Origin of the sequence: Burkholderia sp. Bp8986 (assembly GCF_003854225.1) — a bacterium.
Taxonomy (GTDB): Bacteria; Pseudomonadota; Gammaproteobacteria; order Burkholderiales; family Burkholderiaceae; genus Burkholderia.
Genome location: NZ_QTQM01000032.1, coordinates 1 through 87,695 on the forward strand (window position 1 = coordinate 1; position 87,695 = coordinate 87,695).

Consider the following 87,695-nt stretch of genomic DNA (forward strand, 5'->3'; position numbering starts at 1 on the left):
ATAGATGTCGTCGAGGAACGCGTTGAGCGCCATCACGCGCTGCTCGATGCCGAGCGACAGCCGGCTCCATTCCGCGCCCGAGATGATCCGCGGCACGATGTCGAACGGAATCAGGCGCTCGGCGGCCTGCGCGTCGCCGTACACGGCGAACGTGATGCCGGTCCTGCGGAACACGCCTTCCGCGTCGTGGGCTTTCTGGGCGAGGCTTGCAGGGTTCTGCGTGTCGAGCCACTGCTTGAGGCGCGCGTAGGGCGCCCTCACCATATCGCCGGATTGCAGCATTTCATCGAATGGCTTCATCGATCTTTTTCTCCATCGATCGTTTTCCCCGGCATTGCGCATGCCGGACCGGCGTACTAACTGCCTTGCAAGGAACGTGCCTTGCGATAACCCCTCAGGTCCCCCTTTTTGTCGCGCGGCCGGCACGCCCCCGCAGCATGCCGCACCATGATGGTGCGACGCACGGCGCGGGACGCGCCAGCTGCGTGCCGTGCCCGTGCACGGCCGCTGCTGTGCCGCGTCTGTGAAACATAGTTCCCCTGCGTGTCACGACTGTGCAAGCTGCACTGCACCAATACTTCCCCTGCCCGCACGCCTGCCCGTTGCCGCGCTGCCCGCCGGCAGCAGCTCCGAGCCCGTACCGGCACGGCTTCCCGCCGCCGTGCACTCGGCCGCGTCCCGCCACCACCTCGGCCGGTCTTGCCGCATCGCAGCGAACCGCGCCGCGGCGGCGGCGGCCCGTCGCGGCGGCCCGTCCTGCACCGCGGACGGGAATGGCGCCGCATCCTTCGGTTACCGGGCGGAATGGCGGAAAGGCGGGCCGGCACGAGGCCGGCCCTGGGGGAAGTACCGTCTGCGGCAGGTCGGGCAGTTCGACGCGGTGAACTAACCGGTTAGCCGGGTCCGGCACCTCGAACTTATGCAGCCGTAATCCCGCCGACAACGCCCATGCATATTTCGACTGACACCGATCGAAAAAAAACATCGGCCCCCATGCGCGAGGCGCGGTACGCTACCAAACCGGTTCAGTGAAATGGTGCCGCTCCTCCCGGCGCCGACTATAAACAGCGAAGATCAACATGGAAGCAAAGTGGCTGGAAGATTTCCTGAGCCTTGCGGATACCAAGAGCTTTTCCCGGGCCGCGCGTCATCGGCACCTCACGCAGTCGGCGTTCAGCCGGCGCATCGCCGCGCTCGAAACGTGGATGGACGCGAAGCTGGTCGACCGCAGCATCAACCCGATCGCGCTGACGCCGGCCGGGCAGATGTTCCGCGGGCTGGCCGCGGACATCCTGCGCAGCATGTATGCGGCACGCAACCTCGTGAACGGCTATGACCAGTTCGCGGCAAGCGACCAGGTGGTGCGCTTCGCGGTCGCGCATACGCTCGTGTTCACGCTGTTCCCCGAATGGCTCAAGCAGCTGAACGGCGAAGTCGGCCACGTGACCGCGCGCGTCAACGCGGTGAACGTGCCCGAAGGCGTGCAGCAGCTCGTCGAAGGTGAATGCGACCTGCTGCTCGGCTATCACCATCCGCAACTGCCGATCGTGCTCGATCCGAACCACTTCCCGTTCGTCACGCTCGGCGTCGAACGGATCCTGCCGGTATCGACGCCCGACGCGCGCGGCAAACCGGTATTCGAACTGCCGGGCACGCCGGACGCGCCGCTGCCGCTGCTCGCGTATTCGTCGGGCGCGTTCCTCGGGAACGTGGTCGAGATGCTGCTGCTGAACGCGGCCGAACCGTACGCGCTGCACCGGTGCTTCGAGACGCACATGTCCGAGGCGCTGAAGGGGATGGTCGTGGCCGGGCACGGGATCGGCTGGCTGCCCGAAAGCTGCGTGGCGAAGGAACTCGCGGAGGGCTCGCTCGTCCGCGCGGGCTCGGCGGACTGGATCACCGAACTCGAGATCCGCCTGTACCGGTCCGCGCGCAAGCGCGGGCTCGCGGCCGAGCAGCTGTGGACCTACATCATGAACCGGCCGCGCACCGCGGCCGACGGCGCGCGCGCGGCCGAGGAGTCGATCGCGCCGGCCATGCGCATCGCGCGCCGCAGCGCCGGCGGCAGCCGGTAGCGCCCTCACCGTCCCTCGTCACCCGACTCGCCAGCGCGCCGCGCGGATGCAATCCGCCCGGCGCGCGGTTATTCGACGTGCGCAATCGCGGAGCATTTTCCGCTCCTGCTCCGTCTTCGATATGCGTTCCGTACCTCGATTAAACCCGTAAAAACAGGCAAACGTTTGCGAGCCGAATCGCATTTAATTTACATCGAAAACATCGACCCCGAATAAATTCCCGATTCATACGACAGAAATAACCTGTTACAGAACAAATTAAAAGTTTCTCTTTTCATGCAATGGCATTTTTCATCGATAAGGCCATATCCCCTCTTTCGATTCCCTGACCTGCACTCCGAAATTCACCGTAATGCTTCGACGAAAGAGGAAAGTCTTCCTTTTATCAGTCGTTATTTTTCGGTACAAACGTCGGTACCACTTACGTCGGAAATTTGCAAAATGGTCATCGCTACCGACGAGCAAATTTCATATTCGGCAATATCGCCTTTGTTCAGAGCTGATCCATTTCGTCGAATTATTGCCAATCCTATTTAAATAAGACATTTAAAGCTTGTCCCATTCGGGCCACACATGATTGTTTGTTCGAAACCCATCGTGTATCAATAGCGTTGTCGCAAAACGAAATAGCGTCGCTAATTTTCAAATCGGAATAAGTGCATTGCCAGCGATTCCGGATGGAGGTTGCAATGTCTTCCTCGTTTGAACAGCATGGTCGCCGGCTCCTCGGCATTGTCGTATCCGCGCTCTGCATTCATGCCGCGGCCCAAACTCCGAACCAGGCCCCGACACCTTCGTCCGATACCGGCTCCGGGCGATACGTGATTTCGTACGTCTGCGGCGACGCGCGAATCGACGGTACGGCGCCGCTTCCCCCCGATGGCCGGCCGTACAACCTCGGTGTGTCGTTCGTATCGGGCGCCACCGGGCAACCGCTGTCGAACGTGCAGGTGCGGCTGCGACGGCATGGACGCGTCCTCGTCGAATTCAACGCGACGGGTTCGCGCTGTCTGTTCAGCGTGCCCGATGCAAGTTACCGGGTCGAAGGGACCTATCAGGGAGCGACCCAGTTCGCGGTGGTCGAAACCGGCGCACTCACCACGCAGTTGCGGTGGTGAACGTCAGTCGAATCCGCGCGCCAAGGGCGCGCACCCGCGTCATGCACTGCAATCCATCGACAGGAGAATCGAATGACTCGTGCAGAGCGACCGGACGGCGCGCCCGTCCGTCAGCCGAAGCCCTCCTGGGGACCGGGAAAGAATGCGGCGCTCAGCATCGTTGCATTTGCCGCGATCTTCGGCGCCTTCGCCTACGTCGAGCGAGACGTGGGGGGCAGCCATGCAACCGTGACGCACGACATCGCCGGCTTGATCGGCACCACCGTCGGGAAGTATCGCCAGGCCATCGTGGCCGCGACGGCCGACGCCTCCCGCGCGGCGTCGACGGCCGCGCAGGCCGAGCCGGTGACGCCTTCCGCACCGGGTACGCCGTTTGCGTCGGCAATGCCTGCCGGATCGGCCGCGACCGCCCCGGCCGTGCCGCCACAACAGACCGCCCGCCCCGCCGCGAAACACCCGCGCCCCGCGCATGTGCCGACCACGACGCTCGCGGCCGGCGCACACGCCGCATCGGCGAGCGCTCGCGCGGCACGCCCCGCTGACACGCACCGGACGTCGCGTTCGCAGGCGCTGGCACGCGCGAGACAACACCCCGAGCCCACGCCGAAACGGCAACCGCAATCGGATATCGCCGACACGACGCACATGCAGACCACCAGCGTCACGCGCGACGAGATGGAAGGCGCACGCGCCCTCGCCAGGGCGCGCTGGTGCGCACGGATCGACGAATGGACCTGCGTCGAGCACAACGCGAGCCGGGCCCTCGCCATCGACCCGAAGAACAGCGAATCGCGCGCGCTGCTTGGACAAGCGATCCGCAACCGCCTGTGAAGCGGCCGGACGCTGCCGGGCCTCACTGCCCGGCAGCACGACGACCGGCGACGCGCGTCGTCGGGCGTGCAACCGATGTGATCGTTTCAGAGTGAGGAGACATCGTGGCTAACAATCGTCAACAACAATGCACCACCGTCGCTCCGCCCAACCGGCGGATCCTCCTGCACGCGCCCTTGCTGTTGCTGCTCATCGCGTCCGGCTCCTGTCTTGCCGCCGAAGGCGACGCGGAACCGGGCAGCGCGAGGGAAGTCGCAGGGACCCACGGCGCGCCGGATGCGCTGCCGCCCGGCATGCAGCCGACGGAGGCGTCGATGCGGCTCGCCCAGGGCCCGGACGCCCTGCCCCCGCATGCGCCGACGCCGATCGCGCAGGCATCGGACGCATCGATGCAGATCGCGCAGGCGTCGAACCCGCAGCCGCAGGCGATGCCGACCACGGTCGTGGTGGAGCCGGACGCGGCGCAGCCGAGTGAACCGGCGCCGGACGCGCGATCATCGGATGCGCAGACGCAGCAGCTTGCCCAGGCGCCCGACATCGCGTCGCCGAATATGTCAGCGCCAGCCGCGCAATCGTCGGACGCTTCAATCCAGCTTGCCCAGGCACCCGACACCGTGCCGCCGAACACATCGGCTCCGGCCGCGCAATCGTCGGATACTTCAATCCAGCTTGCCCAGGCAACCGACACCGTGCCGCCGAACACATCGGCTCCGGCCGCGCAATCGTCGGATGCTTCAATGCCGCTTACCCAGGCGCCCGACACCGCGCCACCGAATACATCGGCTCCGGTCGCGCATGCATCGGACGCGCCGACCCAGCCCGCACCGGCCGCTGCCGCCGCATCGCCGAATGCTGCGACGACAGCGACGACACCGACGCAAACCGCGCAGGCATCCGGCACCCCCATGCCGACCTCGCCTGCGCCGGTGACCCAGACGCCCGGCGCTCAGCCGCCGTCCTCGCAGGCACCGAATTCGCAGACGCCCGGCGCCCAGCTACCCGGCGAGTCGATCCAGCGATCGCAAGGCCCCGACGTCCAGACACCGAATGCCCAGATACCGAATCTCCGTACCGCCGATGTCGCGACCGTGCGCAACGACGTGTTCGGCCTCGCGGCGAGCGGCGGCGCGATCCAGGCGCTCGAGGAAGCGAAGGCACGGCCCGATGCGTTCTCGGCCGTCGACGTCGCGCAGCTGGAAGAGCTGTCGATACGCCAGCAGGTGCGCGGCGGACGCGACAAGTCGCGCTCGATGACGAGTCCGGACCGCTTCGACGGGATCGACAACGCGCTGCGCGCGGCCGACGACCTCGACAAGCGGATGCCGGCCACGCCCGACTATGCGCCGGTCAGGACGGCGCTCGCGGGCGACCGCACGGTCGCCCTCGCGGCACGCGGCGACATGAAGCCGGCCGTCGCGACGTTCGAGACGATCCCGTCCAATGCGGAGATCTCGATCGACGCGCTGGCGGCGGTTGGCGACGCCTACCTGTACCTGAGCGAACCGGCCAAGGCGAACGGCGTGTACCAGCGTGCGCTGAACCAGGCGACCGCGTCGCCTACGGACCGTGCGACCCGCGGCTTCCAGTACGGCGCACGCACGCGTCCGATCGAACTTCGCGAAGGGCTGTTCTGGTCGTATGTCGACCAGGCACGCGCGGCGGACGCGAAGCAGGTGCTCGACGACATGGGCAAGTCCCTGCCGCCGGTCAACGAAGTGCGCAACGTCGGTCCGGAAGAAAGCGACTATCTGCGCTACTACCGGCTGCGCGCGCAATACCTGATCTTCACGGGTCACACCGACGAGGGGATCGCCGCGCTGGAACAGCTCGAGAAGGAGGTGCCGTTCAACGCGGAGGTCCGTGCCGCGCACGCCGACGCGGTATCCGGCCAGTCGCATCCCCGCCAGGCGATAGCGATGTATCGCGCCTCGCTGACCGACCACCCGGACAGCGTCGAGATGCTCGCCGGCCTCGGCCGCGCGGCGCTGACGGCAGACGACTACGCAACCGCGAAGAACGTCGACCAGACCCTCGACAACACGTTCCCGGACAGCGGCGCCGTGCGCAGCTTCAAGCGCGACTACAAGGCATACCGCAGCCCCGTGTTCACGACCGACCTGAGCTTCGAGCACGGCAACAGCGCGCTGGCCGACAACAGCTTCACGTCGGACAGCTATGTGTATTCGCAACCGTTCGGCGACAACTGGCGCGTCTTCTCGCATACGTTCTTCGGCCACGCGCAAACCGATTCCGGCAGCGTCAGCCGCACGCGCACGGGCGTCGGCGGCGACTACCGGCACGGGCCGCTCACCGTGCAGGGCGAAGTCACGCGCTCGTTCGGCTCGGACGGCCGAACCGGCGGCCGCGGATCGATCGCGTACGCGCTGAACGACTACTGGACGGTCAGCGCCGGCCTCGACAGCAACGACAACTCGCTGCCGTGGAAGGCATATGCCGCGCATATCTGGGGCCGCTCCGCGAACGCGTCGGTCGTGTATCGCCAGAACGACCGCCGCGAGGTGAAGCTGAGCTACGGCGTGAGCCGCTACAGCGATTCGAACCTGCACCAGGAAATCACGGCAACCGCCACGCAGCGTGTGTACACGTCCGCCAGGCAGCTCGTCAACGTCTCGCTGGATCTCGGCACCGACAGCAACACGCGCGACGACGCGCCCTACTTCAGTCCGCGCCGCGACTATGCGGCCGCGGCGACCGTCATGCACCAGCTGACGCTGTGGAAGAAGGGCGACATGTCGCTGCAGCAGCGCGTCTCGGCGTCGGGCGGCGTGTACAACGAGCGCGGCTTCGGCAGCAGCCCGCTGTGGAGCGCGCGTCTCGAGCACGCGTGGACGTTCAAGCACGACATCACGCTGAGCTATGGCGTCGAGGTCAGCAGCCACGCGTACGACGGCCAGCGCGAGCGCTCCGAAACCGGCTTCCTGTCGCTCAATCTGCCGTTCTAGCAAGGAGATCGCGCAATGCAAACCAGACGGACCTTCATGTGCGGATGCCTCGGCACGTTCACCGCCTGTTCGCTGTTCCCGGGCGTGACGAACGCCAAGATGATCGACCTGCTGCCGCCATCCGATCCGGCCGACGGCAAGACGTTTCGCGTCATCTGCCTGCATGACGTGCGCGACAACCTGATGGAGTCGTTCAAGCCCCCGTCGGCGCTGGTCGATCCGTTCGCGGTCGATACCGGCACGCTGACCGCGATCTTCTCGTGGCTGCAGACCAACAACTACCACACCATCACGGTCAAGCAGATCGAGGCGTCCCGGCACGGCGGCAAGCCGCTGCCGCCGCGTTCCGTGCTGCTCACGTTCGACGACGGCTTTCGCAGCCACTACACGAAAGTGCTGCCGCTGCTCGAGCGCTTCAAGTATCCGGCCGTGATGGGCATCGTCACCGCGTGGATCGATGCACCGCCGAATGTGCCGATCCGCATCAGCGACAAGGTCCAGGTGCCGCGCGACTACTTCCTGTCGTGGGACGAGGTGAAGAAGCTCGGCCAGTCGGACCTCGTCGAGCTCGGCTGCCATACCCACAACCTCCATCACGGCGCGATCGCGAATCCGCAAGGCAACGAGCTGCCGGCGACCACGTCGCACCTCTACCTGCAAGACCAGAAACGCTATGAAACCGACGCCGAATTCCACGCACGCGTGCACGACGACCTGCAGACGTGCGTGCGCCAGATCCGCGAACACACGGGCATCGTTGCTCGCTCGATGGTGTGGCCATACGGCGCGGAAAACCAGCCCGTGCGCCAGATATCGACGTCGCTCGGCATGGACATCCAGTTCAGCCTCGATGCCGGCCCGAATACGCCGGACGTGCCGCTGGACCGGCTGAGACGGATCCTGATGATGTACGACGTCGACATCGGCGGGTTCGAACGCTCGATGCGCGAGCCGGCCTCCAACCGCGGCGACGTCGACGTGCCCGAGCGCACCGTGCAGGTCGATCTCGACCAGGTCTACGATCCGGATCCCGCGCGGCAGGAAGCGAATCTCGGCAAGCTGATCGAACGCATCTACCGGATGCAGCCGAAATCGGTGTACCTGCAGGCGTATGCCGACCCGAAAGGCACGGGCGTGGCCGAAGCGGTGTATTTCCCGAACCGGCACCTGCCGATGCGCGCCGACCTGTTCTCGCGCGCCGCGTGGCAGCTCAACACGCGCTCCAACGTGCAGGTGTACGCGTGGATGCCGGTGCTCGCGTTCCGGCCGCCGCCGGACAAGCAACGCGGGCTCGAGGCCGTCAGCGCATTCGGCGGCGCACCGGCCCGCGAAAACGGCACGCGCGTGTTCCGGCTGAGCCCGTTCGATCCGGAGGCGCGGCTGATGATCCAGCAGATCTACGAGGATCTCAGCAAGCACGCGTCGTTCAGCGGCATCCTGTTCAGCGACGACGCCGTGCTCGACGACTACGAGGATGCGGGCCGGCATGCGCTGCGCACCTATTCGCAGTGGGGGCTGCCGGCCGACGTCGGCAAGATCCGCGAAAATCCCGACCTGTTGAAACGCTGGACGCGCCAGAAGTCGCGCTACCTGATCGACCTGACCCGCCAGCTCGAACAGATCGTGCTGGCCCATCAGAACGTGGGCGACGTGCTGACCGCGCGCAACATCTACGCGCTGCCGGTGCTCAAGCCCGAATCGGAAGCGTGGTACGCGCAGAACTACGACGATTTCCTCGCCACCTACGACTACGTCGCGCTGATGGCGATGCCGTACATGGAGCAGGCGAAGGATCCCGAGGGCTGGCTGGATCAGCTCGTGCGGGCCGTCCGCGCCAAGCAGCGCGGGCTGCAGCGTACCGTGTTCGAACTGCAGTCGTACGACTGGCGCGCGCAGAAGCAGGTGCCGGCCGGCACGCTGCTTGCGCAGATGCGACGACTGCGCAGCGAGGGCGCCGTGAATTTCGGCTACTACCCGGACAACTTCCTGAACGGCCAGCCGGAACTCGACGCGATGCGCGACGTGATGTCGCTGAAGTCGCGCCTCGATCCGACCTCCATCAACGCGCTGATGCAGATGCAGCATGCACAGGGGACCAAGACGCCATGACCACCCACGGCATCATCCAGCGCCTGCAGGACTTCGTCTTCTACTATCCGTTCTTCATGTCGTATCTGTGGATGATCGGCGGCGTCGTCCATTATTTCCTGCTCGAGGAAGGCCGCGAGCTGTCGACGCGCACGATCGCCGCGAGCGGCATCCCGAAGATCTCGATCGTCGTGCCGTGCTTCAACGAGGCCGCCAACGCACGCAGCGTGATCCGCCACCTCAACGCGATGGACTACCCGAACTACGACATCATCGCGGTCAACGACGGCAGCCGGGACCGCACGGGCGACATCCTCAACGAGCTGGCCGTCGAGATCCCGCGGCTGCTCGTCATCCATCACGCGCGCAACGAAGGCAAGGCGGTCGGGCTCACCACCGCGGCGGCGGTATCGAACGCGGAATACCTGCTCTGCATCGACGGCGATGCGCTGCTCGCGCATGACGCGATCGGCTGGATGCTCGAGCACTTCCTGACCGACCCGGGCGTCGGCGCGGTCACCGGCAACCCGCGCATCCGCACTCGCACGTCGCTGCTGGGACGCATGCAGGTCGGCGAATTCTCGTCGATCGTCGGCCTGATCAAGCGCACGCAGCAAGTGTACGGCCGCATCTTCACGGTGTCGGGCGTGATCACGATGTTCCGCAAGACCGCGCTCGCCGACGTCGGCTACTGGAGCTCGGACATGCTGACCGAGGACATCGACATCAGCTGGAAGCTGCAGTGCCGCGACTGGCGCGTCGTGTACGAGCCGCACGCGCTCAGCTGGATCCTGATGCCCGAGACGCTGAAGGGTCTCTACCGGCAGCGATTGCGCTGGGCGAAAGGCGGCATCCAGGTGCTGATCAAGTACGCGGGCACGCTCGCGCGGCCGACCCAGATGATGATGTGGCCGCTGTTCGTCGAGTACCTGATCGGCATCACGTGGGCCTATTCGATGTCGTTCATCCTGCTGCTCGCGCTCGTCGACGTCGTCTACCCGCTTCCGCCCGACTGGCATGTGTCCGTGGTGCCGCACTGGCACGGGATGCTGCTGGTCGCGACCTGCATCCTGCAGCTGATCATCGGCAGCATGATCGATCGTCGTTACGACGAAAAACTCCTGATGTATTTCCTTGACACCGTCTGGTACCCCGTCGCGTTCTGGCTGATCAGCATGATCACCACCGTCGTCGCCCTGCCCGCCGTCGTACTGCGGGGCCGCGGCAAGCGCGCCGTCTGGGTCAGTCCCGACCGAGGCATTCAACATGAAGAACGCGCCGATTATTGACCTTTCCCTGCGCGCGCCGCGCGAAATGATCGCCGAGCGCGGCGTCGTCGTCGGGCCCGTGCTCGTCGCATGGTTCCGCCTCGTGCGGCCCGCGCTGGTCGGAGGAGTATGGGCATCGATCTGCATCTACACGTACCGCTACCTGCTGCCGTTCAACGAGGCCGAGATGCCGATCGAGCAGATCGTGTTCTACGTGACGAGCATCGCGCTGATCGCCGGCACGATCGTCACGTGGCTGATCGCGGGACGCGTCGTGCATCCGCTCGCGTACCGGTTGCGCGTGTCGAAGATGCTGCGGCGCTCGGCCAGCGTGAAGATGCGCTCGATGCCGCCGACCGCGCTCGCGGGCGCCCGCCGGCGCGGCGCGCGGCGCACGACGCGCATTCTCGTCGCGTCGCACGACGCGAACGGCTCGATCTCGGGCATCGAATGGATCGCGCATGCGGGACCGCAGCCCCGCGAGTAGGTCACCCGCGCCGTGCCGCAACGCACTGCGCACTGCGCACCACGCACGCCGCATGACGCGACGGCGCTCCTGAAATCGTCCTGGCGCGCGTCGCGCGCCGGCCGGAAAACTTCCTGTAGACGAGGTGAATCATGTGCGGAATCGTCGGAGCAAGCGGCCTGAAAAATCAGGTCCCGCAACTGGTCAATGCACTGAGCCGGCTCGAATATCGCGGCTACGATTCGTGCGGCATCGCCGTGCTGCGTGACGGCTGCCTGCGCAGCGAACGCACGTTGCGGCGCGTGGCAGACTTGCAGGACCGCGTGCTGACGCTCGGTCTCGAAGCGCAGACGTGCATCGCGCACACGCGCTGGGCGACGCACGGCGCACCGTCGGAAATGAACGCGCACCCGATCATGTCGGGCGACACGATCGCGGTCGTGCACAACGGCATCATCGAAAACCACGATGCGCTGCGCGCCGAACTGCGGGAGCGCGGCTATACGTTTCGCGGCGAGACCGACACCGAGGTGATCGCGCACCTGATCCACAGCATGTATCGCGACGACCTGTTCGACGCGGTGATTCGCGCGGTCAAGCGGCTGCACGGCGCGTACGCGATCGCCGTGCTGAGCGCGCGCGAGCCGCAGCGGCTCGTCGCCGCGCGCGCGGGCTCGCCGCTCGTGATCGGCATCGGCGCGGACCAGAACTATCTCGCGTCCGATTGCGCGGCACTCGGCGACCTGACCGACCGTTTCGTCTACCTGGAAGACGGTGACGTCGCGCTGATCACGCCGGAGCGGATCGCCGTGGTCGACTCGGTCGGGAGCGAAGCACAGCGTCCGCTGTGCCTCGTCAAGGCGCGCGACGACGACGCCGCCCTCGGCCCGTACCAGCACTTCATGCAGAAGGAGATCTTCGAACAGCCGAAGGCGATCGCCGCCACGATCGACGGCATCGACACGGTCTCGCCCGCGCTGTTCGGCGGCAGCGACAGCACGCGTGTGCTGCTGTCGAAGACCCGAAGCGTGCTGCTGCTCGGCTGCGGCACCAGCTACTACGCGGGCCTGACCGCGAAATACTGGCTCGAGGGCATCGCGGGCATCCCGGCGCAGGTCGAGATCGCGAGCGAATACCGCTATCGCGATACCGTACCCGATCCGCGCACGCTCGTCGTCGGCATTTCGCAGTCCGGCGAGACCGCCGACACGATCGGCGCGATCGAGCGCGCGCGCGCGATGGGCCAGGACATGTCGATGGCGATCTGCAACGTGGCAACGAGTTCGATCGCGCGCAGCGCGCCGCTCAGCTTCCTGACACGCGCCGGCATCGAGCTCGGCGTCGCGTCGACCAAGGCGTTCACGACCCAGCTCGTCGCGCTGTTCCTGCTGACGCTCGCGCTCGCGCAGCAGCGCGGCCGGCTCGACGCCGCACAGGTCGCGATGCACCTGAAGCAGCTCCACGAACTGCCGGAGCGCATCGGTCACGCACTCGCGCTGGAAACGCAGATCATGGGCTGGGCCGCGAAGTTCGCGCGCACCGAGAACGCGCTGTTCCTCGGGCGCGGCATTCACTATCCGATCGCGCTCGAAGGCGCGCTGAAGCTCAAGGAAGTGTCGTACATCCATGCGGAAGGCTATCCGGCCGGCGAACTGAAGCATGGCCCGCTCGCGCTCGTCACGAGCGCGATGCCGGTCGTCACGATCGCGCCGGACGACCGCCTGTTCCAGAAGCTGAAGTCCAACATGGCCGAGGTGCGCGCGCGCGGCGGACGGCTGTACGTGCTCGCCGGCCATCATCTCGAGATCGACGCCGACCGCGACACGCACCTGATCCGCGTGCGCGAATCGGGCGACGCGCTGTCGCCGATCGTCAACGTGATCCCGTTGCAGCTGCTCGCGTATCACGTCGGCTGCGCGCGCGGCGCCGACGTCGACAAGCCGCGCAATCTCGCGAAATCGGTCACCGTCGAATGATGCGGCGGCCGGTCGCGGCCCAAGTCGCCACCGCGCGCCCGCATGCGTTCGGGCGCGCCGCCGCGTGGCGCGTCGCGACCGTGCTCTGCGGCGCGTGCTGCGCGTTCGCCGCGCCGTCGCACGCGTTTGCCGGCGCGCCGGTCGTGCACACCGTCACCGTGGAGGCGCCGGCGTCACCTCAGTCGCCGCAGGAGCGCGGCGACCCGCGGCGCTTCATGCACGGGATCGGCGTGGCCGACGCCGGCGACGGCCGGCGCTGGGTGTTCTTCAGCAGCTCGGGCATCGTGCCGCGCGGCGCGCTGCGCAACGGCGACTGGCCGCATGACGTGTACGTCGGCGAATGGCTGCCGGGCAAGCCGCGCCTGCTGCGCGTCCATACGTTCATCAGCCGCCCGGAAGCGCAGGAGCCCGTGTCGATCGCGCAGAACCCGCGCGGCGACATCTTCGTCACGTTCGAGGACGGCTGGAACACGCCGCAGGTGGTCAGCCAGCGATACGGCGTCTATCGGCGCGACCTGAAGCCGGTCAAGCCCTACCCGAACGACGTCGAAGCAGGCGGCCACTCGGGCCACGTCGCCGCGGTGGGCGAACGCTTCGTCGTGTTCTATTCCGCCGACTGGATCGACGGCGGCGGCGTCGACAACCTCGGCACCGGCAACGGCGTCTACGTGAAAACCTACGATGCCGAAGGACGCGTGGTGAACCATGTGCCGGTCGCGCCGCACCGCCGCGAATGGTGGCCCGTGGTCGCGGGTTCGCCGCGGCGCGCGCTGCTGGTCTGGCAAAAATACATCGAGGGCAGCACGGACGCGACGCTCGAATACGCGATGTTCGATCCGGTCACGGCGAAACTCGACATGCTCGGGCCGCTGAACGGCACGATCCAGTACTACGTCTATTCGTCCGCGTATGTGCCGGCGGTCGACCGCTTCGTCGTCGTCACGACGACGGCGGACAATCGCGGCGTCGCGATGCTGATCGACCCGGACGGCCGTCGTCTGGCCACGCTCGACTGCCTGCCGGCGTCGGTGCGCGAGGCCGGGATCGGTGTCGACGGCACGCATGCCTATGTGCCGACCCGCGACGGGCGGCTGCTGACCCTGGCGCTTTCGCCGACGGGCATGTCGGTGAGCGGCGTGCAGCGTTCGCCGATTCCGTGGGGCTCGACCGGCGTCGCCGGGTTCCCGGCACGCGGCGGGACGATGCATTTCGTGTCGCTGACGCCGTCCGGAACACGCGAGGCGGATTTCGACACGACACGGGAAACGCCGTTGCCGAAGGCCGACGCGCAGTGTTCGACGCATTGACGCCAACCCGGCACGTCGATCCGGCCCGACGCGCTCGATCCGGGCGCTCGCGCCTTTACCCGAATCGCGCAGTTCTATCCCCCCCGCGCGCATCGGCCGCGCCCGGTCGTCGCCCGGTAGTCGGACTTGCAGCGGCAGCCGGGCCCGCTTCCTCGTGCCGCCCCGCTCCCGCGCCGAAGTCGCCAGCGCCGCCCGTACCGGATAGACTGTCGCCCGATTCCATCCCTCGGCCGCAGCGCTCGCCTTTCTGCCGCCGCCGGAACGCCCCCACGGAGAACGAATGCTGAAGCGCCGGTGGTTTTCGCTGTTGCTGGTGACGGTGTGCCTGATCGCGACGCGCGCGTCCGCCCAGGGCTCGCTCGAACTCGAAACCGACGGCACGCCGCGCGTCCTGACGCGCCAGGCGCTGCTCGCGCGCGCCGACGCGACGGACATCCACGTGCCGCGCGACATCGCGTACGGCCGGCCGATGACGTTCCGCGCGGTACCGTTCGCCGCCCTGCTCGGCGACACGCCGCTGCCGGCGGACGGCGTGCTCGAAACGCGCGCGGCCGACGGTTTCGCCGCGCAACTGCCGCTGGATCTCGCGCGCCGCCGTGCGCCGGCCGGCGCCGTCGCGTGGCTCGCGATCGAGGACCCCGCGCACCCGTGGCCGAAGCTGCCGGGCAAACAGGTCAGCGCGGGGCCGTTCTATCTCGTGTGGCTCGGGCCGGACGCGTCGTCGGTGCGCGGCGAGCAGTGGCCATATCAGATCGTGCGCATCACGATCCAATCGTCGCCGCTCGCGCGCTGGCCGTCGCTCGCCGTCGATCCGGCGTTGCCGGCGAACGATGCGGCCCGGGCGGGCCAGCGGCTGTTCGTCACGCAATGCCTCGCGTGCCACCGCCTCGACGGCGCGGGCAGCAGCCAGGCCGGCCCCGACCTGAACGCACCGATGAATCCGGTCGACTACTTCCAGCCCGCCGCGCTGCGCCGCTACATCCGCAACCCGGCGGCGGTGCGCGACTGGCCGGGCCGCGCGATGCCGGCGTTCCCGCCCGATCAGTTGAGCGACCGGGAACTCGACCAGATCGTCGCGTACCTCGCGTACATGGCGCGGCACAAGGCCGGCAAGTAAGCCGCGCCCGTCAGGTGCGCGTCACGCGCCCGGTTCCTGCGCGCTTTGCAGCACCGCACGCAGCAGCACGTCGGCGCCCGCCGCCGACCATTCCGGCGTGATCGCCTCGGCTTCGTTGTGGCTCAGCCCGTCGACGCACGGCACGAAGATCATGCCGGTCGGCGCGACGCGTGCGACGTAGCACGCGTCGTGGCCCGCGCCGGACACGATGTCCATGTGCGACAGCCCGAGCGCCTGCGCCGCATCGCGCACCGCGTCGATGCAGCGCGGCGCGAACGGCACCGGCGGGTACGTGAAGATCTGCTCGATCTGCGCGCCGAGCCCGGAGTCGGCCGCGACGCGCGCCAGTTCCGCACGCAGCGCCGCGTCGAGTTCGTCGAGCACCGCATCGTCCGGATGGCGAAACTCGACCGTGAAGAAACAGCCGCCCGGCACCGTGTTGCGCGAATTCGGCCGCGCCTCGATCATCCCGACCGTCGCGCGCGCGTGCGGCGCATGGCGGCGGCCGAGCGCATCGACGAATTCGATCATTCGCGCGGCACCCACCAGCGTGTCGCGCCGGAATTCCATCGGCGTCGTGCCCGCGTGCGCGTCGACGCCCGTGAGCGTCACCTCGTACCAGCGCTGCCCCTGCCCGGCCGTCACGACGCCGATCGTCCTGCCCGCGCGTTCGAGAATCGCACCCTGCTCGATATGCAGTTCGTACGCGGCATGCACCGGATAGCCGCCGACGGGTTCGGCGCCCGCGTAGCCGATCCGCGCGAGTTCCTCGCCGATCGTCCTGCCCGCGCCGTCGGTGCGCGACAGCCCGTATTCGAGCGAATAGACGCCCGAGAACACGCCGGCCGAGATCATCGCCGGCGCGAAGCGCGAACCTTCCTCGTTGGTCCAGATCACGACGTCGATCGGGCGCTCGGTCTCGATGTCCGCGTCGTTCAGCGCGCGCACGACCTCGAGGCCGCCGAGCACGCCGTAGATGCCGTCGTAACGGCCGCCCGTCGGCTGCGAATCGGCGTGCGAGCCGGTCATCACCGGCGCGGCGTCGGGATTGCGGCCCGCGCGGCGCGCGAACACGTTGCCCATCCGGTCCACCCGCACCGTGCAGCCGGCATCGCGCGCCCACTGCACGAACAGGTCGCGCGACTCGCGGTCGAGGTCGGTCAGCGCGAGACGGCAGACGCCGCCCTTCGGCGTCGCCCCGATCTGCGCCATGCGTTCGAGCGATGCCCACAGGCGCGCGCCGTCGACGCGCGGTGCGGTCGCGAGGTCGTCACGCATTGCCGGCCTCCGGGGTGTCGTCGCGCGGCGCCGCCTGCAGCGCATAGCGGAAATCGCAGCGCTTGCCGCCCTGCATGATCGTGCTCGTGCGCGTCAGCGCGATGCGCGGGTCGTAACCCTCGATGAAGTAGCTGTCGCGCGCGCAGCTCAGCAGGTGGCCGATCTCGCCGAGCCCCATCGCGTGATACATCTCCGCGTAGCTGCAGCGATGCACGTCGTAGTCGTAGTGCGTGTCGTCCGCGCGGCGCACCTCGACGTCGAGCGCATCGTCCTTCTCCCACAGCACCTGCAGCGCGATGAACGACTGCACGCTCGTGCCGTCGGGCTCCTGCGCGGCGAACGTGCGGCCCGCGTCGACGGCCGCGCCGCGCACGGCCTCCGCGATCACGGCCTGCGCGCGCTCGGTGCCGAATTCGCGCTTCATGATCTCGTAGATCGGCTTGATGATTTCCGCTTCGATGCGGCGCCGCGCGAGGATGCCGAGGCGCGTGTCCTCGGGTGCCGCCGCGGATGCGTGGGTGGTGTCGGTCATGGGGTTCGTCTCCGTCGTCATTTCGTTGCCGGGTGCGCGCCGCCGAGCACGTCGACGACGGTCCACTTGCCGCCGCGCACCTGGTAGATCGTGAATGCCGGGTCCTTCAGGTTGCCTTCGCCGTCGAACGCGACCCGGCCGGTCACGCCGGGCCGGTCGATCGCGCGCACGGCCGCGACCAGCTTCGCCGGCTGCGTCGTGCCGGCCTTTTGCGCGGCCGCGATCAGCGTGGCCGCCGCGTCGTACGCGAACGGCGCATGCAGTTCGATCGGCGCGTTGAAGCGGGCGCGGTACTGGGCGTCGAACGCCTTGCCGCCCGGCATCCGGTCGAGCGGCAGGCCCGGTTCGAGCGCCGTCACGCCGTCGCCGTCCTTGCCCGCGAGCGACAGGAAGGTCTGGCTCACGAAGCCGCCGGCGCCGAGCAGCGGCGCGTTCACACCGAGCTGGCGCATCCGGCGCGCGATCGGCGCGGCCTGCGCGTCGAGCCCGCCGAAAAACACGAGATCCGCGCGCTTGCCCTTGACCGCGGTCAGCACGCCGCTGAAGTCGGTCGTCTTGTCGTTCACGTACTGGCGATCGACGATCGTGCCGCCGTTCGCCTGCACGCCCTTGATGAACTGGTCGGCGAGGCCTGCGCCGAACGACGTGCGATCGTCGATCACCGCGATGCGCTTTGCCTTCAGCGTCTTCACCGCGTAGGCGCCGGTGAAATTGCCGCCCGCATCGTCGTGACCCATGATGCGGAACGCCGTCGCGTAGCCCTGCTGCGTGTATTGGTGGCCGGTGGACGCCGGCGCGATCTGCGCAATGCCCGCATCGCGGTAGACGCGCGACGCCGGCACGCTGCAACCCGTGTTCCAGTGGCCGACGACGCCGATCACGTGCTGGTCGACGAGCTGCTGCGCGACCGCGACGGCCGTGCGCGGGTCGGATTGATCGTCGGCCGCGACGAGCTTGTAGACGACCGGCTTGCCGCCGATGCTCGGATGTTTCGCGTTCGCGTCGTCGATCGCGAGTTGCGCGCCGTTTTGCAGATCCTTGCCGATCCGAGCGGACGGGCCGGTGAGCGGCGCGGCGAGACCGATCAGGATCGTCTGCGGCGCGGACTGCGCGAAGGCGGGAACGGCGGCGATCAGCGCGGCCGCGGAGAATGCGAAGCTGGCGGGAAGAAAGGCGATTTTCATGTGCGGGGCTCGGGGATTCGAATCAAAACATGAAAAATATTAAATATTCAGCACTCTCACCCCAAATATTCAATTGTTGGATGCTTATGCCATTCCCGACACGATAGCTCAATAGCTTGTAAATAAAGGATATTTTTACGTTGTCGCTTACCCTGATTTTTCGATAAAATTCGACACATGAAGAATATCGAACAATTGCCGCACGATCCGCCGTTACGCGCCGTCCGCGCGTTCGAGGCATTCGCGCGTCTCGGGTCGGTCACCGCGGCCGCGCACGAGCTCGACATCACGCCGTCCGCGGTCAGCCACCAGTTGCAGCTGCTCGAGGCGTTCATCCAGACGCCGCTGACCGTGCGCGAAGGCCGGCTGCTCGCGCTCACCGACGAGGGGCGCGACTACTACCGCTCGATCAGCGCCGCGTTTTCGGTGCTGCGCAGCGCGACGCGCTTCGTGCGCGACCGGTCGTCGCTGCGGCAGATCACGATCAGCCTGATTCCGCTGCTCGGCATCGGCTGGTTCATCCCGCGGCTGCATGCGTTCCTCGCCGAGAACACCGACGTCGACGTGACCGTGCTGTACGCGCATCACCGCAACTATCGAAGCGACGCGTCCGACCTGTCGATCCGCTTCGGCACCGGCGACTGGCCCGGCTACCGCTGCGAGCGGCTGCTGCCGGGCGCGATGGTGCCGATGTGCAGCCCGTCGTTCCTGAAGCGCCACGGGCCGTTCCGCACGCCGGCCGATCTCGCGCAGGCGCCGCTCGTGCACGACGAGGATCGCAGCACCTGGGTCAACTGGCTGCAAGGCGCCGGCGTGCGGCACGTGTCGCATGCGGTGGGGCCGATGTTCGAGGACGGGCAACTGACGCTGAGCGCGGCGCGCGCGGATCTCGGCGCGGCGCTGCTGCGCGCGCCGCTGGTCGAGCGCGAACTGGCCAGCGGCGAACTCGTGAAGCTGTTCGACCACGCGCTCGACGACGGGCGCGACTACTACCTGTGCACGCGCGAGGATGCGGACATGCCGGACGGGGCGAGACGGCTCGCCGACTGGCTGAGGAAGATCGCCGCCTGAGCCGCCGTTGCGCCGCCTGCCGGCGCAACGGCGCGCTTGCCGAGCAAGCCGGTGACTTGCGGACGTCCGCATGCGTATATATGATATGCATATCATATATCGGAGGTTGCGATGAGCCGTATCCTGATCGATCTGTCGAATGGCCAGCTCGACGAACTGGCCGCCATCGTCGAGACTGAGCAACGCCCTCGCGCCGCGATCATTCGCGACGCGATCGACGCGTATATCGCGCAACACAAGCGCGCGCATGCCGATCACGTATTCGGCCTGTGGAAGGATCGCGCGGTCGACGGGCTCACCTATCAGGAGGCATTGCGTTCGGAATGGTAAAAGCACACATCGACACTCAAAGCGCGGCCGGGTATGCGGGCCGCGCGCTTCCGGCCGACGCCTGCCTCGTGCAGGTGCAGCAACGGCCGCCCCATGCCCACGCCGTGTTCGGTCTCTGGAAAGCGCGTGCGCTCGACGGGCTCGCCTGGCAGGAGGCATTGCGCGCGGAATGGTAAGAGCCCTCTTCGATACCAACATCCTGATCGACTATCTCGGCGGCGCGGAGTCCGCGCGCGCGGAGCTGGCCCGCTACGACTACCGGGCGATCAGCATCGTGACCTGGATGGAAGTCATGGTCGGCGCGACGGCCAGCGACGATGCGGCGATTCGCGCATGGCTTTCGTCGTTCGACATCATCCCGCTCGACAGCATGGTGGCGAACCGCGCCGTAACGATTCGCAAGGAACGTCGCATTCGTCTGCCCGATGCGATCGTCTGGGCATCGGCGCAAGTGAACGGCCTGTTGCTCGTATCGCGCAACACGAAGGATTTTCCGGTCACCGAACCGGGCGTCCGCGCGCCGTATCAGATCTAGCGCGAGCGGCGTCCGTCATGCGTGGCGGACAGCCGCGCGTCCCGCCGTCGCCGCGCGTCACACCGCCCGCCCCCATCCGCGCTCGGCCGCATAGGCGACCGTCGCGCGCGCCAGCTCGTTCGTGCTGTCGACCAATGCAAACGGCGCATCGCGCACCGCCCGCGCGGCGATCGGGATTTCCGTGCAGCCCATCACCGCGACGCCCACGTCCCGTCGCGCCAGCGTCGCGAGCGCGCGCGACAGGCACCGCACCGACGCATCGATCTTGCCCGCCTTGACCGCCGCGATGCACGCGGCGATGTCGCGCTGCGCGGCCGCGTCCGGCATCACGGGCTCGAAGCCGCGCGCACGCAGCGCCGCCTGGTAGAAGCCCGACACCAGCGTGCCGCCCGTGGCGAGCACGGCGACGCGCCGCACGCCTGCCGGCAACGCGGCCACCGACGCATCGACGATATGCAGGATCGGCGCCGCGCTGCGTTCGCGCAGCGGCGCATACCAGTGATGCGCCGAATTGCACGGGATCGCAATCACGTCGACACCGCAGCGGTTCAGCAGCGCGACGCCATCGAGCAGCGCCGGCAGCGGATCGGGCCCGCCGTCGATGATCGCGCGCGAACGATCGGGCGTCTGCGTCAGGTTCGCGACGATCATCGGCAAGTGCTCCTGGTCGCAGCGCGCACGCGTCAGGCGCATCACGCGATGCATGAAGTCGACCGTGGCCAGCGGCCCCATTCCGCCCAGTACGCCGACGAGTGCCATGACGTCTCCTTCACGCGCGCGGCGGCCGCGCGCAGATCGCGGATACGACGGCCGAGTTGCCGATCACCAGCAACAGCGTCCGCAACATCTCGCAGAACGGATCGACCGCCACGAACAGCACGAACGCGGCCTCGAACGGCAGGTGCAGCGCCGCGCACACCATGCCGGCGAGCGACACCGTCACGACGCCCGACGTGCCCGTCGACGCGAACCCGGCCAGCACCGACGCGACCAGCACGACGCACAGCTCGCCGGGGCCTAGCGACCGTTCGTAGAGTTGCGCGACGAACAGCGTCGCACTCGCGTAATAGACCATCGGCCCGACACGCAGCAGCGACACGGCGAGCGGCACGACCAGCTCGACGCGCGCGCGGGCAAAGCCGAAGCCGTCGGCCAGACACTCGATCATGCTCGGCATGCAGGCCACGCTGCTGCGCGTGGCGAGTGCCATCGCGAACGGCGTGCGCAAGCCGGCGAGCGTCCCGCCCAGCGTCGCGCCCGAGCGCTTCCAGATCACGACGATCGCCGCCGCGATCAGCACGAGCGCGACGACGGCGAACGCGGCGACGAAGCGGACCATCGCCTCGAGCGGCCCGAACCCCGACGTGCCGATCTGCGCGGCGCCGCCGCAGAACAGCACGATCGGCGTCGGATACGCGAGCCAGTGCATGATCTTCTGGCACGTGCAATAGACGGTCTCCAGCGTCTGGCTCAGCGCCGCCGAGATGCTGGCCGGCACGCGCCCCGACGCGAACCCGAAGAACAGCGAGAACACCAGCGCCTTCAGCGTGTCGCCGCTCGCGAGCGCCGCGAAGAAGTTGCCGGGCACCAGCGCGATCAGCATGTCGGCGAGGCCCGACGACTTCTCCGCGGGATCGCTGCCGTACAGCGTCATCACGGTATCGCTCGCCGCGCCGTCGCTGCCGACCAGCGCACCGAACGCCTTCAGCGTCGCGGTCGACAGGTGCTCGCCCGGCCGCATCGCGACCAGCACGACCGCGCCGACGGCGACGACGAACACAGACACGCAGCTGAAGATCGTGATCACGCGCAGCACGAGATCCGACGCGTTGCCGTCGCGCAGCAGCCGCTGCAGGCTGAAGATCACCGCGGCCGTCATGAACGGCAGCGCCGTCATCTTGAGCAGGCCGACGTACACCTGGCCCACGTAGTCGAATTGCGGCGCGGCCGCCGGCCACAACACGCCCGCCACGATTCCGAGCGCGAGGCTGCTGAAGACCGTCAACGGATGGATCGCGAGCGCATGCAGCCGCTCGATGCGCGGTGTGATCCTGATGTTCTCGTTCATGTTCATGTCAGTGACCCATCGCATCGAGCAGGGATTTCACGTCGAGCCGCTTGTTGCGCTCGGCCAGGAACTGATTGACGAACGCAAGCAGCGTCGGCATGGACACCGGCACGCCGACGGCAAGCGCGTCGGTGAGGTCGTCGAAGGTCGCGACGCGCAGCCGGATCGGCGCGGTCGGGTCGTCCTGCATCACGAGCTTGATCGCGAGCTCGTCGCGATACACGGCCGTGACCGCGCCGGCGTTCAGCGCGTCGAGCGTCGCCGGCCAGCTCGGATAGGTGCGCACCCGCGCGGCCGGGAAATCGTTGCGCGCGTATTCGGCGTAGGCCGACCCCGCGACGACGCCGATCGTGCCGCGATAGTCGCGCACGACTTCGGGCAGCGGCCGCCCTTTCGCGAGTTCGGCGAAGCCGACGCGGTTGATCAGCAGCGCGCGCCGCAGGCTGATGTACGGCGTGCTGAAGCGCACCACCTGCGCCCGCGGCAACGTACGCGACAGCTTGCTGATCGCGACGTCGGCCTGCCCGGTCGCGAGCAGATGCACGACGTCGTCGAACGTGCGCGCATCGCGGTCGAACTGCACCGGCACGCCGAGCTTTTTGGCGAGCTCGTCGGCGAGGTCGATGTCGACGCCCGCCAATGCGCCGTTGCGCGACATGAAGAACGGCGGCTGATCGACGCCGAGTACCGCGACGACGAGCGTCCCGCGCGTGACGATGCGGGCGAACTCCGGCGCGAGCAGCCGGCCGTCGGGCATCTGCACGAGCCCGGTCGCCGTGGTGGCGGGTGCCGTCACCGCTGCGGGCGCCGCCGGCGCGGACTCATCGAGGGCCAGCGCCGGCGTGGCGCACGACACGGTCACGAGTACGCAGGCCGCACGGCGCAAGAGCCGATGCAGGCATCGCCGCTCGGGGACGAACTCGCGGAACCAGGCAAGCAGCGCGCACGCGGCGCGTCCGGAAAAGAGGTTCATGGCGGCAGTGGGACGGGGAGTATCGAACGACCGCGCGGCCGTTCGTGCAGAACGGGCGCCGGACCCTGGCGCGGGGCGCGGCACCCTTTCCCGGCGCCGCGCCCTCCCGCACGCCCAATGTGTCAGAAGCGCCGGCCGGCCGAAATCCGCCGGAAGGCCCGGCCCGAATGGCACGGGACGCCCGGACGGGCCGCCGCGACGGGGCCGGATGCAGATAGAAATTCCCGATGCCGCGGATTGAAACAAGCAATTTCACAAACCAAGGGTGAACCCGGATACTGGCAACACTTCATCAACACCCAAGCAAAGGAACCCGCAAGATGCCGATCATCAACACCCAAATCAAACCGTTCAAGGCAACCGCATACCACAACGGCGATTTCGTGCCCGTGACCGAAGAGAACTTCAAGGGCAAGTGGTCCGTCGTCGTGTTCTACCCGGCCGACTTCACGTTCGTCTGCCCGACCGAGCTGGGCGACCTCGCCGACCGCTACGCGGAATTCCAGAAGCTGGGTGTCGAAATCTACGGCGTGTCGACCGATACGCACTTCACGCACAAGGCATGGCACGACACGTCGGACACGATCGGCAAGATCAAGTACCCGATGATCGGCGACCCGACGCTCACGCTGTCGCGCAATTTCGACGTGCTGATCGAGGAAGAAGGGATGGCGCTGCGCGGCACGTTCGTGATCAACCCGGAAGGCGAGATCAAGCTGTGCGAAATTCATGACAACGGCATCGGCCGCGACGCCGGCGAACTGCTGCGCAAGGTGCAGGCTGCGCAATACATCGCGGCACACCCGGGTGAAGTGTGCCCGGCCAAGTGGACGCCTGGTGCGGAAACGCTGACCCCGTCGCTCGACCTGATCGGCAAGATCTAAGGGTCGCCCGGCGCGCCTCGCTCGAGGCGCCCAACGAGCACCCAGCCAGGCCGCCGCCTCGCGCGGCCCGCACCCTCCTCCGGCACGACGTGCCCGAGCAGCCAAATCAATACGGAATCCGAAACGCCATGCTCGACGCCAATCTCAAGAACCAACTGAAAGCGTACCTCGAAAAGATCACGCGCCCGATCGAACTCGTCGCATCGCTCGACGACAGCGCGAAATCGCAGGAACTGCTTGCGCTGCTGAACGAGATTGCGTCGCTGACGTCGCGCGTGACCGTGACCGAACGCCGCGACGATGCCGAGCGCAAGCCGTCGTTCTCGATCGGCGAACCCGGCAAACCGGCCGGCATCCGCTTCGCCGGCATCCCGATGGGCCATGAATTCACGTCGCTCGTGCTCGCGCTGCTGCAGACGGGCGGCCATCCGGTCAAGCTCGACGACGACGTGATCGAACAGATCCGCGCGCTCGACGGCGACTACGCGTTCGAGACGTATTTCTCGCTGTCGTGCCAGAACTGCCCGGAGGTCGTGCAGGCGCTGAACGTGATGTCGCTGATCAACCCGCGCATCCGCCACGTCGCGATCGACGGCGCGCTGTTCCAGAACGAAGTCGACGCACGCCAGATCATGGCCGTGCCCACGATGTTCCTGAACGGCGAATCGTTCGGCCAGGGCCGCAGCAGCGTGAAGGAAATCCTCGCGAAGCTCGACACGGGCGCGGGCGAGCGCGCCGCGAAGTCGCTCGAGAACAAGCCGGTATTCGACACGCTGATCGTCGGCGGCGGCCCGGCCGGTGCGGCCGCGGCAATCTACTCGGCGCGCAAGGGCATCGCGACGGGCGTCGTCGCCGAGCGTTTCGGCGGCCAGGTGCTCGACACGATGGCGATCGAGAACTTCGTGTCGGTGCAGGAAACCGAAGGGCCGAAGTTCGCCGCGGCGCTCGAGCAGCACGTGAAGCAGTACGACGTCGACATCATGGACGTGCAGCGCGCCGACGCGCTGATTCCGGGCGACGTGCATCAGATCCGCCTGGCGAACGGCGCGGTGCTGAAGGCGAAGACGATCGTCCTCGCGACCGGCGCGCGCTGGCGCGAAATCAACGTGCCGGGCGAGCGCGAATACCGCAACCGCGGAGTCGCGTACTGCCCGCACTGCGACGGCCCGCTGTTCAAGGGCAAGCGCGTCGCGGTGGTCGGCGGCGGCAACTCGGGCGTCGAGGCCGCGATCGACCTGGCCGGCATCGTGAAAGCCGTCACGCTGATCGAATTCGGTGCGCAACTGCGCGCGGACGAAGTGCTGCAGCGCAAGCTGCGCAGCCTGCCGAACGTGACGATCGTCACGCAGGCGCAGACGACCGAGCTGACCGGCGACGGCAGCAAGCTGAACGGGCTCGTCTACAAGGATCTGCGTTCGGGCGAAACGAAGCGGGTCGATCTCGAAGGCGTGTTCGTGCAGATCGGCCTCGTGCCGAACACCGAATGGCTGAAGGGCACGGTCGAACTGTCGAAGCACGGCGAGATCGTCGTCGATGCGCGCGGTGCGACGTCGGTGCCGGGCGTGTTTGCCGCCGGCGACGTGACGACGGTGCCGTTCAAGCAGATCGTGATCGCGGTGGGCGAAGGCGCGAAGGCATCGCTCGGCGCGTTCGATCACCTGATCCGGCAGGACGCGACGCCGGCTACGGCCGACGCGCCGCAGGTCGAAGAAGCGATCGCCGCGTAACGCGCGACGCACCGCACAGGTTCGTCTCTCTTGGCCCCGCATGCCCTGGTCGGCGTGCGGGGCTCTTTTTCATCCGGTGCGGAGCAGCACGGCGCGCGCGCTGCGGCGCCCTGCTCACTGGGTCGCGCCGGGCCCGGCGTTCGCCGGTGCAGGCGCCTTGATATTGCTCGACTGCCTGACCAGCTGGTCGGTCATCGCGGCAGCGACCGAATTCGCCCCCGCCGACGTGTGCTGCCGATCGCCGCTCGGCGTCGCCACGTATTGCGGCGCCGGCAACGACGGATCAAGCTTCGCCGATTCACGCACGAGCGCAGCGGTTTCCGGGGTTTCGGATTTCCTGGCGGACGGTGCTGCAGCGTGTCGCTCGAGCCCGTCGCGCTTGCGCGCGGCGTGCTGCGGAGGCTGATACGCCGCCTGCTGGCTCGGCCGGGCTGCCTGCGCGGCCTGGGCCGGCGGCGCCGATTGCGTCGATTGCGCCGGCTGGGCCGATTGCGCTGCTTGTACCGGCGCTTGTACCGGTTGCGCGGGCTTGGCCTTCGACGGGGTCGCATCCTCCGGCTCGACCGTCACGACGTGAACGGTCGGTGGCGGCGCACTCGGTTTCGCCGGTTTTGCCGGTTTCGCCGGTGCGGCGATGACCGGCGCGACGGCGGCGGAAGCCGGTGCCGCATTCGTACGCGCAGCGGCCGCGGCAGGCGGCGCTACCGCCGCTGGTTGCGGCACCGCCTGGTCCACATGCGCGGACGGGACGGCGACGGGCGCGGGCGGCGCGATCGTGCCTTGTGCGGTGTGACCGTCGTTCGCCGCGGTCACGGCGGTGGCAGGTGCTGCGGCATCGCCAATGCCGGCTTCCGCGATCGCGCGGTGGTCCGCACGCAGGAGCATCACGTAGCCGCTGCCTGCCGCGGCAACCAGCAGACCGCCGGCGATCATCAATGTCTTACGGGTACGAGTCATGCTTGCTCACCGATCCAAATCGACGTGAACAAGCCATGATACGCGTGCGTTCGCGCATGATCCCGCACGAATACAATTGGTTGCATTGACGTCGACCCCAAGAGCGCGGAGGCCGTATGATGCTGCGCGCCCTATCGTCTGACGGTTCGGCACCGTCTGCCTTTCGCCATCAGATGCAGAAGATCGCGACCGCGATCCCGCCGAACAGCGCCCACTTGACGACGTAGTACACGGTGCGATTCCACGCCTTCAGCCGCTTGCCGGCGCGGCGAATCGCATACAGGTACTTGAATGCATGATTGAGCCCGCCCGTGCGGTCGCCCGTTTCGTTCGGCGACGCGGCCGCGCGCATCAGCAGTTGCCCGAACGCATCGTTGATGCGCTGCGCCCAACGATATTTCATCGGGCGGTCGATGTCGCAGAACAGGATCACGCGATCGTGCGCGGTGCGATTCTCGGCCCAGTGCAGATAGGTCTCGTCGAACATCACGGCCTCTCCGTCGCGCCACGCATACGACTCGCCGTCGACGACGATCCGGCACGCGTCGTCGTTCGGCGTGTCCAGCCCGAGGTGGTAGCGCAGCGAGCCCGCATATGGATCGCGATGCAGGCCGAGCTTGCCGCCCGGCGGCAACTGCGCGAACATCGCGGCCTTGATCGACGGAATCCGCGACAGGATCTCGACCGTGCGCGGACACAGCGCCTGCGCGGACGGATGCGGCGCGTCGTACCACTTCAGATAGAAGCGCTTCCAGCCGTTGCGAAAGAACGAATTGAAGCCGATGTCGTTGTACTCGCCCGACGCCTTGATCCGGCTGGCATCGCGCAACGCGAGCGCCTCCTCGCGGAAGGTCCGCCATTCGCGCTGCAGCACGGCGAGTTCCGGAAAGTGCCGCGTGTCGAGAAACGGCGTGGTCGGCACCGACGAGAACGCGTAGGAAAAGCAGTTCAGCGGCGCGGTGAAGGTCGAGTGATCGGATAGTTGCCTGAACAACCTGTGCCGAACCTTGCCGCGCCGGTGCGTATGGACGACACACGCAATGAACACGATCAACAGGACCCAGCGCATCGATATTTCCCCCGTAAGTTGTTTTACGGAATTCTAGGTACGGGGAAAATTTCCTGCGCTGAAGCGCAGGCGGCGCGAGGTGCGTCGGCAAGACGCGCAGAGGATGCCGATCGAATCATCCCGGCACGCCGAAAAGCCCGTGCCGACAGGCTTTTCGACGCAACCGGAATGCGCGCGCGGCATGCTGCCGACCCGCGCGCATGCGGCGATTATTCCGGAAACGGTAACTCAGTTTGTCCGTCAGCGCGCATACCGAACGTGTTGAGCGTCATCGCCACGAGCGCGTAATAGCCGAGCAGCGCGACGAGGTTCACCACGGTCTCGTGGCCGAATCGCGCCTGCGCGCGCGCGAACGTCGCGTCGCTCACGCGCCGCGTGTCGTACAGCTCGGTCGCGAACGCATGGATCAGCGCATCGTCGTCCGATTCGAATGCCGGCTCGACGCCACGGCGGATCGCTTCGGCCGTCGCGGCCGGCACGCCGGCATCGAGCGCGATCGGATGGTGGATGTGCCACTCGGCCTGCGAGCGCCAGCGCGCGGCCGTCACGAGAATCGCGAGTTCCGACAGCCGCAGCGGCAAACCCGTGCGATAGCGGCAGAACGCGCCGAGCCGCTGCGCGTGCTGCGCAAGCTCAGGGCTCGCGATCCAGCCGAGGAACGGCCCGTTCAGGTTGCCGCGCGGGCCGCTGAGAATGTCCGCGAGCACGGCCTTCTGCTCGTCGGTGGCCGATGCGGGATCGAAGGAAGGCAGTCTGTCAGTCATGGCGAGGGTTCGGTGAGGTCGTGATTCACGCGCCGGCCGACGCGAGCGCCGCGTCGATCGCGCCGGACAGCCGCTCGACGATCGTGTCGATCTGCTGCGCGGTGCAGACGAACGGCGGTGCGACCAGGATGTGATCGCCGTGCACGCCGTCGATCGTGCCGCCCATCGGATACACCATCAAGCCGCGCTGCATCGCCTCGCGCTTGACCGCCGCATGCAGCTTCAGCGCGGGATCGAACGTCGCCTTGCTGTCGCGATCGCGCACGAGCTCGACGCCGACGAACAGCCCGCGGCCGCGCACGTCGCCGACATGCGGATGCGCACCGTACTGCTCGCGCAGCGACGCCCGCAGTTGCTCGCCGCGCGCCTGCACGTTGTCGAGCAACTTCTCTTCGGCGATCACGCGCTGCACTTCGAGCGCGGCCGCACAGGCGGTTGCGTGGCCGAGATACGTGTGGCCGTGCTGGAAAAAGCCCGAGCCGTCGACGATCGTCCGGTAGATGCGATCGCTCACCAGTGTCGCGCCGATCGGCTGGTAACCCGCGCCGAGCCCTTTCGCGATCGTCAGCAGGTCGGGCGCGACTCCGTCTTCGTCGCATGCGAACAGGTAACCGGTACGCCCCATCCCCGACATGATTTCATCGAGAATCAGCAGCACGCCGTACTTGTCGCACACCGCGCGGATCTTCTTCAGGTAGGTACGCACCGGCGGCACCGCGCCGGCCGTCGCGCCGACCACCGTCTCCGCGACGAACGCCGCGACGTTTTCCGCGCCGAGTTCGACGATCTTCTGCTCCAGTTCGTCGGCCAGGCGCTGCGCATACGCTTCGTCGGTTTCTCCCGCCTGCTGGTCGCGATACGCATAGCACGGGCTCACGTGGTGCGCTTCGATCAGCAGCGGCAGGAACGGCTCGCGCCGCCATGCGTTGCCGCCGATCGCGAGTGCGCCGAGCGTGTTGCCGTGATAGCTCTGGCGGCGTGCGATGAAATGGCGGCGTTGCGGCTCGCCCTTTTCGACGAAATACTGGCGCGCAAGCTTCAATGCGGCTTCGACCGCCTCCGATCCGCCCGACACGAAATACACGTGTTCGAGGCCGGCCGGCGCGGCCTCGACGAGCCGGTCGGCCAGCTCCTCGGCCACCTCGGTCGTGAAGAACGACGTATGCGCATACGGCAGTTGCTGCGCCTGCCGCTTGATCGCATCGATCACGCGCTGGTTGCTGTGCCCGAGGCACGACACGGCCGCGCCGCCGCATGCGTCGATATAGCGTTTGCCGGTCGAATCGATGATCTCGATGCCGTCGCCTGCGACGGCGACGGGCAAGGTGGCGCGCGGAGCGCGATGGAAAACGGTCGTCATGCGTTGCCTCATGGTCAGGACGCGCGGGGCGCGTGCGCGGACGGCACGATGCGCGTCGCGAAGCGCTGCGTGCCGTGTTGATGAACGGTGAAGTCGATCGCGGTGTCGCGAATCGCGAACACGGCGGTCGCCAGCGTGTTTTCGTCGTCGGGATCGGCCGGATCGTCGCGATAGATCGGCAGCCCTTCCGGTGCGCGATCGCCGAGCACGCGCAGCAGCGCGGCTTCGTCGATCGCATCGATGGCCGGCGTCAGCGCATCGACGCGCCGCTGGCGATCGCCGGACGATTGCGTGACGATCTGCGCTTCTGCCTCGCAGCCCGGATGCACGAGATGATTCGCGTGGCCGCTGAGTTTCGAAACGTCGACGACCGAACAGCGCGCGACGCTCGCCTCGATGCTCAGGAGCCGCGTATCGCCGGTCGCGCCGAGCGTGTGGTGAAAGCCGCTCGCGCGCGCATGGGTGCGCAGCGCGTCGGCGGCTGCGTCGAGCGACGTCGCATCGAGCACCGCACGCGCGAGGATCATCCGCGGCACGCCGGCCGCGGGCGTGCGGATCCGCAGGTTGTTGATCGCCTGCGCGATGCCCGCGCGGTTCGCGGCGAACGTATGGCCGGGCAGCGAGCCCGGGTAATAGAAGCTGATGAAGCCCGGCTTGCCCTGCGGCTGCACGTCGACCAGCAGGCAGCGCTCGCGCAGGTACGGATCGCCGTCCTCGTTGTGCGCGATCCAGCGCGTGCCGTGCGCGTCGCGCCCGGCGAGCGTCGTGCAGCCGTCCGGCGCGTTATGGATCAGTTCGCCGCGGCAGTTCCACAGGAAGATGTCCTCCGCCGGCCAGCCGACGCCCGCCGCGATCCCGTCCAGTTCCGCGACGAGGTCGGGGTACGCGGCCAGCGCGGCCTGCCGCAGCGCGGCGACGAACGGATGGCCGCGCCAGCGGCGCACGGCCTGCCATGCGCTGCTCTGCTGCATATACGCATCGAACACGGGGCGGGCAAGCTCGCCGAGACGCACGCCGATGTCGAATGGCGTGCCGGCGATGACGGGAGAAAGGGAAAGCGGCATGTCGGGCAATTCGGTTTCGTTCAGGACACGTGTTTCAGGAATTCCTTCAGGCGCGGTGTCGGCGGCCGGTCGATCAGGTCGACCGGATGGCCGTCCTCGGCGATGCCGCCCTGATCCATGAACAGGAGCCGCGTGCCGACCCGCTTCGCGAAGCCGATCTCGTGCGTGACGACGATCATCGTCATCCCTTCGGTTGCGAGATCCTGCATCACTTTCAGCACTTCGTGGCGCAATTCCGGATCGAGCGCGGAGGTGGGCTCGTCGAACAGCATCAGCCGCGGCCGGATCGCGAGCGCACGCGCGATCGCGACACGCTGCTGCTGGCCGCCCGACAGCTCCGACGGGTAATGATTGGCGCGCGATTCTAGGCCCACCTTGTCGAGCAGCGCCATCGCCTGGTCGCGCGCGTCGGCGCGCGACGCGCCGCGCACCTGGATCGGCCCGAACATCACGTTCTCGAGCGCGGTCATCTGCGGAAACAGGTTGAACTGCTGGAACACCATGCCGGCCTCGAGCCGGATGTTGCGAATCGTCGACGCGTTGCCGCGCACGCTCTGGCCGTCGACCAGCAGCTCGCCGCCGGTGATTTTCTCGAGCGCGTTGATACAGCGCAACATCGTCGACTTGCCCGAGCCCGACGGACCGATCACGACCACGACTTCGCCCGCGTCGATCTTCAGGTCGATATGCTTGAGCACCGGCACATGGCCGAAGCTCTTCGACACGTTCTGGAATTCGATCATGCTCATAGGATCCTCATGCGCTTTTCGACGAGCCGCAGCGTCAGCGTCATCGCGCCGGTCAGCATCAGGTAGATGATGGCCACCGCGGTCCAGATTTCGACGGCCTGGAAATTGCCGGCAATGATTTCCTGTCCCTTGCGCGTCAGTTCGCCGACGCCGATCACGATGAACAGCGACGTGTCCTTCAGGCTCACGATGCACTGGTTGCCGAGCGGCGGAATCAGCCGGCGGAACGCGAGCGGCCCGACCACCTTCAGCAGCACGCGCGGCATCGACAGGCCCATCGCGAGCCCCGCTTCCGTCAGCCCCTTCGGGATCGACAGCAGCGCGCCGCGCACCACTTCCGCGAGATACGCGCCGGAATTCACCGTGATCGCGATGATCGCGGCCGTCAGGCCGTCGATGCGGATATGCGCGAGCAGCGGCAGCGCGAAGTACAGGAACATCACCTGCACGACGATCGGCGTACCGCGGATCAGTTCAATATAAACCTGTGCGAGCACGTTCATCGCCTTCGGTCCGTATGCGCGGAACATGCCCGCGATCATCCCGACGACGAACCCGCCCACCAGCCCGAAAAATGCGATGAACACCGTCAACCGGACCCCGTCCATCAGGTCCGGCAACGCCGCCCAGATCGCCGACCAATCGAAATTCACGTGTCGCTCCCCGTTCGATTCAAGACCGGCGCGGCCGCCCGGCCGCGCCCTGTTGCGCCGTCACGCTCACAGCTTCGGCGGCTCGGCGCCGAACCACTTCTTGTAGATCTGCGCGTAGCGGCCGTCGGACTTGATCTTCACGAGCGACGCGTTGACCTTCGGCACGAGCGGGCTGCCCTTCGGGAAGCCGATCCCGTACTTGTCGCCGCTCACCGGCTGGCCCGCGACCTTCACCTTGCCCTTGCCTTCGTTGTTCACGAAGAACAGCACGTTCGGCGTGTCGTGCATCGCCGCGTCGACGCGGCCGGCCTCGAGCGCGAGGTACGCCTGGTCGATGTTCGGGAACTGGCGGATCTCCTTCGGCTTCAGGTGCGCCTTGATCCAGTCGATCGTCGCGGTGCCCGTCTTCGCTGCGATCACCTTGCCGTTCAGGTCGTCGATCGACTTGATCGACGTGTTGTCGGCCTGCACCATCGCCGCGAGCCCGCTGTCGTAGTACGGCGCGGAGAAGTCGATCGCCTTCTTGCGCTCTTCCTTGATGGTCATCCCCGACAGCGCGACGTCGATGTTCTGCGTCTGCAGCGCCGGGATCAGGCCCGCGAAATCCATCGGCTGGATCGTGTATTTCCAGCCCTGGTCCTTCGCGATCTCCGCCCACAGGTCGAGATCGAAGCCGACGTACTTGTCACCCTGCTTGAACTCGAACGGCATGAACGACGTATCGGTCCCGACGACGAGCGTCTTGGTATCCGCGTGCGCGATGCTGGCGCCGAGCGCGGCGACCACCGCGACGGCTTTCAGGAAGGAACGGCGACTCATGGCTTTTCTCCGCATGGTTGAGCGATGTAACCGGCCGGCTGGCCGGGGAACGACGACATCAAGCCGCACCGCAACATGCGATGTTGAATTAGACCTTAGTGCAACAAGTGTTGTCAACACGGATACTACGACAACAAAAAAACGCGCAACAAGTAATTGCATCGAGACAAACCCGCGCGGGACGGGCGGGATTGGTCAGAGGAAAAGGCGGGGGAATGACGGCGGGAGCGCGCGGCGGGCCCTGGACTCGGGGATGAGGCGGGCGAGCGGTATTTGCCGGCAACCGCCGCCGCTCAACGAACGGAATGAACCGCGAGCGGCAACGCCGCCCGGCATGACTTCAACGCGACGTTACGCCGCCACCCCGCTCGCCTGATGCGAAACCAGCCGCGCATACGCACCCTGCCGCGCGATCAGCGCCGCATGCGTTCCCGCCTCGATGATCCTGCCGTGCTCGAGCACGAGGATCGTGTCCGCGTTGCGCACGGTCGACAGCCGGTGCGCGATGATGATCGACGTCCGCTGTGCCATCAGATCCTCCAGCGCCACGCGGATCTGCTGCTCGCTGATCGTGTCGAGGTGCGACGTCGCTTCGTCGAGGATCAGCACCGGCGCATCCTTCAGGAACGCACGGGCGATCGCGACGCGCTGGCGCTGTCCGCCGGACAGCTGCACGCCGCGCTCGCCGACCCGCGTCTCGAGCCCGTCGGGCAGCCGCGCGACGAATGCGCCCAGTGCCGCGTGGTCGATCGCGCGCCGGACGTCCTCGTCCGATGCATCGTGCGCCGCGAGGCGGATGTTCGCCTCGAGCGTGTCGTTGAACAGATAGGTATCCTGCGCGACCAGCGCGATGTGCCGGCGCAGATCGTCGAGCCGCAGATCGCGCAGGTCGACGCCGCCGAGCGTCACGCGCCCGTGCTGCGGATCCCAGAAGCGCAGCAGCAGGCTCGCGACGGTCGACTTGCCGGCGCCCGATGCGCCCACCAGCGCGACCGTGCTGCCGGGCGGCACCTCGAAACTCACGCGATCGATCGCCGGCACGCCGCGGCCCGGGTACGTGAAGCCCGCGTCCTCGAACCGCACGGTCGCGTCGCCGGACAGCGCATGCGCGCCGTCGACGACCGTCACCGGCTCCTTCTCGAGCGCGCGCAAGCGCCGCGTCGATGCAATCGTGTCGGCCAGCTGCCGCGCGACCTGGCCGATCTCGGCCACCGGCATGAAGGCGGCCACCGCGACCAGCACCAGCAGCGGCAACGCTTCGTGCGCGAACCAACCGCGCGCGCACAGCAGCGCACCGAGCGCCGCGACGGCCAGCCCGCCGAGCCCGCTCGCGACTTCGAGCGCGGCGCTCTGCGCCGACAGATCGTCGAGCAGCTTCGCGCGCTGCTGCCGGTACGCGTCGGCTTGCGCGACGAACGCGGCACGCCGGCGCGCGAGTGCCTGGAACGCGGTCAGTTCCGCGAGCCCCTGGATCGTTTCGGTCAGGTGCGCGCCGAGCAGGCCGAGCGCCTCGCGTGCGCCGGTGCCGAGCCGGTCGACGTCGCGCCGCGCCAGCACGGGCGCCAGCCCGGCCCACAGCAGGAACGGCAGCAACACCAGCGCGAGCGGCCATGCGACCGACGCGAGCAGCACCAGCACGCCGGCCGGCACCAGCACCGCGACGAACGCCGGCGCGAGCGTATGCGCATAGAAGTATTCGACGGTCTCGACGTCCTGCGTCGCGAGCGCGACCAGATCGCCGGAGCGGCGCCGCAGCAAACCGGCCGGCGCGAGCCGTTCGAGCGTCGCGAACAGCGCGATGCGCATCTCGGCGAGCAGCCGGTACGCGATGTCGTGCGCGAGCCACGATTCGAGCCAGTGCAGCACCGCCGCGACCGGCGCGACGACCAGCAGCGCCGCGACGAGCGCGCCGTTCGCGTGTCCGTCCGACACGCCGCCGACCACCCGCGCACCGATCACGCCGACGCCGATGAACGCGAGCACGCGGCCGATCCCGAACAGCACGGTCAACAGGACCTTGCCCTTCCACGGACCGACGAAGCGCAGCAGCGCGCGCAACGTTTCGGGCCAGCCGATCGTCGCCGCGTCGTCGTTCAGCGGCCTGACCTGCGGGCCCGATGCAGCACGCGCGCCCGCGCCGCCGGCCATCGCGGCCGTGCCGACGGCTTCGGCGGCTGCCTCCAGCTGCGGCCCCATCAGCTGGCGATACGGGCCGTCGCGCGCGATCAGTTCCGCGTGCGTGCCCGCGTCGACCACTCGCCCCTGGTCGAGCACCAGGATGCGATCGGCGCCGATCACGCTGGACAGCCGGTGCGCGAGCACGAGCGTCGTACGCCCGCGCGTGAGCCGGTCGAGCGCCTGCTGGATCAGCGCTTCGTTCTCCGCATCGACCGACGACAGCGCCTCGTCGAGCAGCAGGATCGGCGCATCGCGCAACAGTGCGCGCGCGATCGCGATCCGCTGGCGCTGGCCGCCCGACAGCATCAGCCCGCGTTCGCCGATGCGCGTCGCATAGCCGTCGGGCAGCGCCGAGATGAAATCGTGCGCGTTGGCGGCTCGCGCGGCCGCGATCATGTCCGCGTCGCTCGCGTCGGTCCGGCCGAGCCGCAGGTTGTCGGCGACGCTGCCGTCGAACAGCGTCGCGTCCTGCGCGACCACCGCGATCATCTCGCGCACCTGATCGGCGTCGAGCGTGCGCACGTCGTGCCCGCCGATGCGGATCGTGCCGCCCTGCGCATCGTGCTGGCGCAGCAGCAGGCGCACGATGGTCGACTTGCCCGCGCCGCTCGGGCCGACGATCGCGACCGTCTCGCCTTCGCGCACCGTGAAGCCCAGCGCCGCATGCGCATCCGCGCGACGCCCCGGATACGCGAAGCTGACGCCGTCGAACACGATCTCCGGCCGCAGGTGCGGCACGCGCGGCGCCGCGGCGGCCGGCGTGTCGCTGCCCGCATCGAGCAGCGCGTGAATCGCGTTCGCCGCCGACTGGCCGATCATCCCCTGGTGCAGCACGCCGCGCAGGTCGCGCAGCGGCCGGAAGATTTCGCTGCCGGCCATCAGCACGATCAGCAGCGCCTCGAGGCTCATGTCGCCGTGGCGCACGCGCCATGCGCCGACCGCGATCGCCGCCGCCGCGCCGAGGCCGGTGCCGAGATCGGTGAAGAGCCGCGTCAGCAGCCCGAGCGCGAGCACCCAGAACGTGCTGTCGGACAATGCGCGCGCCTTCGCCGCCAGCTTCGCGCCGAACGCGCCGCTCTGCCCGAACGCCTTCAGCGTCGGCAGGCCCTGCACCGCGTCGAGAAACTCCTCTCCGAACGCCTTGAACGCGGCCGAGCGGGCGAGCGCCGCGCGCCGGTCGGCGCGATGCACGAGTTGCGGCAGCGCGAGCGTGACGAGCGCCGCAACCAGCAGGATCGCGGCCGTCGGCACGTCCCACCATGCGAGCACCGCGAAGATCATCACCGGCGCGCACGCGGCGATCACGAGCTGCGGCAGGTAGACGCCGAAGAAGGTCTGCAGCTGCTCGACGCCGTCGACGACGGCCAGCATCACGCCGCCCGTGCGCTCGCCGCTGAACCATGCGGGGCCGAGCGCCGCGATCCGGTCGAACAGCCGCGCGCGCAGCGTGGACTGTACGCGCCCGGCCGTATGCTGCGCGAGCACCGTGCGACGATGGTCGAGCCATGCGCGCAGCAGCACGCAGGCCGCGGTTGCAACGACGGTTTCGGCGATATCGCGCGCCGGCGCGCCGGCAAAGACGAGCGCGAGCACACGGCCGAGAAACACGAACCGCAGGATGCCGACACCCATCGCGAGCAGCCCGAGCGCGACCGCGGCGGCGACCCGCCAGCGCAATCCCGCCATCATCGCCCATAGTCGTCGGTCGAAATACATGAAGCCCTCCGGTCGGTTTTTCGTTGCGATTCGATTGACCGGACCAAGGCTACCCGCGCCCCCGACGCGCGGCAAAAGATGATTTTTCAACGGGTGTTGAGTCAACTACAATACCCCGCATGTCGCACCTCCCTCCCCTCAGCGCGCTGCGTGCTTTCGAGGCGGCCGTCCGCCTCGGCGGGTTCGCGCGCGCGGCGGCCGAGCTGAACGTGTCGACGAGCGCGATCAGTCACCAGATCCGCGCGCTCGAGGAATCGCTGGGTGCCCGCCTGCTCGAACGCAGCACGGGGCTCGGCGGCATCGGCCTCACGCAAGCGGGCGCCCGCCTGCTGCCGGCCGTCAGCGATGCGCTGTCGAAGCTGACCGACGCGTGCGCCGAGATTCGCGGCATCACCGCGCAACGGCTGACGGTGTCCGCCAACGCGCCGTTTTCGTCGATGTGGCTCGCGCGCCGTCTCGCGGAATTTTCGTCGCTTCATCCCGACACGCCGCTGCATGCCATCGTGGTCGACGACGAACCGGATTTCGCGCGCAGCGGCGTCGATCTCGCGATCGTGCACGTGCCCGCGCACCGGCTGCGCGCCGACGACGACATCCTGATGCGGGAAACCGTGTTCCCGGTGTGCAGCCCCGAGCTGTTCCCGTACGCATCCGGGTACGTGTGCCGCTCGCGGCTGCTGCAGGAGATGCACGAGGACAGCCCCGAGATCGACTGGCGCAACTGGGCCGTGCACTTCGGCCTGCCGGACGACTTCGAGACGAAGATCGTCCGTTACAGCAGTTTCAGCCAGGTGATCGGCGCGGCGGTGGGCGGCGCGGGCATTGCGCTCGGCCGTGTGCCGCTGATCGAGCCCGAACTGCGCAGCGGCCGCCTGGTGCCGCTGGTGCCGGGCCTCGAGCGCGATGCGTCGTGGCGCTTCGTGCTGCGCCGCAATCCGTCGGCACGGCACCGGCTGCTCGATCCGTTGATCGCGTTCCTGCGCCGCGAAGCCGATGCCCCGCCGCTCCAGCGCGCGAAGATCGTTGCACCCGCATCCAACGACAGTCACGCGCGCGACGCGGGCGGTGCGTAGCGCGCCCGCATCCGGATGCTGGCGCGCGTGTCGGCAGTCCGTTGCGGCGTCACGGCTTCGCGAAGAACAGCACATCGATCAATGACAGGGGCACGCAGCGCTTGGCACTGCGCCGCGCCGTTCGCGCACTGGTTTTCTGGAGGGGAGACTCGGCAAGGCAGGCTGGCGAAGGCCGTGTCGACATGGGTCCGGCACAAAAAATTCCACCAAATCGCCGACAAATACGTTAATTAAAACTGGTCGAACACCAATAAGATAGCGCTCAACACTGGCTGGGTGCGCAACGCACCGGCCGCTGACCCGCGCCCCCGCGCGCGTACCGAACGACTTTCGACCCGAGCCCGTCCATGCCCCGTCCCATCGTCGCCCATATCCGTCCCGACGCCGTCCGCCACAACCTCGACTTCATCCGCCGCACCGCCGCGCAATCGCGCGTATGGGCCGTGATCAAGGCCAACGCCTACGGTCACGGGATCGAGCGGATCTACCCGGGCCTCGCGGCCGCCGACGGCATCGCGCTGCTCGACCTCGACGAAGCCGTGCGTGTGCGGGAACTCGGCTGGGACAAGCCGGTGCTGCTGCTCGAAGGCATCTTCGAGCCGGCCGACGTCGAACTGGCCGATCGTTACCGGCTGACGGTGGCCGTGCACTGCGACGCGCAGCTCCACCTGCTGATCGCCGCGAAGCCTCGGCAACCGATCGACATCCAGCTGAAGATGAACTCCGGGATGAACCGGCTCGGCTACCGGCCCCACGCATTCCGTGCCGCGTGGGAGCGCGCCGCGGCCGCGCCGTCGATCGGCAAGATCACGCTGATGATGCATTTCGCAAACGCCGACGAAGGCGAAGTCGACTGGCAGCTCGAGCAGTTCGATGCGGCCACCGCCGGGATTCCGGGCGAGCGCTCGACATCGAATTCGGCGGCCGTGCTGTGGCATCCGCGCGCGCATCGCGACTGGGTTCGGCCTGGCACGATCCTGTATGGCGCGTCGCCGACCGGCGCGTCGCGGCACATCGCCGACACGCCGCTGATGGCCGCGATGACGCTGACCAGCAAGATCATCGGCGTGCAGACGCTCGCGCCGGAAGAAACGGTCGGCTACGGCCGCCGCTTCACCGCCGACCAGCCGATGCGGATCGGCGTCGTCGCGTGCGGCTATGCGGACGGCTATCCGCGCCACGCGCCGACCGGCACGCCGATCGCGGTGGACGGCGTGATGACGCGCGTCGTCGGCCGCGTGTCGATGGACATGCTGACCGTCGATCTGACGCCGTGCCCGGACGCGGGCATCGGCTCGAGCGTCGAGCTGTGGGGCGATCAGGTGAAGGTCGACGACGTCGCGGAAGCCAGCGGCACGATCGGCTACGAGCTGATGTGCGCGCTCGCGCGCCGCGTGCCGGTCGTGGTCGTGCCGTCCGACGCGTCGACGGTGCAGCCGGCGCCGCGCACGGGCAGCTACGGGCGATAACCGGGGCGCGGATGCGGCGGCACGCTCGCGGGTCGCTGCGCATCCGGACGCTCGGAATCCGCTTGCGGGCCGCGTCGGGCGGTCCGCTTGTTTTGTGCGGTCTGCTTTTGCGGCCTGCTTTTGCCGCATGTACCGACGGCGAAGCACAGGCGGGACGCAGCGCGCAACCGGTCCACGGGCGCCACACACTACGAACTACGAACTACTCACGCCACGTCGGCTTGCGCTTCTCGAGGAACGCATCGATCCCCTCGCCGGCGTCCTCTTCCATCATGTTGCGTGCCATCACGTCGCCCGCAAAAGCGTATGCGTCGTCGAGCGGCAGTTCTCGCTGCCGGTAGAACATCTGCTTGCCGTAGCGCACCGCCGCCGGGCTCTTCGCGACTATCTCCGCGACCTTGCGCGCGACGGCCGCGTCGAGCGCATCCTCGGGCACGGCCTCGTTGACGAGCCCCCACGCGGCGGCCGTCGCCGCATCGATGAAACGCCCGGTGACGAGCATGTCGAACGCGCGCTTCGCCGACACGTTGCGGCTCAACGCAACGGCGGGCGTCGAACAGAACAGCCCGACATTGATGCCCGACACCGCGAAGCGCGCGGTGTCGGCCGCCACGGCGAGGTCGCACGCGGCGACGAGCTGGCAGCCGGCCGCCGTCGCGATGCCCTGCACGCGCGCGATCACCGGCACCGGCAGCGCGCGCATCGCGAGCATCACGCGGCTGCATTGCGCGAACAGCGTGCGGTAATAATCGAGTTCGGGCTTGCCGCGCATCTGCCGCAGGTCGTGGCCCGCGCAGAATGCCTTGCCCTGCGCGGCGAGCACGACACAGCGCACGTGCGGATCGGCGGCCAGCGAATCGAACGCGTCCTGCAGGCTCGCCAGCATCGCCTCCGACAACGCGTTGAACTGTTGCGGCCGGTTCAGCCGCAGCGTGACGACGCCGTCGTGGGCCTCGCGCAGCAGGATCGGCTCGGCTGTCTCGTGAATGGGTTCCATGATGCTCCGCTCGATGGGGTTCGATCGGACGCGAACCGGCGGCACGGGCAACACGCGTCCGGATTCGCGATCGACACGATCACGAATCGTCCTCCAGTTTGCGCGCGACGTCCAGCGAAGCGGACGAACCACCGGCGCAGCAGACGTTCGCGGGAATCGGGCGGCGCGCCACTCGCGTGCGTGGTCAGGGCCGCGTACAGGAGCGCACATCGCGAATTTCGCCCGTCGCGCCGCCCGGAATGCAGATCGCACCGCCCTGCGCGTACCCGGCATGCTCGCCTGCGAACGTCCCGTTGCAACCGGCGACGCAGCGGTCGCGCGTTCCGGACCGCAACGTTGAACGCTCGAGCGGTATCGGGCCCGCTCCCGCCGAATATCGGCTCAGCCCGCGAGCTTCTTCAGCGCGTCGAGCACCGCATCGCCCTTGAACGGCTTCACGATCCAGCCCTTCACGCCGGCGGCCTTGCCGCGCTCCTTCATCGCCGGGCTGCTTTCGGTCGTCAGCATCACCACGTTGACCGACGTGTTCGCCAGCTCGCCGCGGATCTTCTCGACCATCGTCAGGCCATCCATGTTCGGCATGTTCACGTCGCTGATCACGAGACGCACGCCGGGTGTCGCCTTGAGCTTCGCGAGCCCGTCCTTGCCGTCCACCGCCGTCGCGACGTCGAGCCCGTGATTGCGCAGGAAACCCGCGACTTCGTCGCGCACCGTGCCCGAATCGTCGACCACCAGAATCTTTGCCATGCCGTCTTCCCCTTTCGTCGTTGCCGACTTCAACATTCAAAACAGTTCGAGTTCGCCCGCTTCCACCATTGGCCCCACGTCCTGCACGGATTCGCGGAAATCCTCCGGCGACCAGCTCAGGCTGAACACGAAACGCTGGTCGAGCCGCACCGACCGCCCCGATGCGGGGTCGGTCATCCGGTACTTGAAACAGAGCTGCGGACAGTCGCCGCCGAACGAAATGAACTTCTGCTTGTGATTGACGACGAGCGGCACCTGCACCGGATGGCGCGCAAGGGCCTCCGCGTCGCCGAGATAGCGGTTCTTGAACGCGCCCCACACGAGGTTGGTCAGCTCGCCGAGCACGCTGTTCACGTCGCGGAAATCGGGTGCCCGGCCGTCGTCGCGCGTGCCGCCGATCATGTCGAGCAGCGGCTGCTCGCTCGTCTGCAGCAGCATGTAGCCGCGGCACCATGCGCTTTCCAGCGCGATCAGGCTGAACACCTCGCCGAAAATGATCTGGTCGCGCACGATGCACGGCGTGTCGCGCTCGATCGTCATGCCGGGGAACAGGCTGTCGAGCCGCGCCTCGGTGATCTCCGCGATGCCGCGCACCAGCGCGTTCGGGTAGTCGCGGCCGAACAGGTACTCGTCGATCGCGCGCTTGAGCGGCGTCAGGTCGTCGGCGACGTAGGCCGCGCACGCGACGCGTGCGAGCGCATCGGGCAGCCCGTCGCGCGACGCGTCCCCTGCATTCGACATGCGGCGCAGGATGATCGGCAGCTCGGGGCGCAGCGCATCGATCTGCGTCGCGACGATCGCGCTTTCGTCCGGCGAGCCGCCGTAGTCCTCGGCGAGCAGGATCGCGCCGAGATCGATGTTCGAGCGCAGCACCTTCAGCAGCCGGTTGCGCCGCACGGTCAGGCCGACCAGGTTGTGCTCGTCGCAGAAGCGCTTGAGCGTCGCCGCATGCGCGCGGCTGTCGTCGAGCACGAGCACCTTGCTGACGGGTTGGTCTACGGTCATGTCGCGGAGTCCTCGCAATCGGTCAAAACAGTTCGAGCTCGCCGCCCGTGTCCACGCTCGCCGCTTCCGACACGTGGAAATCGACCGGCGCGTTCGCGCACACGCACAGCGTCGCGCCGATCCGCACGTCGCCGTCGAGCGTCACGTCGTACGCGGCCACGTGGCCGGGATTCAGCGCCTGCAGGTAGTCGATGCTCGCGCCGCTCAGCAGGTAAGGCGTCGACATCCCGAGATCGGGGAACGGCACGGTCAGCGCCTGGTTGATCGCGCCGCAGCACAGGTTCGCGACTTCCATGAACGCTTCGGGCAGCGGCCGCTGCGCGCTCGCGCCGGGCGCCGCCGCAGCGAAATGGCGGCGCGTCGGTTCGTCGTCCCGAAAACGCAGCGCGAGCAGCAGCCGGAAATGCAGCGCCGAGATCGTCAGCACTGCGACGTGTTCCGCGATCTTCGGCATCGCGCGCGACTTCGTGCGGGATGGGTCATGTGACGCACCATGTGCGTCGTCGTCAGCCGGCCGGATCTCGCACGCGCCGCCGGACGCGAGCCGCGTGCGCGCCGCATCGAAGAAGATCCGCTCGAAACCGGCGCGGGCCTGCGCGCTGATCACGCCGCCGCTCCTTCGAGCCGCGCATGCAGCTGCCCCGCCAGCGTCTCGACCGTCGCGAGCGCGGCCGTGATCATCTTGCCGCCGGCCTGGATGTCCTGGAACGTCGCGGCCGTCACGAGATCGTTGCGGTTCAGGCTGTCGCGATAGCTGTTCGACAGTTGCTGCGAGCGCGCGGCAAGCCCGCGCACCTCGCTCGCGACGATCGAGAAGCCGCGTCCCGCGGCGCCCGCGCGCGCGGCCTCGATCGATGCGTTCAGCGAGACGATCGACACGTGCGCGACGATCGCCGACAGCTCCTGGTTCTTCGTGCGCATGTCCTGGTTCTGCGTGGTCAGCGAGATCATCTGCTCGTGCCAGCGCTCGAACGTGCCGGCCAGCCCGCGCAGGCGCGCGGCCTCTTCGGCGAGCTTCGCCGCGTGCTGCGACAGCGCGGCGCGCTCGGCCGCGAGCGCCTGCAGCGCGTCGCGCTGCTCGCCGGTGCCGGCCGCCTCGCGCGCCCGCGTTTCCTCGAGTTCCGTTTCGCGGCGCGTCCATGCCCGTGCGGCTTCCGCATGTGCGGCCGCGGCTTCGTCGGCCCGCGCATCGGCCGCGCCGAGCGCGGCGCGCAACGCGTCCGCTTCGCGCGTCAGCGCGGCAACGTGCCGCGCGCGTGCGATGCGCCACGCGAACGCGGCGATCGCCGCGACCACGAGGCCGCCCGCCAGCGCGGCACCGATCGGGATCATCCACGCTTGCACGATCACTCCGTTGCGTCGACGTTCACGGCGTGCACCGGCTGCCCGAATTCGGACGCCGCAGCGTTGGCCACGCCGTTGACCGCACCGTCCGCCGCGAAACGCGCCGGCAGCGACACGATCGTCTCGAACGCGCGATACGACGCGCCGATGCGATCGTCGGTAAAGCGCAGCGCGATATCGCCGCCGTCGCGCTTCAGGAAGTTGCGCACCGCGTCCATCCCGACGCCGCGCCCCGATACCTCGGTCACCGCGCGCGCGGTCGAGAAGCCCGGGCGGAAGATCAGTTCGGCCACGGCGTCGTCAGTCAACCCGGCTTCGTTGCCGGCGTCGATCCAGCCGCGCTCGCGCGCGATCCCGCGAATCCGGTCGAGCGCGAGGCCACGGCCGTCGTCGGCGAGCACGAAGCGCAGTGCCTCGCCGTCGACGTCGACCGCGATGTCGATCTTGCCGGCCGGCGCCTTGCCGGCCGCGCGACGCTCGTCGGACGTTTCGATGCCGTGGTCGATCGCGTTGCGCAGCAGGTGCATGAACACGTTCGTCAGCGTCGCGCCGATCTCGCTGCGCACGCGATGGCCGTTGCTGTCGATATGCACGACGGGCGCCGGCTTGCCGAGTTCGGCCGCGAGCGACGGCAGCGATTCGATCACGCCGCCCAGCGCATCGCCAATGCCCTGCGTGCCGAACTGGCTCAACAGGCGGCGCACCGAATCGCGCGCCGCGTGCCAGTCGCCCGCGTTCGCCGGGTCGGCGCCGTCGAGCATGCGCAGGCTCTCGCTGATATGCGCGCGCTCGACCATCAGGTAGTCGGCGCCGCCATGCTGCGCCGCCTCGCCGTGGCGGCCGAGCGTGACCGCGTTGATCGTCGCGTAGCGGTCGACCGCCTCGCGCACGCGGGCGAGGTCGTCCATCAGCGCATCGCGGTTCCACTCGGGGCCGCCGTCGGCGCGGCGCAGCGATTCGTACGCCTGCTCCGCTTCGTGCACGATGTTGGTCAGGTGCTGCAGGCTGTACGTGCGCGCATTGCCCTTGATCGTGTGCATGTTGCGAAACAGCGCCGCGACGATCGAGTGATCCGCGCGTTCGTGCTGGCGGATCATCCGCTCGTTCTCGCTGAGGAAACCCTTCGCGCTGTGCACGAAGTCGTGGAACTTGTCCTGGCTGATCGACAGGATCTCGCCGATCATCTCGAGGCGGCGCTGCTGCTCGCCGGCCTGCGCGGTCAGCTCGCGGATCTCCGTCACGTCGCGCACGCACAGCATCAGCCGCACGACCGTGTCGGTCTCGTCGGTGATCGCCGACCAGCTCAGGTCGAGCCATTTCTCGCGGCCGTCCGGCATCCGCTTCGCGACTTCGTTGACGAGCAGGTGCTCGTTGAACGCGAAGTTCATGCTGTCCTCGCCGAGGCACGCATGCACGGCCGCGTCGACCTGCGAGCGCGCGTCGGAACCGATGCCCGAATCGTCGAACACGAGTGCCATCAGGTCGCGGCCGGCGATGTCGTGCGTTTCGAAGATGGTTTCGAGGTAAGCCGAATACTCCGCATGCACGACCCCGCCCTCGACGACGGTCAGGATCCCCTGCTGCATGTTCTGCAGCATCGCCTGGATGTCGGCCGTCTTCTGCTTCAGTTGCGCGGCGTTCTCCTGGATCTTCTCGATCATCCCGTTGAACGCGACGATCGAATGGCCGATCTCGTCCATCCGGCCCACCGGCACGCGGCGCGTGAAGTCCTGGCTCGTCGCGATCTCGCTCATCGCCGTCTGCATCCCGATCAGCGGACGCGTGATCTGGCGATACAGCACGAAGCCGAGCGCGGTCAGCAGCACGACCACCGTGCCCGCCACCCCCGCGATCGCGGTGGCCGTCGTCGCGAGCATGCCGTTCAGCGCACGGATCGCGTCGTCCTTCTGGCGGTTCTTCTCGACGCGCAGCGTGTCGACGATGCTTTCGAGTTCGTCGCGATACTGCGCGACGTTCGCGAACAGGTACGCCTGCGCCATCTCGGGCTTGCCGTCGGTCTTCATCTTCACGGTGTCGTCGATCGCGGCGAAGTAGTTCGCGGCGCTGTCCTTCGCCTGCGCGACGAGGCCTTCCTGCGCGCGGCCGACCGCCGATTTCGCCTGGGCGTCGAGCGCGGCGCGCAGCGCACCCTGCTTCGCCTTCAGTTCGTCGCGCGCCTGCGCGGCGGTGTTCGCGTCGGGCGCGTACACCAGCGTCATCGTCGCGATCTGGATGTTCTTCACGTCGGCGACGAGATCCGCCGACGCGAGCGCGCTCGGCACGATTCCCTGGGTAACCCGACGCACCTCGGACGCGCTCTTGCGCGTCTGGTACACGGCGTACACGCCGATCGCGGACAACGCGAAAAACGTCAGGACGACTAGCAGCGTAATGCGATGACGGATGGTCATGAGTACAGCTCCCCGCAGCGATCCGGCTTCGATCGCGCTCTGGCCTATTGAAAGAATGTGAGCGGCGAATTATCGGGGATGGTGTATGACCGTCCGATGACTGAAAATCAATCGGCCGTTGAGGAAATCGCAATGATTAATTGCGACGGGAAAATCCTAAAGTTTTCCGCGAATGAGCCGTTAACCTTCGGCGCATCTGGGCTCTGGCCGCTTGCCGGGCAGCGCGGAATAATCGCATCCGGAAATTTATTCTTCGATTCTCGATTCGGCAATTCAATCCGGCCGAATACCGGTGAAACGTTTGCGCATTATCCGTGAATCGAATCGCTCGGGCAGTCATTCACGCGCGATAACGGAGATCATGCGCGAGCCGGACCGGCGGGCCGCATCATTGCCGCTCACGGATCGAGCGCACCGCCCGACCAGCCTGCCGACGGCCGCGACCCGGTCAGCTTCAACGCGACGTCGCCCTGCGCGACCAGCCGCTCGCGATTGCGCGTGACGATGCGCCCGGCTTGCGGCGCCACCAGCACGTGCTCGCTGCCGGGCACGCCCGGCAGCGCGACGATCCGCGCGATGCGCTCGCCGGCCTCGACCGTCGCGCCGAGTTCGCGTTCGTACACGAGCACGCCCGACACCGGCGCGAGCACGGTTTCCATGTGCGCGATCGGCACGGCGTCGCCATGCCAGTCGCGCACGCCGGCCGGTTCCGCGATCACGCCGCGGCCGCGCAGGAACGCAAGGATGCCGTCGGCATCGCGTTCTGCGAGCGTGTCGGACACGTCGGATTGGCCGCGCAGTTCGATCGTCGCGACGAGTCGCTCGCGCAAACCGCCGTTGCGCGCCCAGTGCGCGGCAATCGCGCCTTCGAACGCGCCGTCGTCGTCCTCGTCCCACAGGATCGCGACGTCCACGCCGAGCGCGGCCGCGAGATCGCGGCCGGCCGGCCACAGATCGCGATGCAGGTATACGTACGGCAGCGCCTCGGAATCGGTATGCAGATCGAGCACGATGTCGGCGTCGCACGCGGCGTCGAACACCGTGCGCTGCCACGCGGCGAACGTCGTCGCGGGCCGGCGCGCCGCAGCCGATTCGTGAAAGTGCCGGTTGAAATTGCGGTGCGTCGCGTCGTGGAAGCGGCCGAGCAGCCGCCCTTGCCGGAACTGCGCGAGCCCGAGCGGATTCGCCTGCGGCACGACCGTCACCGTGCCGCGCAGCACGCCGCGATCGTGGACTGCACAAAGTTGCGGCAGCAACCGGTGCAGCACGTGCATGCCGGCGATCTCGTCCGCATGCACGCCGGCCTGCAGGTGTACGCGCGGCCCGTCGCCGCCCGACAGCCGCCACGCGCGTATCGCGAGCGGCTGGCCGCCGTCGCCCGGCACCTGCCACGTCAGCGTTTCGATCATCGTCGCTCCTCCTTCCGGTTCCGGATATGCATCACGACGCCGCGCGCGCGTCCCCGCCGAGGCTCGCGACGAATGCCGCGATGCGCTCGCACGCGTCGGCGAGCTTCGCATCGTCGACGACGAAGCCGAAGCGCACGAAGCCCGACGCCGTTTCGCCGAACGCGCTCGCATCGAGCAGCGCGACCTGCTTTGCGCGGAACAGCCCCCACGTGAAAGCGTTCGCATCCAGCCCCGTGCCGCGCACGTCGACCATCATGAACATCCCGGCTTCCGGCAGCAGGCAGCGCAGCCCCGGGACGTCGCGCAGGCGCGCGTACGCGAGGTCGCGGCGGCGCCGATACAGCTCGCGCATGTCGGCGACGATCGTGGCCTTGTTGTCGAGCGCGGTCACGGCCGCCTGCTGGACGAAGCCGGGCAGTCCGTACAGCATGCACAGCGCGAGCCGTTCCGCATGCTCGATCAGCTCGATCGGGCCGATCGCCCAGCCGACCCGCCAGCCCGGCATCGCATGCGATTTCGACAGGCTGCCGATCGTCACCGTGCGCTCGGCCATCCCGGGGAGCGACGCGATGCTGACCATGTCGCGCTCGAACGTCAGCTCCGCGTAGACCTCGTCGGACACGACCCACAGGTCGCGCTCGCATGCGAGCCGCGCGATCCGTTCGAGATCGGCGCGCGGCATCACGACGCCGGTCGGATTGCACGGCGTCGCGAAGAAGATCGCCTTCGTGCGCGGCGTCACGGCCGCTTCGAGCGCGTCGACGTCGAGATGAAAACCGCGAGCCGCATCGACCGGCACCGGCACGAGCGTCGCGCCCGACGCGCGCACGCTGGCTTCGTACGTGAGGTACATCGGCTCCGGCACGAGCACCTCGTCGCCGGCCTCGCACAGGCACAGCGCCATCGCGAACAGCGCGTTCTGCGCGCCGGCCGTCACGATCACGTGCTCGGCGCCGACCGCCTGCCCGCACGCCTTCGCATGCTCGCGCGCGATCGCCGCGCGCAGCTCGGCGCGCCCACGCACTTCGCTGTAGTGCGTATCGCCGCCGCGCAGCGCGGTCACCGCGCGTTCGACGATCACGTCGGGGGTCGGGAAATCCGGATCGCCGACGCTCAGCACGATCGCCGGCTCGCCCGCCGCGACGGCCGCCTGCGCCGCGTAATGAATGTCCCAGGCGGTCGTGCGCTTGCCCTGCAGGCGCTCGACCAGCTTCGAATAGTTCATGTGTTCTCCGTCGCGCGGCGCCCGCCCGGCCGCCGCGCCATCAAGGGTTCGTTCAACGCGGCATGCGCACCGGCACACGCCGCTCGAGCCGGCCGAACGCGCGCTCGATCGCGAACGCGAGCACGACGTAGATCACCGCGATCGCCAGCAGCGGCTCGTAGGTCCGCAAGGTCTGCGCGCGGATGTAGTTCGCGGCGCCGAGCACGTCCATCACCGCGACCGTCGACGCGAGCGCGGTCGATTTCAGCAGCATCACCGTCTCGCCCGCGAGCGTCGGCAGCAGGATCTGGATCGCGCGCGGCAGCCACACGCGCCGCGCGATCATCGACGGGCGCATCCCCATCGCGCGCGCGGCCTCGATCTCGCCCTTCGGCACACCGCGCAGCCCGGCGCGCAGCACTTCGCCGACGTACGCGCCGACGCTGATCACCAGCGCGAACGCGACATACCAGAAGCCGTCGCGCAGGAACGGCCACAGCACGCTGTCGCGCAGCGCGGGCCAGCCGGCGAACAGCGAGCCGACGCCATAGTAGATCAGGTAGATCTGCACGAGCAGCGGCGTGCCGCGGATCACTTCGGTGAACGCCTTGCTCACGCGCGCGACGACTGCATTGCCCGACAGCCGCGCGAACGCGACGGCGATCGCGAGCCCGAAGCCGAATACGGCCGACACGACGAGCAGCTTGACGGTGGTCAGCACGCCGAGCAGCAGCAGCGCCCCGTAGGAAGACAGTACGCTCAGATCCATGACATTGATCCGGTTCGGTCGAAAGATGCGTGGAAAGGCGGGACGTGGGTCACGATGCGGGCATCCAGCGGCCGAAGCGCCGCTCGATCTCGCGAAACAGCATGCCCGACAGCGACGTGATCGCGAAATACACGGCCGCGACCATCAGGTAGTAGTGCAGGTACTCGCGCGTCGAACCGGCCGCCTGCTTCGCGGTGTAGAGCAGCTCGCTGTAGCCGACCACGCTGATCAGCGCGCTGTCCTTCACGAGGATCAGCCACAGGTTCGTGAAGCCGGCCAGTGCATACGGCGCCATCGCCGGCAGCGTCACGCGGCGGAACACGAGCGCGGGCGGCGCGCCGAACGCGCGCGCGGCTTCGATCTGCCCGTACGGGATCGCGAGGATCGCACCGCGGATGATCTCGGCCGCATACGCGCCCTGCACGATGCCGAGCACGATCACCGCGGCCGCGAAGCCGTTGACCGCGACCGGCCCGACGCCGATCGCCGTCATCAGCAGGTTGATCGCGTCGGTGCCCGCGTAGTAGAGCAGCAGGATCAGCAGCAGCTCGGGCACCGCGCGGCACAGCGTCGTGTAGCCCTGTGCGAGCCGCTCGAACGCGCGCACGCCGGACAGCTTCGCGACCGCGCCCAGGAGCCCGAGCACGATGCCGACGACGAACGCGCCGAGCGAAATCTCGAGCGTCACGCCCGCGCCCTGCAGCAGCGCGACGCCCCAGCCGTCCGGGTCCATGCCCAGGTAGCTCACCCATCCCCAACCGTCCATGCCGCCTCCTCCGTCCGTGCGTGGCGCCCGTCGGCGCGAAATCGTGCGATCAGTGCGGCCAGAGGTCGATCGGGAAATACTTCTTCGCGATCTGCGCGTACTTGCCCGACGCATGCAGCTGCTCGAGCGCCTGGTCCATCTGCTGCTTGAGCGGCGCATCGGCCTTGCGCATCCCCGCGCCGACGCCGTAGCCGAAGATCGCCGGATCCATCTTCACGCTGCCGGGCCCTTTCAGCTCGAACGTCGCACCGTCCTTCGACTTCAGGAAATCGAGAATGCCGAGCTGGTCGAGATACATCGTGTCGATGCGGCCCGCGACGAGGTCCGAGTTGCAATCGTCCTGCGTGTTGTAGAGCCGCACTGTCGCGGTCTTGCCGTACGCCATCTTGATGAACTCGGCGTTCGCGGTCGAACCCTGCACGCCGATCACCTTGCCCTTCAGGCCGTCCGGCGTCAGCGTGAGCTTCTGGTTCTTCGCGCCGACGAAGGTGCCCGGCGTCTCGTAGTACGGCCGCGAGAACGCAATCACCTTCTGGCGTTCCGGCGTGATCGACATCGAGTTGAAGATCACGTCGATCTTGTCGCTGAGCAGCGCCGGGATGATGCCGTCCCACGCGACTTCCTTGATCTCGCACTTCGCCTTCATCTGCTCGCACACAGCGCGGATCAGGTCGGCCTCGAAGCCGCTCCACTGCCCGGTCGGGCTTTTCATCAGGAACGGCGGATACGGCTCGGCGGCGACGCCGAAGCGCAGCACGCCCGGCGACGCGTGCGCGGAACCGAACGGCGCAAGCGCCGCGAGAACGAGACTCAACAGGCACAGCAGACTGCGAACGACACGCTTCATGGTCGGACTCCTGGCTGGAAAGATACGAAATCGGTACGGCCGGTATCGGTGTGGCCGGCATCGGTGCGGCCGGCATCGGTGCGGCCGGCCGCGCAGGCAGGCACGCGCGGGCCGTGCCATCGGTTCAGTGACGTTGCCGGTGCGCGTTGACGAACTGGCGGCAGCGTTCGCTCTGCGGCGCATCGAAGATCTCGGCCGGCGCGCCGCTCTCCTCGACGCGTCCCTCGTGCAGGAACAGCACCTTGTTCGACACGTCGCGCGCGAATGCCATCTCGTGCGTGACGAGGATCATCGTGCGGCCTTCGCACGCGAGATCGCGGATCACCTTCAGCACTTCGCCGACGCGTTCGGGATCGAGCGCGGAAGTCGGCTCGTCGAACAGCATCACTTTCGGCCGCATCGCGAGCGCGCGCGCGATCGCGACACGCTGCTGCTGGCCGCCGGACAGGAACGCCGGATAGACGTTGCGCTTGTCGGCGAGGCCGACGCGTTCGAGCAGCTGCTCGGCGCGCGCGAGCGCTTCGGCGCGCGGTTCGCGCAGCACGTGCACGGGCATCTCGATCACGTTCTCGAGCACCGTGCGGTGCGCCCACAGATTGAAGCTCTGGAACACCATGCCGAGCCGCGTGCGAATGCGTTCGACCTGGCGCGGATCGGTCGGCACGGTGCGGCCCTTGCGGTCGAGCTTCAGCCCGATCTCCTCGCCATCGACGACGATGCGCCCGCGGGTCGGCGTCTCGAGCAGGTTGATGCAGCGAAGCAGCGTGCTCTTGCCCGAGCCGCTCGCGCCGATCAGCGAGATCACTTCGCCTTCGCGCGCGCTCAGCGACACGCCCTTCAACACCTCCAGCTCGCCGAACCGCTTGTGCAGGTCCGTCACCTGCACGCGCTCCTCGACCGCCGTCTTCACGCTCTCCGCCCGCGCCAACATGCTGTCTCCTGTGTCGAATTCTCACGCCCGTCCCGCGCGGGATCGCGGCGCCTTGTTGAATGGCCGACCAACCTCATGTGGAGTCGAGTATAGGCTCTGTTGAACAAGGGTTCAACAGATTTCAATAATCCGGAAGCAAGGGTTTTCGCGGGTTCCATCGCTGTAATTGAACAAGCGTCCGACACTCCCCTATAATCGGTGCCATGACGATTCCGTAAGGTCACCCCGTGAAAAAGACTTCTGGCAGCGCACCGGTTCAGACCCGCAGCCGCGGCATCCGAGAAACACCCGCGGTGCGGCAGCAATCGATCATCGACGCGACGATGCGCTGCATCGCGCGCTACAGCTATTCGGAAACCACGATCGACCGCATCTGCGCGGAAGCGAAGGTGTCGCGCGGGCTGATCAACCATCACTTCCAGTCGAAAGACGAGCTGATGGCGCAGACCTACAAGCGGCTCGCGGCCGACCTGCTCGACGTGTCGCGCGCGGCCGCCGCGAACGCGACGGGCCCCGAGGACAAGCTCGACGCGATCATCAAGGTGTGTTTCGCCGCGCCGGTGTTCGCGCCGAAGAACGTGAAGGTCTGGCTCGGCTTCTGGAGCGTCGCGCACAGCGATCCGGTGATCCGCAAGGCGCACAAGGAGCTGTATGCCGGCTACCGGCAGGCGTTGAAGAAGCTGTTCGACCAGATCGCGGAAGTGCGCGGCGGCACCGTCGACAGCGAGCTCGCCGCGCTGACGGTGACAGCGGTGATCGACGGCTTCTGGCTCGAACTCGCGCGCGACCCCACGTCGTTCACCGCGGAAGACGCGCTGACGAGCTGCCTGCGCGTCGTCGATTCGTTCCTGCCGCCGCCGAAGACGGCGCGCAAGCGCGCGTAACGCACGCAACGCGCCTCGCCGGCAAGCCGGCGCACTCGCGCCGCACTCGCGCCGCAACCGGCACGACGGCCTCGCATCGCGAGGCCGTTCGCATTTTCAGGCCGCGCGAATCTCGATCAGGTACGGCGCGTCGTGCGCGGCCGCTTCGCCGAGCGCACCGGCCAGCGACGCACCCTCTTCGACTCGCTGCGCACCCCATCCATACGCGCGCGCGAGCGCGACGAAATCGGGCGTATGCAGATCCACGCCGACCGGCTCGACGCCGCCGTCGACCATCGCACGCTTGATCTCTCCGTAACCGCCGTTGTTCAGCAGTACGACGATCACGCGCGCGCGATGCTGCACCGCGGTGCCGAGTTCGGCGAGCGTGTACTGGAACCCGCCGTCGCCGGCGAGGCAGACCACCGGCCGCGACGCATCGCCGAGGCTCGCGCCGACCGCGGCCGGCAGCCCGTAGCCCAGCGAGCCGAAGCCGACCGACGCGTTGAACCAGCTGCGCGGACGCGACGCCGCGAAGCCGACGTTGCCCGCATAGACGATCCGCGTCGAATCGCCGACGAGCGCCGCATCGGGCAGCGCGTCGCGCACGCTGTCGAGCAGCGCGAGATCGCGCCGCATTTCGTCGTTGAGTTCCTGCCGCGCGGCCGCACGGCACACCGCCGCGCGCTCGACGCCGTCACCGCCGTCGCTGCGCGCCCGCCCATCGGCCGGCCACACGCGCCGCAGCGCACGCAGGGTTTCGCCGACGTCGCCGAGCAGCGGCAGCGCGGGCACCGCATTGCGGCACAGCTGCTGCGGATCGATGTCGATCCGCACGAGCGGCGCGGGCATCGAGAAGCTGCGCGTCGCATACAGGTCGTAATCGGTCGGGCCGAGCTCGGTTCCGAGCGCGACGATCAGGTCGCTGTCGCGCATCAGCGCGCGCACCGCGTCGCTCGACGCCGACCACGACACGCCGAGCGGATGCGCGCTCGGCAACACGCCGCGCCCGTTGATCGTCATCACGACCGGCGCGTCGAGCGTCTCCGCGAGCCAGCGCACGTCGGCGGCCGCGTCGAGCGCGCCGCCGCCCGCGAGAATCAATGGCGCGCGCGCGGCGGCGGCCTTCGCACGCAGTGCGTCGATGCCGTCGGCCGATGCGGGGCCGGGCGCGATGCGCAGCGGCACGGCCGGCACCGGCGGCAATGCATCGGCCGGCGCCGCGAGCACGTCGAGCGGAATCTGCAGATGCACGGGGCGCGGCCGGCCGCCCGAGAACACCGCGAACGCGCGCGTGATCGCCTGCGGCAGCGCGTCGGCGCGCGGCACCGTGTAGCTGAACGCGGCGATGTTCTGCGCGAACGCATGCTGGTCCGGCAGTTCGTGCAGATGGCCGTTGCCGGAGCCGATGTCGCCGGACGCGTTGACGCTCGAAATCACCAGCATCGGAATCGAATCCGCATACGCCTGCGCCATCGACGTCGCGATGTTCGTCATCCCGGGGCCGGTGATCACGAAACACACGCCGGGCTTGCCGGTCGCGCGCGCATAGCCGTCCGCCATGAAGCCGAGGCCCTGCTCGTGGCGCGCACTCACGTGGCGCAGCGCGCTGCCGGCGAGCCCGCGGTACAGCTCGATCGTATGCACGCCGGGAATGCCGAACACCGTGTCGACGCCGTAGGCGGCGAGAAGGTCGACCAGGTACATGCCTACTGTTTTCATGTGATTTCCATCGTTCAGGGTAAGGAGGTGGATCGCGCGCGGCCCCGTGAGGCAGTCAATGCGCGAGCCCCGGCAACAGTTCGCGCACGCCCTGCGCGAGCATCTGGAACGCGATCGCGGTCAGCACGATGCCCGACAGCCGCTCGACCAGCGTCCTGCCGATCTCGCCGAGCCGCCGGCACCACGACGCCGAGCACGCATACGTGAGCCCGATCACGCCCGCGTGCAGCACGCACGCCGCGCTCAGCGCCAGCAGGTCGGCCGGCGTATGAAAGCGCGTCGCGGTCGTGATCACGAGCGACATCACCGCGCTGCCGATCGACAGCGGGAAGATCAGCGGCACCGCGATGTAGCTGCGCCATTGCGCATGTTCGAGCCGCGTGTCGCCGCCGCTGCGCTCGTCGTTCGCCGTGCCGCGCATCATCGGAATCGACCACAGGCACAGCACGAGGCCGCCCGTCAGCGTCAGCGCACCGAGCGTGAGACCGAGCATGCGCAACAGGAACTGGCCGCCCCACACCGCGCCGATCATCAGCGCCGCGATCCACGCGAACAGCCTGAACGCGATCTGCCGCTGTGTCACGTCGGGAAAATGCCCGGTGACGGCCGCATACATCGGGATCGCGACGGGCGGACAGAACAGCGTCAGGAGCCCGGTCAGGAACAGCAGCACGTCGCTCGACGTCAGGGTCATCGCTCGAACTCACATGCGGTCGGGTAGAAAAGCGGCGCGGCGGCAACGCGGCCGGTCGTGGTCAATCCTGCGCGGTTTCCTGCGGCGCGCGTTCGCGCCGCCGCATGTCGCCGTCGAAATCGTCGAGCGTCGGAAACGCCATCGGTTCGTGCCGGTCGATTTCTGCGAGATAGGCGTCGTAGCGTTCCAGAACGGCCGCGCGCTCCGCGTCGCCGATGTACGGCACGTGATAGCCGACGAACGACGGCAGCACGTCGAAGCCCGCGTAGCCGAGCGTGCCGCGCAACACGTGGCGCAGCATCAGGTCCATTTCGCCGTGCACGCCGTCCGCACCGAACATGTAGTCGCGGCCGCCGCACGTATAGGCAAGCAGCGCGCGCTTGCCGCGCATCCCGCCGCGATCGTAGAAGCGCACGCCGCCGTACACCTTGCCCGACACGAGCACGCGGTCGATCCAGCCTTTCATGATCGCCGGCACCGAGCACCAGAACAGCGGAAAGCTCAGGATCAACAGGTCGCACGCGGCTAGCTTGTCGAGTTCCGCGGCAATGTCCGGCGCGATCGCGTGCGCGGCGACGTTCTCGCGCTGCTCCAGCGCGTAGACGAGATAGTCGGGGTTCTTGCGCACGCCGAAATCGGCCGCGCTCGCGACCGGATTCCACTGCATCGCGTACAGGTCGGACACCGTCACGGTATGCCCCTGCGCTTCGAGCGTGCTCACCGCGCGGTGCAGCATCGACGTCGTGAACGACTGCGGTTCGGGATGGGCGTGAACGATCAGGACTTTCATGGTGCGAGTTTTCTCCGCGACGTAACGTTGAACTGCTGGATTCAGACGGATCCGGCCGCACGCTTGCGCAGCAGCGACAAGCCGATCGCGACGCAGGTCGCGACGAGCAAAAGCGTGGATACCGACGCGATCGCCGGATCGACGTTCTCGCGCATCCCGTCCCACATGCGGCGCGGCAGCGTATAGACGTTCCGGCTCGAGATGAACAGCGTGACGACGAGCTCGTCCCACGACAGGATGAACGCGAACACCGCGGCCGACAGCACGCCCGGCCGGATCGACGGCAGGATCACGTAGCGCAGCGTCTGCGCGACGTTCGCACCGAGGCTGCGCGATGCCTGCTCGATGCGCAGCCCGACGGTCGCGAGCGATGCCGAAACCACCACCACGACGTAAGGCACCGACAGCACGACGTGCGACAGGATCGCGGCGGGATAGCTGTCGAGCATCCCGAGTTCGCCCCACAGCCGGTAGAACGCGAGCGCCGACACGATCGGCGGCACGATCAGCGGGAACAGGATCACGCCGCGCACGAACTCGCCGCGCCGCGACGCGACTTTCCACAGCCCGATCGCGCACAGCGTGCCGAGCGCGACCGAGATCGCCGACGACACCAGCGCGATCAGCCCGCTTTGCAGAAAGCTCGACACCCAGCCGTCGTCGTCGAGCAGCACGCGGTAGTGCCGCAGCGACAGCGCGCCGTCCGGCATCGACAGGTAGTCGCTCGGCGTCAGCGAGACGGGCACCGACACGAGCAGCGGCAGCATCAGGAACAGGATCGCGGCCCACGCGATACCGACCACGAGCGCGCGTCCTGCGGTCATTCGGGTGTTCATCGGAACCTCCTCCGTTCGGGTCAGCGCGCGCCGAACAGCTCGCGCAGGTCGACGAAACGCGCGAGCAGCGCGAGCGCGGCCAGGATCGACGCCAGCAGCAGCGACGCGAGCGCCGCCCCGCTGCCCCAGTTCACGAGCTGCAGGATCTGCGTGCTGATGTATTCGGCGATCATCACGGTGCGGCCGCCGCCGAGTATCACCGGCGTCACGTAGAAGCCGAGCGAGAAGATGAACACGAGGATCGCCGCGCCGACGATGCCCGGTCGCGTCTGCGGGAAATACACCTTGCGGAACGTGACGAACGCGCCCGCGCCGAGCCCCTGCGAGGCACGCGCGAGCTGCGGATCGATGCCCTTCATGTTCGCGTATAGCGGCAGCACCGCGTACGGAATCATGAAGTGGATCATCCCGATCACGACGCCGACCTCGTTGCGCATCAGCGGCAGCGGCGCGTCGATCAGCCCGATGCGCAGCAGCAGCGTGTTGACGAGCCCCTGCTCGCCGAGCAGGAACAGCCACGAGAACGCGCGCACCAGCACCGACGCCCAGAACGGCACGAGCAGCCCGAACATCAGCGCCATCCGTTGCCGCGGGCCGACGTGCGCCATCGCATACGCAATCGCATAGCCGAGCGCGACCGAACACACGGTCGTGACCGCGCACACGCGCAGCGTGGTCCACAGCACGCGATGCACGCCGTGATTGCCGAGCAGCCGCGCATAGTTGTGCAGGCCCGGCTCCGGCACCGTGAAGCCGAGCCACAGCACACGCACGAGCGGATACACGTACAGCACGATCAGCACCGCGAGCAGCGGCACGACGAGCAGCCAGTAACGATCGGCCTTCGCGCGGCCGAGCGGGACCGCGCCCGCGACGGGAGTAGACAGGGTATTCATGGCGTCACGCTCGCGAGGCGGCTCAGGACGACATCAGGTCGGTGTACTGCGCGAGCGTCGCTTCGTAGTGCTGCGCCCACCACTCGGGATTCACCTTGCACTGCTTTGCCCAGTTCTCCGGCGTGCCCGGGTTGTCGGCGCGTAGCGCCTGCGGCACCGCGGCGGTCGCGGCCGGCGTCACCGGCCCGTTGCCGAGCAGCGACAGCAGGCGCACCTGCGGCTCGACGCCCTGCACGAACTTGATGAACTGCCAGACGGCATCGCCCGACGGATTGTTCTTCGGCACACCCCACACGTCGCACGACGCGAGCCCCTGCTCCCACGTATAGCGGAACCGGCCATTGCTCTCGCGCTGGATCACGTTCGCGCGCGTATGCCAGATGCACGCCATGCTGACTTCGCCGTTGCGCAGCAGCTGCAGGCTGTCCGCGCCCGAATCCCACAGCAGCACGTTCGAGCGCAGTTCCTTCAGCTTTTTCAGCGCGCGCGGCACGTCGATCGGATAGACCTTGTCCTTGTCGACGCCGTCGGCCATCAGCGCGGCTTCGAGCGCGCCGCCCATCCATTTCCACAGCCCGCGCTTGCCCGGAAACTTGCCGACGTTCCAGAAATCGGCCCAGTTCTTCGGCGGATTCGCGCCGAACTTGCGCGCGTCGTAGACGAGCACGTAACTCAGCAGGTACGACGGCACGCCGAAGTCCGATGCAAGCCCCGGCAGCGTGTTGCGGCCGACGACCGAATAGTCGATCGGCCGCAGGAAGCCCTGCTTGCCGAGCTTGATCGCCGCGAAGCCGTCGAGATCCATCACGTCCCAGATCACGTTCCGGTTCTCGACCATCGCCTTGATCTTGCCGTCCTCCGGCGACGAGTCGTAGCCCATCCGGATGCCACTCGACTTCGTGAACGGGTCCATGTACGCGGAGCGGAACGCCGAACGCGCTTCGCCGCCCCATGCGCTGAGCACGATTTCCTTCGGGTTCGACGCGAGTGCGTCCTTCGCGCCGAGCGACAGCAGCGTCGGCGCGATGCCGGCCGCCGCGCACAACCGCAGAAAATCGCGGCGGCGCTGCGACGTCGCCGGTTGAAGTTCGCGTGCTTGGTCGAGCAGGTCCTGCAGATGGCGGTTCGTCATGGTGTCTCCTCCAGGCTGGTCAGCGCCCGCACGCGTCTCGTCGTTTTCGGGCATCGGTGAATCGGTGAATCCGTCAGTCGGTGAGTCGGCGGCGACGGCGGCTCGTGCCGCTTCGCGCGGGATGCAACGTGCGCCGCGTCAGTGGGCCGCGATCTGGCACGTCGCGTCGCGCTCCCACTGCACGAACACGTCCATGCCGCAGCGTGGTGACGCGAGCCCGCGCCATGCGGGCACGTCGGCCGTCACGCAGCCGAGCACCGGCGTCTCGATCTCGAAGCGGTACGACGAACCGAAATAGCTCCAGTGGCGAATGCGACCCGCGACTTCGTTGTGCGCACCGCCGCACGACGTCGCCGACACCGCGACCTTCTCCGGGCGCAGCGCGAACAGCAGCGGCTCGTCGGGCCGCGCACCGCACGCCGGCGCGAAGAAGCGCGCATCGCCGACGCGGTAATGCGTCGTCGAAGCATCGCCGCCGAGCGCGACACCTTCGATGAAATTGCTCTTGCCGAGGAAGTCCGCGACGAAGCGGTTGGCCGGCTGCTCGTAGAGCCCGTCCGGCGTGCCGATCTGTTCGAGCCGGCCGTCGCGCATGATCGCGATCCGGTCCGACATCGACAGCGCTTCCTCCTGGTCGTGCGTGACGAACAGGAACGTCGCGCCGAGCCGCTCGTGCAGCGCCTTCAGCTCGACCTGCACCTCGCCGCGCAGCTTGCGGTCGAGCGCGCCGAGCGGCTCGTCGAGCAGCACGAGATCGGGATCGAACACCAGCGCGCGCGCGATCGCGACGCGCTGCTGCTGGCCACCCGACAACTGGCGCGGCAGGCGATCGGCAAGATGGCCGAGCCGCACGAGATCGAGCGCGGCCTTCACGCGCTTCACCGCGTCGGGCCCTTTCTGCTTGCGCACCATCAGCGGATACGCGACGTTCTGTTCGACAGTCATGTGCGGAAACAGCGCATAGCCCTGGAACACCATCCCGAAGTTGCGCTTCTCGGGCGGCAACGCGACGATGCTGCGGCCGCCGACGCGCAGGTCCCCGCTGCTCGGATGCTCGAAGCCCGCGACGATCGTCAGCAGCGTCGTCTTGCCCGAACCCGACGGCCCGAGGATCGTCAGGAATTCGCCGCGCGGAATGTCGATCGTCGTTTCGCGCAGCGCATGCACGCTGCCGTAGCGCTTCGACACGCGATCGATCTGCAGGCCCGCGCCGCTCGCCGCATGCTGCGCCGCCGCGCGTGCCGCATGCGCCCCGGTCCTGCCGTCCTCCACACCTGCCGACGTCTCCATCACCACGCTCATCGTGTGTCTCCTGGTCGACTCACAATTGGGTTGAACGTTCATTTAACAGAACTTATACTATGCCGAAATGCGGTCCGCAAGTAGCGGCGACCCTTGCCGGCTCTGACACCACCCCGACGCACAACAACCAGGAGACAGTGATCAGCATGAGCATCGAGGACATTCGAATCGAACGGCACGACGGCGTCGTGACCCTTCGCCTGAACCGCCCGGCGAAACGCAATTCGCTCGCGCGGCCGCATCTCGACTTTCTTCGCGAGACGCTCGACGCGCTCGCGAACGATCCGGCCGTGCGCTGCGTCGTACTGACCGGCACCGGCAGCGCGTTCTGCGCGGGCGCGGACGTCGACGAATGGGCCGAGGCCGAGCGCAACGGCGAACTCGACACCTACGGCTGGACCGAGCGTGCGCACCGTTTCGTGCAGACGCTCGCCGCATTTCCGCGTCCGACGATCGCCGCGCTGAACGGTTCGACGGTCGGCGCCGGCACCGACATCGGCTTCGCGTGCGACTTCCGCATCGCGAGCACCGCTGCGACGCTGCGCTGCGGGTATACGGGCATGGGCTACAGCCCCGACATGGGCGGAAGCTGGTTCCTGCCGCGCATCGCGCGCCCCGACGTCGCACGCCGCTTCATCTTTCTGAACGAACGCTGGAACGCGCAGGACGCGCTTGCCGCGGGGCTCGTGTCCGAAGTCGTCGACGCCGACGATTTCGCAACGCACGTCGCCGCGTTCGCCGCGCGTCTGGCACAAGGGCCGAGCGTCGCGTTCGGCCACACCAAGGCGCTGCTCGCGCAATCGCTCACGCACACCCTCGCCGAGCAACTGCGCGGCGAGCTGGCGGCCGGCGTCGCGTGCGGTCACAGCGAGGACGGCCAGGAAGCGCTTCGCGCGTCGGTCGAAGGTCGCGCACCTCATTTTGTCGGGAGATGATCGATGGATTTTTCGCTGACCCAAGAGCAGGAAATGCTGGTGACGTCGCTGCGTCAGTTCGTCGAGAAGGAACTGCAGCCTCATGAATTCGCGGTCGATCGCGCGGACGACGTGCCGCCAGAACTCGCCGACTCGATCCGCCGCAAGTCGCTCGAGCTCGGCTTCTATGCGTTCAACATGCCCGAGAGCGCCGGCGGCCCGGGGCTCGACTACGTGACGCAGGCGCTCGTCGAACGCGAGCTCGGCCGCACGAGCTGGGCGCTGCACGTGTTCGTCGCGCGGCCGAGCAAGATCCTGATGGCGTGCAAGGGCGACCAGGTCGAGCGCTACCTGAAGCCGGCCGTGCGCGGCGAGCGCGTCGACTGCTTCGCGCTGACCGAGCCGGGCGCCGGCTCCGACGCGATGGGCATCCGCACGCGCGCGGTGCGCGACGGTGACGACTACGTGATCAACGGCAGCAAGCACTTCATCAGTCATGCGGACACGGCCGACTTCGTGATCCTGTTCGCCGTCACCGGCGAGGAGGAAGTGCGCGGCCAGAAGCGCAAGCGCGTGACCTGCTTCCTGATCGACAAGGACACGCCGGGCATGACCGTGCGGCGCGGCCCGCACTGCACGAGCCTGCGCGGCTATCACCAGTCGGAGATCTTCCTCTCCGACTGCCGCGTGAGCGCCGCGCAGATCCTCGGCGAAGAGCATCGCGGCTTCGAGCTCGCGAACGACTGGCTGACGGCCGGCCGCGTGATGGTCGCCGCGAACAACATCGGCCGCGCGCAGCGTGCGTTCGAGATGGCCGCCGAATGGGCCGCGACGCGTCATCAGTTCGGCAAGCGCATCGGCGACTTCCAGGGCACGTCGTTCAAGCTCGCGGACATGCAGACCGAGATCCGCGCGGCGGAACTCGTCACGCTGTACACCGCGCAGAAGCTCGACCAGGGCACGATGACCGACGGCGACGCCGCACTCGCGAAGCTGCTCGCGACCGAGACGCTCGGCCGCGTGACCGATCACGCGGTGCAGATCTACGGCGGCATGGGGCTGATGGACGAACTTCCGATCGAGCGCTTCTGGCGCGATGCGCGCATCGAGCGCATCTGGGAAGGCACGTCCGAGATCCAGCGCCATATCCTGTCCAAGGAAATCCTCCGACGCTACAGCTGACGTGAATCGTCGCGCCGGCGCGTCCGGCGCGACTTCCGAAAGGACCTTTCATGACTTCCTCTCCCGCAGTCAGGGATCACCGCGCGGCCGCGGCGACCAATCTGCGCCGGCTGCTCGACCCGGCCAGCATCGCGTTCGTCGGCGGACGCGGCATCGCGGGCGCCGTGCAGCGCTGTCGCGATTACGGCTATGCCGGCGACATCCGGCTCGTCAATCCGAATCATGCGGAGATCGACGGCGTGCGCTGCCATGCGAGCGTCGCCGACCTGCCCGCCGCGCCGGACGCCGTGTTCGTCGCGGTGCCCGCGCGCCAGGCGATCGACGTCGTGCGCGCGCTCGCCGCACGCGGCGCCGGCGGCGCGATCGTCTACGCGTCGGGTTTCTCCGAAACGGGCGCCGACGGCGCCGCGCTGCAGCAGGCGCTGGTCGACGCGGCCGGCGACATGGCCGTGCTCGGCCCGAATTGCTACGGCCTGATCAACGGGCTGAACGGCAGCGCGCTGTGGCCGGTCGCGCATTGCGCGCCGCGCGTCGAATCGGGCGTCGCGGTGATCACTCAGAGCGGCAACCTCGCATACAACCTGTCGATGAGCGCGCGCTCGGTGCCGTTCGCGTATCTCGCGAGCGTCGGCAACCAGGCGTCGGTCGACATCGCGCGCCTCGTCGATGCGTTCGTCGACGATCCGCGCATCCGCGCGATCGGCGTGCACCTCGAAGGGCTGAAGGACGTGCGCGCGTTCAGCGAGGCCGCGGCCCGCGCGCTCGCGCGCGGCGTGCCGATCGTCGCGCTGAAGAGCGGCACGTCGACGCTCGGCGCGCAGCTCGCGATGAGCCACACGAGTTCGCTCGCGGGCTCGGACGCGCTGTACGACGCGCTGTTCCGGCGGCTCGGCGTGATTCGCGTGAAGGACCCGGTCGGCCTCGTCGAGACGTTGAAGCTGCTCGCGATCGCAGGCGTGCCCGAGCGCCGAACGCTCGCCGCGCTGGCGACGTCCGGCGGCGATGCGGGGCTCGTCGCCGATCTCGGCGAAGCGCGCGGCATCGCTTTTCCGCCGGTCGGCGATGCCGGCCGCGACGCGCTCGGCAACGTGCTGCCCGCGTACGCGACGATCGCGAACCCGCTCGACTTCACGACCACGCCGTGGGGCGACCCCGACAAGATGCGCGCGTGCTGCGACGCGCTGCTCGCCGATCGCCCGGGCGCCGCCGCGATGATCCTCGACTATCCGCAGGAAGCGACCGGCGAGCGGCCGCTGTGCGATATCGCCGCGGACGCGTTCGCGGCGTCCGCACGCCAGCACGGCGTGGTCGGCGCCGTGATTTCGGTGTTTCCGGACCTGACGCCGCCCGATCACGCGGCTCGCATGGCCGCCGCCGGCGTCGCGCCGCTGCAGGGGCTGGCCGACGGGATCGCTGCGATCGGCGCGGCGATGGCCTACGGCGACACGCGCCGCCGCGTGCTCGACGCCGACGCGCTGAACGCGCTGCCGGTGCTGCGCGCGGGCGACGGCGGCCACGGCACCGCGACGCTGCACGACGAATGGGCGAGCAAGCGGATGCTGGCCGCGCACGGGCTCGACGTGCCGCCGGCCGAATGCGTCGCGCCCGCCGATGCGCCGGCCGCCGCGCAGCGGCTCGGCTTTCCGGTCTGCGTGAAAGTGGTCAGCGATCGCCTGCCGCACAAGACCGAGGCCGGCGCGGTCGCGCTGAAGCTCGGCTCGCCCGAAGCCGTCGCCGCGGCCGTGGTGCGAATGACCGAACAGGTCGCGCGTCATGCGCCGGATGTGCACGTCGAACGCATCCTCGTCGAGAAGATGGCCGACGCGCCGCTGCTCGAGCTGATCGTCGGCGTGAAGCGCGAGCCGAATTTCGGTCTCGCGCTGGTGCTCGGCACCGGCGGCGTGCTGGTCGAACTGATCCGCGACACCGCGACGCTGCTGCTGCCGGTGCGCGAAAGCGACGTGCGCGACGCACTGCTCGGGTTGAAGCTCGGCCCGCTGCTGACCGGCTATCGCGGGCAGCCGAAGGCCGATCTCGATGCGGTCGTCGCGAACGTGATGGCGATCGCACGCTTCGCACAGGCGCATGCCGACACGCTCGTCGAACTCGACGTCAATCCGCTGCTGGTGATGGAACGCGGTGCGGTGGCCGTCGATGCGCTGGTGCGGCTCGACGCGTGATGCCGGCCTGAAACGCGGCGGCCCGCTTGCGTGATGCGCGAGCGGGCCGCTGCCTGATTGCCGAGCCGTCCGTCGAAAGCGAAGAACGCTCCGCCGTTCAGATCACCTTGCCGGGATTCAGAAGTCCGAACGGATCGAATGCATGCTTGAGACGTCGCATCGCGGCGATCTCGACGTCGCTGCGCGAACAACCGAGCCAGTCGCGCTTGTAGCGGCCAATCCCGTGCTCGGCCGACACCGAGCCGCCCGCATCGCGCACGAGCGGATACAACACCGCGTCGACGTCGTGCGCGCCCTCGCCCGTCGCATACGGCGCGGAAACGCACACATGCAGGTTGCTGTCGCCGAGGTGGCCGAAGAAGAACACGTGCGCCCCGGGCCAGCGTGCGTTCAGCGCGCGCTCGCACGCATCGATGAACTTCTCCGTCGCGCGCGGCGGAATGCCGACGTCGAAATTGACGACGCCGGGGAGATCGTCGATCGCGAGCCCTTCGCGCACCGTCCAGAAGGCCTGCGCATCGGCCGCGGTCTGCGCGAGCGCCGCATCGTCGATCAGCCCGCGTTCGAGCCAGTCGGCCAGCACCGCTTCGAACCGTTCGGCCGTCTGCGCGGCATCGCCGCTCGCGCATTCGATCAGCACCTTGACGCCGCCGTCCGCCGGCAGCGGCGCGCGCGTGCCGGGCGTATGCGCGCACACGTAGCCGTAGAACGCCGGCCACATCGCCTCGAAGCTCAGCAAGTCCGCGCATGCGGCACGCGCGTCGCGCAGCAGCGCGAGCGCCGCCGCCGTATCGCGCACCGCGCACAACGCGGTGGATGGTGCGGCGAGCCGCGGATGGAGCCGCAGCACGACGCGCGTGATGACGCCGAGCGTGCCTTCGCTGCCAACGAAAATCTGCCGCAGGTCGTAACCCGCGTTGTTCTTCAGCATCTTGTTCAGCGAACTCAGCACGGTGCCGTCGGCCAGCACGACCTCGAGGCCGAGTACCTGCTCGCGCGTCGTACCGTAGCGGATCACGCGATTGCCGCCCGCATTGGTCGCGACGTTGCCACCGATCTGGCACGAGCCGCGCGCGCCGAGATCGATGCCGAGCGCGAATCCTGCGTCGTCCACTGCCTGCTGCAGCTCCTGCAGCGTCGTGCCGGCCCATGTGGTGACGGTGGCCGCGTCCGCATCGATCTCGACGACGCCCTTCATGCGTTCGAGCGACAGCACGACGTCCTGCGCAGCCGGCCCGGCGCCGGCCGCGAGCCCCGTCATTCCGCCCTGCGGCACGACCGTCTGACGATGCGCGGTGCAGATCGCGAGCGCGCGGCTCACATCGTCGACGCTGCGCGGCCGCACCAACGCACGCGGCCGCGGGCCGGCCGCTTCGCCGTAGTTCGTGAAATGACGCGCGCCGATGGCGTCGCCCACGCTGACGCAATCGGCGCCGAGTGCGTCGCGCAGCGCGGCGACGACGTCGCCGTTCAAGGAAGGATCGGACATGATCGACGGGGCCGGCCGAACCCGGCCCGGGAGCGAGTGAGGATCAGAAATTGTGCCGCATGCCGATGCGCGCGGCGGCCTGCGTGCGGCTCGTCGACGGCGTGAAGCTGTAGCCGATCACCGCGTCGACGCCGTTCGATGCACGCATCCAGTCGACCGCCGCATACACGTCGATGCGCTTCGACAGCGCGTAATGCGCGCCGAGCGCGACTTCGTGCCAGTGATGACCTTCGAACGTCGTGTACTGATAGCCGGCGACGAGCGACAGCGGCACGGTCGCCTGGTACAGGCCGCCCGCTTCGTACACGCGCATCGTCGACGATTGTCCGTAGCCCTTGAACGTCGTGTTGCTGAAGTCCGCGTTCAGCGTCAGCTTGCCGAACGTGTACGACGCGCCGACACCGAAGATCGATTGCGAATCGATCGAGAACGGCGTCGAATCGTGCAGGTCGGTGACGGCGCCCGTCGCCGGGTCGACCGTCGCGACCGTCTGCCCGAGCATCGTCCGCACGCCCATCTGCGCATACGGATCGAGCGCGGCAAGCCGGCGTGGCGCGTTGAGCCGCGTGTAGTTGCCGCCCGCCGAGAAATCGCCGTGCGTGTAGCTCGCGCCCACGCTCCATGCGCTCCCGTCATGGAAGCTGCCCGCGTCGTTGCTGAACGAATACATGCCGCCGACCACGAGCCCGTGGAAGCTGTTGCTGACGAATTTCACCGCGTTCTGCAGCCGGTCCCCGCTCTGGCGGTCGAAATCGCCGAGATGCACGCCGTAGCCGCTGCCGAACGCGCTGACGTTGTACGCGGCCGTGAAGTCGAATGCGAAGTCGTACTGATTACCGAACGTCAGCGTGCCCCAGTCGTTGCCGAGCCCGACGTACGCCTGCCGCCCGAACATCGCGCCACCCTGGTTCAGCCTGCCGGTGCCGAGCCGGAAGCCGCTCTCGAGCTTGAACACCGCCTTGTTGCCGCCGCCGAGATCCTCGGTGCCCATCAGGCCGACGCGGTTGCCGTACGACACGCCGTCGTCGAACAGGTACGCATGCGCGCCGCCCGTGTTGTTCACGTAGGTGATGCCGCCGTCGATGATCCCGTACAGCGACACGCTGCTCTGGGCATGGGCGTAGCCGTGGACCATCACCGACATCATGCCGGCCAGCAGGAAGCGCTTCTTCATTTTCGGTGTCTCCGGTTGCCGCGCGCGGCGGCTCGATTTTCGTTGTGCGTGAACGCCGCCCGCCTGCTTCGCTTCGGCACCGCGGCGCTGGCGAGTATAGGTTTTGCTGAATGAATGTTCAATCGATTGACGAGAGCAGCTGCACCGGTGTTTACACCCATCGGCGATTTCATTATTGAAAAAACGTTCAACCCGTCATAACATCGACCGGCAGCCCCGCGGACGACGTGCGGGCCCGTTCCGAACCTCGGAGTGCACTGGATGACGACCACCCTCAGCCCCGCCGCCGAGCCGCGCCTGCGCTCGGCCTACGAAGGACAGAAGTCGCGCCCGTACGACCCGGCCGCGCCGATCGCGACGCCGCTCGAACTGCATCGCTGCATCGTGCAGCCCGAGTGGGTCGACTACAACGGCCACATGAGCGAGTCGTGCTACCTGCTCGTGTTCGGCGACAGCAGCGATGCGTTCTTCCGCTACTTCGGCATCGACGACGACTATCGCGACGCCGGCTGCTCGATCTATTCCGCGGAAACGCATATCCGCCACCTGCGCGAAGCGATGCTCGGCGAGCCGCTGCGGCTCACGGTGCGGCTGCTCGACCTGGACGATCGCCGGCTGCACGTGTTCCATTCGATGCATCACGCGACGACCGGCGCGCAACTCGCGACCGGCGAACAGCTGCTCACGCACGTGGACATGCGCGCGAAACGCTCGGCGCCGTTTCCGGACGCGATCCGCCGGCATCTCGACGCGATTCACGCCGAGCATGCGCGCGCGCCGCGCGAGCCGCACGCGGGCCGTGCGATCGCGATCCGCCGCGCGGCCCCTGCTGCTTCCGCTGCTTCCACTTCCCGCTGACCAAGCCGAACCACGACGGAGTTTTCCCATGCAGACGCACGACGCCTGGCGCAGCCGCGCCGGCCAGCTCGACATCGCTTCCCGCGCGTTCGTGGACGGCACGTTCCGCGACGCGCACGACGGCGCCACCTTCACATGCACGAGCCCGATCGACGGCCGCGTGCTCGCGCAGGTCGCGCATTGCCGCGCGGCCGACGCCGACCTCGCGGTCGCCGCCGCGCGGCGCGCGTTCGAAAGTGGCATCTGGCGCGACGCATCGCCGCGCGAACGCAAGCGCGTGCTGCTGCGCTGGGCCGCGTTGATCCGCGAGCACGCGAACGATCTCGCGCTGCTCGAAACGCTCGACACCGGCAAGCCGATCGGCGATACGACCACGATCGACATCCCGTCCACCGCGTATTGCGCCGAGTGGTTCGCCGAGGCGATCGACAAGACCGGCGGCGAGGTCGCGCCGGCCGACGCGCATCTCGTCGGGCTCGTCACGCGCGAGCCGATCGGCGTGGTCGCGGCTGTCGTGCCGTGGAATTTCCCCGCGATGATCGCGATGTGGAAATGCGCGCCCGCGCTCGCGGCCGGCAACAGCGTCGTGCTCAAGCCGTCCGAGAAGTCACCGCTGAGCGCGCTGCGGCTCGCCGCGCTGGCCGTGCAGGCCGGGCTGCCGGCCGGCGTGCTGAACGTGCTGCCGGGGTTCGGCGATGCAGGCGAAGCGCTCGCGCGGCATCCGGACGTCGACTGCATCGCGTTTACCGGCTCGACCGCGGTCGGCCATAAAGTCGCGCGCTGCGCGGCCGATTCGAACCTGAAGCGCGTATGGCTCGAACTCGGCGGCAAGTCGCCACAGATCGTGCTGCCCGATTGCCCCGATCTCGAACGCGCGGCGCGCACCGTCGCGCATGCGGTGTTCTACAACACCGGGCAGATGTGCACGGCGGGTTCGCGCCTGCTCGTCCATCGCGCGATCCGCGACGAACTGGTCGCGCGCGTGCTCGCGATCGCGCCCGAGTATGCGCCCGGCGATCCGCTGTCGCCCGACACGCGGATGGGCAGCCTGATCGACGCCGCCCAGGTCGAGCGCGTGCTCGGCTACGTCGATGCCGGCCGCGACGAGGCGACGCTGCTCGCGGGCGGCCGGCGCGCGCGCGCCGCGAGCGGCGGCCAGTACGTCGAGCCGACCGTGTTCGACTGTCCGCGGGCCGATGCGCGGATCGTGCGCGAGGAGATTTTCGGGCCGGTGCTGGCGGTGACGGCGTTCGACGATCTCGATACGGCCGTCGCGCTCGCGAACGACACGCGTTATGGGCTCGCGGCGTCGGTGTGGACCGCGAACCTGACGACCGCGCACGAAACCGCGCGGCGGCTGCGGGCCGGCACGGTGTGGGTGAACGGCTACGAGGAAACCGACGACATGAACTTCCCGTTCGGCGGCTTCAAGGAATCGGGCAACGGGCGCGACAACTCATTGCACGCGCTGGAGAAGTACACGGAGTTGAAGTCGACGGTGATCCGGTTGCGGTGATATCCAGCAGAAACTTCATTCGAACACGTCCGGCCCGGAGCGTTCATGAGCGGCGGGCGCGCTTGTCGAAGCCTCCTCGAAATCGGCATCAACCGGGCCGATCAGTGGCATCAACCACGCCCAGCCTTGCGGCACGGGCTCGAGGATGACAGACGCGCCGTGCCGCCGAATCCGGACCTCCGTGGTATCGAAGCGGAAATCCTTCGGCAAGCAAACAGCCTGCGATCCATCATGCTCGAAAATCCTGGCGGTCTCCATCTCGGCACTCCATGCATCGACAAAGCGTGGATATTTTGCCAACTGTGGGTCGCGGCGGCGAGTCGTGCGGTCGACATATTGGTGATGAACGGTCGCCTTTCGGGAAATTTGCTCGCGACGGAACACGCGTAGCCGTACCCAATATCGGACATTCCGGCTCCACATTCATTCCCATCAGGAAACAATCAATCACCATCCGGCGATTCATCTCCCCGCCCGCACGTTCTAGACTGTCGGATCACTTCCCCACCGGACCCACGCAATGACCGATGTCCTGCCGCTGACCACCGACCCCGAATCCGGCCTCCACTACCGGCTGCGCCCGGCCGCCGGCCGCCCCGCGGGCCGCCTGTTGCTGCTGCACGGCGTCGGCGGCAACGAAACCAACCTGCTGAACCTGGCCGGCACGATCGATCCGCGCGTCGAAATCGCGTTCGTGCGCGGGCCGCTGACGTTCGGCCCCGGCCAGCACGCGTGGTTTCCGGTGCGCTTCGGCCCGAACGGCCCGGAAATCGATGCGGCCCGCGCGGAGGCGAGCCGTGTGCAGTTGATCGCGCTGCTGCGCGCGTTGTGCGCACGGGACACCGGGAACGAACCCGCCGCCTTGCCGACCGTGATCGCCGGCTTCAGCCAGGGCGGCATCATGAGCGCGAGCGTCGGTCTCACCTCGCCGGCCGACGTCGCCGCGTTCGCGGTGCTGTGCGGGCGCATCCTGCCGGAGATCGATCCGCTGATCGCGTCGCGCGATGCATTGAGCCCGCTGCACGCGCTGGTGATGCACGGCCGCTTCGACGACAAGCTGCCGGTCGCGTGGGCGAACACGGCCGACGCGAAACTGACCGCGCTCGGCGTCGCGCACGACACGCAGCTCTATGACGCCGGCCACGAGCTGACCGCGCAGATGGCCGGCGACTTCAGCCGCTGGGTCGGCGCACGCGCCGGGTTGAATTGATCGCACCGGGCGGTCGCCCGCCCGGGCCTGCCGTCAGACGTTGCTCGCCGGATCGGCAACGATCGGCACGCCAGCCTCGGCAGCAGCCTCTCGCGCGGCACCGCGCTTGGCCAGCTTCCAGCCGACCACCAGCGCGAGCACGACCACCGGAATCATCGCGACGGTCCACGTGCCGCCCGGGTAATCGAACGCCATCAGCACCAGCACGCTGACCAGGAACCCGAGCGTGAGCCACGACGTGAACGGCGCGCCGGGCATCCGGAACGACACGGGGCTCAGCTCGCCGCGATTGACAGCACGGCGGAACAGGATCTGGCACATCACGATGAAGCCCCAGGTCGTGATGATCCCGAGCGACGCCATGTTCAGCACGATCTCGAACGCCTGCGCCGGCACGATGTAATTCAGCGGCACGCCGATCGCATTGACCGCGACCGTGACCAGGATCCCGCCGTACGGCACGCCGCGCGCGTTCATCCGCGACACGAAGCGCGGCGCCGAGCCGCCCATCGCGAGCGAACGCAGCACGCGCCCGGTCGAATAGAGGCCGGAGTTCAGGCTCGACAGCGCGGCGGTCAGCACCACGACGTTCATCACCGTGCCGACGTACGGCACGCCGAGCTTGCTGAAGAACGTGACGAACGGGCTTTCGTGCGCGCTGTACGCGGTCCACGGCAGCAGCATCGTCAGCAGCACGACGGAGCCGACGTAGAACAGCGCGATGCGCCACATCACGCTGTTGATCGCCTTCGGCAGCACCTTGCGCGCATCGGCGGTCTCGCCCGCCGCGACGCCGACGAGCTCGATGCTCGCATACGCGAACACGACGCCCTGCACGATCAGCACCGCCGGCAGGATCCCGTGCGGAAAGATCCCGCCGTGATCCGCGATCAGGTGCAGCCCCGGCATCTGCCCGGCAACCGGATGGCCGCTCGCGAGAAACACGGCGCCGACCGCGAGGAACAGCGCGAGCGTCCCCACCTTGACGATCGAGAACCAGAACTCCATCTCGCCGAACACCTTTACGCCGATCATGTTCATCACCGACACGATCCCCAGCGCGCCGAGCGCGAACACCCACTGCGGCACGTCGGTGAACACGGCCCAGTACTTCATGTAGATCGCCACCGCGGTGATGTCGACGATGCCGGTGGTCGCCCAGTTCAGGTAGTACATCCAGCCCGCGACGAACGACGCGCGCTCGCCCATGAACTCCCGTGCGTACGACACGAACGAGCCGCTCGTCGGCCGGTGCATCACGAGCTCGCCGAGTGCGCGCATGATCAGGAAGGCGAATGCGCCGCACACGAGATACACGACGGCCAGCGCGGGACCCGCGCTCTGCAGGCGGCCGCCTGCGCCGAGAAAGAGGCCGGTGCCGATCGCACCGCCCATCGCGATCATCTGCACGTGTCGGGGCTTCAGGTGCTGCGCATAGCCGGCCTCGTGCGACGCGAACATCGCATCGCGATCGGCGTGACGGGGGTCCGCGCCGCCGGCCGGGTCGGCCGCGCGCTCGCTGGCGTGCTTCATGGTGTGTCTCCGTTTCTTGATGTGTCGCGCCCGTCGACGGGCGCTCGGGAACGGCCGCGCGCGGGCCGCCGGCGGCAGGCGCCGGCGCCGCGCGGCCGGAATCAGTACGCGCGCGGACGGATCAGCGCTTCGGGCTGCAGCGCCTCGTCCAGTTGCGCGGCGGTCATCAGCTGGCGATCGAGCACGACTTCGCGGATCGACTTGCCGCTCGCGTGCGCCTCGGCGGCCACGGCGGTCGCGCGCTTGTAGCCGATGTACGGGTTCAGCGCGGTCGCGAGCGCGACCGACCGCTCCATCGTTTCGCGCAAGCGCTCGGGGTTCGCGGTGATTCCGCTCACGCAGCGGTCCGCGAGCGTCGTGCAGGCGGCCGTCAGATGGCCGAAGCTGCGGAACAGCGCGCTCGCGATCACCGGCTCGAACGCGTTGAGCTGAAGCTGGCCGGCCTCGGCGGCGAAGGTCACAGTCAGGTCGTTGCCGAACACTTCGAACGCAACCTGGTTCACGACTTCCGGAATCACCGGGTTCACCTTGCCCGGCATGATCGACGAGCCGGCCTGCACCGGCGGCAGGTTGATTTCGCCGAAGCCGGCACGCGGGCCGCTCGACAGCAGCCGCAGGTCGTTGCAGATCTTCGACAGCTTGACCGCGATCCGCTTCAGCACGCCGGAGACCTGCACGAACGCGCCGCAGTCCTGCGTCGCCTCGATCAGGTTCGGCGCGGTGCTCAGGTCCAGGCCGGTGATCCGGCGCAGCGCGGCCAGCGCCTTCTCCGCGTACTGCGGATGCGCGGTGATGCCGGTGCCGATCGCGGTCGCGCCGAGATTGATCTCGCGCATCAGCAAGCCGGCTTCCTGCAGGCGCGCGATGTCTTCCGTCACCATCACCGCGTAGGTCGAGAACTCCTGGCCGAGCGTCATCGGCACGGCGTCCTGCAACTGCGTGCGGCCGAGCTTCAACAGATCCGAGAACGCGTCGGCCTTCTCCGCGAACGCATCGCGCAGGCGCGCCATCGCGTCGAGCAGATGCTCGACCGCGAAGCAGGTCGCGATCCGGATCGCGGTCGGGTAGACGTCGTTCGTGCTCTGCGCGAGGTTGACGTGCTCGTTGGGATGCAGGTATTCGTACTGCCCGCGTGCGTGCCCCATGATCTCGAGCGCGCGGTTGCAGATCACCTCGTTGGCGTTCATGTTGGTCGACGTGCCGGCCCCGCCCTGGATGATGTCGACCACGAACTGGTCGTGCAGGCGGCCTTCGCGGATCTCGACACAGGCGGCGGCGATCGCGTCGCGATACGCGTGCGGCAGCAGCCCGAGCTCGCAGTTCGCGTCGGCCGCGGCTTCCTTCACCGCCGCGAGCGCCATGACGAGATACGGCAGCGACGCGATCGTGCGCCCCGAAATGTCGAAGTTCTCCTTCGCGCGCAGCGTATGGACGCCGTAGTACGCCGAATCCGGAATGCTTCGTTTCCCTAAGAGATCCGCTTCGACGCGGAAGCCGTTTTCCGTCATGGGTGCCCCTCCTGAAATGTCTCGTGCCGCCGCGGCAACGCGGCTGCGTTCACCGCTTCCCCGTGCGACGGGATCGCATTCTATGCCTTTGCATAAAGAAGCTCGCCTCTGTATTATCGAAAGCGGTTTTGCGTGGGACGCAACAGCGAGAGACGAATGAAAACAATGGCAAGAGACACCGGCATCGATCACCTCGGCGCGATGCGCGCGTTCGTACGGGTCGTCGAAATGGGGAGTTTTTCCGCGGTCGCGAAGGAGATGCACGTATCGACGTCCACCGTCGCGCGCAAGATCACGGCGATCGAGGACGCGCTCGGCGTCGCGCTGCTGCATCGCTCGACGCACAGCGTGACGCTGACCGAGGCCGGCCACATCTACCTGGAACGCGCGGTCACGCTGATCGCCGATCTCGACGACACGCTGCGCGTCGTCGCCGAGCTCAATTCGCAGCCGAGCGGCCCGCTGAAGCTCACCGCGCCGGTCGGGTTCGGCCGCCGCCACCTCGCGCCGCTGATCGCGCCGTTTCTCGCACGCTACCCGACGATCCAGCTCGACGTGCGGCTCACCGACAACCACAACGACCTCGTCGCCGGCGGCTTCGACCTCGACATTCACGAGGGCGAGAACTACCTGGACAACCTGGTCGTCCACCGGTTGTCGCGCAACGACAGCATCCTGTGCGCGACGCCCGGCTATCTCGACCGCTGCGGGCGCCCCGCGACGCCGGACGACCTGCGGCATCACAACTGCCTGCGCTACGTACACCCGGAAGGCGATCCGCGCTGGGAGCTCGTGCGCGGCGACGCGCGGCACAGCGTGCTGCCGGCCGGCAACCTCGTCACCGATCATTCGGAACTGCTGCTGGATGCGACCTGCGCGGGGCTCGGCATCGCCGAATTCGAGATCTGGCTGGTGCGCGACCTGCTCGCGAGCGGTCGGCTCGAAGCCGTGCTGCCGCGCTACCGGCTGCAGAACAAGCTGACGGGCGACTACATCTACATCGCGTATCTGTCGAACCGGCGCAGCTCGGCGAAGCTGCGCGTGCTGAAGGACTTCCTCATGGAGCATCTCGCGCACATCGGCGAGCTGTCGGAAGTCGAGCTGGCGAAGATTCGCGACGCGGGCGCGTAGCGGCTGCCGTCGCGCCGGCCGGCAACGCGGCGCCGCTGCGCACCGCGGCCCTCGGCATCGGTGCGCCGACGCCCGTCAGGCCGGCTGCAATTCGAACGGGAACGTCGCGTGCCCGATCTCGACACCCTGCGTGTTCAGCATCCGCGGCCGGTGGAACGCGGCGAGCCGCGCGCGCTGCGCGTCCGTGCCGATCTGCAGACGCTCGAGCAGTTCGCTGACCATCATGTACAGCACGTCGATGTTGCCGTCCTCGATCTTCACCGAGAGGCCGAGCGCGCCGTCGGCGCCGAGCGCCCGCGTGCGCGCCGATGCGCGTACGCCGATCCCGTAGCACGCATCCGCACCGAGCTTGCCGACGACCTGCCCGTCGAACGCATCCATCAGCACCGTGCAGTAGCGCCCTTCCCCGGCGACCAGCTCCGGATGAGCCGTCATCGCATGATGAATGCGCGCCAGCGCACGCACGCGACCGGTCGCCGCGGCGCCGCCGGCTGCCACCGTATCCACGCCGTCGGCCAGCGATGCGTAAAGACGCGCGAGTCGATCGAGCGGGAACGCCGGCGTCGGCAGGTTGCAGCCGTCGATCGCCCAGTCGACCTCGTCGTCGCGCAGGCCGCACGCGTTGGCGACCACCTGCTTCACGCGCACCTGCATCGGATGCTCCGGCAGATGGTAGTCGGCGATCGCGGCGCCGATCGCCCGCGCGCCGGCCAGCATCCCGACATGCTTGCCCGAACAGTTGCTGCAGACGCCGGTCGGCGTGTAGTCGCGCTTGATCCACGACCGGTACACCGCGTCCGACAGCGGCGCATGCCCGCCGCACCGCAGATCCGACTCCTGCGCGTCGACCTTCTCCAGCATCGCCCGCGTGCGCGCGATGTGCCGCTCCTCGCTGCTGTGCGACGCGCACATCAACGCGATGTCCGCGTCGTCGAAACCGAACCGCTCGGGCGCGCCCGTCTCGATCACGGACAGCGCCTGGGCCGGCTTCGCCGCCGAGCGCGCGAGCGTCATCCGGTACGGATCGCCGAGCCGGAACAGCAGCTTGCCGCCGGCATCCACCACCGCCACGTCGGCGACGTGTTTGTTCTCGATCGCCTTGCCGCGGTACGTCACGACCGCTGCGCGTTGGGTGTCCATCTGTCTTGTCTCCTTCGTCGGGGCCTGAATGCCGGGGCCCGTGCAACCGGTACGGCAGTGTATCGAGTCTGCCGCGGGGGCGAGCCGGTCGGCCGGTGGAAAGTGGTATTGCGCCGGATGCAAAGCCATCGGCCCCCACGAAAACCTGACAGATTCAGTACACGGAGCCTTCGATCGCCAGCAGCGCGAACGTCGCGAGCCAGTGCTCGCCCATGTAATCGCCGGCCACGTGCGCGAGCGCGCTCGCGAGATGCCGGTCGGCCGCATCGAGCAGCCTCGCGCGCCGTGCATCGTCTGCCGGCAGCGCGCCGGCCAGCGCGCGCTGGCACCACGCGCGGCTCAGGTTCAAGCCGTCCAGATGCGCGATCTTGCCGTCGCTGCGGTCGCTGACCGTCGCCGGCACGAACAGCGTCGCCGGCTCGCCGCGCGCGAGATCCGGCAGGAAACGCGCGAACCAGCCGTCGAATTCGGCCGCCGGCAGCACGCGCCGCATCAGCTCCGCCTCCATCAGCGCGGGCGACAGGAACTCGTCGCCCGACGGCTCCCACGCCTGGCACGCGACATCGTTCAGGTGCCAGCGTCTCGCGGTATCGACGATCAGCGCCGCGAGCCCGTCGCGCTGCGTCGCGCGCGCGAAGTCGAGTGCGAGCGCCAGTGCGAACGCGGTGTTGAAGTGCGTGCCGACCCGTAGCGGATAGGTCGCCTTCGGCAGGAAGGTCTCGAAGCGCGCGACGAACAGGTCGGCGAGCGGCGCGATCGTCTTCGCCCAGCGGGCGGCCTGCGGCACCACGCCCTTCAGCGCGAGCCGCTCCAGCTGCGCGGACAGCGCCAGCAGCCACGCCCATCCGTACGGCCGCTCGAAGCCGCTGTTGTGCGGCAGCGCGAGGTACGCGCGTTCGCCGACGACGTTCGCGTCGGTGAAATGCGCGTCGACGACGGCGATGATCCGCTCGGCTTCCGCCAGCGCCGGATAGCGTTCGAGCACGCGCAGCACGAGCCAGTAGCCGTGCACGCACGAATGCCAGTCGTAGCTGCCGTAGAAGATCGGGTGCAATGCGCGCGGCCCCTGCACGTCGTGCGGGCCTTCGAGCGAATGGGTGAGCCTGTTCGGATATTCGCGGGTCAGGTGCGCGAGCGCGAGCGACGCGAATTTCGAGGCGAGTTCGGGGGTCAGTCGGTCGGTCATGGGCATCTCGTCAGAAGCGGAATACGAACGCGTACATCAGCAGCGTGTTGACGGCCAGCAGCAGCACGGCGGTCGGCCACTGCGCCTCGATCACGCCGTTCTTGTCCTTCAGTTCGAGCCGCGCGGCCGGCACGATGTTGAAGTTCGCGGCCATCGGCGTCATCAGCGTACCGCAGAAGCCGCTCAGCATCCCGATCGCGCCGAGGATCGCATCCCGCCCGCCATCCCCGTCGCGAGGCCCGCGATCGTCGCCACCAGCAGCGCGTTGAAGCGCAGCGCGAAACCGATCACGACGATCGGCACGCCAATCAGCACCAGCATTGCTCCTCCTTGTGTTGGATGCGCGGCGCCGTGACGACGTGCTGTCCGCCCGGTTTCGACCGGGTTCAGGCCGCAAAATCCAACACCGGATTTTATCGATAAAAAGTCGACAATTTAAGGCTTCGGCCAAACGTTGAAACCGGTACTACCGTGCGCCGGCCTTGTGCCTGCCGTATGTCAGCCGTGTGCCAGCGGTGTGTCAGCGGTGTTTCGACCGTGTGCGGCCCGAGCGGTCGGCAGCGGGCGGCAACGGCGGCGCGCGCGGCATGCACGCTTGCGCCGCGCGAACCGCGGGCGGCCCGCGCGCCCGCCGCGCATGGCGGAGCGCCGGTGCGCCGACTAAACTGGAAGGCATCGGCAACGTTCGGGAGAGCCGCCATGATTGACGTATTCCAGACCATCGGCAGCCGCGCGTTCTCCGCTCATCTGGCGAAGGACGGGATGGTGACGCTGATGGAACAACGCCACGAAGTCGACCGCGTGACGCTCGCGACCGCCTATGCCGCGCTCGTCGAGGAATCGGAGCAGGAGGCCGACCTGCTCGACGCAACCGTCGAAGGGATGATGCGCGCGCTGATCCAGGGGTACGCGCGCAGCCATTGATCGACTGAACGCGCCCCGGGCGCGGTGCGCCGGCCTGCGCGGCCGGCTCGCCGATGCCCGCGCATGCGCCCGCCCGTTTCCCGCCGAAACGAACGCGCCGGCAACGGGTTTCCGCACTGCCGCATCGTCCCGCAGATCGCCGTCCGCCTTCGCGGGCGGCAAAAAATGTCGCCCCGGAATAGAGAAAAGGGTCTGAAACGACGCAATGCGCAATTTTTTCGATTGCCGCCGCTCGCGCCGCATGACAGCATGCGGACGTCGCCAATCGAAAAGAATTCCGTGCCGCGCGCCCGCCGATGCCGTTCGGCGGCGCCGAACCGGCACTGCCTTTCATGAACCCGGCCCATACCCAACACTACGAACCGACCGGAGCATCCCGCTTGTGAATATCGGCATCGTCAACGACCTCCCGCTTGCCGTCGAGGCGATGCGCCGCGCGCTCGCGCGCCGGCCCGAGCATCGCGTGCTGTGGGTCGCGACCGACGGCGCGCAAGCCGTCGAACTGTGCGCCGCGCAACCGCCCGACGTCGTGCTGATGGACCTGGTCATGCCGAAGTGCGACGGGATCGAGGCGACGCGGCGGATCATGCGTTCCGCCCGCCCGTGCGCGATCCTGATCGTGACGAGCTGCATCGGCGCGAACGCATGGCGCGTGTTCGAAGCGATGGGTGCCGGCGCGCTCGACGCGGTCGATACGCCTCGCCTCGGCGAAGACGCGGCCGGCGACACCGCGCGGCTGCTGCTCGCCAAGATCGACCAGATCGGCCGCCTGCTCGACGCGCCCGGCGGTGTCCGCGCGGCCGGCACGGCCTCGCGCACGGGCGGCGGCCCGCTGATCGCGATCGGCGCGTCCGCCGGCGGCCCCGGCGCGCTCGCGTCGATCCTCGGCAGCCTGCCGGCCGACTTCAGCGCGCCGATCGTGATCGTCCAGCACGTCGATCGCGCGTTCGCCGAAGGCATGGCGCAATGGCTCGACGGCCAGACGCCGCTGACCGTGCGCGTCGCGCACGAAGGCGACCGCCCGCAGCCGGGCGTCGCGCTGCTCGCGGCGACCGACGATCACCTGCGCATCACGCGCACCGGCACGCTCGAATACACGCGCGAACCGGCCGCCACGCCGTACCGGCCGTCGGTCGACGTGTTCTTCAACAGCCTGACCGAGCACTGGCCGGGCCGCGTGATCGGCGTGCTGCTGACCGGCATGGGACGCGACGGCGCGATCGGCCTGAAGGCCCTGCGGATGAAGGGCTATCACACGATCGCGCAGGACGAGGCGACCAGCGCCGTCTACGGCATGCCGAAGGCGGCCGCGACGCTCGGCGCGGCCCGCGCGATCCTGCCGCTCGAGCGCATCGCGGGCGAGCTGGCGGCACTCGCGCGAATCTGAACCCAATGAAACCCTGTCCCACCCGTCGCAGCCATGGCGCGACCCTGCATCAATCATGACCAGCGACCTCACCCGCCCGCCCGGCAGCCTGCAGGCGGCGTTCGACGCCTTGCACGTGCCGCCCACGCCGCACGCCGACACCCCCGCGATGGTCCTGCTCGTCGACGACCAGACGATCGTCGCGGAAGCCATTCGGCGCGCGCTCGTCGACGAGGACGGCATCGACTTCCACTACTGCCCGCGCTCGGACGACGCGCTGGCGACCGCGATCGAGACGCGGCCGACCGTGATCCTGCAGGATCTCGTGATGCCCGGCATCGACGGGCTGAGCCTCGTGAAGGCATACCGCGCGAATCCGGCGACGCGTGACGTGCCGATCATCGTGCTGTCGACGCAGGAAGAGCCGGTGATCAAGAGCGCCGCGTTCGCGGCCGGCGCGAACGACTATCTCGTGAAACTGCCCGACCGCATCGAGCTGGTCGCGCGGATCCGCTATCACTCGCGCTCGTACATGAACCTGCTGCAGCGCGACGAGGCCTACCGCGCGCTGCGGCAATCGCAGCAGCAACTGCTCGAGGCCAATCTCGAACTGCGGCGCCTCACGCACTCGGACGGCTTGACCGGGCTGTCGAACCGCCGCTATCTCGACGAATACCTGGCCGCCGAATGGCGGCGCGGCACGCGCGAGCGCAGCGAACTGTCGCTGCTGATGATCGACGTCGACAACTTCAAGCTGTACAACGACACGTACGGCCACGTGTCGGGCGACAGCGTGCTCAAGCAGGTCGCGACGACCATCGAACGCTGTCTCGGGCAATCCGGCGATCTCGCCGCGCGTTTCGGCGGCGAGGAGTTCGCGGTCGTGATGCCGGCCACGTCGCCGGGCGCCGCGCGGCTGCTCGGCGAGAAGATCCGCCTCGCGGTCGAGTCGCTGCGGCTCGAGCATGTGCACGCGTCGACGGGCCGCTACGTGACGATCAGCATCGGCGGCGCGAGCATCGTGCCGGCCCCCGGCCTGCCGACCACCGCTCTGATCGAGGCGGCCGATCGCGCGCTGTATCGCGCGAAGCACGACGGCAAGAATCGCGTCGAGATCGACGCGCCGCCGGCGCCCCCGGTTCCGCCGGCCGGCGGCGGTTTCGCCTGAACGCCTACACGGTGACGAGCCGGCGCGCGTAATCGGTCGGATCGAGCGGCCGGCCGAACAGGTAGCCCTGCTGCATGTCGCAGCCGATCTGCTGCAGGAACCACGACTGCGCCTGGGTCTCGACGCCTTCGGCTGTGACCTTCATCCCGAGGGAATGCGCCATCGCGACGACGGCCTGCGTGATCGCGACCGAGTCGCGATGATCGGGCACGCCCGATACGAACGAACGGTCGACCTTCAGGTTGTGCAGCGGGAAACGCTTCAGGTAGGCGAGCGACGAGTAGCCGGTGCCGAAATCGTCGACCGAGATCCGCACGTTCATGTCCGTGAGCGCTTCGAGCATCGGCAGCACGGTGTCCGTGTCGTTCATCAGCAGTCCTTCGGTAATCTCCAGTTCGAGCGCCCCCGGATCGAGCTGCGTCTGCGCGAGGCAGTGGTAGACCGACTCGACGAGCCCCTCGTGGAACTGCCGCGGCGACAGGTTGACCGCGAGCGTCAGGTCGGGCGCGATCGTGCGGCGCCATTCGGCGGCCTGCCGGCAGGCCGTTTCGAGCACCCACTGGCCGATCGCGACGATCAGCCCGGTATCTTCCGCGACCGGAATGAATTCCGCCGGCGACATCGGCCCGAGTTCGGGGCTCGTCCAGCGCAGCAACGCTTCGGCGCCGACCGTGCGGCCGCTGCGCGCGTCGACGACCGGCTGGTACGCGAGCCGCAGCATGTCCGACGAGAACGCGCGCCGCAGCGACTGCTCGATCGCGAAGCGGCGCTGCAGGCGCTGGTTCAGCTGCGCGGTGAAGAACGTGAAGTGGTTGCGGCCGCGCTGCTTCGCGTCGTACATCGCGGAGTCGGCGTTGCGCATCAGCGTGACCGAATCGTCGCCGTCGCGCGGCGCGACGCTGATGCCGATCGACACGCCGAGCCAGTATTCGTTGTTCGCGATCTCGAACGGCTGCGCGATCGTGTCGATCACCTCGCGCGCGAGCACGGCCAGCTCGTCGGGATCGTCGCAGTGGTCGACGAGGATCACGAACTCGTCGCCGCCGACGCGCGTGAGCGCGTGGCGCCCGCCCGCGCAGGCCGCGAGGCGCGCCGCGACGCTGCGCAAGAGCGCGTCGCCGGCCTCGTGGCCGGCCGTGTCGTTGACCTTCTTGAAGCCGACGAGATCGAGGAACAGGATCGCGACATGCGCAGGCCCGGCCGCCGCCTCGCGCGCGCCGAACAGCTCGCGCATCCGTTCGGAGAGCCAGCGCCGGTTGTAGAGGCCCGTCAGCGCGTCGCGCGTCGCCAGGTAGCGCAGTTGCTGCTGCGCTTCGCGCACGGGGCCGATATCGTGAAACGACACGAGCACCGATTCGGGCTGCGTCTCGCCCGGTTTCACGATCGGCACCGCGTTGCCGCGCACCCAGATGACGTCGCCGTCGGCGAGCCCGAAGCCGACCGAGTAGTCGAGCTGCGGCATGGCCGTGGTGAACGCGAGCCGGCTCGGCCAGTCGTCGGGGGCGAGCGGTGTGCCGTCCTCGCGCAGCTTGTACAGGATCACCGTCGACAGCCGGCGGCCGACGAGGTCGCCCTTCGCACGCATCATCCGGTTCGCGCTCGGATTGCTCGCGATCACCATGCCGTCGCGCGACACCACGAGAATCCCTTCGTTCAGGCTGTTGACGACCAGGCGGTGATGTTCCTCGCTGCGCGCGAGCTGCCGCGCGATCCAGTCCTGGTGCACCGCGAGGCCGACGCTGTTGCCGATATCGCGCAGCAGGTCGGTTTCGGTGTCGGTGGGCCGCCGCGGCGTACGGTGATAGACGGCGAATGCGCCGAGCACGGTGCCCGTATCGTCCAGGAACGGCACCGACCAGCACGCGCGCAGGCCGTGCGGCAACGCGAACGAACGGTAGGCGGCCCACAGCGGATCGGTTTCGATGTCTTCGACGGCGATCATCCGGCGCTCGTACATCGCCGTGCCGCACGAGCCCGCGGCGGGCCCGATCGATGCGCCGTCGATCGCCGCGCTGTACTGCACGGGCAGCGACGGCGCGGCACCGACGTGCACGTGCACGCCGTCCGCGTCGAGCAGCAGGATCGTGCACGACGCGCCGTCGCCGAGCAGCGCCTCGGCGCGCCGGCAGACCTCGACGAGCAGTTCCGGCAGTGGTGTATTGCGTGTGATCAGCCTCAGCACGCTTTGCTCGGATGCGAGCACTTCCGCTGCGAGGCCGAGACTGTAGCGAGAACTTTGCGGTTCGGTATTCAAGATGAATCCTGCCGTCAGTTCGACCGGGTCTGATGCGCCCGATTCGTAGCGATTCTTCGTGCCGTTTTTTCATCGCTCCGGGTTTACGAGAGCCCGGTGCGTCCCCAAGAGCGCGCGTCGCGACGCGTACCAAAATACATTTAACACCAATCCGCGCGGCCCCGCGCATCCGCGTGCATCAGGGCTTACGCGCGGTCGCGCCCCGCATGCGCGGCGACGCGCGTGGCGGCGCCCGATTCATCAGACGGGTGGCGCGCGCGGCGCCTCACGCGTGCCCGCCCGGCGGCTCGCGCGTGACCGCCTTCAGCGCGTCGATCGCGGCCGCCACCGACGTGCCCGCCGGCGCCGCGAACAGCGCGCCGACCGTGTCGGGCATCGTCGACAGCTTCAGCGGCAAGCGGCCGACACGCTCGCCGGCGGCCGCCGCCATGCCGAACGCGCGGGCCGACTGCACGAACAGGCACGGCGTCTGTTCGGCGACCGCGCGGTTGGTCTGCCATGACACCGATTCCATCATCACGACCGGCGGCGCGAGGCCCGCCTTCGCGAACTCGGCATCGAGCGCCGTGCGCGCCGGCGAGCCGAGCGGCGGCGCGATCCACGGAAACGCCGCCGCGTCGCGCCAGCCGACTCGCGGGCGCCGCAGCAGCGGATGGCGCGGCCCGCACACGACGATCATGTCGTCGCGATAGAGCGGCGCGATGTCGAGCCCTGCGCGCAGCGCCGACACGTCGAGCCGGCACACCAGCAGGTCGAGTTCGTGGCGCTGCGCCTGCGCGAGCATCCGGTCGAGCGTGTCCTCGCGAACGTTGAGCTGCACCGCGCGCCCCGCGTCGCGCAGCCAGGCGAGCACGCCCGGAATCAGTTGCGGCGCCATGTTCGGCAGCAGGCCGATCGACACCGGGCGGCCGGCGCCGGTGCGCAACGCGTCGAACGCGGGCGCGACGCCGCGCAAGTCGGTCAGCACGCGGCCGATGCATTCGAGCAGCGCATCGCCGTACGCGGTCGGCGCGACGCGGCGCGACGTGCGCTCGAACAGCAGCAGGCCGAGCGACGCCTCGAGTTCGCGCAGCCACTTCGACAGCGCCGGCTGCGTGATCGACGCGGCCTCGGCCGTGCGCGCGAAGCTGCGCGTGCGGGCGAGCGCGTCGAGCGTCTCGAGGTCGCGCAGCCGCAGCCGGCGCAGCGCCTGCGCGATGCGCGGGTCGTGGGCCGGCGCGCCGGGCGGCGCGAGCGGGTCCGGCGCAAGGCGGCCGCCCGGGCCGCGGGTCGCGAAAGTCACTGACATCTCCGTCATTCATGTTCCGGGGGTTATCGATCGATCGCGATCTTTCATCGATCGATACGCGATCGTGCCGCATAGTCGTCGGCATGAAAACCCCCGGCGCGCGCCGGCACGAACAGGAGACGACGACGTGAAAGACGATCAGGACCCCACCGCCGGCGCACCCGCGGCCCGGCGCCAGTTCCTCAAGCTCGCCGGCGCGGCGGTCGCGGCGGCCGGTTTCGGCGCGGACGCTCGCACGGCCAACGCGGTGCCGGCCGCCCCGGCAGCCGCGGCAGCCGCGGCAAGCGGCGACGCCGGGCCCGCGCCCGCGTTTCACGGCGCGGCGACGGCACCCGCCGCGCCGCCCGCCGGCTACAACATCCTGTTCATCCTGACCGACCAGGAGCGCCACTTCGACCGCTGGCCGTTTCCCGCGCCGGGCCGCGAAGCGCTGCGCCGCGACGGCATCACGTTCACGCGCCACCAGATTGCCGCGTGCGTGTGCTCGCCGTCGCGCTCCACCGTCTACACCGGACAGCACATCCAGCACACCGGCGTGCTCGACAACGCGGGCATGCCCTGGCAGAAGGACATGTCGCCGGACGTGCGCACCGTCGGCCACATGCTGCGCGACGCCGGCTACTACGCCGCGTATCTCGGCAAGTGGCACCTGAGCGCGACGATGCACGAAACCACGAGCCCGTACACCGCGCCGGTGGCCGACTACAACCGCACGATCCGCGCGTACGGCTTCGACGACTACTTCGGCGTCGGCGATCTGATCGGGATGGTGCGCGGCGGCTATCAATACGATGGCATCACGACCGAGGCCGCGGTGAGCTGGATGCGCAACCATGCGCCGCGGCTCGAGAAGGAAGGCAAGCCGTGGTTCCTCGCGGTGAACCTCGTCAATCCGCACGACGTGATGTTCGTGAACACCGACACGAACGGCTCGGCCGTGCAGGACGCGAACCATCCGATGCTCGGCAACGCGCCACCGCCCGACGACGCGCTGTATCGCACGTCGTGGCGCGACGTGCCGCTCGCGGCGTCGCGCCGGCAGCCGTACGACGCGCCCGGACGACCGGCCGCGCACGGGATATTCAATGCCGCGCATGCGAACCTCGTCGGCCGCTATCCGTTCACCGACGAACGCCTGCGCATTTACCAGGATAACTACTTCAATTGCATCCGCGACTGCGACACGCACGTCGTGCGCCTGCTGCAGTCGTTGCAGTCGCTCGGCCTCGACGAGCGCACGATCGTCGTGATGACGGCCGACCACGGCGATCACGTCGGCGCCCACCAGCTCGTCGGCAAGGGCGCGACCGCGTATCAGCCGCAGAACCACGTGCCGCTCGTGATCCGCCATCCCGCGTATCCGGGCGGCACGCAGTGCGATGCGCTGACGTCGCACATCGATATCGCGCCGACGCTGCTCGGGCTGACCGGCATCGACACCGCGCGCTCCGCGTCGATCCGCGGCGACGCGCTCAAGGGCCACGACCTCACGCGCTGGCTCGCGAAGCCGGCCGACGCGAAGCTGCACGCGGCACGCGACGCCACGCTGTTCAACTACGCGATGCTGCTCTACTACGACAGCGAATGGATGCTCAAGGAGCTGACCGCGCTGCGGCAAAAAAGCGTGCCCGAAGACGCGCTGCTGCGTCGCGCGCTCGCGCAGCAGCCCGACTTCCGGCTGCGCGGCACGATCCGCAGCGTGTACGACGGCCGTTATCGGTTCACGCGCTATTTCTCGCCGCTCGAGTTCAACCGGCCGACGACGCTGGAGGACCTGTTCGCGCGCAACGACGTCGAGCTGTTCGACGTCACGAACGATCCGGCCGAAATGCACAATCTCGCGCGGGACCGCAAGCAGCAAGGCGAGCTGCTGCTCGCGATGAACGGCCGGCTGAACGACCTGATCGCGAGCGAAGTCGGCGACGACAGCCCCGATGTGATGCCGATCCGCGACGGAAAGGTGCAGGTGCAGATCCGCAAGCATCACTGACGGCGCGGAAGGCGTGATCGAAAGGCGCCGTCCGATGACGGCGCCCCACCGCCGTCAGTCCTTGCGGATGTGTTCGGCGAGGAAGTCGATCAGCAGCCGCACGCGCGGCAGGAGCCCGCGCCGGGACGGGAACACCGCGTGAATCACGCCGCCCTTCGGCGCCCACCCCGGCAGCACGTCGATCAGCGTGCCGTCGCGCAGGTCGTCCTCGATGACCATGCACGGCAACTGGACGATGCCGACGCCATGAATCGCCGCGTCGCGCAACGCGTGCATGTCGTCGGAGATGTAGCGCGGATGATGGCGCAGCTGCGCCTGCTCGCCGTTCGGCCCGACCAGCTGCCACACGTGCTGCCGCGGCGGCCCCCAGTCGAGGCTCGGCTCGCCGGCCAGCTCGGCCGGGTCGGCCGGCACCGTGCGTCCGGCCAGCCACTGCGGCGCGGCCACCAGCCGCTGCGGGCTGTCGCCGAGAATCCGCATCACGAGGTCGCTGTCCTCCAGCGGTGGGAAACGCACGCGCAGCGCCAGGTCGAAGCCTTCGCTCAGCAGGTCGACCCGGCGGTTCGTCGCCTCGAGATGCACGTGTACCGCCGGATGGATCGCCATGAAGCGCGCGACGAGCTCGCTCACGCGATATTCGAGCAGCGCGGTCGGGCAGCTCAAGCGGACGATCCCGCGCGGCTCCGCGTGCCGGCGCTCGATCACCTCGCGCGCCGCGTCGGCCTCGACCAGCACCGCGAGGCAGCGTTCGTAGAATTCGCGGCCGGTTTCCGTGACCGTGAAATGACGCGTCGTCCGCTGCAGCAGCCGCACGTCGTAGTGCGCTTCCAGCGCGGCGATGCGCCGGCTCAGCGTCGACTTCGGGACATCCAGCGCCCGCCCCGCCTGCGTGAAGCCGCCGTGCTCGACCACCTTCACGAAATAGTAGAGGTCGTTCAGGTCATCCATGATTGTTCCACCCATAGAACACTGACGGCATTCTACGGGACTGGAAACCCGGTTGTTGCGCGCATAGCATCGTTCTTCGATGGGGGATCGATTGCGCGAACGCGACCGAGACTTTCCCCGACGGGTGCCTCGCGCGCCGAATCGATTGACTAAGCTTGGAGCATTCGCCCGCCGCGCGCACCGCATCGGACGTGTGCGACAGCACGGGCGCCCCGCCGCGACGACGATCCCGACGCCGCGGCCGCCCACCCTGGATCCTCGGGATTTCTCTCACTTCCTGTCCTGTTTCTGGAGGCAACCATGGCAAGCGAACCGATTCGCGATCCCGCGAGCGACCACCTGCTCACCCCGCAGAACGCGGCGTTCATCGTCATCGACTACCAGCCGGTCCAGGTGAACTCGATTGCAT

The 87,695-nt window shown here is 68.3% G+C and carries 76 protein-coding genes and 3 pseudogenes; 32 read left to right on the top strand and 47 right to left on the bottom strand.

The window, feature by feature from the left end:
* Window positions 1-342, bottom strand: a 342-nt coding sequence (locus DID99_RS24975; protein ID WP_311767591.1) for a circularly permuted type 2 ATP-grasp protein, incomplete at its 3' end; no start/stop codon positions are given.
* 737 nt (window positions 343-1,079) lie between these two features.
* On the opposite strand from DID99_RS24975, the gene DID99_RS24980 reads away from it, so the two are divergent.
* The 10 genes from DID99_RS24980 (at window position 1,080) to DID99_RS25025 (ending at window position 15,209) form a co-directional block, all read left to right on the top strand.
* On the top strand, window positions 1,080-2,075 hold the full coding sequence (locus DID99_RS24980) for a LysR substrate-binding domain-containing protein (protein ID WP_044843972.1): 996 nt from the start codon (window positions 1,080-1,082) through the stop codon (window positions 2,073-2,075).
* A 689-nt stretch (window positions 2,076-2,764) separates the two neighbouring features.
* Entirely contained in the window at window positions 2,765-3,193 is a 429-nt protein-coding gene (locus DID99_RS24985; RefSeq protein ID WP_044843971.1) for a hypothetical protein, read from the top strand.
* A 72-nt stretch (window positions 3,194-3,265) separates the two neighbouring features.
* Window positions 3,266-4,024 carry a hypothetical protein gene (locus DID99_RS24990; protein WP_124667683.1) on the top strand — a complete coding sequence of 253 codons (759 nt, stop codon included), beginning with the start codon at window positions 3,266-3,268 and terminating at the stop codon, window positions 4,022-4,024.
* 104 nt (window positions 4,025-4,128) lie between these two features.
* Window positions 4,129-6,987: a poly-beta-1,6 N-acetyl-D-glucosamine export porin PgaA gene (gene pgaA / locus DID99_RS24995; protein ID WP_124667684.1), complete on the top strand. Its 2,859-nt coding sequence runs from the start codon at window positions 4,129-4,131 to the stop codon at window positions 6,985-6,987.
* Window positions 6,988-7,002: 15 nt separating this feature from the next.
* A complete protein-coding gene (gene pgaB / locus DID99_RS25000) occupies window positions 7,003-9,096 on the top strand; it encodes a poly-beta-1,6-N-acetyl-D-glucosamine N-deacetylase PgaB (RefSeq protein WP_124488826.1) in 2,094 nt (697 codons plus the stop codon).
* Window positions 9,093-10,364: a poly-beta-1,6-N-acetyl-D-glucosamine synthase gene (gene pgaC, locus DID99_RS25005; RefSeq protein ID WP_044843967.1), complete on the top strand. Its 1,272-nt coding sequence runs from the start codon at window positions 9,093-9,095 to the stop codon at window positions 10,362-10,364. The genes pgaB and pgaC overlap by 4 nt, the downstream gene beginning before the upstream one ends.
* Window positions 10,342-10,830, top strand: coding sequence for a Biofilm PGA synthesis auxiliary protein PgaD (locus DID99_RS25010; RefSeq protein ID WP_124667685.1), 489 nt, complete (start codon window positions 10,342-10,344; stop codon window positions 10,828-10,830). The genes pgaC and DID99_RS25010 overlap by 23 nt, the downstream gene beginning before the upstream one ends.
* Before the next feature lie 131 nt (window positions 10,831-10,961).
* On the top strand, window positions 10,962-12,785 hold the full coding sequence (glmS, locus tag DID99_RS25015) for a glutamine--fructose-6-phosphate transaminase (isomerizing) (protein ID WP_124667686.1): 1,824 nt from the start codon (window positions 10,962-10,964) through the stop codon (window positions 12,783-12,785).
* Window positions 12,785-14,092 (top strand): hypothetical protein, encoded by a 1,308-nt coding sequence (locus DID99_RS25020; RefSeq protein WP_124667719.1) that lies wholly within the window; start codon window positions 12,785-12,787, stop codon window positions 14,090-14,092. Before glmS ends, DID99_RS25020 begins: the two co-directional genes overlap by 1 nt.
* A 280-nt stretch (window positions 14,093-14,372) precedes the next feature.
* Window positions 14,373-15,209 carry a cytochrome c gene (locus DID99_RS25025; protein ID WP_124667687.1) on the top strand — a complete coding sequence of 279 codons (837 nt, stop codon included), beginning with the start codon at window positions 14,373-14,375 and terminating at the stop codon, window positions 15,207-15,209.
* Window positions 15,210-15,230: 21 nt separating this feature from the next.
* Here DID99_RS25025 and DID99_RS25030 read toward each other — a convergent pair whose 3' ends face one another.
* Genes DID99_RS25030 through DID99_RS25040 form a run of 3 tightly spaced genes read right to left on the bottom strand, consistent with a single transcriptional unit; the run spans window position 15,231 to window position 18,203 of the window.
* Complete coding sequence (locus tag DID99_RS25030; RefSeq protein WP_124667688.1) at window positions 15,231-16,487, bottom strand: Zn-dependent hydrolase; 1,257 nt, start codon at window positions 16,485-16,487, stop codon at window positions 15,231-15,233.
* Window positions 16,480-17,019, bottom strand: a complete 540-nt coding sequence (locus DID99_RS25035; protein WP_044843961.1) for an L-2-amino-thiazoline-4-carboxylic acid hydrolase — start codon at window positions 17,017-17,019, stop codon at window positions 16,480-16,482. Before DID99_RS25035 ends, DID99_RS25030 begins: the two co-directional genes overlap by 8 nt.
* Before the next feature lie 17 nt (window positions 17,020-17,036).
* Window positions 17,037-18,203, bottom strand: coding sequence for a branched-chain amino acid ABC transporter substrate-binding protein (locus DID99_RS25040; protein WP_124488831.1), 1,167 nt, complete (start codon window positions 18,201-18,203; stop codon window positions 17,037-17,039).
* A 177-nt stretch (window positions 18,204-18,380) separates the two neighbouring features.
* On the opposite strand from DID99_RS25040, the gene DID99_RS25045 reads away from it, so the two are divergent.
* From DID99_RS25045 to DID99_RS25060, 4 genes are all read left to right on the top strand, one after another.
* Window positions 18,381-19,274: a LysR substrate-binding domain-containing protein gene (locus tag DID99_RS25045; RefSeq protein WP_044843959.1), complete on the top strand. Its 894-nt coding sequence runs from the start codon at window positions 18,381-18,383 to the stop codon at window positions 19,272-19,274.
* Between the two features lie 111 nt (window positions 19,275-19,385).
* Window positions 19,386-19,604 carry a ribbon-helix-helix protein, CopG family gene (locus tag DID99_RS25050; RefSeq protein ID WP_044843958.1) on the top strand — a complete coding sequence of 73 codons (219 nt, stop codon included), beginning with the start codon at window positions 19,386-19,388 and terminating at the stop codon, window positions 19,602-19,604.
* Window positions 19,598-19,780, top strand: a complete 183-nt coding sequence (locus DID99_RS25055) for a hypothetical protein (protein ID WP_124667689.1) — start codon at window positions 19,598-19,600, stop codon at window positions 19,778-19,780. The genes DID99_RS25050 and DID99_RS25055 overlap by 7 nt, the downstream gene beginning before the upstream one ends.
* On the top strand, window positions 19,774-20,139 hold the full coding sequence (locus DID99_RS25060) for a type II toxin-antitoxin system VapC family toxin (protein ID WP_124667690.1): 366 nt from the start codon (window positions 19,774-19,776) through the stop codon (window positions 20,137-20,139). Before DID99_RS25055 ends, DID99_RS25060 begins: the two co-directional genes overlap by 7 nt.
* Window positions 20,140-20,196: 57 nt before the next feature.
* Here DID99_RS25060 and DID99_RS25065 read toward each other — a convergent pair whose 3' ends face one another.
* The 3 genes from DID99_RS25065 to DID99_RS25075 are packed head-to-tail and all read right to left on the bottom strand — an operon-like array spanning window position 20,197 to window position 23,180.
* Window positions 20,197-20,898: an aspartate/glutamate racemase family protein gene (locus DID99_RS25065; protein ID WP_124667691.1), complete on the bottom strand. Its 702-nt coding sequence runs from the start codon at window positions 20,896-20,898 to the stop codon at window positions 20,197-20,199.
* 10 nt (window positions 20,899-20,908) lie between these two features.
* Entirely contained in the window at window positions 20,909-22,213 is a 1,305-nt protein-coding gene (locus DID99_RS25070; RefSeq protein ID WP_124667692.1) for a dicarboxylate/amino acid:cation symporter, read from the bottom strand.
* Window position 22,214: 1 nt separating this feature from the next.
* Window positions 22,215-23,180: an ABC transporter substrate-binding protein gene (locus tag DID99_RS25075; protein WP_124667693.1), complete on the bottom strand. Its 966-nt coding sequence runs from the start codon at window positions 23,178-23,180 to the stop codon at window positions 22,215-22,217.
* A gap of 320 nt (window positions 23,181-23,500) precedes the next feature.
* Here DID99_RS25075 and ahpC point away from each other — a divergent pair, with 320 nt between their 5' ends.
* Window positions 23,501-24,064, top strand: coding sequence for an alkyl hydroperoxide reductase subunit C (ahpC, locus tag DID99_RS25080; RefSeq protein ID WP_006750178.1), 564 nt, complete (start codon window positions 23,501-23,503; stop codon window positions 24,062-24,064).
* Window positions 24,065-24,192: 128 nt separating this feature from the next.
* Window positions 24,193-25,791 (top strand): alkyl hydroperoxide reductase subunit F, encoded by a 1,599-nt coding sequence (gene ahpF, locus DID99_RS25085; protein ID WP_124667694.1) that lies wholly within the window; start codon window positions 24,193-24,195, stop codon window positions 25,789-25,791.
* Between the two features lie 114 nt (window positions 25,792-25,905).
* Here ahpF and DID99_RS25090 read toward each other — a convergent pair whose 3' ends face one another.
* The 9 genes from DID99_RS25090 to DID99_RS25130 form a co-directional block, all read right to left on the bottom strand.
* Complete coding sequence (locus tag DID99_RS25090) at window positions 25,906-26,748, bottom strand: extensin (RefSeq protein ID WP_124488839.1); 843 nt, start codon at window positions 26,746-26,748, stop codon at window positions 25,906-25,908.
* A 169-nt stretch (window positions 26,749-26,917) separates the two neighbouring features.
* Window positions 26,918-27,817 carry a lipid A hydroxylase LpxO gene (lpxO, locus tag DID99_RS25095; protein WP_124667695.1) on the bottom strand — a complete coding sequence of 300 codons (900 nt, stop codon included), beginning with the start codon at window positions 27,815-27,817 and terminating at the stop codon, window positions 26,918-26,920.
* Window positions 27,818-28,026: 209 nt separating this feature from the next.
* Entirely contained in the window at window positions 28,027-28,581 is a 555-nt protein-coding gene (locus DID99_RS25100; RefSeq protein WP_124667696.1) for a carboxymuconolactone decarboxylase family protein, read from the bottom strand.
* A 25-nt stretch (window positions 28,582-28,606) separates the two neighbouring features.
* The gene (locus DID99_RS25105) at window positions 28,607-29,941 is read right to left on the bottom strand and encodes an aspartate aminotransferase family protein (protein ID WP_124488842.1); all 1,335 of its coding nucleotides are present in this window, start codon (window positions 29,939-29,941) and stop codon (window positions 28,607-28,609) included.
* Between the two features lie 14 nt (window positions 29,942-29,955).
* Window positions 29,956-31,005 (bottom strand): C45 family peptidase, encoded by a 1,050-nt coding sequence (locus DID99_RS25110; protein ID WP_124667697.1) that lies wholly within the window; start codon window positions 31,003-31,005, stop codon window positions 29,956-29,958.
* Window positions 31,006-31,025: 20 nt separating this feature from the next.
* Window positions 31,026-31,754 carry a glutamine ABC transporter ATP-binding protein GlnQ gene (gene glnQ, locus DID99_RS25115; protein ID WP_014899691.1) on the bottom strand — a complete coding sequence of 243 codons (729 nt, stop codon included), beginning with the start codon at window positions 31,752-31,754 and terminating at the stop codon, window positions 31,026-31,028.
* A complete protein-coding gene (gene glnP / locus DID99_RS25120; protein ID WP_044843947.1) occupies window positions 31,751-32,407 on the bottom strand; it encodes a glutamine ABC transporter permease GlnP in 657 nt (218 codons plus the stop codon). Before glnP ends, glnQ begins: the two co-directional genes overlap by 4 nt.
* A 66-nt stretch (window positions 32,408-32,473) precedes the next feature.
* Window positions 32,474-33,226 carry a glutamine ABC transporter substrate-binding protein GlnH gene (glnH, locus tag DID99_RS25125; protein ID WP_044843946.1) on the bottom strand — a complete coding sequence of 251 codons (753 nt, stop codon included), beginning with the start codon at window positions 33,224-33,226 and terminating at the stop codon, window positions 32,474-32,476.
* Between the two features lie 351 nt (window positions 33,227-33,577).
* Window positions 33,578-37,120, bottom strand: a complete 3,543-nt coding sequence (locus DID99_RS25130; RefSeq protein WP_124667698.1) for an ABC transporter ATP-binding protein — start codon at window positions 37,118-37,120, stop codon at window positions 33,578-33,580.
* 119 nt (window positions 37,121-37,239) lie between these two features.
* On the opposite strand from DID99_RS25130, the gene DID99_RS25135 reads away from it, so the two are divergent.
* Window positions 37,240-38,193: a LysR family transcriptional regulator gene (locus tag DID99_RS25135; protein ID WP_124667699.1), complete on the top strand. Its 954-nt coding sequence runs from the start codon at window positions 37,240-37,242 to the stop codon at window positions 38,191-38,193.
* Between the two features lie 347 nt (window positions 38,194-38,540).
* Window positions 38,541-39,662, top strand: a complete 1,122-nt coding sequence (alr, locus tag DID99_RS25140; RefSeq protein WP_124667700.1) for an alanine racemase — start codon at window positions 38,541-38,543, stop codon at window positions 39,660-39,662.
* A gap of 202 nt (window positions 39,663-39,864) precedes the next feature.
* Here alr and DID99_RS25145 read toward each other — a convergent pair whose 3' ends face one another.
* The 6 genes from DID99_RS25145 to DID99_RS25170 all read right to left on the bottom strand — a co-directional run bounded on the left by DID99_RS25145 (window position 39,865) and on the right by DID99_RS25170 (window position 46,166).
* On the bottom strand, window positions 39,865-40,659 hold the full coding sequence (locus DID99_RS25145; RefSeq protein WP_124667701.1) for an enoyl-CoA hydratase: 795 nt from the start codon (window positions 40,657-40,659) through the stop codon (window positions 39,865-39,867).
* A gap of 381 nt (window positions 40,660-41,040) precedes the next feature.
* Window positions 41,041-41,406 carry a response regulator gene (locus DID99_RS25150; protein ID WP_006765703.1) on the bottom strand — a complete coding sequence of 122 codons (366 nt, stop codon included), beginning with the start codon at window positions 41,404-41,406 and terminating at the stop codon, window positions 41,041-41,043.
* Between the two features lie 36 nt (window positions 41,407-41,442).
* The gene (locus DID99_RS25155) at window positions 41,443-42,411 is read right to left on the bottom strand and encodes a chemotaxis protein CheX (RefSeq protein ID WP_044843940.1); all 969 of its coding nucleotides are present in this window, start codon (window positions 42,409-42,411) and stop codon (window positions 41,443-41,445) included.
* A gap of 22 nt (window positions 42,412-42,433) precedes the next feature.
* Entirely contained in the window at window positions 42,434-43,018 is a 585-nt protein-coding gene (locus tag DID99_RS25160; RefSeq protein WP_124667702.1) for a hypothetical protein, read from the bottom strand.
* A complete protein-coding gene (locus DID99_RS25165; protein ID WP_124522938.1) occupies window positions 43,015-43,755 on the bottom strand; it encodes a methyl-accepting chemotaxis protein in 741 nt (246 codons plus the stop codon). The genes DID99_RS25160 and DID99_RS25165 overlap by 4 nt, the downstream gene beginning before the upstream one ends.
* Window positions 43,756-43,757: 2 nt before the next feature.
* The gene (locus tag DID99_RS25170; protein ID WP_124667703.1) at window positions 43,758-46,166 is read right to left on the bottom strand and encodes an ATP-binding protein; all 2,409 of its coding nucleotides are present in this window, start codon (window positions 46,164-46,166) and stop codon (window positions 43,758-43,760) included.
* A 96-nt stretch (window positions 46,167-46,262) separates the two neighbouring features.
* On the opposite strand from DID99_RS25170, the gene DID99_RS25175 reads away from it, so the two are divergent.
* Complete coding sequence (locus tag DID99_RS25175) at window positions 46,263-46,484, top strand: hypothetical protein (protein WP_124522942.1); 222 nt, start codon at window positions 46,263-46,265, stop codon at window positions 46,482-46,484.
* A gap of 80 nt (window positions 46,485-46,564) precedes the next feature.
* Here DID99_RS25175 and DID99_RS25180 read toward each other — a convergent pair whose 3' ends face one another.
* From DID99_RS25180 to DID99_RS25205, 6 genes are all read right to left on the bottom strand, one after another.
* Window positions 46,565-47,575: a succinylglutamate desuccinylase/aspartoacylase family protein gene (locus DID99_RS25180; protein WP_124667704.1), complete on the bottom strand. Its 1,011-nt coding sequence runs from the start codon at window positions 47,573-47,575 to the stop codon at window positions 46,565-46,567.
* A gap of 31 nt (window positions 47,576-47,606) precedes the next feature.
* Window positions 47,607-48,800 (bottom strand): pyridoxal phosphate-dependent aminotransferase, encoded by a 1,194-nt coding sequence (locus DID99_RS25185; protein ID WP_124667705.1) that lies wholly within the window; start codon window positions 48,798-48,800, stop codon window positions 47,607-47,609.
* Window positions 48,801-48,852: 52 nt separating this feature from the next.
* Window positions 48,853-49,548 carry an ABC transporter permease gene (locus DID99_RS25190; protein ID WP_124523798.1) on the bottom strand — a complete coding sequence of 232 codons (696 nt, stop codon included), beginning with the start codon at window positions 49,546-49,548 and terminating at the stop codon, window positions 48,853-48,855.
* Window positions 49,549-49,597: 49 nt separating this feature from the next.
* A complete protein-coding gene (locus DID99_RS25195; RefSeq protein ID WP_044843934.1) occupies window positions 49,598-50,314 on the bottom strand; it encodes an ABC transporter permease in 717 nt (238 codons plus the stop codon).
* A gap of 49 nt (window positions 50,315-50,363) precedes the next feature.
* Window positions 50,364-51,161, bottom strand: a complete 798-nt coding sequence (locus tag DID99_RS25200) for a transporter substrate-binding domain-containing protein (RefSeq protein ID WP_124488854.1) — start codon at window positions 51,159-51,161, stop codon at window positions 50,364-50,366.
* Between the two features lie 124 nt (window positions 51,162-51,285).
* On the bottom strand, window positions 51,286-52,071 hold the full coding sequence (locus DID99_RS25205) for an ABC transporter ATP-binding protein (protein WP_409333460.1): 786 nt from the start codon (window positions 52,069-52,071) through the stop codon (window positions 51,286-51,288).
* 248 nt (window positions 52,072-52,319) lie between these two features.
* Here DID99_RS25205 and DID99_RS25210 point away from each other — a divergent pair, with 248 nt between their 5' ends.
* Complete coding sequence (locus tag DID99_RS25210) at window positions 52,320-52,976, top strand: TetR family transcriptional regulator C-terminal domain-containing protein (protein WP_260426299.1); 657 nt, start codon at window positions 52,320-52,322, stop codon at window positions 52,974-52,976.
* Window positions 52,977-53,072: 96 nt separating this feature from the next.
* Here the strand turns inward: DID99_RS25210 and DID99_RS25215 are convergent, their stop codons facing one another.
* The 7 genes from DID99_RS25215 to DID99_RS25245 form a co-directional block, all read right to left on the bottom strand.
* Complete coding sequence (locus tag DID99_RS25215; protein WP_124667706.1) at window positions 53,073-54,677, bottom strand: 5-guanidino-2-oxopentanoate decarboxylase; 1,605 nt, start codon at window positions 54,675-54,677, stop codon at window positions 53,073-53,075.
* Window positions 54,678-54,732: 55 nt separating this feature from the next.
* Window positions 54,733-55,371 (bottom strand): MarC family protein, encoded by a 639-nt coding sequence (locus DID99_RS25220; RefSeq protein ID WP_124522953.1) that lies wholly within the window; start codon window positions 55,369-55,371, stop codon window positions 54,733-54,735.
* 61 nt (window positions 55,372-55,432) lie between these two features.
* The gene (locus tag DID99_RS25225; protein ID WP_124667707.1) at window positions 55,433-56,161 is read right to left on the bottom strand and encodes an NAD(P)H-dependent oxidoreductase; all 729 of its coding nucleotides are present in this window, start codon (window positions 56,159-56,161) and stop codon (window positions 55,433-55,435) included.
* Window positions 56,162-56,202: 41 nt separating this feature from the next.
* Entirely contained in the window at window positions 56,203-56,997 is a 795-nt protein-coding gene (locus tag DID99_RS25230; RefSeq protein ID WP_124667708.1) for an ABC transporter permease, read from the bottom strand.
* A gap of 20 nt (window positions 56,998-57,017) precedes the next feature.
* Window positions 57,018-57,893, bottom strand: a complete 876-nt coding sequence (locus tag DID99_RS25235) for an ABC transporter permease (protein WP_124488860.1) — start codon at window positions 57,891-57,893, stop codon at window positions 57,018-57,020.
* A 22-nt stretch (window positions 57,894-57,915) separates the two neighbouring features.
* Window positions 57,916-59,025 (bottom strand): ABC transporter substrate-binding protein, encoded by a 1,110-nt coding sequence (locus DID99_RS25240; protein ID WP_124667709.1) that lies wholly within the window; start codon window positions 59,023-59,025, stop codon window positions 57,916-57,918.
* 138 nt (window positions 59,026-59,163) lie between these two features.
* Window positions 59,164-60,327, bottom strand: coding sequence for an ABC transporter ATP-binding protein (locus DID99_RS25245; protein WP_124667710.1), 1,164 nt, complete (start codon window positions 60,325-60,327; stop codon window positions 59,164-59,166).
* A 146-nt stretch (window positions 60,328-60,473) separates the two neighbouring features.
* On the opposite strand from DID99_RS25245, the gene DID99_RS25250 reads away from it, so the two are divergent.
* From DID99_RS25250 to DID99_RS25260, 3 genes are read left to right on the top strand one after another with little or no spacing between them, the layout of a single operon-like run.
* Window positions 60,474-61,262 (top strand): enoyl-CoA hydratase/isomerase family protein, encoded by a 789-nt coding sequence (locus DID99_RS25250; RefSeq protein WP_044843924.1) that lies wholly within the window; start codon window positions 60,474-60,476, stop codon window positions 61,260-61,262.
* Window positions 61,263-61,265: 3 nt separating this feature from the next.
* Window positions 61,266-62,423: an acyl-CoA dehydrogenase family protein gene (locus tag DID99_RS25255; protein ID WP_044843923.1), complete on the top strand. Its 1,158-nt coding sequence runs from the start codon at window positions 61,266-61,268 to the stop codon at window positions 62,421-62,423.
* A 50-nt stretch (window positions 62,424-62,473) separates the two neighbouring features.
* The gene (locus DID99_RS25260) at window positions 62,474-64,603 is read left to right on the top strand and encodes an acetate--CoA ligase family protein (protein ID WP_124667711.1); all 2,130 of its coding nucleotides are present in this window, start codon (window positions 62,474-62,476) and stop codon (window positions 64,601-64,603) included.
* 97 nt (window positions 64,604-64,700) lie between these two features.
* On the opposite strand, the gene DID99_RS25265 is transcribed toward DID99_RS25260, so the two are convergent.
* Together DID99_RS25265 and DID99_RS25270 are read right to left on the bottom strand one after the other, a co-directional pair.
* On the bottom strand, window positions 64,701-66,092 hold the full coding sequence (locus DID99_RS25265; RefSeq protein WP_124667712.1) for an FAD-binding oxidoreductase: 1,392 nt from the start codon (window positions 66,090-66,092) through the stop codon (window positions 64,701-64,703).
* Window positions 66,093-66,135: 43 nt separating this feature from the next.
* Window positions 66,136-67,266, bottom strand: a complete 1,131-nt coding sequence (locus tag DID99_RS25270) for a porin (protein WP_124667713.1) — start codon at window positions 67,264-67,266, stop codon at window positions 66,136-66,138.
* Between the two features lie 261 nt (window positions 67,267-67,527).
* Here DID99_RS25270 and DID99_RS25275 point away from each other — a divergent pair, with 261 nt between their 5' ends.
* Together DID99_RS25275 and DID99_RS25280 are read left to right on the top strand one after the other, a co-directional pair.
* On the top strand, window positions 67,528-68,124 hold the full coding sequence (locus DID99_RS25275) for a thioesterase family protein (protein ID WP_124522968.1): 597 nt from the start codon (window positions 67,528-67,530) through the stop codon (window positions 68,122-68,124).
* Between the two features lie 28 nt (window positions 68,125-68,152).
* Window positions 68,153-69,640, top strand: coding sequence for an aldehyde dehydrogenase (locus tag DID99_RS25280; protein WP_044843918.1), 1,488 nt, complete (start codon window positions 68,153-68,155; stop codon window positions 69,638-69,640).
* A 15-nt stretch (window positions 69,641-69,655) separates the two neighbouring features.
* Here the strand turns inward: DID99_RS25280 and DID99_RS25285 are convergent, their stop codons facing one another.
* Window positions 69,656-69,898 carry an antitoxin gene (locus DID99_RS25285; protein ID WP_124667720.1) on the bottom strand — a complete coding sequence of 81 codons (243 nt, stop codon included), beginning with the start codon at window positions 69,896-69,898 and terminating at the stop codon, window positions 69,656-69,658.
* A 262-nt stretch (window positions 69,899-70,160) separates the two neighbouring features.
* Here DID99_RS25285 and DID99_RS25290 point away from each other — a divergent pair, with 262 nt between their 5' ends.
* Window positions 70,161-70,850 (top strand): alpha/beta hydrolase, encoded by a 690-nt coding sequence (locus DID99_RS25290; RefSeq protein ID WP_124667714.1) that lies wholly within the window; start codon window positions 70,161-70,163, stop codon window positions 70,848-70,850.
* 33 nt (window positions 70,851-70,883) lie between these two features.
* Here the strand turns inward: DID99_RS25290 and DID99_RS25295 are convergent, their stop codons facing one another.
* Window positions 70,884-72,383, bottom strand: a complete 1,500-nt coding sequence (locus DID99_RS25295) for an amino acid permease (protein ID WP_044843915.1) — start codon at window positions 72,381-72,383, stop codon at window positions 70,884-70,886.
* Window positions 72,384-72,484: 101 nt separating this feature from the next.
* Entirely contained in the window at window positions 72,485-73,891 is a 1,407-nt protein-coding gene (gene aspA, locus DID99_RS25300) for an aspartate ammonia-lyase (RefSeq protein ID WP_124488871.1), read from the bottom strand.
* A gap of 156 nt (window positions 73,892-74,047) precedes the next feature.
* On the opposite strand from aspA, the gene DID99_RS25305 reads away from it, so the two are divergent.
* Window positions 74,048-75,022 carry a LysR family transcriptional regulator gene (locus DID99_RS25305; RefSeq protein ID WP_044843913.1) on the top strand — a complete coding sequence of 325 codons (975 nt, stop codon included), beginning with the start codon at window positions 74,048-74,050 and terminating at the stop codon, window positions 75,020-75,022.
* Window positions 75,023-75,097: 75 nt separating this feature from the next.
* Here DID99_RS25305 and DID99_RS25310 read toward each other — a convergent pair whose 3' ends face one another.
* From DID99_RS25310 to DID99_RS25325, 4 genes and pseudogenes are all read right to left on the bottom strand, one after another.
* The gene (locus DID99_RS25310; protein WP_124667715.1) at window positions 75,098-76,162 is read right to left on the bottom strand and encodes an asparaginase; all 1,065 of its coding nucleotides are present in this window, start codon (window positions 76,160-76,162) and stop codon (window positions 75,098-75,100) included.
* 154 nt (window positions 76,163-76,316) lie between these two features.
* Complete coding sequence (locus DID99_RS25315; protein WP_124667716.1) at window positions 76,317-77,348, bottom strand: DUF2891 domain-containing protein; 1,032 nt, start codon at window positions 77,346-77,348, stop codon at window positions 76,317-76,319.
* 10 nt (window positions 77,349-77,358) lie between these two features.
* Window positions 77,359-77,568 (bottom strand): annotated as a pseudogene (locus DID99_RS25320) (5-oxoproline transporter, DUF979 family subunit); the annotation flags it as partial.
* Window positions 77,559-77,669 (bottom strand): annotated as a pseudogene (locus DID99_RS25325) (5-oxoproline transporter, DUF969 family subunit); the annotation flags it as partial. The pseudogenes DID99_RS25320 and DID99_RS25325, both read right to left, overlap by 10 nt.
* Before the next feature lie 378 nt (window positions 77,670-78,047).
* Between DID99_RS25325 and DID99_RS25330 the strand changes: the two are divergent.
* From DID99_RS25330 to DID99_RS25340, 3 genes are all read left to right on the top strand, one after another.
* Window positions 78,048-78,272: a hypothetical protein gene (locus DID99_RS25330; RefSeq protein WP_039357299.1), complete on the top strand. Its 225-nt coding sequence runs from the start codon at window positions 78,048-78,050 to the stop codon at window positions 78,270-78,272.
* Window positions 78,273-78,654: 382 nt separating this feature from the next.
* Window positions 78,655-79,659: a chemotaxis response regulator protein-glutamate methylesterase gene (locus DID99_RS25335; RefSeq protein WP_044843909.1), complete on the top strand. Its 1,005-nt coding sequence runs from the start codon at window positions 78,655-78,657 to the stop codon at window positions 79,657-79,659.
* A gap of 55 nt (window positions 79,660-79,714) precedes the next feature.
* On the top strand, window positions 79,715-80,806 hold the full coding sequence (locus tag DID99_RS25340) for a diguanylate cyclase domain-containing protein (protein WP_124488875.1): 1,092 nt from the start codon (window positions 79,715-79,717) through the stop codon (window positions 80,804-80,806).
* 4 nt (window positions 80,807-80,810) lie between these two features.
* Here the strand turns inward: DID99_RS25340 and DID99_RS25345 are convergent, their stop codons facing one another.
* A complete protein-coding gene (locus DID99_RS25345) occupies window positions 80,811-83,060 on the bottom strand; it encodes a bifunctional diguanylate cyclase/phosphodiesterase (protein ID WP_124522980.1) in 2,250 nt (749 codons plus the stop codon).
* A gap of 265 nt (window positions 83,061-83,325) precedes the next feature.
* Complete coding sequence (locus tag DID99_RS25350; RefSeq protein ID WP_260434444.1) at window positions 83,326-84,348, bottom strand: LysR family transcriptional regulator; 1,023 nt, start codon at window positions 84,346-84,348, stop codon at window positions 83,326-83,328.
* A gap of 127 nt (window positions 84,349-84,475) precedes the next feature.
* On the opposite strand from DID99_RS25350, the gene DID99_RS25355 reads away from it, so the two are divergent.
* Window positions 84,476-86,338, top strand: coding sequence for a sulfatase-like hydrolase/transferase (locus DID99_RS25355; protein WP_124667718.1), 1,863 nt, complete (start codon window positions 84,476-84,478; stop codon window positions 86,336-86,338).
* Window positions 86,339-86,392: 54 nt separating this feature from the next.
* On the opposite strand, the gene DID99_RS25360 is transcribed toward DID99_RS25355, so the two are convergent.
* Entirely contained in the window at window positions 86,393-87,286 is an 894-nt protein-coding gene (locus DID99_RS25360; RefSeq protein ID WP_124488879.1) for a LysR substrate-binding domain-containing protein, read from the bottom strand.
* A 300-nt stretch (window positions 87,287-87,586) separates the two neighbouring features.
* Here DID99_RS25360 and DID99_RS25365 point away from each other — a divergent pair.
* Window positions 87,587-87,695 (top strand): annotated as a pseudogene (locus DID99_RS25365) (hydrolase); the annotation flags it as partial.

Excerpts from the sequence above, each read along its gene's own strand:
- DID99_RS24985 (WP_044843971.1), top strand. The coding sequence starts at position 2,765 with ATGTCTTCCTCGTTTGAACAGCATGGTCGCCGGCTCCTCGGCATTGTC.
- DID99_RS25155 (WP_044843940.1), bottom strand. The coding sequence starts at position 42,411 with ATGACCGTAGACCAACCCGTCAGCAAGGTGCTCGTGCTCGACGACAGC.
- glmS (WP_124667686.1), top strand. The coding sequence starts at position 10,962 with ATGTGCGGAATCGTCGGAGCAAGCGGCCTGAAAAATCAGGTCCCGCAA.
- DID99_RS25130 (WP_124667698.1), bottom strand. The coding sequence starts at position 37,120 with ATGTATTTCGACCGACGACTATGGGCGATGATGGCGGGATTGCGCTGG.
- DID99_RS25340 (WP_124488875.1), top strand. The coding sequence starts at position 79,715 with ATGACCAGCGACCTCACCCGCCCGCCCGGCAGCCTGCAGGCGGCGTTC.
- DID99_RS25310 (WP_124667715.1), bottom strand. The coding sequence starts at position 76,162 with ATGGACACCCAACGCGCAGCGGTCGTGACGTACCGCGGCAAGGCGATC.
- lpxO (WP_124667695.1), bottom strand. The coding sequence starts at position 27,817 with ATGCGCTGGGTCCTGTTGATCGTGTTCATTGCGTGTGTCGTCCATACG.
- DID99_RS25280 (WP_044843918.1), top strand. The coding sequence starts at position 68,153 with ATGCAGACGCACGACGCCTGGCGCAGCCGCGCCGGCCAGCTCGACATC.
- DID99_RS25100 (WP_124667696.1), bottom strand. The coding sequence starts at position 28,581 with ATGACTGACAGACTGCCTTCCTTCGATCCCGCATCGGCCACCGACGAG.
- DID99_RS25045 (WP_044843959.1), top strand. The coding sequence starts at position 18,381 with ATGAAGAATATCGAACAATTGCCGCACGATCCGCCGTTACGCGCCGTC.
- DID99_RS25070 (WP_124667692.1), bottom strand. The coding sequence starts at position 22,213 with ATGAACATGAACGAGAACATCAGGATCACACCGCGCATCGAGCGGCTG.
- DID99_RS25020 (WP_124667719.1), top strand. The coding sequence starts at position 12,785 with ATGCGGCGGCCGGTCGCGGCCCAAGTCGCCACCGCGCGCCCGCATGCG.
- ahpC (WP_006750178.1), top strand. The coding sequence starts at position 23,501 with ATGCCGATCATCAACACCCAAATCAAACCGTTCAAGGCAACCGCATAC.
- DID99_RS25360 (WP_124488879.1), bottom strand. The coding sequence starts at position 87,286 with ATGGATGACCTGAACGACCTCTACTATTTCGTGAAGGTGGTCGAGCAC.
- DID99_RS25330 (WP_039357299.1), top strand. The coding sequence starts at position 78,048 with ATGATTGACGTATTCCAGACCATCGGCAGCCGCGCGTTCTCCGCTCAT.
- DID99_RS25190 (WP_124523798.1), bottom strand. The coding sequence starts at position 49,548 with ATGGATCTGAGCGTACTGTCTTCCTACGGGGCGCTGCTGCTGCTCGGC.
- DID99_RS25315 (WP_124667716.1), bottom strand. The coding sequence starts at position 77,348 with ATGACCGACCGACTGACCCCCGAACTCGCCTCGAAATTCGCGTCGCTC.
- DID99_RS25175 (WP_124522942.1), top strand. The coding sequence starts at position 46,263 with ATGACTGAAAATCAATCGGCCGTTGAGGAAATCGCAATGATTAATTGC.
- glnQ (WP_014899691.1), bottom strand. The coding sequence starts at position 31,754 with ATGAGCATGATCGAATTCCAGAACGTGTCGAAGAGCTTCGGCCATGTG.
- ahpF (WP_124667694.1), top strand. The coding sequence starts at position 24,193 with ATGCTCGACGCCAATCTCAAGAACCAACTGAAAGCGTACCTCGAAAAG.
- DID99_RS25025 (WP_124667687.1), top strand. The coding sequence starts at position 14,373 with ATGCTGAAGCGCCGGTGGTTTTCGCTGTTGCTGGTGACGGTGTGCCTG.
- DID99_RS25240 (WP_124667709.1), bottom strand. The coding sequence starts at position 59,025 with ATGACGAACCGCCATCTGCAGGACCTGCTCGACCAAGCACGCGAACTT.
- DID99_RS25215 (WP_124667706.1), bottom strand. The coding sequence starts at position 54,677 with ATGAAAACAGTAGGCATGTACCTGGTCGACCTTCTCGCCGCCTACGGC.
- DID99_RS25170 (WP_124667703.1), bottom strand. The coding sequence starts at position 46,166 with ATGACCATCCGTCATCGCATTACGCTGCTAGTCGTCCTGACGTTTTTC.
- pgaB (WP_124488826.1), top strand. The coding sequence starts at position 7,003 with ATGCAAACCAGACGGACCTTCATGTGCGGATGCCTCGGCACGTTCACC.
- DID99_RS25250 (WP_044843924.1), top strand. The coding sequence starts at position 60,474 with ATGAGCATCGAGGACATTCGAATCGAACGGCACGACGGCGTCGTGACC.
- DID99_RS25305 (WP_044843913.1), top strand. The coding sequence starts at position 74,048 with ATGAAAACAATGGCAAGAGACACCGGCATCGATCACCTCGGCGCGATG.
- DID99_RS25235 (WP_124488860.1), bottom strand. The coding sequence starts at position 57,893 with ATGAATACCCTGTCTACTCCCGTCGCGGGCGCGGTCCCGCTCGGCCGC.
- DID99_RS25285 (WP_124667720.1), bottom strand. The coding sequence starts at position 69,898 with ATGGAGACCGCCAGGATTTTCGAGCATGATGGATCGCAGGCTGTTTGC.
- DID99_RS25275 (WP_124522968.1), top strand. The coding sequence starts at position 67,528 with ATGACGACCACCCTCAGCCCCGCCGCCGAGCCGCGCCTGCGCTCGGCC.
- DID99_RS25090 (WP_124488839.1), bottom strand. The coding sequence starts at position 26,748 with ATGACTCGTACCCGTAAGACATTGATGATCGCCGGCGGTCTGCTGGTT.
- DID99_RS25030 (WP_124667688.1), bottom strand. The coding sequence starts at position 16,487 with ATGCGTGACGACCTCGCGACCGCACCGCGCGTCGACGGCGCGCGCCTG.
- DID99_RS25245 (WP_124667710.1), bottom strand. The coding sequence starts at position 60,327 with ATGAGCGTGGTGATGGAGACGTCGGCAGGTGTGGAGGACGGCAGGACC.
- DID99_RS25200 (WP_124488854.1), bottom strand. The coding sequence starts at position 51,161 with ATGAAGCGTGTCGTTCGCAGTCTGCTGTGCCTGTTGAGTCTCGTTCTC.
- DID99_RS25350 (WP_260434444.1), bottom strand. The coding sequence starts at position 84,348 with ATGTCAGTGACTTTCGCGACCCGCGGCCCGGGCGGCCGCCTTGCGCCG.
- DID99_RS25060 (WP_124667690.1), top strand. The coding sequence starts at position 19,774 with ATGGTAAGAGCCCTCTTCGATACCAACATCCTGATCGACTATCTCGGC.
- DID99_RS25265 (WP_124667712.1), bottom strand. The coding sequence starts at position 66,092 with ATGTCCGATCCTTCCTTGAACGGCGACGTCGTCGCCGCGCTGCGCGAC.
- DID99_RS25135 (WP_124667699.1), top strand. The coding sequence starts at position 37,240 with ATGTCGCACCTCCCTCCCCTCAGCGCGCTGCGTGCTTTCGAGGCGGCC.
- DID99_RS25055 (WP_124667689.1), top strand. The coding sequence starts at position 19,598 with ATGGTAAAAGCACACATCGACACTCAAAGCGCGGCCGGGTATGCGGGC.
- DID99_RS25195 (WP_044843934.1), bottom strand. The coding sequence starts at position 50,314 with ATGGACGGTTGGGGATGGGTGAGCTACCTGGGCATGGACCCGGACGGC.
- DID99_RS25050 (WP_044843958.1), top strand. The coding sequence starts at position 19,386 with ATGAGCCGTATCCTGATCGATCTGTCGAATGGCCAGCTCGACGAACTG.
- aspA (WP_124488871.1), bottom strand. The coding sequence starts at position 73,891 with ATGACGGAAAACGGCTTCCGCGTCGAAGCGGATCTCTTAGGGAAACGA.
- DID99_RS25290 (WP_124667714.1), top strand. The coding sequence starts at position 70,161 with ATGACCGATGTCCTGCCGCTGACCACCGACCCCGAATCCGGCCTCCAC.
- DID99_RS25220 (WP_124522953.1), bottom strand. The coding sequence starts at position 55,371 with ATGACCCTGACGTCGAGCGACGTGCTGCTGTTCCTGACCGGGCTCCTG.
- DID99_RS25105 (WP_124488842.1), bottom strand. The coding sequence starts at position 29,941 with ATGACGACCGTTTTCCATCGCGCTCCGCGCGCCACCTTGCCCGTCGCC.
- DID99_RS25110 (WP_124667697.1), bottom strand. The coding sequence starts at position 31,005 with ATGCCGCTTTCCCTTTCTCCCGTCATCGCCGGCACGCCATTCGACATC.
- DID99_RS25065 (WP_124667691.1), bottom strand. The coding sequence starts at position 20,898 with ATGGCACTCGTCGGCGTACTGGGCGGAATGGGGCCGCTGGCCACGGTC.
- DID99_RS25075 (WP_124667693.1), bottom strand. The coding sequence starts at position 23,180 with ATGAACCTCTTTTCCGGACGCGCCGCGTGCGCGCTGCTTGCCTGGTTC.
- pgaC (WP_044843967.1), top strand. The coding sequence starts at position 9,093 with ATGACCACCCACGGCATCATCCAGCGCCTGCAGGACTTCGTCTTCTAC.
- DID99_RS25185 (WP_124667705.1), bottom strand. The coding sequence starts at position 48,800 with ATGAACTATTCGAAGCTGGTCGAGCGCCTGCAGGGCAAGCGCACGACC.
- DID99_RS25260 (WP_124667711.1), top strand. The coding sequence starts at position 62,474 with ATGACTTCCTCTCCCGCAGTCAGGGATCACCGCGCGGCCGCGGCGACC.
- DID99_RS25150 (WP_006765703.1), bottom strand. The coding sequence starts at position 41,406 with ATGGCAAAGATTCTGGTGGTCGACGATTCGGGCACGGTGCGCGACGAA.
- DID99_RS25145 (WP_124667701.1), bottom strand. The coding sequence starts at position 40,659 with ATGGAACCCATTCACGAGACAGCCGAGCCGATCCTGCTGCGCGAGGCC.
- DID99_RS25255 (WP_044843923.1), top strand. The coding sequence starts at position 61,266 with ATGGATTTTTCGCTGACCCAAGAGCAGGAAATGCTGGTGACGTCGCTG.
- DID99_RS25230 (WP_124667708.1), bottom strand. The coding sequence starts at position 56,997 with ATGAACACCCGAATGACCGCAGGACGCGCGCTCGTGGTCGGTATCGCG.
- DID99_RS25225 (WP_124667707.1), bottom strand. The coding sequence starts at position 56,161 with ATGAAAGTCCTGATCGTTCACGCCCATCCCGAACCGCAGTCGTTCACG.
- DID99_RS25010 (WP_124667685.1), top strand. The coding sequence starts at position 10,342 with ATGAAGAACGCGCCGATTATTGACCTTTCCCTGCGCGCGCCGCGCGAA.
- DID99_RS25040 (WP_124488831.1), bottom strand. The coding sequence starts at position 18,203 with ATGAAAATCGCCTTTCTTCCCGCCAGCTTCGCATTCTCCGCGGCCGCG.
- DID99_RS24980 (WP_044843972.1), top strand. The coding sequence starts at position 1,080 with ATGGAAGCAAAGTGGCTGGAAGATTTCCTGAGCCTTGCGGATACCAAG.
- DID99_RS24990 (WP_124667683.1), top strand. The coding sequence starts at position 3,266 with ATGACTCGTGCAGAGCGACCGGACGGCGCGCCCGTCCGTCAGCCGAAG.
- DID99_RS25035 (WP_044843961.1), bottom strand. The coding sequence starts at position 17,019 with ATGACCGACACCACCCACGCATCCGCGGCGGCACCCGAGGACACGCGC.
- DID99_RS25180 (WP_124667704.1), bottom strand. The coding sequence starts at position 47,575 with ATGATCGAAACGCTGACGTGGCAGGTGCCGGGCGACGGCGGCCAGCCG.
- glnH (WP_044843946.1), bottom strand. The coding sequence starts at position 33,226 with ATGAGTCGCCGTTCCTTCCTGAAAGCCGTCGCGGTGGTCGCCGCGCTC.
- DID99_RS25295 (WP_044843915.1), bottom strand. The coding sequence starts at position 72,383 with ATGAAGCACGCCAGCGAGCGCGCGGCCGACCCGGCCGGCGGCGCGGAC.
- DID99_RS25270 (WP_124667713.1), bottom strand. The coding sequence starts at position 67,266 with ATGAAGAAGCGCTTCCTGCTGGCCGGCATGATGTCGGTGATGGTCCAC.
- alr (WP_124667700.1), top strand. The coding sequence starts at position 38,541 with ATGCCCCGTCCCATCGTCGCCCATATCCGTCCCGACGCCGTCCGCCAC.